General features: G+C 60.1%; 108 protein-coding genes, 3 tRNA genes, 2 pseudogenes and 1 riboswitch (2 of these 114 running past the window's edge). Of the genes and pseudogenes, 43 read left to right on the top strand and 70 right to left on the bottom strand.

The annotated features are described in order from the left end of the window. Positions 1–386 carry the 5' portion of an acyl-CoA dehydrogenase family protein gene (locus ACIOJF_RS12120; RefSeq protein WP_402741675.1) on the bottom strand. It extends 769 nt beyond the left edge of the window, so 386 of the gene's 1,155 nt are visible here — the first part of the coding sequence; it begins with the start codon at positions 384–386; its stop codon lies off the left edge, out of view. 237 nt (positions 387–623) lie between these two features. Between ACIOJF_RS12120 and ACIOJF_RS12115 the strand changes: the two genes are divergently transcribed. Together ACIOJF_RS12115 and ACIOJF_RS12110 are read left to right on the top strand one after the other, a co-directional pair. Continuing rightward, positions 624–1,244, top strand: coding sequence for a TetR/AcrR family transcriptional regulator (locus tag ACIOJF_RS12115; RefSeq protein WP_105657261.1), 621 nt, complete (start codon positions 624–626; stop codon positions 1,242–1,244). A gap of 69 nt (positions 1,245–1,313) precedes the next feature. Continuing rightward, positions 1,314–1,775: a GNAT family N-acetyltransferase gene (locus ACIOJF_RS12110; RefSeq protein ID WP_105657260.1), complete on the top strand. Its 462-nt coding sequence runs from the start codon at positions 1,314–1,316 to the stop codon at positions 1,773–1,775. 445 nt (positions 1,776–2,220) lie between these two features. Here ACIOJF_RS12110 and ACIOJF_RS12105 read toward each other — a convergent pair whose 3' ends face one another. The 11 genes from ACIOJF_RS12105 to pdhA all read right to left on the bottom strand — a co-directional run bounded on the left by ACIOJF_RS12105 (position 2,221) and on the right by pdhA (position 18,017). Further along, a complete protein-coding gene (locus ACIOJF_RS12105; RefSeq protein WP_402735553.1) occupies positions 2,221–3,918 on the bottom strand; it encodes an ABC transporter ATP-binding protein in 1,698 nt (565 codons plus the stop codon). Continuing rightward, the gene (locus ACIOJF_RS12100; RefSeq protein ID WP_105657258.1) at positions 3,915–4,985 is read right to left on the bottom strand and encodes an ABC transporter permease; all 1,071 of its coding nucleotides are present in this window, start codon (positions 4,983–4,985) and stop codon (positions 3,915–3,917) included. The genes ACIOJF_RS12105 and ACIOJF_RS12100 overlap by 4 nt, the downstream gene beginning before the upstream one ends. Before the next feature lie 51 nt (positions 4,986–5,036). Next, entirely contained in the window at positions 5,037–6,554 is a 1,518-nt protein-coding gene (locus tag ACIOJF_RS12095; RefSeq protein WP_105661818.1) for an ABC transporter permease, read from the bottom strand. A gap of 141 nt (positions 6,555–6,695) precedes the next feature. After that, complete coding sequence (locus tag ACIOJF_RS12090) at positions 6,696–8,504, bottom strand: ABC transporter family substrate-binding protein (RefSeq protein WP_402735552.1); 1,809 nt, start codon at positions 8,502–8,504, stop codon at positions 6,696–6,698. 437 nt (positions 8,505–8,941) lie between these two features. Beyond that, positions 8,942–10,585: an ABC transporter ATP-binding protein gene (locus tag ACIOJF_RS12085; RefSeq protein ID WP_105657255.1), complete on the bottom strand. Its 1,644-nt coding sequence runs from the start codon at positions 10,583–10,585 to the stop codon at positions 8,942–8,944. Between the two features lie 3 nt (positions 10,586–10,588). Beyond that, a complete protein-coding gene (locus ACIOJF_RS12080) occupies positions 10,589–11,611 on the bottom strand; it encodes an ABC transporter permease (RefSeq protein ID WP_286134595.1) in 1,023 nt (340 codons plus the stop codon). After that, positions 11,604–12,530, bottom strand: a complete 927-nt coding sequence (locus tag ACIOJF_RS12075) for an ABC transporter permease (RefSeq protein ID WP_105661816.1) — start codon at positions 12,528–12,530, stop codon at positions 11,604–11,606. The genes ACIOJF_RS12080 and ACIOJF_RS12075 overlap by 8 nt, the downstream gene beginning before the upstream one ends. Positions 12,531–12,720: 190 nt before the next feature. Further along, the gene (locus tag ACIOJF_RS12070) at positions 12,721–14,352 is read right to left on the bottom strand and encodes an ABC transporter substrate-binding protein (protein WP_402735551.1); all 1,632 of its coding nucleotides are present in this window, start codon (positions 14,350–14,352) and stop codon (positions 12,721–12,723) included. A 196-nt stretch (positions 14,353–14,548) separates the two neighbouring features. Continuing rightward, positions 14,549–15,898, bottom strand: a complete 1,350-nt coding sequence (locus ACIOJF_RS12065; protein ID WP_105657252.1) for a dihydrolipoamide acetyltransferase family protein — start codon at positions 15,896–15,898, stop codon at positions 14,549–14,551. Then, complete coding sequence (locus tag ACIOJF_RS12060; protein WP_402741707.1) at positions 15,898–16,887, bottom strand: alpha-ketoacid dehydrogenase subunit beta; 990 nt, start codon at positions 16,885–16,887, stop codon at positions 15,898–15,900. Before ACIOJF_RS12060 ends, ACIOJF_RS12065 begins: the two co-directional genes overlap by 1 nt. Positions 16,888–16,901: 14 nt before the next feature. After that, positions 16,902–18,017, bottom strand: a complete 1,116-nt coding sequence (pdhA, locus tag ACIOJF_RS12055; protein WP_105661813.1) for a pyruvate dehydrogenase (acetyl-transferring) E1 component subunit alpha — start codon at positions 18,015–18,017, stop codon at positions 16,902–16,904. A 150-nt stretch (positions 18,018–18,167) separates the two neighbouring features. Between pdhA and ACIOJF_RS12050 the strand changes: the two genes are divergently transcribed. Then, on the top strand, positions 18,168–18,641 hold the full coding sequence (locus tag ACIOJF_RS12050; RefSeq protein WP_388023964.1) for an Lrp/AsnC family transcriptional regulator: 474 nt from the start codon (positions 18,168–18,170) through the stop codon (positions 18,639–18,641). A gap of 84 nt (positions 18,642–18,725) precedes the next feature. Here ACIOJF_RS12050 and ACIOJF_RS12045 read toward each other — a convergent pair whose 3' ends face one another. Both ACIOJF_RS12045 and ACIOJF_RS12040 read right to left on the bottom strand, forming a co-directional pair. Beyond that, complete coding sequence (locus ACIOJF_RS12045; protein WP_105657249.1) at positions 18,726–20,351, bottom strand: cation acetate symporter; 1,626 nt, start codon at positions 20,349–20,351, stop codon at positions 18,726–18,728. Then, on the bottom strand, positions 20,352–20,696 hold the full coding sequence (locus ACIOJF_RS12040) for a DUF485 domain-containing protein (protein ID WP_402735550.1): 345 nt from the start codon (positions 20,694–20,696) through the stop codon (positions 20,352–20,354). A gap of 197 nt (positions 20,697–20,893) precedes the next feature. Here ACIOJF_RS12040 and ACIOJF_RS12035 point away from each other — a divergent pair, with 197 nt between their 5' ends. The 4 genes from ACIOJF_RS12035 to ACIOJF_RS12020 all read left to right on the top strand — a co-directional run bounded on the left by ACIOJF_RS12035 (position 20,894) and on the right by ACIOJF_RS12020 (position 24,714). Beyond that, a complete protein-coding gene (locus ACIOJF_RS12035; RefSeq protein ID WP_105657305.1) occupies positions 20,894–22,075 on the top strand; it encodes a sensor histidine kinase in 1,182 nt (393 codons plus the stop codon). 29 nt (positions 22,076–22,104) lie between these two features. Continuing rightward, positions 22,105–22,821: a LytTR family DNA-binding domain-containing protein gene (locus ACIOJF_RS12030; protein ID WP_105657247.1), complete on the top strand. Its 717-nt coding sequence runs from the start codon at positions 22,105–22,107 to the stop codon at positions 22,819–22,821. 125 nt (positions 22,822–22,946) lie between these two features. Further along, positions 22,947–23,246, top strand: coding sequence for a hypothetical protein (locus ACIOJF_RS12025; RefSeq protein WP_286172046.1), 300 nt, complete (start codon positions 22,947–22,949; stop codon positions 23,244–23,246). Beyond that, complete coding sequence (locus ACIOJF_RS12020; protein WP_388023966.1) at positions 23,239–24,714, top strand: cation acetate symporter; 1,476 nt, start codon at positions 23,239–23,241, stop codon at positions 24,712–24,714. Before ACIOJF_RS12025 ends, ACIOJF_RS12020 begins: the two co-directional genes overlap by 8 nt. On the opposite strand, the gene ACIOJF_RS12015 is transcribed toward ACIOJF_RS12020, so the two are convergent. Beyond that, positions 24,711–25,661 (bottom strand): DMT family transporter, encoded by a 951-nt coding sequence (locus tag ACIOJF_RS12015; RefSeq protein ID WP_402735548.1) that lies wholly within the window; start codon positions 25,659–25,661, stop codon positions 24,711–24,713. The genes ACIOJF_RS12020 and ACIOJF_RS12015 overlap by 4 nt on opposite strands. A gap of 39 nt (positions 25,662–25,700) precedes the next feature. Between ACIOJF_RS12015 and ACIOJF_RS12010 the strand changes: the two genes are divergently transcribed. Beyond that, entirely contained in the window at positions 25,701–26,204 is a 504-nt protein-coding gene (locus tag ACIOJF_RS12010; protein ID WP_105661811.1) for a MarR family winged helix-turn-helix transcriptional regulator, read from the top strand. A 104-nt stretch (positions 26,205–26,308) separates the two neighbouring features. Here ACIOJF_RS12010 and ACIOJF_RS12005 read toward each other — a convergent pair whose 3' ends face one another. The 6 genes from ACIOJF_RS12005 to rpsB all read right to left on the bottom strand — a co-directional run bounded on the left by ACIOJF_RS12005 (position 26,309) and on the right by rpsB (position 31,983). Then, on the bottom strand, positions 26,309–26,881 hold the full coding sequence (locus ACIOJF_RS12005) for a DivIVA domain-containing protein (RefSeq protein WP_105657242.1): 573 nt from the start codon (positions 26,879–26,881) through the stop codon (positions 26,309–26,311). 149 nt (positions 26,882–27,030) lie between these two features. Beyond that, positions 27,031–28,587 (bottom strand): phosphatidate cytidylyltransferase, encoded by a 1,557-nt coding sequence (locus tag ACIOJF_RS12000; protein WP_332486626.1) that lies wholly within the window; start codon positions 28,585–28,587, stop codon positions 27,031–27,033. Beyond that, positions 28,587–29,144: a ribosome recycling factor gene (gene frr, locus ACIOJF_RS11995; RefSeq protein ID WP_105657241.1), complete on the bottom strand. Its 558-nt coding sequence runs from the start codon at positions 29,142–29,144 to the stop codon at positions 28,587–28,589. Before frr ends, ACIOJF_RS12000 begins: the two co-directional genes overlap by 1 nt. 78 nt (positions 29,145–29,222) lie before the next feature. Further along, on the bottom strand, positions 29,223–29,945 hold the full coding sequence (gene pyrH / locus ACIOJF_RS11990) for a UMP kinase (protein WP_105657240.1): 723 nt from the start codon (positions 29,943–29,945) through the stop codon (positions 29,223–29,225). Between the two features lie 204 nt (positions 29,946–30,149). Further along, on the bottom strand, positions 30,150–30,986 hold the full coding sequence (gene tsf, locus ACIOJF_RS11985; RefSeq protein WP_105657303.1) for a translation elongation factor Ts: 837 nt from the start codon (positions 30,984–30,986) through the stop codon (positions 30,150–30,152). Positions 30,987–31,131: 145 nt separating this feature from the next. Beyond that, positions 31,132–31,983, bottom strand: a complete 852-nt coding sequence (gene rpsB / locus ACIOJF_RS11980; protein ID WP_105661810.1) for a 30S ribosomal protein S2 — start codon at positions 31,981–31,983, stop codon at positions 31,132–31,134. A 396-nt stretch (positions 31,984–32,379) separates the two neighbouring features. Between rpsB and ACIOJF_RS11975 the strand changes: the two genes are divergently transcribed. After that, a complete protein-coding gene (locus tag ACIOJF_RS11975; protein ID WP_402735547.1) occupies positions 32,380–32,913 on the top strand; it encodes a M23 family metallopeptidase in 534 nt (177 codons plus the stop codon). A gap of 256 nt (positions 32,914–33,169) precedes the next feature. On the opposite strand, the gene ACIOJF_RS11970 is transcribed toward ACIOJF_RS11975, so the two are convergent. The 7 genes from ACIOJF_RS11970 to ACIOJF_RS11940 form a co-directional block, all read right to left on the bottom strand. Next, positions 33,170–33,246: transfer RNA gene (locus ACIOJF_RS11970), tRNA-Ile, on the bottom strand. 99 nt (positions 33,247–33,345) lie between these two features. After that, the gene (locus ACIOJF_RS11965) at positions 33,346–34,533 is read right to left on the bottom strand and encodes a glycosyltransferase (protein WP_105657237.1); all 1,188 of its coding nucleotides are present in this window, start codon (positions 34,531–34,533) and stop codon (positions 33,346–33,348) included. A gap of 51 nt (positions 34,534–34,584) precedes the next feature. Continuing rightward, the gene (locus ACIOJF_RS11960; RefSeq protein WP_105657236.1) at positions 34,585–35,496 is read right to left on the bottom strand and encodes a DMT family transporter; all 912 of its coding nucleotides are present in this window, start codon (positions 35,494–35,496) and stop codon (positions 34,585–34,587) included. Between the two features lie 86 nt (positions 35,497–35,582). After that, positions 35,583–36,428, bottom strand: coding sequence for a phage holin family protein (locus ACIOJF_RS11955; RefSeq protein WP_166650650.1), 846 nt, complete (start codon positions 36,426–36,428; stop codon positions 35,583–35,585). A gap of 273 nt (positions 36,429–36,701) precedes the next feature. After that, positions 36,702–36,777: transfer RNA gene (locus tag ACIOJF_RS11950), tRNA-Asn, on the bottom strand. Positions 36,778–36,916: 139 nt separating this feature from the next. After that, a complete protein-coding gene (locus tag ACIOJF_RS11945) occupies positions 36,917–37,990 on the bottom strand; it encodes a glycosyltransferase family 4 protein (RefSeq protein ID WP_402735546.1) in 1,074 nt (357 codons plus the stop codon). 42 nt (positions 37,991–38,032) lie between these two features. Then, a complete protein-coding gene (locus ACIOJF_RS11940) occupies positions 38,033–39,286 on the bottom strand; it encodes an MFS transporter (RefSeq protein ID WP_402735545.1) in 1,254 nt (417 codons plus the stop codon). 353 nt (positions 39,287–39,639) lie between these two features. Here ACIOJF_RS11940 and ACIOJF_RS11935 point away from each other — a divergent pair, with 353 nt between their 5' ends. From ACIOJF_RS11935 to ACIOJF_RS11925, 3 genes are read left to right on the top strand one after another with little or no spacing between them, the layout of a single operon-like run. Continuing rightward, positions 39,640–41,133 (top strand): aspartate aminotransferase family protein, encoded by a 1,494-nt coding sequence (locus tag ACIOJF_RS11935; protein ID WP_105661913.1) that lies wholly within the window; start codon positions 39,640–39,642, stop codon positions 41,131–41,133. Further along, positions 41,130–42,476, top strand: a complete 1,347-nt coding sequence (locus ACIOJF_RS11930; RefSeq protein WP_402735544.1) for a lysine N(6)-hydroxylase/L-ornithine N(5)-oxygenase family protein — start codon at positions 41,130–41,132, stop codon at positions 42,474–42,476. Before ACIOJF_RS11935 ends, ACIOJF_RS11930 begins: the two co-directional genes overlap by 4 nt. A 10-nt stretch (positions 42,477–42,486) precedes the next feature. Then, positions 42,487–44,835 (top strand): GNAT family N-acetyltransferase, encoded by a 2,349-nt coding sequence (locus ACIOJF_RS11925; protein WP_402735543.1) that lies wholly within the window; start codon positions 42,487–42,489, stop codon positions 44,833–44,835. 54 nt (positions 44,836–44,889) lie between these two features. Here ACIOJF_RS11925 and ACIOJF_RS11920 read toward each other — a convergent pair whose 3' ends face one another. Next, positions 44,890–45,537, bottom strand: a complete 648-nt coding sequence (locus ACIOJF_RS11920) for a maleylpyruvate isomerase family mycothiol-dependent enzyme (protein ID WP_105657230.1) — start codon at positions 45,535–45,537, stop codon at positions 44,890–44,892. Positions 45,538–45,745: 208 nt separating this feature from the next. Between ACIOJF_RS11920 and ACIOJF_RS11915 the strand changes: the two genes are divergently transcribed. The 5 genes from ACIOJF_RS11915 to bioB all read left to right on the top strand — a co-directional run bounded on the left by ACIOJF_RS11915 (position 45,746) and on the right by bioB (position 49,443). Then, positions 45,746–46,090 carry a PadR family transcriptional regulator gene (locus ACIOJF_RS11915; protein WP_105657229.1) on the top strand — a complete coding sequence of 115 codons (345 nt, stop codon included), beginning with the start codon at positions 45,746–45,748 and terminating at the stop codon, positions 46,088–46,090. A gap of 2 nt (positions 46,091–46,092) precedes the next feature. Then, on the top strand, positions 46,093–46,464 hold the full coding sequence (locus ACIOJF_RS11910; RefSeq protein ID WP_105657228.1) for a DUF1048 domain-containing protein: 372 nt from the start codon (positions 46,093–46,095) through the stop codon (positions 46,462–46,464). Position 46,465: 1 nt separating this feature from the next. Further along, positions 46,466–47,257: an ATP-binding cassette domain-containing protein gene (locus ACIOJF_RS11905; RefSeq protein ID WP_332486651.1), complete on the top strand. Its 792-nt coding sequence runs from the start codon at positions 46,466–46,468 to the stop codon at positions 47,255–47,257. Continuing rightward, on the top strand, positions 47,254–48,030 hold the full coding sequence (locus ACIOJF_RS11900) for an ABC transporter permease (RefSeq protein WP_105657226.1): 777 nt from the start codon (positions 47,254–47,256) through the stop codon (positions 48,028–48,030). The genes ACIOJF_RS11905 and ACIOJF_RS11900 overlap by 4 nt, the downstream gene beginning before the upstream one ends. 180 nt (positions 48,031–48,210) lie before the next feature. Further along, a complete protein-coding gene (gene bioB, locus ACIOJF_RS11895; protein ID WP_402696389.1) occupies positions 48,211–49,443 on the top strand; it encodes a biotin synthase BioB in 1,233 nt (410 codons plus the stop codon). Between the two features lie 22 nt (positions 49,444–49,465). Here the strand turns inward: bioB and map are convergent, their stop codons facing one another. Next, on the bottom strand, positions 49,466–50,248 hold the full coding sequence (gene map / locus ACIOJF_RS11890; RefSeq protein WP_105657224.1) for a type I methionyl aminopeptidase: 783 nt from the start codon (positions 50,246–50,248) through the stop codon (positions 49,466–49,468). 46 nt (positions 50,249–50,294) lie between these two features. Between map and ACIOJF_RS11885 the strand changes: the two genes are divergently transcribed. From ACIOJF_RS11885 to ACIOJF_RS11865, 5 genes are all read left to right on the top strand, one after another. Then, positions 50,295–50,588 (top strand): helix-turn-helix transcriptional regulator, encoded by a 294-nt coding sequence (locus ACIOJF_RS11885; RefSeq protein ID WP_105657223.1) that lies wholly within the window; start codon positions 50,295–50,297, stop codon positions 50,586–50,588. A gap of 104 nt (positions 50,589–50,692) precedes the next feature. Continuing rightward, positions 50,693–51,019 (top strand): helix-turn-helix transcriptional regulator, encoded by a 327-nt coding sequence (locus ACIOJF_RS11880; protein ID WP_105657301.1) that lies wholly within the window; start codon positions 50,693–50,695, stop codon positions 51,017–51,019. Positions 51,020–51,035: 16 nt separating this feature from the next. Then, the gene (locus tag ACIOJF_RS11875) at positions 51,036–51,788 is read left to right on the top strand and encodes an NADPH-dependent F420 reductase (RefSeq protein ID WP_286134163.1); all 753 of its coding nucleotides are present in this window, start codon (positions 51,036–51,038) and stop codon (positions 51,786–51,788) included. Positions 51,789–51,843: 55 nt separating this feature from the next. Continuing rightward, positions 51,844–52,866, top strand: coding sequence for an LLM class flavin-dependent oxidoreductase (locus tag ACIOJF_RS11870; RefSeq protein WP_105657221.1), 1,023 nt, complete (start codon positions 51,844–51,846; stop codon positions 52,864–52,866). Between the two features lie 110 nt (positions 52,867–52,976). Then, a complete protein-coding gene (locus ACIOJF_RS11865; RefSeq protein WP_105657220.1) occupies positions 52,977–53,414 on the top strand; it encodes a 6,7-dimethyl-8-ribityllumazine synthase in 438 nt (145 codons plus the stop codon). 93 nt (positions 53,415–53,507) lie between these two features. Here ACIOJF_RS11865 and ACIOJF_RS11860 read toward each other — a convergent pair whose 3' ends face one another. The 5 genes from ACIOJF_RS11860 to ACIOJF_RS11840 all read right to left on the bottom strand — a co-directional run bounded on the left by ACIOJF_RS11860 (position 53,508) and on the right by ACIOJF_RS11840 (position 59,147). Then, on the bottom strand, positions 53,508–54,734 hold the full coding sequence (locus ACIOJF_RS11860) for a glycerate kinase (RefSeq protein ID WP_402696393.1): 1,227 nt from the start codon (positions 54,732–54,734) through the stop codon (positions 53,508–53,510). A 58-nt stretch (positions 54,735–54,792) separates the two neighbouring features. Then, positions 54,793–56,352 (bottom strand): SLC13 family permease, encoded by a 1,560-nt coding sequence (locus tag ACIOJF_RS11855; RefSeq protein ID WP_402735542.1) that lies wholly within the window; start codon positions 56,350–56,352, stop codon positions 54,793–54,795. Beyond that, positions 56,349–57,869 carry an ATP-binding protein gene (locus tag ACIOJF_RS11850; RefSeq protein WP_133833005.1) on the bottom strand — a complete coding sequence of 507 codons (1,521 nt, stop codon included), beginning with the start codon at positions 57,867–57,869 and terminating at the stop codon, positions 56,349–56,351. The genes ACIOJF_RS11855 and ACIOJF_RS11850 overlap by 4 nt, the downstream gene beginning before the upstream one ends. After that, positions 57,862–58,053, bottom strand: coding sequence for a hypothetical protein (locus tag ACIOJF_RS11845; protein WP_133833006.1), 192 nt, complete (start codon positions 58,051–58,053; stop codon positions 57,862–57,864). The genes ACIOJF_RS11850 and ACIOJF_RS11845 overlap by 8 nt, the downstream gene beginning before the upstream one ends. 284 nt (positions 58,054–58,337) lie before the next feature. Beyond that, positions 58,338–59,147 carry a DUF4352 domain-containing protein gene (locus tag ACIOJF_RS11840; protein WP_166650651.1) on the bottom strand — a complete coding sequence of 270 codons (810 nt, stop codon included), beginning with the start codon at positions 59,145–59,147 and terminating at the stop codon, positions 58,338–58,340. A 336-nt stretch (positions 59,148–59,483) separates the two neighbouring features. Between ACIOJF_RS11840 and ACIOJF_RS11835 the strand changes: the two genes are divergently transcribed. Beyond that, positions 59,484–60,311 (top strand): hypothetical protein, encoded by an 828-nt coding sequence (locus ACIOJF_RS11835; RefSeq protein WP_388024002.1) that lies wholly within the window; start codon positions 59,484–59,486, stop codon positions 60,309–60,311. A 162-nt stretch (positions 60,312–60,473) separates the two neighbouring features. Here ACIOJF_RS11835 and ACIOJF_RS11830 read toward each other — a convergent pair. The 4 genes from ACIOJF_RS11830 to dusB form a co-directional block, all read right to left on the bottom strand. Further along, positions 60,474–60,546 (bottom strand) — tRNA-Asn (locus ACIOJF_RS11830). 53 nt (positions 60,547–60,599) lie between these two features. Continuing rightward, positions 60,600–62,480 carry a DNA primase gene (gene dnaG, locus ACIOJF_RS11825; protein ID WP_402735541.1) on the bottom strand — a complete coding sequence of 627 codons (1,881 nt, stop codon included), beginning with the start codon at positions 62,478–62,480 and terminating at the stop codon, positions 60,600–60,602. A gap of 9 nt (positions 62,481–62,489) precedes the next feature. Beyond that, positions 62,490–63,773, bottom strand: a complete 1,284-nt coding sequence (locus tag ACIOJF_RS11820; protein ID WP_105657212.1) for a deoxyguanosinetriphosphate triphosphohydrolase — start codon at positions 63,771–63,773, stop codon at positions 62,490–62,492. Between the two features lie 77 nt (positions 63,774–63,850). After that, positions 63,851–65,035, bottom strand: a complete 1,185-nt coding sequence (gene dusB, locus ACIOJF_RS11815) for a tRNA dihydrouridine synthase DusB (RefSeq protein ID WP_105657211.1) — start codon at positions 65,033–65,035, stop codon at positions 63,851–63,853. Between the two features lie 103 nt (positions 65,036–65,138). Here dusB and ACIOJF_RS11810 point away from each other — a divergent pair, with 103 nt between their 5' ends. From ACIOJF_RS11810 to ACIOJF_RS11785, 6 genes are all read left to right on the top strand, one after another. Further along, the gene (locus ACIOJF_RS11810) at positions 65,139–65,603 is read left to right on the top strand and encodes a hypothetical protein (RefSeq protein WP_133833007.1); all 465 of its coding nucleotides are present in this window, start codon (positions 65,139–65,141) and stop codon (positions 65,601–65,603) included. Continuing rightward, positions 65,603–67,249 (top strand): DUF5671 domain-containing protein, encoded by a 1,647-nt coding sequence (locus tag ACIOJF_RS11805; RefSeq protein ID WP_402735540.1) that lies wholly within the window; start codon positions 65,603–65,605, stop codon positions 67,247–67,249. The genes ACIOJF_RS11810 and ACIOJF_RS11805 overlap by 1 nt, the downstream gene beginning before the upstream one ends. A 135-nt stretch (positions 67,250–67,384) precedes the next feature. Continuing rightward, positions 67,385–68,461, top strand: a complete 1,077-nt coding sequence (locus ACIOJF_RS11800) for a FecCD family ABC transporter permease (protein WP_402741674.1) — start codon at positions 67,385–67,387, stop codon at positions 68,459–68,461. Continuing rightward, positions 68,458–69,504, top strand: coding sequence for a FecCD family ABC transporter permease (locus tag ACIOJF_RS11795; protein WP_402735539.1), 1,047 nt, complete (start codon positions 68,458–68,460; stop codon positions 69,502–69,504). Before ACIOJF_RS11800 ends, ACIOJF_RS11795 begins: the two co-directional genes overlap by 4 nt. After that, on the top strand, positions 69,501–70,301 hold the full coding sequence (locus ACIOJF_RS11790) for an ABC transporter ATP-binding protein (protein ID WP_105657206.1): 801 nt from the start codon (positions 69,501–69,503) through the stop codon (positions 70,299–70,301). The genes ACIOJF_RS11795 and ACIOJF_RS11790 overlap by 4 nt, the downstream gene beginning before the upstream one ends. A 13-nt stretch (positions 70,302–70,314) precedes the next feature. Further along, a complete protein-coding gene (locus tag ACIOJF_RS11785; protein WP_102598153.1) occupies positions 70,315–71,283 on the top strand; it encodes an ABC transporter substrate-binding protein in 969 nt (322 codons plus the stop codon). A gap of 78 nt (positions 71,284–71,361) precedes the next feature. Here ACIOJF_RS11785 and chrA read toward each other — a convergent pair whose 3' ends face one another. The 4 genes from chrA to ACIOJF_RS11765 all read right to left on the bottom strand — a co-directional run bounded on the left by chrA (position 71,362) and on the right by ACIOJF_RS11765 (position 76,039). After that, positions 71,362–72,567 (bottom strand): chromate efflux transporter, encoded by a 1,206-nt coding sequence (gene chrA, locus ACIOJF_RS11780; protein WP_105657205.1) that lies wholly within the window; start codon positions 72,565–72,567, stop codon positions 71,362–71,364. Positions 72,568–72,624: 57 nt separating this feature from the next. After that, positions 72,625–73,638 (bottom strand): DMT family transporter, encoded by a 1,014-nt coding sequence (locus tag ACIOJF_RS11775; protein WP_402735538.1) that lies wholly within the window; start codon positions 73,636–73,638, stop codon positions 72,625–72,627. A gap of 79 nt (positions 73,639–73,717) precedes the next feature. Continuing rightward, on the bottom strand, positions 73,718–74,647 hold the full coding sequence (locus ACIOJF_RS11770) for a GNAT family N-acetyltransferase (RefSeq protein WP_105657204.1): 930 nt from the start codon (positions 74,645–74,647) through the stop codon (positions 73,718–73,720). Positions 74,648–74,653: 6 nt separating this feature from the next. Further along, on the bottom strand, positions 74,654–76,039 hold the full coding sequence (locus ACIOJF_RS11765; RefSeq protein WP_105657203.1) for a glycine--tRNA ligase: 1,386 nt from the start codon (positions 76,037–76,039) through the stop codon (positions 74,654–74,656). A 180-nt stretch (positions 76,040–76,219) separates the two neighbouring features. Here ACIOJF_RS11765 and ACIOJF_RS11760 point away from each other — a divergent pair, with 180 nt between their 5' ends. Beyond that, complete coding sequence (locus tag ACIOJF_RS11760; protein WP_181148825.1) at positions 76,220–76,450, top strand: RNA-binding S4 domain-containing protein; 231 nt, start codon at positions 76,220–76,222, stop codon at positions 76,448–76,450. Here the strand turns inward: ACIOJF_RS11760 and ACIOJF_RS11755 are convergent, their stop codons facing one another. Further along, positions 76,451–77,101, bottom strand: coding sequence for an alpha/beta hydrolase (locus tag ACIOJF_RS11755; protein ID WP_402735537.1), 651 nt, complete (start codon positions 77,099–77,101; stop codon positions 76,451–76,453). 345 nt (positions 77,102–77,446) lie between these two features. Here ACIOJF_RS11755 and ACIOJF_RS11750 point away from each other — a divergent pair, with 345 nt between their 5' ends. Next, complete coding sequence (locus ACIOJF_RS11750; protein ID WP_402735536.1) at positions 77,447–77,845, top strand: SHOCT domain-containing protein; 399 nt, start codon at positions 77,447–77,449, stop codon at positions 77,843–77,845. Positions 77,846–77,913: 68 nt separating this feature from the next. After that, positions 77,914–78,771 (top strand): SGNH/GDSL hydrolase family protein, encoded by an 858-nt coding sequence (locus tag ACIOJF_RS11745; RefSeq protein WP_402735535.1) that lies wholly within the window; start codon positions 77,914–77,916, stop codon positions 78,769–78,771. A gap of 82 nt (positions 78,772–78,853) precedes the next feature. Here the strand turns inward: ACIOJF_RS11745 and ACIOJF_RS11740 are convergent, their stop codons facing one another. Beyond that, complete coding sequence (locus tag ACIOJF_RS11740) at positions 78,854–79,999, bottom strand: homoserine O-acetyltransferase (protein WP_332489386.1); 1,146 nt, start codon at positions 79,997–79,999, stop codon at positions 78,854–78,856. 2 nt (positions 80,000–80,001) lie between these two features. Further along, positions 80,002–81,345: a bifunctional o-acetylhomoserine/o-acetylserine sulfhydrylase gene (locus ACIOJF_RS11735; protein ID WP_402741673.1), complete on the bottom strand. Its 1,344-nt coding sequence runs from the start codon at positions 81,343–81,345 to the stop codon at positions 80,002–80,004. 91 nt (positions 81,346–81,436) lie between these two features. Then, positions 81,437–81,556, bottom strand: a riboswitch (SAM riboswitch). 172 nt (positions 81,557–81,728) lie between these two features. On the opposite strand from ACIOJF_RS11735, the gene ACIOJF_RS11730 reads away from it, so the two are divergent. Then, a complete protein-coding gene (locus tag ACIOJF_RS11730) occupies positions 81,729–82,373 on the top strand; it encodes a VOC family protein (protein ID WP_105657196.1) in 645 nt (214 codons plus the stop codon). Between the two features lie 61 nt (positions 82,374–82,434). On the opposite strand, the gene ACIOJF_RS11725 is transcribed toward ACIOJF_RS11730, so the two are convergent. Together ACIOJF_RS11725 and ACIOJF_RS11720 are read right to left on the bottom strand one after the other, a co-directional pair. Further along, entirely contained in the window at positions 82,435–82,851 is a 417-nt protein-coding gene (locus ACIOJF_RS11725; RefSeq protein ID WP_332502608.1) for a GNAT family acetyltransferase, read from the bottom strand. An 18-nt stretch (positions 82,852–82,869) separates the two neighbouring features. Further along, positions 82,870–83,652 carry a CPBP family intramembrane glutamic endopeptidase gene (locus ACIOJF_RS11720; RefSeq protein ID WP_402696405.1) on the bottom strand — a complete coding sequence of 261 codons (783 nt, stop codon included), beginning with the start codon at positions 83,650–83,652 and terminating at the stop codon, positions 82,870–82,872. 96 nt (positions 83,653–83,748) lie between these two features. On the opposite strand from ACIOJF_RS11720, the gene ACIOJF_RS11715 reads away from it, so the two are divergent. Together ACIOJF_RS11715 and ACIOJF_RS11710 are read left to right on the top strand one after the other, a co-directional pair. After that, positions 83,749–84,594, top strand: coding sequence for a phosphotransferase family protein (locus ACIOJF_RS11715; protein ID WP_402696407.1), 846 nt, complete (start codon positions 83,749–83,751; stop codon positions 84,592–84,594). Positions 84,595–84,683: 89 nt separating this feature from the next. Next, complete coding sequence (locus ACIOJF_RS11710; RefSeq protein ID WP_332498750.1) at positions 84,684–85,118, top strand: hypothetical protein; 435 nt, start codon at positions 84,684–84,686, stop codon at positions 85,116–85,118. 148 nt (positions 85,119–85,266) lie between these two features. Here the strand turns inward: ACIOJF_RS11710 and tpx are convergent, their stop codons facing one another. Next, a complete protein-coding gene (tpx, locus tag ACIOJF_RS11705) occupies positions 85,267–85,764 on the bottom strand; it encodes a thiol peroxidase (protein WP_105657183.1) in 498 nt (165 codons plus the stop codon). Between the two features lie 98 nt (positions 85,765–85,862). On the opposite strand from tpx, the gene ACIOJF_RS11700 reads away from it, so the two are divergent. Next, on the top strand, positions 85,863–86,564 hold the full coding sequence (locus ACIOJF_RS11700) for a class I SAM-dependent methyltransferase (protein WP_402696409.1): 702 nt from the start codon (positions 85,863–85,865) through the stop codon (positions 86,562–86,564). A 499-nt stretch (positions 86,565–87,063) separates the two neighbouring features. Here ACIOJF_RS11700 and hutI read toward each other — a convergent pair whose 3' ends face one another. The 7 genes from hutI to tdh all read right to left on the bottom strand — a co-directional run bounded on the left by hutI (position 87,064) and on the right by tdh (position 95,403). Further along, complete coding sequence (hutI, locus tag ACIOJF_RS11695) at positions 87,064–88,251, bottom strand: imidazolonepropionase (protein WP_402696411.1); 1,188 nt, start codon at positions 88,249–88,251, stop codon at positions 87,064–87,066. A gap of 136 nt (positions 88,252–88,387) precedes the next feature. Continuing rightward, complete coding sequence (locus ACIOJF_RS11690) at positions 88,388–89,335, bottom strand: carbohydrate ABC transporter permease (protein WP_332498752.1); 948 nt, start codon at positions 89,333–89,335, stop codon at positions 88,388–88,390. After that, positions 89,332–90,471, bottom strand: a complete 1,140-nt coding sequence (locus ACIOJF_RS11685) for a carbohydrate ABC transporter permease (RefSeq protein WP_402696413.1) — start codon at positions 90,469–90,471, stop codon at positions 89,332–89,334. Before ACIOJF_RS11685 ends, ACIOJF_RS11690 begins: the two co-directional genes overlap by 4 nt. A gap of 68 nt (positions 90,472–90,539) precedes the next feature. Then, positions 90,540–91,898, bottom strand: a complete 1,359-nt coding sequence (locus ACIOJF_RS11680) for an ABC transporter substrate-binding protein (RefSeq protein WP_105661765.1) — start codon at positions 91,896–91,898, stop codon at positions 90,540–90,542. 134 nt (positions 91,899–92,032) lie between these two features. After that, on the bottom strand, positions 92,033–93,049 hold the full coding sequence (locus ACIOJF_RS11675) for a LacI family DNA-binding transcriptional regulator (protein WP_388024054.1): 1,017 nt from the start codon (positions 93,047–93,049) through the stop codon (positions 92,033–92,035). Between the two features lie 70 nt (positions 93,050–93,119). Further along, positions 93,120–94,319, bottom strand: coding sequence for a glycine C-acetyltransferase (locus ACIOJF_RS11670; protein ID WP_402735532.1), 1,200 nt, complete (start codon positions 94,317–94,319; stop codon positions 93,120–93,122). Between the two features lie 31 nt (positions 94,320–94,350). Then, positions 94,351–95,403 carry an L-threonine 3-dehydrogenase gene (gene tdh, locus ACIOJF_RS11665; RefSeq protein ID WP_105657175.1) on the bottom strand — a complete coding sequence of 351 codons (1,053 nt, stop codon included), beginning with the start codon at positions 95,401–95,403 and terminating at the stop codon, positions 94,351–94,353. Positions 95,404–95,538: 135 nt separating this feature from the next. On the opposite strand from tdh, the gene ACIOJF_RS11660 reads away from it, so the two are divergent. After that, the gene (locus ACIOJF_RS11660) at positions 95,539–96,450 is read left to right on the top strand and encodes a LysR family transcriptional regulator (RefSeq protein ID WP_402696416.1); all 912 of its coding nucleotides are present in this window, start codon (positions 95,539–95,541) and stop codon (positions 96,448–96,450) included. A 154-nt stretch (positions 96,451–96,604) separates the two neighbouring features. On the opposite strand, the gene ACIOJF_RS11655 is transcribed toward ACIOJF_RS11660, so the two are convergent. The 6 genes and pseudogenes from ACIOJF_RS11655 to ACIOJF_RS11630 all read right to left on the bottom strand — a co-directional run bounded on the left by ACIOJF_RS11655 (position 96,605) and on the right by ACIOJF_RS11630 (position 100,718). After that, positions 96,605–97,567 carry a carbohydrate ABC transporter permease gene (locus ACIOJF_RS11655; RefSeq protein ID WP_402735531.1) on the bottom strand — a complete coding sequence of 321 codons (963 nt, stop codon included), beginning with the start codon at positions 97,565–97,567 and terminating at the stop codon, positions 96,605–96,607. Next, positions 97,564–98,496 carry a carbohydrate ABC transporter permease gene (locus tag ACIOJF_RS11650; protein ID WP_402735530.1) on the bottom strand — a complete coding sequence of 311 codons (933 nt, stop codon included), beginning with the start codon at positions 98,494–98,496 and terminating at the stop codon, positions 97,564–97,566. Before ACIOJF_RS11650 ends, ACIOJF_RS11655 begins: the two co-directional genes overlap by 4 nt. 72 nt (positions 98,497–98,568) lie before the next feature. Next, a complete protein-coding gene (locus tag ACIOJF_RS11645) occupies positions 98,569–98,847 on the bottom strand; it encodes a hypothetical protein (protein ID WP_402696668.1) in 279 nt (92 codons plus the stop codon). A gap of 93 nt (positions 98,848–98,940) precedes the next feature. After that, positions 98,941–99,006, bottom strand: a pseudogene (locus ACIOJF_RS11640) (hypothetical protein); the annotation flags it as partial. 62 nt (positions 99,007–99,068) lie between these two features. Beyond that, positions 99,069–99,896, bottom strand: a pseudogene (locus tag ACIOJF_RS11635) (ABC transporter substrate-binding protein); the annotation flags it as partial. Between the two features lie 600 nt (positions 99,897–100,496). Further along, entirely contained in the window at positions 100,497–100,718 is a 222-nt protein-coding gene (locus ACIOJF_RS11630) for a hypothetical protein (RefSeq protein ID WP_402735529.1), read from the bottom strand. Between the two features lie 301 nt (positions 100,719–101,019). Here ACIOJF_RS11630 and ACIOJF_RS11625 point away from each other — a divergent pair, with 301 nt between their 5' ends. Further along, positions 101,020–102,084 (top strand): hypothetical protein, encoded by a 1,065-nt coding sequence (locus ACIOJF_RS11625; protein ID WP_402696424.1) that lies wholly within the window; start codon positions 101,020–101,022, stop codon positions 102,082–102,084. A 728-nt stretch (positions 102,085–102,812) separates the two neighbouring features. Here ACIOJF_RS11625 and ACIOJF_RS11620 read toward each other — a convergent pair. Then, on the bottom strand, positions 102,813–103,229 hold the full coding sequence (locus ACIOJF_RS11620) for a hypothetical protein (protein ID WP_402696426.1): 417 nt from the start codon (positions 103,227–103,229) through the stop codon (positions 102,813–102,815). Between the two features lie 512 nt (positions 103,230–103,741). Between ACIOJF_RS11620 and ACIOJF_RS11615 the strand changes: the two genes are divergently transcribed. Together ACIOJF_RS11615 and ACIOJF_RS11610 are read left to right on the top strand one after the other, a co-directional pair. Then, positions 103,742–104,215 carry a hypothetical protein gene (locus tag ACIOJF_RS11615; protein ID WP_402741672.1) on the top strand — a complete coding sequence of 158 codons (474 nt, stop codon included), beginning with the start codon at positions 103,742–103,744 and terminating at the stop codon, positions 104,213–104,215. 788 nt (positions 104,216–105,003) lie between these two features. Then, positions 105,004–105,369, top strand: a complete 366-nt coding sequence (locus ACIOJF_RS11610; protein ID WP_402696430.1) for a hypothetical protein — start codon at positions 105,004–105,006, stop codon at positions 105,367–105,369. Positions 105,370–105,809: 440 nt separating this feature from the next. Here ACIOJF_RS11610 and ACIOJF_RS11605 read toward each other — a convergent pair whose 3' ends face one another. Beyond that, positions 105,810–106,640 carry an aldo/keto reductase gene (locus ACIOJF_RS11605; RefSeq protein ID WP_402735527.1) on the bottom strand — a complete coding sequence of 277 codons (831 nt, stop codon included), beginning with the start codon at positions 106,638–106,640 and terminating at the stop codon, positions 105,810–105,812. Positions 106,641–106,684: 44 nt separating this feature from the next. Further along, the gene (locus ACIOJF_RS11600; protein WP_402735526.1) at positions 106,685–107,866 is read right to left on the bottom strand and encodes an MFS transporter; all 1,182 of its coding nucleotides are present in this window, start codon (positions 107,864–107,866) and stop codon (positions 106,685–106,687) included. A 114-nt stretch (positions 107,867–107,980) separates the two neighbouring features. Here ACIOJF_RS11600 and ACIOJF_RS11595 point away from each other — a divergent pair, with 114 nt between their 5' ends. Next, positions 107,981–108,427, top strand: coding sequence for a MarR family transcriptional regulator (locus ACIOJF_RS11595; RefSeq protein WP_332503593.1), 447 nt, complete (start codon positions 107,981–107,983; stop codon positions 108,425–108,427). Positions 108,428–108,458: 31 nt separating this feature from the next. After that, entirely contained in the window at positions 108,459–109,136 is a 678-nt protein-coding gene (locus tag ACIOJF_RS11590) for an HAD family phosphatase (protein WP_332503595.1), read from the top strand. Between the two features lie 26 nt (positions 109,137–109,162). On the opposite strand, the gene ACIOJF_RS11585 is transcribed toward ACIOJF_RS11590, so the two are convergent. From ACIOJF_RS11585 to ACIOJF_RS11575, 3 genes are all read right to left on the bottom strand, one after another. Continuing rightward, positions 109,163–110,437: a low temperature requirement protein A gene (locus ACIOJF_RS11585; RefSeq protein ID WP_332498413.1), complete on the bottom strand. Its 1,275-nt coding sequence runs from the start codon at positions 110,435–110,437 to the stop codon at positions 109,163–109,165. Between the two features lie 97 nt (positions 110,438–110,534). Next, the gene (locus ACIOJF_RS11580; protein WP_332727898.1) at positions 110,535–111,179 is read right to left on the bottom strand and encodes an isochorismatase family protein; all 645 of its coding nucleotides are present in this window, start codon (positions 111,177–111,179) and stop codon (positions 110,535–110,537) included. A gap of 142 nt (positions 111,180–111,321) precedes the next feature. After that, the gene (locus ACIOJF_RS11575) at positions 111,322–112,245 is read right to left on the bottom strand and encodes an aminoglycoside phosphotransferase family protein (RefSeq protein ID WP_402735525.1); all 924 of its coding nucleotides are present in this window, start codon (positions 112,243–112,245) and stop codon (positions 111,322–111,324) included. 63 nt (positions 112,246–112,308) lie between these two features. Here ACIOJF_RS11575 and ACIOJF_RS11570 point away from each other — a divergent pair, with 63 nt between their 5' ends. Continuing rightward, a complete protein-coding gene (locus tag ACIOJF_RS11570) occupies positions 112,309–112,782 on the top strand; it encodes a DUF664 domain-containing protein (protein ID WP_402735524.1) in 474 nt (157 codons plus the stop codon). A gap of 26 nt (positions 112,783–112,808) precedes the next feature. Here the strand turns inward: ACIOJF_RS11570 and ACIOJF_RS11565 are convergent, their stop codons facing one another. After that, positions 112,809–112,982 carry a hypothetical protein gene (locus ACIOJF_RS11565; RefSeq protein ID WP_402735523.1) on the bottom strand — a complete coding sequence of 58 codons (174 nt, stop codon included), beginning with the start codon at positions 112,980–112,982 and terminating at the stop codon, positions 112,809–112,811. 122 nt (positions 112,983–113,104) lie between these two features. Continuing rightward, positions 113,105–113,134 carry the final stretch of a GNAT family N-acetyltransferase gene (locus ACIOJF_RS11560; protein ID WP_402735522.1) on the bottom strand. The gene runs 510 nt beyond the window's last position, so the window shows 30 of its 540 coding nt (coding positions 511–540); its start codon lies beyond the right edge, outside the window — the gene reads right to left on this strand; its stop codon occupies positions 113,105–113,107.

Below are 113,134 nucleotides of genomic sequence, written 5' to 3'. Positions count from 1 at the left end.
GGTTCGGTCAGGCCAAAACCGGCCAAGCGTTCGCCGGCGGCCAGGGCTGGCAGCCACTTCTGCTTCTGGCCCTCGCTGCCAAAGCGGTAGATCGGCATCGCGCCCAGGGAGACGCCGGCTTCGAGAGTGATGGCTACCGACTGGTCTACCTTGCCCAGTTCTTCGAGCGCCAGCGCGAGGTGGAAATAGTCGCCGCCGGAACCGCCGTATTCTTCGGAGACTGGCAGCCCGAAGAGACCCATCTGCCCCATTTGCTTGACGATGTCATAGGGGAACGCATGGTTGGCATCGTTCTGCGCGCTCTGCGGGGCTACGACTTCCTGGGCGAATTCGCGGACCATGTCGACCAGGTCTTGATACTGGTCGTCGAGTTCGAGATCAATCATCAGGCTCTCTCTTCGTTGAGGGACGAACCGGCATCGGCTGCGGGATGTGCATAAACCGGTGGCGGTCATGTTCTGCGCCAGGTGCGTGAGTTTCTTGGAAGCACACGCCGCGACGCGTATGGTTAATATTTATTAACTGGTTGCTGCCTACGGGTGGGTAAACAGCTACATTTTTGACATTAGTGGCAGCGGTCACACTTGTCCAGACCGAGGCTTGGCAAACGTAAGGAGTTGATTGTGTTGGCGAGCAAATACCAGTCGCTCAATGAACCAACAGAGCGTGAGCGCGCCAAAGCTGAACGACGAGAAGCACTCTTGCGCGAAGCCACTCGACTGTTCGCCTTGAATGGCTACGCGGGTGTTTCGCTGGAGGATCTGGGCGCTGCCTGCGGCATATCCGGTCCGGCCGTGTACCGGCATTTCGCCGGCAAGCAGGCAGTGCTTATCGCTCTGCTAGTAGATATGTCCAAAGATATCTATGCCGGGGGCTGCACGGCCACGGAAGCCGGCGGCACTCCCCTGGAGGTGCTTTCGCGTCTGGTTGATTTCCACACTGACTTCTCGCTGTCCCGCCCGGACATTTTGCAGGTCCAGGACCGTGATTTGAAATCGCTCCCGAAGGCCGAACTGGCATTAGTCCGCAAACTCCAGAACTCCTATATCGGGCTTTGGACTACGGAACTGGCCAAATTGCATCCCACCGGAAGCAAGCAGTCGCACAGATTCCGCGCGCACGCCGTCTTCGGCTTGCTGAACTCGACTGCTCATTCCGCCCACTCGCCGAGGACTAAAAAGTCCGGCCTGAAGCCGTTATTGTCCAACATGGCACTCGCCGCACTCACTTCCCCGGTAGTGTAGGTTTCAAGCCATTGTTCACTGGTGTGCCAATACCGGCACGCTGACCCACACGATTGAAAGGCCTTTATCGTGCAGCTACGAGAAGTCCGCCCTTCCGACTTGGACGCATTCTTCGCTCATCAGCAAGAACCCGAGGCGAACCTCATGGCCGCTTATCAAGCGCGTAACCCAGCCGACCGCGCGGTATTCGACCACCACTGGAACTCGATTCTGAACGATCCGAATGTTCTGGTTCGCACCATCGAGCATGAGGGCGAAGTCGTTGGATCCATTCTGGTCTTCGACGGCGAAGTACCAGAGATCAATTTCTGGACTTCGACCAAGTACTGGGGCAAGGGACTGACCACCAGCGCGGTAGACACCTTCCTCGCCGAATACACCAAGCGCCCATTGACCGCGCATGTGGTCCAGGACAATCTAGGTTCCATCAAGGTCCTGGAACGCCGAGGGTTCAAGACCGTTGGCACCGAGCAGATCTTCTCCAACGCCCGCGCAGAGGTCGTTACCGAAAACGTCATGCAGCTGGACTAGATTCCAAAAGATAGGCAAAAGCTGGCCCTCGGCAGAGAGCCAGCTTTTGCCTATTAACGGGCCTCTACCGCCGAGGTTCCCTTGGTCCTTTCCTGGATCAGCATCGTCCCGCGCCCGGCGCAAAGCCCCAGGCAGGCGTCCGCGGGTTCCGCCCGAGCTGGTTTTCTGCTGCACGATCCGTGCAAGAACGCCAGTGCGGGTCATCCTGTGATTCCTGCAGCGATGAGTGTTGAGCCCGAGGCATTCCCTCTCGTTCAGCTGGTCCAAGTTCCGCCGCCCAGCACCTGCTCGTAGGCCCGCAAGTACTTGTATCGCTTTCCCGGACCGAGGCCGGATCCGGGGAATCGGCTTTCGCCATGTCCAGCTCTCCCGGGCAGACGGAAGGGGCCCGCTTCCAGTGAAAGATCTGGAAACGAGCCCCCTTATTCGTCGTTCAGCTCAGCATCTACTTCGTGCTGTTCAGCAAGCGCCAAGCCTCACGGCGTACTGCCTGCTCATGCGGATCCGGCACCGGAGCCGCGGCCAACAGGCGTTTGGTGTAGTCGTGCGTTGGGGCATGCAGCACGGTATCCACCATGCCCTGCTCAACCGCCCTGCCTGACTGCATCACTACGACCGCATCAGCCAGCATGTCAACGACAGCCAGATCATGGCTGACAAAGAGGCACGCGAAGTTGAAGTCCCGTTGCAGGTCCTGCAGCATTTCCAATACGACTGCCTGAACCGAAACATCCAAAGCACTAGTTGGCTCATCGGCAATCAGCAGCTCGGGGTTCAAGGTCAACGCGCGAGCAATGCAAACACGTTGACGCTGGCCGCCTGAGAGCTCGTGGGGGTATCGGTTGATCACGTTGCGCGGCAGCTTCACCGCATCGAGCAGTTCTTCAGCACGCTTGATGCGCCCTGCTTTGCTGCCAACCTTGTGAACCACCATTGGTTCGGTGATGCAATCGCCAATAGGGAAACGCGGGTTCAAGGATGCTGCCGGGTCCTGGAAGATGACGCCGATTTTCTTGCGAACCGCACGGGCTTCCTTCGGGGAAAGTTTCGGCAGATCATGGCCCTGGACCGACAAGCTGCCGCTAGCCACAGGCAACAAGCCGAGCACCGCCTTGGCGATGGTGGATTTGCCAGAGCCGGACTCGCCCACAATGCCTAGGACTTCGCCCTTGGCAATATCGAAGCTCACCTCTTCCACGGCGCGGAAGATCTTTCCCCGCATGTCGTATTCCAGCACGAGGTCCTTGGCTTCCAGCACCAGCTCGCGTCCTGGAGGCGCAGTTTCGGAGCTGTGCGGGGGCGTCGCAGTAGTAACAGCCGGAGCAGACAAGCGCGGTACCGCGGCCAGCAGACGCTGGGTGTATGGATGTTCCGGGCGCAGCAGAACTTGCTCCACGGTGCCGGTCTCGACGAGGTTGCCCTGGAACATCACGGCCACTTCATCGGCCATATCCGCGACAACACCCATGTTGTGGGTGATCAGCAAGATGCCGGTATTCAGTCGATCCTTGAGCTCGCGCAGCAGATCGAGAATTTCTGCCTGCACCGTTACATCCAGTGCGGTGGTTGGCTCATCGGCGATGATCACCTTGGGATCGCAGGATATCGCCATGGCAATGACGATACGCTGGCGCTGGCCGCCGGAAAACTGGTGCGGGTACTGCTTGACGCGCTTGGCGGGATCCGGGATGCCCACCATGTCCAGCAGCTCGATGGCCCGGTCGGTTGCTTCCTTGCCATAGGCGATGTCGTGCAGTTCCAGCGCTTCAGTCAACTGCCGCTCAATGGTCAGCACCGGGTTCAGCGCAGTCATGGGCTCCTGGAAGACCATCGCGATGTCGGTGGCACGCATCTTGCGCAGCTTGCCTTCGTCCAGGCCAACCACGTTGACGTTGCCGACCTTGGCGACACCTGAGACATTGGCGTTTTCCGGCAGCAGGCCCATCGCCGCAGTTGAGGTGACGGACTTGCCGGAACCGGACTCGCCAACCAGCGCCACGACCTGCCCGGGGCGGACGGTCAAGGACAAGCCCTTGACTGCGTGGACGTCTGCACCACCGGTGGCAAAGACGACGTTGAGGTCGGTGAAGCTCAGCGCGTAGCCGTCTGAGCCTTGTTCGTTCATTGGTGCTGCGTGGCTCATGGCTTCTCCTTGCGGGTTGGAAGGGCGAACAGGCCGGCGCGGCGGCGGCGCTTCTTTCCGATTTGGCGCGGGTCGAACGCATCGCGCAAGCCGTCACCCAAGAAGTTCACCGACAGGGCGATGGTAACGATGATCATGCCTGGCCACCAGAACAAATACGGGCGGGTGGTGAAGGCGTTCTGGTACTGGCTGATCAGCAGGCCCAGCGAGGATTCTGGAGCCTTCACGCCGAAGCCCAGGTAGGACAGCGAGGACTCCAGCAGGATCGCGCCAGCGATCGCGAAGGTTGCGTTCACGATGATCACGCCCATGGTGTTGGGGATCAGGTGCTTGAAGATCACGCGGCTGGTCTTCGAACCCATGGCCTGGGCGGCAGCAACGTATTCGCGTTCGCGCAGCGAAAGGATTTCACCGCGCACCAGTCGGGCCAAGCCGGTCCAGGTCACCAGGCCGAGCACGAGGGCCAGGATGATGATGGAACCGGTGGATGCACCAGCCATCTTGCCCAGAACAGCGGCCAGGACCAGCAATGGGATCACGATGAACAGGTCAGTGATGCGCATCAGGATTTCGTCGACCCATCCGCGGAAGTAGCCGGCAACAGCACCGATGACGGTTCCCAGGACAGTGGCGACCAAGCCAACCACAACGCCGATAATGATGGACTTCTGCGTGCCGTTCATGACCAGGGCGAAGTAGTCCTTGCCGACCGAGTCCTGCCCGAAGGGGTGCTCGCCGATGCGGATGCCTTCGCCGCCGAGCCAGGCGGGGACCAGGCTCAAGGTCGGTTTGCCGCCATCCACAACGGCACCAGCGTGGTAGAAGTTCTGTCCCCACCAGCCGGGGATCGGTCCCCAGCCAATGGAGCTGAAAGCGAAAACGGTGATGACGACCAGGATCACCGCGGAAATCATCGCCGGCTTGTGGCTGACGAAGCGCTCGAGAACAATGCGTCCCTGGCTCTTCGGCTTTTCGTGGATTTGGGCCAGCTTGGCGTCTTCCACCTCGGCCACGGAATTCAGGTTCTGCGGCTCGTTCTCGTTCAAGTTCTTGTTCGGGGTGCTCATCGCTGGTCCTTAGGGTTGCAGGCATGAAGGATGTTCATTGGTCCATGCCTCCTAGACTCGGATTCGTGGGTCAAGCAGGGCGTAAACGATATCCGCCAGCAAGTTGAAGATGATTGCGGCGGTACCGGTAACCAGGAAGAACGCCATCACAGGTGCCGGGTCGACATGATCCAGGCCGGTTGCGAACATTTCGCCCATGCCCTTCCAGCCGAAGACGCGCTCGGTAATCACGGCACCGCCGATCAGGCCGGCGAAGTCGAAGGCTGCAATGGTGGCGATGGGGATCATCGCGTTGCGGAACGCGTGCCGGAAAATCACGGTGCGTTCGCTCAATCCCTTGGAACGGGCGGTGCGGATGTAGTCCTGGCGCTGCACTTCGAGCATGGAAGAACGCGTGTAGCGCGAGTAGCTAGCCAAAGAAATCACTGCAAGCAGGATGGTCGGCATCAGCAACTGGGTGCCGTTATCCAGGAAGTGATCCCAGAAACCGCCTTCGAGGTTAGCAGTGGACGACCCGATGGTCGCGATGGGGCGACCCTTGACATCCAGGAAACCAGGCCAAGCGCGGAACATGTGATCGACAACGGTCAATCCTGCACCGACAACACCGGTGGCTACGGAGACGGACATCGCTGCTTTGCGCAAGCGGCCGCCCATGAAGCGCCCGACTACTGCCGGAATGGCTACCGCGAGGACCAATCCGAACAAGAGGATCCATGCGTTTGGTTCCAGCAGCATGTAGAAGGTCGCGTAGTACATGGCCAAGACCAGCACGACGGTAATCAGCGCCGGGTACAGCACGCGCTTTTCCTTCAGGCCAACGCTCATGGCAGTGGCGCTCAAGGCCACGAGTGCCGTCAGCACGATGATGATTGCGGGGCCCATTTGCGGGTAGCGGTAGAAATTCAGCCAAATGCTGTACTGCAGCACCAGCGGGACGAAAACAGCGGCAGCTATGAAGGTGATGCCACGGCGCTTCAAGGAGCCCCCGAGGAACATCTGCAGGACGAGTCCGACGACGATGCCTATGGCTATGGATGACCCCAGGGATATCTGCGGATCCGCCAGCCAGTCGTTGTAGCTGATTGCCAGGTACTCCTTGAGCAGCACAGCTGCCCAGAAGACGGGAAGCGAGAAGAAGAGGAAGGTCATGAAGGTAACGATGTAATCCAGGCCGGAGTACTGGCGGATTGCAGTCAAAACGCCAATGGCGATACCCAGAACCGCGGCGATCACCGTAGCGAGCACTACCAGCCGCAAGGTGGACGATGCGGCGTTGGCCAGCAAGCCGGAGACCTCTACGCCGTTGATATTCTGTCCCAGGTCGCATTGGCCAATCAGGCATTTGCTGGCGCCGGTCAGCCAGTCCCAGTAGCGTCCGTACCAGGGTGCATCCAGGTTCATGTATTCCACACGCTGGGCCATCAAGTACTCGCGGTTATCCGCGTTGCTTTCGCGGAGGTCCTTGAGCGGGTCACCTGAATTGATTACCAGTACGTAGAGCAAGAGCGATGCGGCGAACAGCACGGCAAGTGCTGAGCCTAGTCTCTTGGCGATAAATTTCCACACGGTTGTAATGTCCTACTTTCATCTCACGGAAGTGAGCCGGCCCTTGAGGTTGGGGACCTTTGAACACACTGCGGGGCCCGATTTTTGATCGGGCCCCACATGTGCTCACTCACATTGTGCAAGTACGTTGCCTAGGGGCAATTACTCAGCACGTACCCACTGCTCGGCGTTCCAGACGATCTGGTCCTGCGTTGCGGTGTGACGGACATTTTGGATATCCGAACCCGAGGCGCTCAAGCCTGGGTGGGCGAATACCGGGATGCCGAACAGGTCATCCCACAACAGCTTCTCGATCTTCTTGGTCTGCTCGGCATGGACAGCCGGGTCCAGCGAGCTTGCCAGGGTCGCCCATGCTGCATCGACTTCAGCGTTCGAGTACTGGCCGAAGTTCTGCGGCTTGCCGGTGGCGTAGATGTTCTGGCCGGAACTGATCTGGCCGGAACCTGCCCAAGCGAACAGTGCTACTTCGTAGTCGCCACGGTCTTGCGCACCGTTTGGCGAGAAGAAGTCAGCCGAACCGGTGTCCTCGATCTTGAAGCCCGCTTCATCGCAGGAGGACTTGATGGCCGAGACCTGGTTGGCGCGGCGTTCATTAGGTGCCGAGTAGCCGATGCGTACTTCGGTACCCACAGCGTCCTGCTCTTCGAGGATCTTCTTGGCGCCTTCGATATCAACCTGGTCGTAGCGGCCGTCGTAGGATGCTTCCACTACTTCCTGGTAGTTATCCTGGAACGGGAAGACTTCGCGGGAGTTCATCACGATGGCGTCAGGGTTCAGCGGCTTGATCAGGTTGTCAACAATCTGCTGACGTGGAACACACATGGCAAAGGCCTTGCGCAGTTCCAGATTGGTCATTTCGTTGCCCTTGGCGAAGTTGAAGTCAAGGTGCTCCCAGGTCAGGGTGTCGCCCTTCTGGATTGCTACAGCGTCGCCAAGATTCTCCAGCTGCGCGAGCGTATCAACGGTGGGCTGCGGGTTAATGACGTCAACGTCTTTATTCTGCAATGCCTGGACCATGCTTGCGTCTTCAAGGAAGCGGAAGGTCAGTTCCTTGGTTGCAGGCGCGGGGCCATAGTAGTTCTCGTTGGCAACCAGGGTTACGGACTCTCCAGCTTTCCAGCTACCCAGCTTGTAGGGGCCGGATACAGGCGAGATCTTCTCATCGGGCAGCTTGCCCGGGTCAGTCATCCAGCCTTCGTTCCAGAAATCGGCAGCCTTCTTCAGCTTGTCGGATTCCCCAGCGAGAATGGCTTTGACGAGCTCTTCGGTGCTCATGCCCGACTCTTCGGCCACCACATGTGCTGGGTGGAGCATCCAGGACTGGAGGGCCCAGTCCGGATCAGGCTCGGCGAATTCAACAGTGAATTCCTTGCCATCCCAGTCGCCCTGCGGACCAGCTGGAACAGTGTCGCCGAGATCAACTGAGACCGAGTTGAACAGCGGCTTGTCCTTGGAACCTTCGTTGAGGTTCAGGTTCTGCACTGCCCATGCCAGCACGGAGTCGGCTACGGTGATCGGCGTGCCATCGGACCATTTGGCTTCTTCATTGATGGTGTACTTGATGGTGAGCGGATCGTCGCTCACCTTCTCATAGCTGCCCAAGGCCTCGTTGGGGTACAGCGTGCCGTCAGTACCGAAGTAGCTGAACCCAGCGAACATCCGGTCCACGATGGCCGAGTTGTAGGTGGAATAGGTGTTCGGAGTAAAGCCGTTGTAGCTCAGGAATTCCGGGGCACCTACGGTGACGTTGATATTGTCTTCGGCAGTCTTGATATCACCCAGATCGGCTTTGCCGCTGTTTGCTGCTTCTGCCGAACCGTTGCCGCCACCTGCGCCAGCATCCTTTGATGCATCGGCGCCTGTGTCTCCGCCGCCTGGTGCACAAGCCGAAAGGGCCAGGGCCAGTGCTGCGCCTACAGCTACTGCTTTCGAAACGCGCTGAAACCGCATTTCGCCTCCTTGAGTTCTTGAACGATACGAGTGCTGGATCGGGGGATCCAATGTGGACCAGATCACATGATCAGTCCATTGAGCAATAGACTAACCCGAATTTTCTGGCTTGGATATAGAAAGAAGCGCTTCAGATATTGCTGCAGTCCTCCCCCTGAGAGTCATTCGCAACGCGCTTGTTACCCGCGGGTTTACGAGATCCAGCTCACATCCCCGAGATTTCAAGGATTTCTTTCAGATTGGGAAAAATCAATCGGGCAACTGTTTCGTGCATGTTGACTCGCGGAGTGATTTATAACATTTTTGCAACGTTTGTTTCAGATTGATTAAATCTGAAATATTCGTTGAATATGACGTTGCTTGAGCTCAGGTTAAGCGCAGAATGGGACGGTGAAACCTTACGGTTTCACCGTCCCATTCAGCGGATTTCCGAGCTGCTAGATCAGCGAAGCTCCAGGGATCGCAGCCAGCAGGTTGCGGGTATATGCACTCTTTGGCGCATCGAAAATCTCGTCCGTCGTTCCCTGTTCGACGATCTTTCCGTGTTCCATCACGCATACGTTGTCCGCGATCTGGCGGACTACAGCCAGGTCGTGGGTAATGAACAGGTAGGTAAGGCCCATTTCGCGTTGCAGCTCATCAAGCAGCTCAAGCACCTGGGCCTGCACCAGCACGTCCAACGCCGAAACAGCCTCATCGCAAACGATCATTTCCGGCTGCAAGGCCAGAGCACGCGCGATCGCGATGCGCTGGCGCTGTCCGCCGGACAGCTCGTTCGGGAAGCGGTGCATGGTGGATGCCGGCATGGAAACCTGATCCAGCAGTTCCTTGACCTTCTTCTCCCGTGATGCCGCGTTACCAATACCGTGAATGCGCAGTGGTTCTTCGATGGTTCGGAATATCGAGTACATCGGATCCAAGGATCCGTACGGATCCTGGAAAATCGGCTGGACACGTCGGCGGTACTTGAACAAGTGCTTCTCGCTCAGGTTGCCAATCTGTTCGCCATCAAAGATGATCTCGCCCTCGGTCTTGTCCAACAGGTTGAGCACCATCTGGGCGATGGTGGACTTGCCGGAACCGGACTCGCCTACCACGGCGGTGGTGGTGCCCTTGGGGATCTCGAAGGACACGTTGTCCACCGCGGTGAACTTCTCCTTCTTGCCGAACCCCTTGCGGATATCGAAGACCTTCGTCAGGTTGCTGACCTTCAGCAGCGGCTCGGCCTTGCCCGGAATTACCTCATCAACAATCGCCTCGTGCTTGTCTCCACGCTGTGCTGACAACGATGGAGCCGAGTTGATCAGGCGCTGGGTGTACGGGTGCTTGGGGTTGCGCAGAATCTCCAGCGCTGGGCCATATTCGACGACACGCCCCTTGTACATCACGACGACCTTCTCGGCACGCTCTGCTGCCAAGCCCAGGTCGTGGGTAATCAGCAGCACGGCGGTGCCCAGTTCACTGGTCATGGTGTCCAGATGGTCCAGGATCTGCTGCTGCACGGTGACGTCCAGTGCGCTGGTTGGCTCATCGGCAATCAGCAGGCGCGGGCGGCAGGCCAGGCCAATGGCGATCAGCGCACGCTGACGCATGCCACCGGAGAATTCGTGCGGGTACTGCCTCGCACGCGTCTCCGGATCGGGCAAACCTGCATCGGCCAAGACCTGGGCTACACGCTTGTTCGGGTTATCCCCCGCCAAGCCGTTGGCTTTCAGGGTTTCCTTGACCTGGAACCCGATCTTCCAGACCGGGTTCAAGTTGGACATCGGATCCTGCGGAACCATGCCAATATGGTTGCCGCGCAGCTCTACGAATCGCTTTTCGCTCGCTTGGGCGATGTCCTCGCCGTCAAAAAGAATCTGGCCGGATGAGACCTTGCCGTTGCCGGCCAACAGGCCGATAGCAGCCAGTGCCGAAGTTGACTTGCCGGAACCGGACTCGCCCACGATGGCCACGGTTTCCCCGGGCATCACGGTGAAGTTGGCGTCGCGCACTGCGTGCACTGGACCGTCAGGAGTGGAGAAAGTGATCGCCAGGTCCTTGACTTCCAGCAGAGGCTTGGGAGTTGCACTCTGAGTCATTGCTTAGGCTCCCTTCCGGGCCTTCGGATCCAGTGCGTCGCGCACTGCATCGCCGAGCATGATGAAGCTCAATACCGTTACCGAAAGGAACAGTGCTGGCCACATCAGCATGGTCGGGTTATTGCGCAGCTGGGTACGTGCGGAGGAAATATCGTTGCCCCAGCTCATGACGTCTGGCGGAAGCCCGACGCCCAGGAAGGACAGCGTGGCCTCGGCAACGATGTATACGCCGAGGTTCACCGTGGCAACAACAATGATCGGTGCCAACGAGTTCGGGATGACGTGCTTGACCAAAGCGCTGAACTTGGACAGGCCCAACGCGCGCGAGGCCTTCACGAAGTCCGCGTTGCGGGCCTCGATCACTGCGCCGCGGGTAATGCGTGCCAGCTGCGGCCAGCCGAAGATCGCAAGGGTGATGATAACCGTCCAAACGCTTCGGTTTTCACGGAAGGCAGGAAGCTGCATCACGATGATGGCTCCGAGGATCAGCGGCAGCGCGAAGAAGATATCGCCCAGACGAGCCAGGATGGTGTCGATCCAGCCGCCGTAGTAGCCTGCCAGCGCGCCAATGGCACCGCCGAGCAGCACCACGATGAGGGTAGTGAATACGCCTACGAGCAGCGAAGCACGCGTGCCGTAGATCGTACGGGCGTAGATGTCGCAACCCTGCAGGTTGAAGCCCATGATATGTCCCTGGCGTGCTGGCTCATTGGAATTTTCCAGCAAGCATGCCTGGTTGCCAGTCGGATCAATGGACGTGAACAGCTGCGGGAACGCAGCTACAACCATGACGGCGATGATCAGAAGCGTGGAGATGATGAACAGCGGCTGCTTGCGCAGTGAACGCCATGCTTCAGCCCACATGGACAATGGCTTGCCGGTTTCCTTGACAGAATCCACCGCCTGCAGCGGAGTCTCCTCCAATGGGGCCACGTAGTGCTCAATTTTGTACTTGGAAACTTTGCCGGCACGGGTGTTTCGGATGGGAAGGCCGTCTTCGGGATTAAAGTTCTGGTTCTCAGGCATAACGGATCCTTGGGTCAAGCAGTGCGTACAGCATATCCACGATCAGGTTGGCGATCACGAAGACGATCACCAAGACGCCTACAACGGCAACCACCGTCGGGGTTTCGCCCTTCTGGATTGCCTGGTAGAGCAAGTGGCCGACACCGGGGACATTGAAGATACCCTCGGTAACAATGGCGCCGCCCATGAGTGCGCCCAAGTCGGCGCCAAGGTAGGTCACGACTGGAATCAGCGAGTTGCGCAAGATGTGCACGGTGACAACGCGGTTGCGGCTCAGGCCCTTGGCAGTTGCGGTGCGCACATAGTCAGCGGTTTTGTTCTCAATGATGGAGGTACGCGTCAGTCGCAAAACGTAAGCCAGAGAAACGAGTCCCAGGACCAAGGCCGGCAGGATCAGTTCGCCCCAGGTTGCCGAACCGGAAACGGTTGGCTTTGCCCATTCGAGCTTGACTCCGACCACGTACTGGAGCAGGAAGCCCAGTACGAAGGTTGGAACTGCGATGACCAGCAGCGATGCGATCAGGACGGTCGAGTCGAACAATTTGCCCTTGCGCATGCCGGCGATGACGCCGAAGATGATGCCGAAGACAGATTCGATCAACAACGCGAGGATCGCCAGGCGTGCGGTGACAGGGAATGCCCGAGCCAGCAAGTCTCGAACTTCCTGGCCGGAGAACGAGGTTCCCAGATCCAAGGTCACCAGATTCTTCAGGTACAGGCCATATTGGACCCAGAAAGGCTTATCCAAGTTGTATTGTGCGGTCAGGGCCGCTTCGGTAGCGGGGCTCATTGGCTTGCCACCGGAAAGTGCGGCGATGGGGTTACCCGGTGTTGCGAAAACCAGGAAGTACACCAGCAGCGTAGCTCCGATGAACACCGGAATCAGCTGCACGATTCGCTTCAGGGTAAAACTTAACATGCTTGCATCTCACCTCGAGACACATGAGGGCACAGGGCCATTTTCATCCTCTTTCCGTCGATAAATATCTCGACGTTTATTTTTGCGAGGCAGGACGGACACGCCAAAGGGAGACCCTGAGCTGCTCGGATCTCCCTTGACGAGTTTTCAGCTTCTATTCGCTCTGATTAGGCCGAATGCTGAAGGAAACTTATTTGCCAGTGATTTGCTGGTACATAGGAACACCGTTCCACCCGAACTCGACGTTATCCACGTTTTCGCTCCAACCACCCTGGACTGCTTGGTACCACAGAGGGATGGCCGGCAAATCCTTGAACAGGATCTCCTGTGCTTCGTTGAAGATCTTTGCACCCTCGGCCGGATCCGTGGCAGACAGGCCTTCGGCCAGCTTGTCATCGAATTCCTTGCTGGAGTACTTGCCGTCATTCGAACCGGCCCCGGTGCCAAATAGTGGACCAAGGAAGTTGTACAGCGACGGGTAGTCGGCCTGCCAACCGGTACGGAATGCACCGGTCATCTTGTAGCTGGTGACCTTCTCGCGCAATTCCTTGAATGAAGAGAATGGCTGAGCCACTGCGTTGATGCCCAGGTTGCTCTTCAGCTGGTTGACGACAGCTTCGACGTATTCCTTGTTGCCCGCGCCATCAACGTTGTAGCCGACAGAGAATTCATCGCCGGACTCCCACTTACTGATTTCATCAGCCTCTTCCCACAGCTTCTTGGCTTCAGCCCCGTCGAAGTCGAGGACTTCGCTGCCTGGAACGTCGGCGCTGTAGCCTTCGAGCACTGGTGCGGTGAAGTCATCGGCCTTGACCTTGCCACCCTGGTACACCTTGTCGATGATCAGCTGGCGGTCAATGGCACGGGAGATCGCGGCACGGCGCAGGTTGCCCTCTTCGTCCTGCTTGAAGTGGTCCAGGTAGCCCGGGATGGTGATGGTTGCGTTGCCGGCATATGGCGAGTTGACTGAACGATCGCCCAGGTCAGACTCGTAGGAAGCCAGCTGGCTTGGCGGGATCTGGTCGAGGACGTCCAAGTTGTTGGACTGCAGATCGCTGTACGCCGAGTCGGTGGACTGGTAGACCTTGAAGTCGATGCCGGCGTTAGCCGCCTTGCGTGGACCGTCGTAGCTCTCGTTGACGTCCAGCTTCAGGTTCACATCGTGGTTCCACTCGGTCAACGTGTATGGGCCGTTGCCGATTGGCTTTTCGCCAAAGGCCTTTGGATCTTCGAAGGCCGCTTCAGGCAACGGCATGAACGCCGTGTAGCCCAAGCGCAGCGGGAAGTCGGACTCAGGCTGGGACAGCTCGACGGTGAAGGTGGTGTCATCCACTACCTTCAGGCCTTCCATCTCTTCCTTCTTGGAGCCTTCCTTGTTGACCTCATCGAAGCCCTTGATGGATTCGAAGAAGTACGAGTTCAGCTGTGCGTTCTTTGCCGCGGCGCCGAAGTTCCAGGCATCCACGAACGAAGCAGCAGTTACTGGGGAACCATCCGAGAAGGTATGTCCGGCCTTCAGCTTGATGGTGTAGTTCTGGGAGTCTTCGGTTTCGATGGACTCAGCGAGTTCATTGACCGGAGCGCCCTTTGCGTCATAGCTGACCAAACCGGTGAAGATCAGGTCCATTACGCGGCCGCCGCCAACTTCGTTGGTGTTAGCCGGCAGAAGGCCATTCTGCGGTTCGGTGGTGTTTGCGGTGACGACGTACGAGCCGTCACCTTCGCCACCGGCGGTTTCATTTGAACCGCCGCCACAAGCGGACAGGGTCAGCGCCAAGGCTGCAGATAAAACGACAGCCTTAGATGCGTGCGAGTATCGCATCCTATTTCTCCTCAACAGATCGTTGCTGCTTCTGCATTTCGCAGAGCCGTGCAGGCAAGCGTGAGCTATAGCACGTAGTGAATGAGATTACATCAAACATTGCGAAACAACCAATGAATAGTCATGAAAGCAATGCTTGAAGTCGGGTTACTCACCCGACTGAAATAACTTCAGCCGGGTCAGTTTTTATTTAAGCTCAAATAAAAATATTCATCATTCCGGGGTCTTCCAATACCGAGCCGACACCTGCGAGGAACTCGCTTGCTTCCTTGCCGTCAACCACTCTGTGATCGAAGGACAAAGCCAAAGTCATGGTATGGCGAAGGGCAACTTGGTCTTGGTATTCCCAAGGCCTTCGTTTCACTTGGCCTAATGCCAGGATTCCAGCCTGCCCCGGAGGTAGAATCGGGGTCCCGGCATCCACGCCGAAAACCCCCACATTGGTAATGGAGAATGTGCCACCGGTCAATTGGGCTGGTGACAACGTTCCTTCGCGGCCCTGGAGAATAATCTCGCTGAGTTCAGTTGCCAATACGGGCAACGTCTTGGCTTGGGCATTTTTCAGCACCGGAACCAGCAAGCCGCGGTCACTTGCCACAGCCATGCCCAGATTCACTGACCCGAACTCAATGATTTCGTCAGCCTTTTCATCCCACGTCGAGTTCAGCGCAGGATAAGTCTTCAGCAATCTCGTCACCACGAGCGCCGCCAACGTTGTGATGTTGAGTTTCCGGTCCTTCAGCAAGCGATGCGAACGCATTCTTTCCACCAACGCCATGGATTCGGTGACGTCAATAGTGAGGAACTCGGTGGCATGCGGTGCAGTAAACGCCGACTGCACCATCGCTTTGGCTGTGGCTCTGCGGACGGCGGTGATCTTCACATGGCGGTCCACATCCGGCGAGGACGCTGGCTCATTTCCCCTTGCCGATGAGGTGCTGGTACCTACGGAATCGATGGCCTGCTGAACATCCCTACGCAGCACCAGCCCACCCTCGCCGCTGCCGGCGAGCGCCGAAATATCGACTCCATGATCGCGTGCCAGCTTGCGTACGGGCGGTGTGCATCGAGTCGTCTCATGTTGTTCGCGCTCAGGACTGGCCGGCGCGGCATCCGGTGCGGATGCAACTGGTTCCGCCAATTGCGCCGCTCCCCCGTTGCGGGAGCCACGAGCTTTTCGCGTTGGACGGTTGCCGGTGTCTGCCGGGGCACCGTAGCCAACGAGGGTTGGGGTGCGCTCGACGGCCGCACTTTCCCCATGATTTCCGGGACCTGCTGCTGGCGGCTGCCCGCCGGAAGCGCCTGGCTCCTGATCAAAAGTGACCAGCGGACCGCCAACCTGCACTGTTTCACCTTCGGTGGCATGCAGAGCCTGAACGAAGCCGGCATACGGCGAGGGCAGTTCAACCACTGCCTTGGCGGTTTCAACTTCGGCAATGATCTGGTTGAGCGCAACATGCTCGCCAACCTTGATTTTCCAATTCAGCACCTCGGACTCGGTGAGCCCTTCGCCGAGGTCCGGGAGTTTGAATGTGTGGGCGGTCATCACTTGGCAGCTCCTTCGGTTGCCTCGTTGTGGCGCATCACGGTATCGACCGCGTGCATCACTCGATCCAAATCGGGCAGGTGGTGGCTTTCGAGCCGCGATGGCGGATACGGAATATCGAATCCGGTGACGCGCAATGGGGCGTGCTCCAGATAGTCGAAGCAGCGCTCGGTGATTTCGGCACAGATTTCTGCACCGATACCGCTGGTGCGGCTGGCTTCATGGACTACAACCAGCTTGCCGGTGCGCTTGACGGATTCGACCACGGTGTCGATATCCAACGGATCCAAGGTGCGCAGGTCGATGACCTCCAGACTGGTGCCTTCATCTTCTGCGGCCTTGGCCGCATCCACCAAGGTGTAGGTGGTCGGGCCATAGCCGACCACGGTGACATCTTCACCGGGTCGGATGATCTTGGCCTTTGGCGATCCGTCTGGCGTTGGAGCCAGAAGTTCAGCTGTGCTTTTCTCGTGGTAGCGGCGCTTCGGCTCGAAGAAGATGACCGGATCATCGCAATCGATGGCCTGGCGCAACATGCTATAGGCATCTTCGACACTTGAAGGCGCGAAGACGCGCAGACCGGCGGTGTGGGCGAAATATGCTTCCGGCGATTCGGAGTGGTGCTCCGGTGAACCGATTCCTCCGCCGTAGGGAATTCGAACTGTCACCGGCATCTTCACACGGCCCCGGGAACGGTAATGCAATTTAGCCAGCTGGGATACTAGCTGGTCAAAGGCCGGGTAGGTGAAGCCGTCAAACTGGATCTCCACTACTGGGCGATAGCCTCGGTAGGCCAGGCCGATGGCGCTGCCGACAATGCCGGATTCTGCCAGCGGGGTATCGACGACGCGGTGCTCGCCGAATTTGGATTTCAGGCCATCGGTGACCCGGAAGACGCCCCCGAGGGTTCCGATGTCTTCACCAAGCAGGATGACTTTCTCGTCCTCGTCCAGGGCATCGTGCAGCGACTTGTTCAGCGCCTTGAGCATGGTGGTTGCCACAGTTACTCTCCACCTTCAAAATCTGCCAAGTAGTCCAGATAGTTCTTGGCTGCGCGTTCGGTTGGTTCGTGCTTCTCGGCATATACATTGGTGAACAGCTCTTCCACCTTGGGGTCCTCCATGGTGGTGATCGCGGCGCGAAGCTTCGCGGCCAGATCATCGGCTGCGTTCTGGGCACGCTGCTCGTAGGACTGCACATCGGCACCCATCTCATGCAGGTACTTCACCAGGCGGTCGATAGGGTCCTTGGCTTTCCACTCTTCGAGCTGCTCGCTCTTGCGGTAGCGGGTTGGATCATCGGCGGTGGTGTGCGACCCCATGCGATAGGTGACCGCTTCAATGAAGGTTGGGCCCAGGCCGTTGCGCGCGTGATTCAGGGCGGCCTTGGTGGCTGCGTAGACTGCAAGGATGTCATTGCCATCCACCCGCCAGGTCTTCAGCCCGAAGCCGTGGGCACGGTCGGCAATCTGGGTGCGGCTTTGCAGGTGGACTGGTTCGGAAATGGCCCACTGGTTGTTCTGGCAGAAGAACAGCACTGGCGCCTGGTAGCTGGCGGCGAAGACCATGGCTTCGCTCACGTCGCCCTGGCTGGTGGCGCCATCGCCAAAGTAGGCCACAGAAACTTGCTTGCCCCCGTCGAATTTGATTCCCATTCCGTATCCGGCTGCGTGCAAAGCCTGGGAGCCAATGACAATCTGCTGGCAAGCAATATTGACTTCATTCGGATCCCAGCCGCTGGCCTGGGCCCCGCGCCACACGCTGAGCAGATCTTCTGCTTTCACTCCCCTGGCCCATGCGACGCCATGCTCGCGGTAGGAAGGGAAAATGAAGTCATCCGCTTCGGTGGCGCGGACCGAGCCGATTTGTGCGGCCTCCTGGCCGAGCAACGGGGCCCAGAGTCCTAGCTGGCCCTGGCGCTGCAATGCGGTGGCTTCATTGTCCATGCGGCGCAGGACCACCATGTCGCGAAGGAAATCTGCAAGGTCCGCTTCTTTGAGGTCCTTCAGATAATGGTCAAGTTCTTCGTCCGGGATTCGTTTCCCGTCGACGTTCAGCAGCTGATGCGTGGGTAGGCATCCGGCGGCTACGTCAATGTGCTGTGTGGACACGATCGGCATCCTTACTCTCACGTAGTCGGTTGCGGGTTTTCATTCACAAACACCGCTTAATGTGATGCTACTCACGCAAGGCAGGATGCACAATGGTGTTTTTGGAATTAGAGCAAAACGCACTATTTATGAGAACCCGTCAGTGCTAACGTGCACATTATGCAACTTCTGGACACTACCGACCGGCGCATCCTGCTGGCCCTCTCGACCGCAGCCAAGCGCACCGGCTCGGCTATCGCCACGGCTTTGAACCTCGGGCGAAATACCGTGCAGACGCGGATGACCCGCCTGGAGAATGAAGTTCTTGATTCCATTGACCGCCGCATCCCGCCCGAAGTGCTGGGCTACGGGCTGCTTTCCTTTGTCGAGCTGCATGTTGAGCAACGCCATCTCGGGGACATCGCCGCCAAGCTCGAAGCCATCCCCGAGGTGCTTGAAGCACACGGGCTCACCGGCTCTGCCGACATCTTGGTGCGGGTAGCGGCCAAAGACGCCGAGGAGCTGTTTCGGGTCCATGGACAGCTGCTGCATATAGACGGAGTGAATCGTGCGGACTCGGCACTATCCATGGCCGAGCTCGTCCCCTACCGCACCACCGCTTTGCTTCAGCACTCGCTAGCCGACAACGCGTAGCGCACAGGGCAGCAAAAAGTTCCGGGAACCAGCCTGCTGGCTGGTTCCCGGAACTTCGCTATTGAGTTTTATGTATTCTTCGCCTTAGTGGTCGACTGCCTTCTCGGCACCGACACCGGTCAGCGAACGAACTTCCATTTCCGCCTGCTTGGTAATGTCCTCGACACGCTTGTCGGTAACCGAGCCCAGCCAGCCTAGGAAGAAGGCCAGCGGAATGGAGACGATACCCGGGTTAGCCAGCGGGAAGATCACCATATCGATGCTTGGGATCATTGCGGTCTCCGAGCCCGAGAAAACTGGCGAGAAGATGATCAGCAGCAAAGCCGAACCCAGGCCGCCGTACATGGACCACACTGCGCCGCGGGTCTTGAAGCCCTTCCAGAACAGCGAGTACAAGATGGTTGGCAGGTTGGCCGAAGCGGCCACCGCGAAGGCCAATGCCACCAGGAAGGCCACGTTCTGCCCCTGGGCACCGATGCCGCCAGCGATAGCGAAGACTCCGATAACCAAGACCGTGCGGCGGGCAATCTTCATTTCCTTCTCTGGAGTGGACTTGCCCTTGGCAATCACCGACGCGTACACGTCATGGGCGAAGGATGCCGCCGCGGTGATGGTCAAGCCCGCCACCACAGCAAGGATGGTTGCGAAGGCCACTGCAGAGATCAGGCCCAGCAGCACTGTGCCGCCCAATTCGTAGGCCAGCAGCGGTGCCGCAGAGTTCACGCCGCCTGGAGCCGCCTGGATTCGATCCGGGCCAATCAGTGCACCGGCGCCGAAGCCCAGCACCAGGGTGAACAGGTAGAAGGCGCCGATCAGCCAGATAGCCCAGACGACGGACTTGCGGGCTTCCTTCGCGGTAGGAACGGTGTAGAAGCGCATCAGCACGTGCGGCAGGCCGGCGGTGCCAAGCACCAAGGCCAGGGCCAGCGAGATGAAGTCCAGCTTGGCAGTTTCAGAAACACCGTACTTCATGCCCGGATTCAGGATCTCAGGGTTGCCGGCTACTTCAGCTGCCTTGCCCAGCAGGTCGGAGAAATTGAAGCCGAACATGGCCAGCGTCCACACGGTCATGATCAGCGCGCCGGCGATCAGCAGGCAGGCCTTGATGATCTGCACCCAGGTGGTGCCCTTCATGCCGCCAACCAGCACATAGAGGATCATCAATGCGCCAACGATAACGATCACCAGCGACTGCCCCAGCTTCTCGTCAATACCCAGCAACAGGGAAACCAGCGCGCCGGCGCCAGCCATCTGCGCCAGCAGGTAGAAGACGCACACTGCCAGCGTGGAGATGGCCGCGGCGATGCGCACCGGACGCTGCTTGAGACGGAAGGACAGCACATCGGCCATGGTGAATTTGCCGGTGTTGCGCAGCAGCTCCGCAACCAGCAGCAAGGCAACCAGCCAAGCAACCAGGAAGCCGATCGAGTAGAGGAAGCCGTCGTAGCCCTGGATGGCGATAGCGCCAACGATGCCCAGGAAGGAGGCTGCCGAGAGGTAGTCACCGGCAATTGCGGTGCCGTTCTGCGTTCCCGTGAAGGAACGGCCGCCTGCATAGTAATCCGCAGCGGTCTTGTTGTTCTTGGAGGCGCGGAGCACGATCACCATGGTGACGCCCACGAAGGCCAGGAAGATGGCGATATTGACCAAGGGGTTGCCGACCTGGGTCGACTCTCCCGCGGCCTGGGCCAGGATGCTGAGCTGGTTCATTTAGTTCACTCCCTCGCTCTCTAGGCGTTCACGGATCTTGGTTGCCTTGGGGTCGAGCTTCTTATTCGAGAAACTGACGTAGGCCGCGGTGATCGCGAAGGTCGACACGAACTGCAGCAACCCGAGAACAATACCCATGTTGATATTGCCGAGAACCTTGATGGACATGAAGTCATGGAAGTAGTCGGCTAGCAGCACATAGGCGAAATACCAGACGAGGAAGAAGACTGCCATCGGGAAAACAAAACTGCGGTGGGTCTTTCGCAGTTCCTGGAATTCCACGGATTGGCTCTCCTTGACGAAATCAACGTCAGCAGCGACGCCGTGTTCCGGGTTGGCACTCATGATGCCCTCCTTGAGCGAGTTGATGATGTGACTGGGCGCACATCAGTTTTGTGACTAAGTTCACTATTGGCGATAAACCCGTTGGCGACTAGGGGGCTTGCACAGCTCGTGGCTCAACGGACTGCTTTCTGCGCCCAACGGCGCAGCATGGCGCGCTGAACGGTCGGCAGATCAGGCAGGGCCCTAAGATGGGATACATGTCTCCAGCGCTGCAAGTCACCCTGATCGTCGCCATTGCGATGGTCGGAATCGCTCTTGTCGGCTACATCGGTTTCAGGATTTCCCGCTCCACCAAGGAAATGGGGACCGACGTCGAGGAAGCCACCTACAAGACGTTGCACCACATGTCCGTTGCGGTTCCCCATTTGGAGCGCGGCCTGACTGAGGACGGGGCGGCCAAAAGCGCCAAGGCGCTGCGCAGGCTCTTGAACTGCCAGGTATTGCTGATCAGCGACACCACCCATGTGCTGGCCACCGATGCAGGGGCCGATTTCACCGCGGAACTCGAAGAAGCAGCCTCCAAGGTTTCCAAAAGCGCGCTGGCAACCGGCAAAACCCAGGTAGAACGTTCCTCCGGCATGGACTTCGTGTCCGCGCCGATCACCGTAGGAGATCAAAGCGTGGGAACGGTGACCGCGCTATCACGCAGGGCCGGCGCCAGCTTCGTTCGGGCAGTTTCCGAGGTAGCGGTCTTTGTATCCGCGCAAGTTTCCACCGCCCAGCTCGATGAATCCAAGGCCATGCTGCTCGAAGCGCAGATGCGTGCCTTGCGCGCTCAGATCTCCCCGCACTTCATCTACAACTCGCTGAATGCGATCGCCTCGTTCATCAATACTGATCCCGCTCGAGCCCGTGAGCTGGTCATAGAATTCGCCGACTTCACCCGGTACTCTTTCCGCCGCCGCGGTGAATTCACCACCCTGGCCGAGGAACTGGAAGCCATTGACCGCTACCTGTTGCTGGAAAAGGCCCGTTTCGGTGAGCGCATCAAGGTCTCCTTGCAGATCGCTCCCGAGGTGCTGCCCACGCAAATTCCCTTCCTGGCCTTGCAGCCGCTGGTTGAAAATGCGGTACGCCATGGACTCGAAGCCCGGCCAGATGGCGGAGTCATCTCCATCACGGCCACCGAAGACGGAATGCACGCAGTCATCAGCGTGGAAGATGACGGCATGGGCATGGATCCCGAGCAGCTGTCCAGTGTGCTAGCTGGCGATACCCCGAATATGCACGTAGGCCTGCGCAACGTCGACCTGCGCATGCGCCAGCTCTACGGCAATTCCAATGGACTGGTGGTGGAGACCGCGCCGGGGGCCGGAACGCTGATCACTTTGCGTGTCCCGAAGTTCCGTCCGCCCAACACGATCACTTCCGATGCATAGAAAAATCCAATAAACGGTAGAATTTTCGCATGATTAACGTGGTGGTCGCCGATGATGAACTTCCAGCGGTAGAAGAAATCGCTTTTCTGCTCAGCCAGGATTCCCGCATCGGGAAAATTCACCGCGCCACCTCTGGTGCCGCGGCGCTGAAGGCGCTGGAGGAAAATACTGTCGACGCACTTTTCCTCGACATCCACATGCCGGCTTTGTCAGGCTTGGATATTGCCCGCGTCATCTCCCGCTTCACCAATCCCCCACTGATTGTTTTTGTCACCGCCGATGAAGATCAAGCGCTGCAAGCATTCGAGTTGGCCGCCATCGACTACGTGCTCAAGCCCATTCGCCCGCAGCGCCTGGCCGAATCCGTTCGCCGCATCTGCGAGCTGGTCGAGGAGACCCCTGCCAAGCCGGAAATGATCACGGTGGACCAGGGAGGCATCACCAAGCTGATCCCTCGGGCGGATATCGCCTACGTTCAAGCCCAGGGAGACTACGCCCGGCTGCACACCAAGGATTCGAGCTATCTCATCCGGGTTCCGCTCAACGATCTGGAACAGCAGTGGGGCGAGTCCGGTTTCGTTCGGATCCACCGTTCCTACCTGGTGTGCATGGATAAGATCGAAACCGTTCGCTTGCAGACCGGCAAGGCCGCTGTGCTGGTCAACAGCACCGAACTTCCGATTTCTCGTCGCGCGTTGCCATACCTGCGGGAACGCTTGGCTGCCAACCGCGTCCGCCCGCTGTAGGAAGCTGCTGGCCTTCCGTGGAGCAACTTCCCCAAGACAACAGCCGGCGAGAGCCCCTCATGCCCGGACGTTTCGCTGAGCAGCGTCCAAAACGCGTGCGTGTCCAGGCTCCGCAGGATGCATCCTTGACTGTCTCCCCCGACCGTCCCGAGCACACAGCAGAAGAATTCTATGTTCGCCAGCTGATCCGCTCCCAGCTGCGGCTGGCCTGTGCCGTGGCGGCGGGCCTGCTGGCGATGCTGGTAGGCATCAGTGCATTGCTCGTCTTTTGGCCGGTCTTCGAGGACATCCATCTGCTGGGCCTGCCCCTGCCATGGTGGGTTTTGGGCATCGGCATGTATCCACTGATCATCGTGGCCGGAATGCTCTACAACAGGGCCGCGGGACGCAATGAAGAACGGTATCGGAGCATCAGCCGTGGCTAGCTTGCTGTCCGTTTCCTCCTTGGTGATCGTTTGCCTCACGACCATGCTGATCGCCTTCCACGGCCTGCGCCTGTCCCGCACGACTTCCGACTTCTACGTAGCTTCACGCACCGTACGCCCGTGGTGGAATGCCTCTGCTATTGGCGGCGAATACCTGTCGGCGGCTTCGTTCCTGGGCGTTGCCGGACTGATTGTGCTCTCTGGGCAATCAGGTTTGTGGTTCCCCATCGGCTACACCGCAGGCTACTTGATGCTGCTCCTGTTTGTTGCCGCTCCCCTGCGACGTTCCCGGGCATACACAATTCCCGATTTCGCGCAGATCCGTTTCGAAGGCTCGCCGATGCTGCGGAAAATCACCACCTATCTGGTGGTGGTGATCTGCTGGCTCTATATCGTTCCGCAAATGCACGGAGCAGCCCTGACCCTATCCATCGCTACCGGATTCCCGAGTTGGGCCGGTCCGGTCATTGTTGCCGCGGTTGTCTGCGTGACGGTGCTGTCCGGCGGGATGCGCTCGGTGACCTTCGTCCAGGCCTTCCAGTACTGGTTCAAGCTGGCGGCCTTGGTTATTCCCACGATTTTCCTGCTGGGGCGGGCCATCCCCGAGCATTCGGCATCCGGGCATGCCCAGGCCCTGTATGCGCAGCTGGAGTCCGTGAACGCGATGAACCTCTACGAGACGGTATCCATCATCTTGGCATTGCTCTTCGGCACCCTGGGGCTGCCGCATGTGCTGGTGCGCTTCTACACGAACCCCACAGGCCAGGCTGCGCGTACCACCACGGTGATTGTGCTGTGCCTGCTCTCCGCGTTCTACCTCTTGCCGACGACTTTGGGCGTGCTGGGCTTGCTCTACACCCCGGAGCTCGGTGCCACCAATGAAACCGATGCCACCATCCTGCTCTTGCCCGGGCGCCTCTTCGACGGATTCCTGGGCGACGCCTTGACCGCAATTGTCGTCGGTGGCGCATTCGCAGCTTTCCTCTCCACCACCTCCGGTTTGGTGGTATCCCTGGCTGGTGCGCTGTCCCAGGAATTCTTCTCGGGTACCGTGCGGGGCTTCAGGATCTCTACCGTGCTGGCCACCGCCCTGCCCGTCCTGGTCGCGGTGGTGACCAATTCATTGGCCTTGGCGGGCGCCATTGGAAACGTCTTCGCCTTCACTGCATCCACCATCTGCCCGCTGCTGCTCTTGGGCATTTGGTGGCGTTCACTGACCGCTCGAGGTGCTGTTGCCGGACTGCTGGCTGGCGGCATCTCCTGCGGGCTGGCCTTGATGACCGGCGCCTTCCTGCCCCAGGAAGATGAGATCTGGATCCACCTCTTGCGCCAGCCTGCGGCGTGGAGCGTTCCCTTGGCCTTCATGGTGATGATCTTCGTATCGCGCAGCACCAAGCGGAGCGTGCCCGCCAACGTTGAACGCGTCATGGCGTTGCTCCATGTCCCGGACTGGCGGGCGAAGTTCTAGCCAGTCTCCACGGATTCTCCGGCAGGCGCGTCGCGGCCAGATGCTTCGCGTGCCGAAGCTGATCTGCGCCGGGATCCCTTGGCCAGCCCCAGAAGGACTCCGCCGAGAACCAAGCCCATCCCGATCAGGCTTTGGAGGCCGAGGCTTTCCGCTGCCAGCAATGTTCCCAGCAGGACCCCTGTCACTGGATTGAGCAGGCCAATGAGGCCAACTGACGATGCAGGGAGATGGCGCAGCCCGGTGAACCAGGCAAGATAGGCAGCCGCGGTGGCAATGAGGCTGACATAGCCGAAGCCCGCCATCGCCTGCAGGTCAAGCGCAGGGGGTGCTCCATGCACGAACAGCGCGCAGGGGACCAGTACTGCCCCTCCGGCCACCAGCTGCCACGCGGTGACACGGATAATCGGCATCCCTTCAGACCATCGTTTGGTCAAGATGAACCCGGCACTGGATAGGACCATTGCTACCAGCGACAAGACGATCCCCAGGATATCGATGCCGGCCTGTGCATCGAATACCATGATGCCCACGCCGACGAAGCCCAAGAGGGCCCCAACCAAAGGCCAACGTGCAGGACGTTCACCGAGCAATAGCCATGCGAACAGCATGAGCACACCGGCAGAAATCGCCATGGTCGTAGCAGCGACACCCGATGGCAAAAGTTGCGCCACCACGTAGATCAGGGCAAAGAAGGCACCGATATTCAGCACGCCCAGAACCGCGGATTTCCACCACCAGCTGCCCTGCGGGAGTTTCCTGGCTAGCCCCAGCAACACCAAGCCCGCCGGCAATGCGCGGATCGCCGCACCCCAGAGCGCTGAGCCGTCGGGAAGAAATTCCTTGGTGACATAGTAATTGGAGCCCCACGCGATCGGGGCTATCGCGGTCAGTGCTACCCAGCCCAGCGTTCGAAGCCGGTGCCCCGCCGAATTCAAAGTATCTTCCATGGAAGATACTTTAGCTTCCTTGGAAGATATAATAAAGGCATGGAGCAAAACGACCACGTATCGCGCATTCAACAGCAGTGGGCAGAACAACGGCCGGATCTCGACCCAGCGCCCCAGGGAATCATCGGCCGGCTGCATCGCTTGGCTAATTACCTGACCGAGGAGCTCTGCACGGTTTATGCAGAGCATGGGCTGACCGAAGCTGAATTCGATGTGCTCGCGGCCTTGCGGCGGGCAGGAGAACCCCATTCCCTGGCCCCCGGCGAGCTGGCACAGCAGACGATGGTGACTACCGGAGCCATGACCAAGCGGCTCGACAAGCTGGTCAGCAACGGCTGGGTCACCCGTGCGCTATCCGGTGATGACAGGCGTGGGCGCCGCATCTCCTTGACGGCTAGCGGCAAGAAGAAAATCGATGAAGCGTTTACCGCCCACATGCGCAACGAAAAGCGCCTCGTGGACCAGCTGGCCCCCGCTGATCGTCCTGTGCTCGAAGAAATGCTGCGAAACTGGTTGGCCCACTATGAACAGACCCGGCCCTAGCCTTATCGGCCAGCGCGTCGCCAAGAATGCAAAAAGCCGCGCAGGGCAGCGGGAAGAATTTCCCACTGCCCTGCGCGGCAATGCGTTTGCGCTGGAGACAGCTGCTAGTCGATCGAAGCCATCAGCTCGACCACGCGGTCAAGGAATGCATCGACCTGCGATTCCTCGTAGCCATCGGTTCCCTGCGAAGAGCGGAATTCCACGCGGCGTACGGTGTCAACGGCCATGGGCACGTCGTTCTCGAAATAGTCGATGAGCTGATCGCATAGGCGATCGACATCTTCGATGTTGTAGCTCGACGCGTTGGAACGCGACGGGCGACGGAAACGCTCACCCTTGGCACGGTGCAGGCGGCCACGCAGGATCGCGGCCAGGCGGCCTACCTGCTGCAGCCAGACCTCCTCGCCCTGATGGGCAATCAAGTCGTCGCGCTCGCGCTTGGCAAAGACATCTTCCAAGCGGTCCAGCGCACCATCGACTTCGCGGGCCTGGTACCCGCCCTTCTGCGGCGCAAAAGTGGTGCGGCGGATCAGGTGGCTGGTGACCACACTGTCGTCGTTTCCTCCACCGTTGAAGGTGGCGCGGGCACGGCTCAGGAATGCATCAACTTGCTTTGCGTTGTAGCCGAATTCCGAGTCCGGTACGCGGGAAAACGGAGCATCTTGCTGCTGCGACACGACAGTTCCTTTTTCTCTAGAGAGATATCAGTTGGGTACCCCGGTAAGGCGATACCCCTCATATTCTATTGGCTTGGGCCAATAGTTGGCTTAATGGCCACACCAGCCAGTGCATTCCAGTAGAGGATCACACCCGCTGGCGGGACCGGTCAGAAGACTTCGACGCTCCAGGCCAACACATGCGAAATCACGTAGCCCAGAGGAATGACAAACAATATCGAGTCCAAGCGATCCATGATTCCGCCATGGCCCGGCAGCAAGTTGCTCATGTCCTTGATGCCGAGTTCACGTTTGACCATGGATTCCGCGAAGTCGCCAGTGGTCGCGGCAATGGTGGTGAAGAACGCCAAGATGACGCCCGTCCACCATGGCATTTCCAGCCAGAAGTGCATTGCGCAAGCACCAATAGCCATCGAACCAATCATTGATCCGGCGAAGCCCTCCCAGGACTTTTTCGGAGAAATCTTTGGCGCCATCGGATGCTTGCCTATTAGCACACCCACGATGTAGCCGAAGGTGTCGTTGGCGACCGCGAGCAGCAAAAGCGTGGCAATGAGCCATTGGCCATTCTCGGAATCAAGAATCAGCAGGGCGAAGGAAAGCAGCAGCGGCACCCAGCTGATGATGAACACGCTGCTCATCACCGAGGCCACAGCACCCTTGAGTCCTTCCATGAGCCGGAAGAGCAGAGCGATGAGGATACAGGCAATGTAGCTGAAGCCAAGGGCTTCCACCCCGCCCCAAATGGCACTGACCGGCAGCAAGACCGAGGACAGGTACAACGGCAATTGAGGCACCGCGGTCTTGGCGTGAGTAGTAGCTCTCGCAACTTCCCAGCAGCCAATGCCGCTGAGGGCAATCAGCGCGATGACCAACAATGGCTGCGACCACATCAGGCCAACGAGGACGACGCCGAGCATCAGCAAGCCTACGCCGATTGCCGCGGGCAGGTTGCGTCCGGCGCGCGATTTCTTCGGCTCCGGGGTTCCTATCAACAGCTCGGCAGGGATGTCTGCTTCTGCCGCGTCGGGCTGGCCGGTCTCGGCCAGGTCCGTGGAGTCGGAAACCGGTGGAGCAGGCACCTTGCCCTCGGCAGGCGCTGGATTCTGCGCCGCTGATTCGGCGTCCTGTTTGGTCGCTTCGCCCTTCGCTGGCATACCACCCTGGGCAGCTGGGGCCGCTAAGATCTTGGCTTTGCCGGGTTCCGCCGATTCTACGGGCTCAGCCGGTTCCTCGGCTGGTCCGGCCTGCTGGGCAGCTACCGGCCCCGGAGCCGCCACCGACTTGGACGTATCAGCCTTGAAGGCTGCCTTGGCACGCTCTTTCGCTTGCCCGGTATCAGCCGTAGCGGCTGCATCCTTACCTGGGGAAGCCTCGGCTGCCGGGTTCGCGCCAGCCCCTGGCTGAGGGGTCGGCAAAACGCCATCGGTGCCGGCAACTTGCTCCACGGCTGGTGCCGGTGCTGGCGTGGCCATTGGAGCAGCTACCGGATTGGCCGGTTCAGTCGTGACCGGTTCTTGGATTCCAGTGGCAGGTTCTGGAGTTTCCCTAGCCGCGCGGTTCTTCATGAAACCGCGTTTTTTCCCCTTGGCGGCAGCCTCGCGCTGGGCACGAGCTTCACGTCGGGTCAGGGGCTGGGATTCTCCGGATGCCACTGAGGGCACCGCCGAAGCGTTGCCCTCAGTGTTGTCTGTCGAGCCTGGCATTAGACTTCCAGCAGCTCTGCTTCTTTTTTCTTCAAGATCTCGTCAACTGCGTCAACGTGCTTCTTGGTCAGCGCGTCGAGGTCCTTTTCTGCACGGGTGCCCTCGTCCTCGCCAATTTCGCCATCCTTGACCAACTTGTCGATGGAGTCCTTGGCCTTGCGGCGGTGGTTACGCAGCGCAACGCGGGCGTCCTCACCCTTGGCCTTGGCCAGCTTGACGTATTCCTTGCGGCGTTCTTCGGTCAGCACTGGAAGGACAACGCGGATCATCTTTCCGTCCGAAGATGGGTTTGCCCCAACTTCTGGATCGCCCAGAGCCTTTTCGATTGCGCGCATAGCGGTCACATCGAATGGGGTGATGGTGATGGTGCGTGCTTCTGGCACTGCGAAGGAAGCCAACTGCTGCAGTGGGGTCGGGGAACCGTAGTAGTCCACCATGACCTTTGAGTACATGCCTGGGTGGGCGCGACCGGTACGGATCGTCGCGAAGTCCTCCTTGGCGGCCTCAATGGTGCGTTCCATCTTTTCGGCGGTTTCCGCCAGCGTTTCGTCAATCACCGGTACTCCTCAAGTACTTCATCTGTGTTTCCGCTACGGGAAATTAAATCTACTTCAATCCTAAGCCACGATCACCGATTAGACGGTGACGGTGGTGCCAATCCGCTCGCCGCGAATTGCCGCGGCCACGTTTCCTTCGCCTTCCATGCCGAAGACCAGCATATTGAGCTTGTTGTCCTGGCACATGGTCATGGCGGTCTGGTCCATTACGCGGATGTCGTTGACCAGCGCGTCGCTGTAGGTCAAGGTCTCCAGCTTCTTGGCGGTCGGATCCTTCTTCGGATCCGCGGTGTACACGCCATCGACGCCCGACTTGGCCATCAGAACTTCGTCAGCATCGACTTCCAGGGCACGCTGCGCGGCCACGGTGTCGGTGGAGAAGTACGGCAGGCCTGCGCCAGCGCCGAAGATGACAACGCGGTCCTTTTCCATGTGGCGGATGGCACGGCGTGGGATGTAGTTTTCTGCGACCTGGGCCATGGCGATGGCCGACTGGACGCGGGTTTCGACGCCGCATTGTTCCAGGAAGTCCTGCAGTGCCAGGCAGTTCATGACGGTGCCAAGCATGCCCATGTAGTCTGCGCGCGAGCGGTCCATGCCGGAGGCCGAGAGTTCTGCGCCGCGGAAGAAATTGCCGCCGCCAACCACGATTGCGACCTCTACTTCGCCTACGGTTTCAGCGATCTGCTTGGCGATGCCGCGAACGGTATCCGGGTCAACGCCGATCTTGCCGCCGCCGAATACTTCACCGGAGAGCTTGAGCAGTACGCGGCGTCGTTTGGTTTCTGGGGTGCTTGGCATGAGGTGTCTTACTCCTGGAGGTCGGAATCAAGCTGGGGGTACTACTTCCCAGATCCCAAGCTATCGTGAGATCCGGGCTCAAGAAAAGGGAGGCGAGTCACCGAGTTTTCTCTCGGTGCTCACCTCCCTTTGATCTTGTGCACTCAGGTTGCCCTGAACGCGGTTCGCTTAATGCGTACGGCTAATGCTTAGAGCTGTAAAAGCTTAGGCACCAACGCGGAAGCGTGCGAAGGCAACTGGCTTGGTGCCAGCTTCTTCGAAGACCTTGCCTACGGACTTCTTTGCGTCCTTGGCGAAAGCCTGGTCAACCAAGACGATTTCCTTGAAGAAACCGGTCAGGCGGCCTTCAACGATCTTGGTGAGTGCAGCTTCTGGCTTGCCCTCCGCGCGAGCGGTTTCGTCTGCGATGCGGCGCTCGTCGGCAACCTTGTCAGCTGGAACCTCCTCGCGGGACAGGAAGGTAGGAGCCATTGCAGCGGTGTGGACAGCAACGTCGTGTGCGACGGTTGCGGCAGCTTCGCTGTCAGCGTCAACAGCCATCAGAACGCCAACCTGAGCTGGCAGGTCCTTGCTGGTCTTGTGCAGGTACGAAGCAACCTTGGCACCCTCGATGCGTGCAACACGGCGTACAACAACCTTCTCGCCGAGGATTGCGCCCTCTTCGATAACGATGTCGCCAACGGTCTTGCCGTCCAGCTCGTAAGCCAGCAGTGCTTCTGCATCTGCAGCACCGGAAGCCACAGCGGCATCCAGGACCTTGTTGGCCAGTGCGATGAACTTCTCGTTCTTGGCAACGAAGTCGGTCTCGCAGTTGATCTCGATCATGACGCCGACGTTGCCTTCAACCTTGGCAGCAACCAGGCCTTCAGCGGTCGAACGGCCTTCGCGCTTGGTAGCGCCCTTCAGGCCCTTGACGCGGATGATCTCGATGGCCTTCTCGGCGTCGCCGTTAGCCTCGTCCAGTGCCTTCTTAACGTCCATCATGCCGGCGCCAGTGCGCTCGCGCAGTGCCTTGATATCAGCAGCGGTGTAGTTTGCCACGTGCAATCCCATTCAGCTAGGAGTTTCAAGTTTATTTTGCTTATGGGACGGGTCGGATTTCCGGCCCGTCCCACAAGACTTGGTGAAGTTCACCCCGAGCTACACGCTAGTGCGCCCAGGCAAACTTCTGGAGTCACCGAGGTGACTACTTGGCTTCTGGTGCCTCAGTTGCATCGTCTGCAGCTGGTGCTTCAGTTGCAGCTTCTGCAGCTGGAGCTTCGGCCTTGGCCTTCTCGCCCTCAAGCAGCTCGCGCTCCCACTCAGCCATTGGCTCAGCAGCACCCTCGGTCTTGCCGGCAGCCTTGTTGTTCTTGGCGATGAGGCCTTCGGCCACAGCGTCAGCAACAACGCGGGTCAGCAGGTTGACGGAGCGGATTGCGTCGTCGTTGCCTGGGATTGGGTAGGTAACTTCGTCCGGATCGCAGTTGGTGTCCAGGATGGCCACAACTGGGATGCCCAGCTTCTGTGCTTCGTCGATAGCCAAGTGTTCCTTCTTGGTGTCAACGATCCAGATAGCGGAAGGGGTGCGGGTCAGGTTACGGATACCACCGAGGTTGTTCTGCAGCTTGGTCAGCTCGCGCTTCAGCAGCAGCAGTTCCTTCTTGGTGTGACCGGAGCCAGCAACGTCCTCGAAGTTGATCTCTTCCAGTTCCTTCATGCGCTGAACGCGCTTGGAGACGGTCTGGAAGTTGGTCAGCATACCGCCGAGCCAACGCTGGTTCACGTATGGCTGGCCAACGCGGTTAGCCTGCTCGGCGATCGATTCCTGAGCCTGCTTCTTGGTACCGACGAACAGTACGGTGCCGCCGTGGGCAACGGTCTGCTTGACGAACTCGTAAGCGCGGTCGATGAACGACAGCGACTGCTGCAGGTCGATGATGTAGATGCCGTTGCGCTCGGTGAAAATGAAGCGCTTCATCTTTGGGTTCCAGCGACGGGTCTGGTGGCCGAAGTGGACGCCGCTGTCAAGCAGCTCTCGCATGGTTACGACTGGCATGTCGCAACTCCTTTCAGCAGTGGCGGACCGGGCGCGCATGCGCCCGCGGTAACTGCTCTTGTTTGTTCGGGTTGATGCAGATAGCCATTGTGGATATCCGCCCTGGCATGAATACCGATAGATGCTTGGCATCTCGCCTTCGGTCCACCGATTCTCTCGGACCACTGGAACCTCAGGCCACAGCTCATGAAGCTGTGGATACTCATACGCGAAGTCAATCCCCTGCCCGACGCACCCAGTTTTGGACACACCTGTGACAGGACACTGCTGTTTCAAGTGTACTACAGAGAACTCAACGCTTTACACGGCGATATCGGTGATCTGCAGCCCATTCGCTTGCCCACAATTCGCTCTTCCAACTGCTCAAGATCCGGCTATTGGGTCCATCCTGAGAGGATGAAATCCAAGTATCTAGTCGCCGGGCTGCAGGTTTTGCTGCTGGCCTTCAGTGGTCCTCCGGCCTCGCCCCTGACTGCGGCGCCACAACCAGTCCAAGCACAAGCTGCACTCGCCGCCGGCAACGGCTGGCGTTGGCCGCTAGCTGGCGAACCGGAAATTCTGGAGCCCTTCGATAAGCCGGAGGAGAATTGGCTTCCCGGTCATCGCGGCGTGGATTTGGCTGCCAGCTCCGGAGACTCGGTCTTCGCGCCCCAGCGCGGCCAAGTCGCCTTCGCTTCAGTGATCGTGGATCGACCCGTGCTGGTCATCGACCACGGTTCCGAATTCAAGACCAGCATCGAACCGGTAGCCGCCGGAGTCTCGGTGGGCGATTGGGTCGAGGCTGGCGAGAAGGTGGGACAGGTAGCAACCGGGGCGCACTGCTCGGGCCGATGCATTCACTGGGGCGTGCGGCTCGAAGGAGAATACATTGACCCGGTGTTGCTGATCCGCGACATGCGTCCATCAATACTCTTGCCGCTGCACGAATGACCGTGAAGGCTCCCAGGGGTGCACCAAGAAGAGCCACGGTTACTGTCGCGGGTCTTGCAGACCGGATCCTCTGCGTGTTCTTGCCCCTGGCGAGAGCTCCATGCCGCGCAGCCGCGTGGCCTGTTCCTTGGACTGCCCTGAGAGTTGCAAGTTGGCACCGCGCAATGGGCCGGGAACTGGCTTCTTCCAGTTTCCAGACCCCGGAACGAAAAATCGTCCAGCAGCTTTTTTGCATAAGCTGCTGGACGATCTTGTTTGGTAGGGAGTATGGGACTTGAACCCATGACCAAGGGATTATGAGTCCCCTGCTCTAACCAACTGAGCTAACTCCCCACATGGGCCCATCGCCGAAGCGGCGTAACCACACTCGAAATATTCTAGGGCATCACTAGCCGAAACACCGACTTGACGCACCCGATGACGATGAACCTATTAATGGGTGGAAACTTCGTGGCCGCGGTAAAGGGCTTCGAAGGAGTTCATTGTCTTTTCCTGCGCGTGGTTCTTCACCTTTTCGTGCCCGGCTTCACCCATCTTGGCACGGCGCTGCCCATCCAAGGCAAGAACCTGGTCTAGCTTGTTGGCCAGATCCTGCCGGTCTCCCGGCGTGAACATGTAACCATTGATGCCTTCGTCTACCAGGTGCGGCAGGGCCATCGCGTTGGCCAGAACGACGGGTTTGGAAGCCGAGAGTGCTTCCAGGGTTACCAATGACTGCAGTTCGGCCGTGCCTGGTTGGCAGAACACATCGCAACGCAGGTAGGCCTGGCGCAGTTGTTCATCACTTACATGCCCAAGGAAACGGACACGGTCTCGCAGCTGCAATTCGTCGGCGATCTTCTCCAAGTGAGCGCGTTGCTCTCCCCCGCCAACAATTTCAATGATGGCATCCGGCACCTGGCTCATTAAAGGCAATGCCTCGATGAGTTCATTGATGTTCTTCTCAACGGCAAGACGGCCTGCGAACAAGATCGTGGGGAACTCGTTTTTAATGATTTCTTCCCCTGCCGCCAGCTCGTAGTTGCCGATCTCGATCCCGTTAGACAGCGGAAGCACCCGGTTCAGTTTGGCACGCTCACGCATTGCCTTGGCCGCCAGTGGAGTCGGGGTCGTGACGGCGTCTGCCCGCCCAAAGATCTTCCCCATGTCTCTCCACGAATTCTGCGCGACAATTCGCTTGAACCACTGCGGGAAGGGCAGGAAGGGGTCGAGGTTTTCCGGCATGAAGTGGTTCGTGGCGATGGAACGAACCTTGTTCTTGCGAGCCCATCCGATCGTGCGCTGGCCAATCATATAGTGGCTCTGGGCGTGGACTACATCGGGCTTGATATCCGAGAGCAGCTTGCTGATCTGCCGATTGACTTCCCACGGGAACACGATGCGGAAGTACTCGTGGGTAGGTACCGAATGCGATTCCAGACGATGCACAATTGCTTCATCACGGATCTCGGTGTAGGTCTTGCCCTTATCTCCACGGGCCGCCAGCACATGCACCCGGTGGCCGCGTGCATGCATCGCAGTAGCCAACCGGTAGCAAAACATCGCTGCACCGTTGACGTCTGGCGGATAAGTGTCAGCAGCAATGACGATGGTCAGCGGTTTTTCCTTGGCCACGAGCATCCTTCGGCGTTCACACGCGTTGTAGTTTCTATTAAAATCTGCAGCTTCAGTCTATTTGGAATCAGGCATGGATTTTTCTGCTTCAGACTGGTTCCGGCGTTCAATAACATCCGGGTGATGTCTGGACAGTGCGGTCACACCGACGATAGCCAAACCAGCAGCCACCAGCATCAGCACGGTGACCAGTACCGGAACATCAGGACGCAGCTCCCCGAGGATGCCGATTCCAATGGCAATGCCAATTATTGGGTCAATCACCGTCAACCCTGCGATGACAAGGTCAGGAGGTCCCTTTGAGTAGGCCTTTTGCACAAAATACGAGCCGAGAAGGCCAGCTACAACTACCGCTAGGCCAGCCAGCCAAGGCAGCTGGACAAAGCTGCCGTCGCCGATATTCATCACGGCGATTGCAATGGTTCGAACCAGTACGGCGACGAATCCGAATAGAACGCCAGCACCGAGGATGAAGAAGAACGCACCGAGCTTCTTGTGGAAGAAGATGGTGGCCAATCCCACGATGGCAACGACTACCGCCAAGATCATTTCAATCAAGTGCGCTTCGTAGTCGTTTACCTCCTGGTTGCTGCTAGTGGCAGTGACGGCCAGAAGCACGAAGCCAACCGAACCCACCATGCAGCTGATGATCGCCAATACGGTGGGACGATTCATCGTCAGGTCGGTTTCCTTGGCATTGACCATCGCAGTGATCACCAATGCAATGGCACCAATTGGCTGAACCACCGTCAAGGGCGCGCTGGCTAGCGCGAAAACATTCAAGGCCATGCCAAGAGCCATCAGCCCCAGTCCGCTCATCCAGCGTTTATTGCGGGCCAGCTTCCCGACATTCTTAATTGTCAGGTCCAGACCGCCAACAGCACTGCGGACTGCCTGCGATTGGAAGTGCGCTCCAAAGGCAAGACAAAAGGCACTGCATAGTGCCGCTGCAATAGCGATCCAAACCATGTCAGTGCCTTTCTAGCCTAAGTTTTCATACGACGGGGCACGCGCACGCTTGGTACGGCTAATGCCTGGCCCCGTCGGCGAAAGACCTAGGAGCGCTTGAACAATGCGCGGACAACAGCCATCAGCGCCAGCCCGGAACCTGCCATCACGATATACGGTCGTGCCTGCTCTAAGCGGTTTGAGCCGGCTCTGTCAGCCTCCGATTGGTCTTCGGAAGACGAAGACGGGGAAGGGCGAACGAATCCCTTCGCCTTGGCAGCTGCTCCGGAGAACTTTTCCCCAGCTCCCTGGGTGAACGAACGAATCTTGTCGATCTTGGCCAGTGGCGCTTGCACGCTCTCGCCCAGGTTGTCACGCAGAGCCTGGATCTGGCGGCGGCGACGCTTGGTGCGAAGGATCAGCTCATCGGCACTCGGTGCCGGAGGCTTCGGTTCCTTCTTCTTTTCAGCCTTCTCGTCATCCTCAGCCGACTTCTTCTTCAGCGGCTCATCAAGAGTGCTGACATCGAAGGCGCTGCCGTCCTTGAGCACGCCCAAGTCGTGGCGGAGTCCGCGAATAGCTGCTTCCGGTTTCAGCGGCAGTGCCTTCTTGACCTTGGCATATCCGACCAATCCCAAGATGGCAGCAACCAGCAAGAAGAATCCTGCAACGATCAATGCGGCTGCCCAACCGGGCAACCAGAGAGCCAATACATTGACCAGGGTAACTACAACAGCAATGACGAAGAGCAGCACTACGAGCAGTGCAGCTCCGGCGAGCGCCGCCGCCATGCCAATGCTGATTCCCTTGCCTTTGAGTACCGTAGTCGCGAGTTTGATCTCGTCCGAGAGCTGTTGTGGAACAAGCTCCTTGAGACCATCAACCTGCGTCTTAGCACTCTTGACACTCGACTTAAGGCTTTCGTCAGCTTGCGTCGATTCAGCTTCAGACATGGTTTCTCCATATTCTCGATCGCTCAGCAACCGGTACATCAAACGCTAACACCCCGGTTGCCGCATACGACTCAGTCTTCAGGCGTAAAACCCACTGCATTTATCTCATGCTGTGGGTGTAACTGTTAACGATTCGAAAGTCTATCGTCTAATCACCTGTGGTTATAGGAGGTTCGGGTGTTGCTGGGTTTTCACTTCGAATTTGCGCATGGCAACGACCGCTTTTGGGTAAAACAAAACCTCCCAGCTACTTGCGGAGCTGGGAGGTTTTTTTGGCTCCTCCAACTGGACTTGAACCAGTAACCCTTCGATTAACAGTCGAATGCTCTGCCAATTGAGCTATGGAGGAATGCAACGAGTAATACTTTAGCACTGGCCAAGTGCCGTTTTCAAATCGGAAGTTCCCGTTGCGGAGCATGCGTTCCCTGCCCCGAAATTCCGCCATTTTCCGGGCGAGACCGGATGCTTATCCACCAAGCAGCAGCAAACTACTTTCTGTGATCTGCCGCATATCTGGCCAAATCCAGCAGCTGCTGCGCTGATTGTTCCCATGAGTAGTGCCCGGCTCGTTCCACGGCGCGTTGCGAATACTGTCTCCAGGTAGCCTGCTCATCCAAAGTGCGTACTTGGTCCGCGAAGCCTTGTGCATCATCTGCCGAAGCGTACAGCGCGGCGTCATCCGCGACTTCCCTGAAAATCGGCATATCGGTGGCAATCACCGGAGTTCCCATGCTCATCGCTTCGACCAGGGGAAGCCCGTAGCCTTCTTCTCGCGAAAGGGTTACCAAGGCAGTGCATTCGCTGAGCAGCCGCTCGTATTCCTCATCGCTGACACCGCGGTGGAATACCACTGTGGATTGCGAGGGGATGAGCTTGGATAATTCAGCATGACGTTGCTCGTTGATCCCGCTTAGCAGGTGCAGCTCATAGTCCGGCAGGTGCGCCATGCCGCGGATGAGTGTCTCGACGTTCTTGTATTCCATGAAGGAACCCATATAGACCAAGGTCTTCTTGGGGCGCTTCGCTTGGTCTCGACGAGCAAAATTTCCGGTGGGGGCGTTGGACACCAGTCCAATATGCTTCTTGGTCAGTCGATGCCTGCGCATGAGATCGGCTGTGGTGTTGGAAACGGTAGCCACCGCGTCGGCACGATTCAGGAGCATCCGCTGCGGCCAGTAGACCTGATGGAACAAGAACCATCCAGCGCGAATCGGAGCAGGCAGGAACTTCGGTGCATGCGGATGCGAGTAGTAGATCAAATCATGCAAGGTCAGGACCAAGGGATATTTCCGCCCCAACGATCCGATGGTCTGCATGGGCGAGAACACGACATCAGGCTTGAGCTTGTTGATCTGCAGGGCGACGAATGGCTCGAGCACGCTCGTGGGCCCGGAAATTTTCAGATACGGAACGTCGGGGAGCATTGCCAGCTGCCTGGTGTCGTTGACCAGCATCGTGACCTCGGCAAGCTTGCTGGCGGCCTCGATCAACCCGGCGGTATACCGGCTAATGCCATCATGGTGGGTGATGCGGGTGTATCGAGCGTCGATAACGAGTTTCACGTGCGCGGTTGCCTTTACTTCGTGGTGCGTATGCTTTCCAGCCTAACGGCTTGCGGGGCCGCGCATCACTAGGTAGCTAATAACTGAGAGGGTTGCGGCAACGACCCAGGCAAGCAGTCCAGCGGTAATCCCCCACGCGCTGGCCAATGCGCCGCCCGCCAATCCGCCAACGGGTACTACTCCAAAGGTGAATAACCGGCGTGCACTTAGGACCCGGCCCAGCAGCTGCTCCGGAACGATCTGCACAATCCAGGACGAGGCAGCAATATTGAAGAGCAGCACGACGATTCCCCATCCCAGCGCGAAAATTCCCAGCAGCACCATGGACCACATTTCGGTTGCATAAGCCGCGGCCAATACGCAGCCCGCCAAAACTGCCTGCATCGAACCGGTGTAGATCAGCAAGGTTGCCGGAGCGAATTTTCCAGCCAGCGTTCCTGCGATAGCAGCTCCAATTAGCCCGCCAATGCCACCCACCGAGGCGAAAAGGCCGTACCCGAATTCGCCAAAGCCGAGCTCGTTGATAATGAAGATCGCTTCCACCGATGACCCGATGGCCAGCCCCAAGTTGGAGAACATCACTGCAACGGTAATTGCCAAGAGCAGGCGGTGCCGGGCCAGATACCTGAAGCCAGCCAGGATGCCGCCCTGTTCGGTCGACGGCCCGGGGCGGCGGCCAGGGCCTGGCGACAGGCGAGAGGAACGCACCTGCAGCGCCATCAGCATTGCCAGCAGGCCCAGTGCCGTCGAGATGCTCAGCAGCGCTGGCGCTCCCCACAGCGCGAAGCCGGTTCCCGCCAAGGCCGGGACAATCACGGTCATTGACTGGTCCGCAGCTCCCAGCGAGGCGATCAGCTTGCTAATGCTCGCCGCTCGGACTTCAGGTTCATCTCCGATGAGCTGCGGAACGGCAGTGGTTTGGGACGTTTCGGAAAATACATTGCAGAAGCCGAGCATTGCGCACAACAGCATCCCCAGCGGGATCGTTAGTTCCTCGGCGAAGGACAGTGCCGCTAGGCACCCCAGCAGGAAAAGCTTGGACCCGAGACCGATGCGCAGGACCCGCAACGCGGAATACTTGTCGACCAAATGGCCCGCGGGGATGCTGGCGAGCACAAAGGAAAGGGAGCCAAGCGCATTGAGCACTCCCATCTGCATGGCAGTTGCGCCAAGGGTGCCCACGAACAGCAGATCAATCGTGATATCAGAAAGTGAGCGTCCTGCCGCGTCCGTTGCGTTCGACCCGAGGAGCAGACGCTGGGATCGCTGGACTTTTCCCTGGCTTGCCGTGGCCACTAGCCCTCCCTTGCTCTAACTGTTTGATCATACAGTTCTAGCTTGAAAGTGCAATCAAACGATTAGTGATAATTCCGGGACATTGGAAGTCGAGAAGTTCTCTCCACTTCAACCTCGCAGGGGTCCAACTTCATCCCCGCTCAGATGCAGGTCAGCGGCTAACTTATCACAGCCGGGCGCCACCCGCAGGAAAATGTAGAAACTTTTCTCCTGGCGGAGAGAGTGAATTACTCGGCTTGCATTAACTAATTGAAGTGTGTTGTTAATAGATTCTTGTTAGGTGAGCCTGACCAACTATTGATTGTCTCTATCTGAGGAGCATGCTTTTGGGTGCCTCACTGCCTACCCTGCAAATGCCTGATCTACCACTGCCGATCTACGATGATTCGTTGCTCTGCGCAGACACCGCCCGTGTCTACGAAAATGAGTCGCGTGAAGCCATTTCACGCGTGGCCCACCGGTTGGCATCGGTGAACGCGCCGACGACCGGACCGACTCCGCAGCAGTTGCAGGAACGCATCGACCTGGTCGACCTGCATAGTCCATTGGGTTCAACCCAGGACTCGTTCACCGAGCTGAATGAGTTGTATTTCAACGACGCGGTCTACTTCCACGATCCGAAGTACGCGGCGCACTTGAACTGCCCTGTCGTGATCCCTGCGGTGGTCGCCGAGAACTTCGTCACGAGCATCAACACCTCGATGGACACTTTTGACCAGAGCGCTGGAGCAACACTGATCGAGCGCAAGCTCATCGATTTCACCGCCGATCTGATCGGCTTCGGGACCGGACAGGCCGACGGAATCTTTACCTCTGGCGGAACTCAATCCAACCTTCAGGCCATGCTGATCGCACGAAACACCGCTACCGCAAAGCTGCGGGGCACCTTGCCTGAACGGCTGGCTAATCTGCGGATCTATTGCTCGGAAGATGCGCACTTCTCGATTCGCAACGCCGCGATGCTCCTTGGCCTGGGCTACGACGCGGCCGTGGCGATCCCTACAGACGCCCAGCACCGCATGGATGCGCATGCATTGCGCGTGCGCCTGGACGCAGACCTCGCCGCCGGATTGGTGCCCATGGCCATCTCCGCCACCAGCGGGAATACCGACTTCGGGGCCATCGATCCGTTGCCCCAGCTAAGTGCTATCGCCACAGAAGTAGGCGCGTGGTTCCATGTGGATGCCGCATACGGTTGCGGCCTGCTCGTCTCCAACTCCCACCGCCACCGGTTGGACGGCATTGAATTGGCCGACTCGGTCACCGTGGATTACCACAAGTCCTTCTTCCAGCCCATCGGCTCCAGCGCCTTGGTGGTCCGCTCGGCAGCCTCCTTGGAATCCATCGCCCACTATGCCGAGTACCTGAACCCGCGTGCGGAGGCCGAGTCCACCCCCAACCAGGTCTCGAAGTCCCTGCAGACCACACGGCGCTTCGATGCGCTGAAGCTGTGGGTCACGTTGCGCTCTTTGGGGGCCAGCCGTTTGGGTGCCATGTTCGACCAGGTCATCGCCTTGGCAGAGGACGCTCAACAGGAAGTTGCCATGCGCGCCCAGCTTCGGATGGCAGCCGACGTGCAGCTGAGCACGCTGGTCTTCTCCTTTGAAGATCCACAGCACCCACTGGAACTGGACGAGCACAATGCCCTGGCCAACCAGATCCGCCAACGCCTCTATGCCAGCGGCGAAGCGATGATCGCCGCCACCACGGTCAAAGGCAAACGCCTGCTGAAACTGACGCTGCTCAATCCGAATACGACCCTGGCCGATATCAGCGAGATCCTCGACGCTATCTGCCGGATTGGTTCCGGACTGCTGGCCGAACGCACCCTTGGAGAGAAGAAATGATTGAACCTACCGAGCACTTTGACGTCATCGCTATTGGCGCTGGCCCTTTCAATCTGGGTTTTGCCGCCTTGGCCGATGGATTGGATGATCTGCACGTTGCAGTTCTGGAAGCCGGAGAGAAGTTCGTCTGGCACCCTGGCATGATGCTTCCCGGAACCCATCTCCAGGTTCCCTTCATGGCAGATCTGGTGACCATGGCGGACCCGACCAGCAAGCATTCGTTCTTGAACTATCTCAAGGAAAAACAGCGGCTTTACCCGTTCTATATCCGCGAAGACTTCTACGCGCTGCGCGAGGAGTATTCCAACTACCTGGCGTGGGCCGCAGAAAATATTCAAAGCGTACGATTCGGGCACCGGGTGCTCGAAGCCGAATACCACGACGGGGTCTACCGGTTGTCGGTGCTCACTGCCGCAGGACTGACCCGCTTCACAGCAGACAAGTTGGTGCTAGGCACCGGATCCCAGCCTTATCTGCCGCCGGTTCTCACCACGGAAGCACAAGCCACCGGCAACGTGGTGCACTCAAGCGACTACGCCTTCCACCGCGAGAAACTCCTATCTTCCCGGACCGCAGGTTCCGGCCCGCAAGTAACTGCTGTGCTCGGCAGCGGCCAGAGCGCCGCAGAAATCTTCTTGGATCTTCTGCGCAGCTTGCCAGAAGAGGATCATCTGGTGTGGGCAACGCGTTCAGAACGCTACTTCCCGCTGGAATACACCAAGCTCACTTTGGAGATGACATCTCCGGAATACATCGACCACTTCCATGCCCTGCCCATGGATCAGCGGGATGTCCTGTCAGCAGAGCAAAAGGGGCTCTACAAGGGGATCAACGCGGACTTGATCAACGAAATCCACGAGGAGCTCTACCAGCGAAGCGTCAATGGCTCAGCGAATGTGCACCTGCGTACCGGCTGCGCGGCCACGAGCATCGGCGCTGACACGGATCACCTGGCCATCAGCTTGCGCCATGAACGCACCGGTGAAGACCTGGAATTCCTCGCCGACCACCTTGTCATGGCAACCGGCTACCGCGCAGGCACTCCGGACTTCTTGCAAGGCATCAGCCAACGCATCGATTACCTTCCCGATGGCCGCTTCAATGTAGATCGCGAATATTCCATCGGGTTGGACCAGGACATCTTCGTGCAGAACGCTGAACTGCACACCCACGGCTTCACCGCTCCGGATCTGGGCATGGGAGCCTACCGCAATTCAGTAATTATCAACCGCTTGGCTGGACGCGAGGTCTACCCGGTCGAGCGACGGATCGCTTTCCAGCGATTCGGCGCCGCTGAACTCAGCGGCTTGCCCACTTCCGCCACTGCCAGCGCACGAGCCTAAGGAACTTCCGATGACCAACTACACTTTCCGTTCCGTGACGTTGCCCGGGGATACTGCGCTGCTGCATTCGTGGATTGCCACCGCGCATGCCTCCTTCTGGGGCATGGCCAACGCAACCGAAAAGGAAATCGAAGCAGAATACCGCACATTGCTTGGCACCCCAGGCTACGAAGTCCTCTTCGGCATTGATGCATCAGGGGACGAGAAATTCCTTGTCGAGCTCTACGACCCAGCAGCATCGCCACTGGCCGATGCATACAACTGCGTCCGCGGCGACCGTGGACTGCACTTCCTGGCTCCGGCAGCCACCGAGCCGCAGCCTGGGTTCACCCTCGACGCTCTCTCCTCGGCCATGGTCCAGGCTTTCGCCCTGCCCGGAACCGAACGAATCATCGTGGAACCTGACCTGCGCAACAAAGCCATCCATGCCCTGAATGCCCGCGTTGGCTTCAGCCCGGTACGTCCAGTGGAGCTTTCCGAGGCAGACGGCTCAATCAAGCAGGCACTGCTGTCCATCTGCACTCGCCAGGATTTCGAAACCGCTACCGGCCGCGGCTTGGAATCCTCATTCCTCTCCCCTGCACGTTGGGACATCGCCAACCGCCATGTCTTGGCCAAGGCCCTGGGCGAATTTTCGCATGAGCGCCTCCTGGAGCCTGCCGGCCATGGAGAAAACCGCTACTCAGTCCAGAAGGATGCCCACCGCTACAGCTTCAGCGCCCAGCGGTACCAGCTGAACCACTGGTTGGTTTCACCGCAGTCCGTGGAACACCACCACTTCGTTGACGGCAGCTGGCAGCAGGCAGAGGTAGACGCCATTGAGTTCATCACCCACTTCTGCCAGGAACTCACGCTTTCCCCGGTGCAGCTGCCCACCTACCTTGAAGAGCTCTCATCCACGCTGGCCAGCCACTGCTACAAGCAGGTTCATGCAACCCATAATTCAGCACAGCTGGCCCGGTTCGACGGCACAGCCGCACAGTCCTTCCAGCTCATCGAATCTTCCATGACCGAGGGCCACCCGTGCTTCATAGCCAACAACGGAAGAATGGGCATCGGGCGCACCGACTACCTGAGGTACGCCCCCGAAACCGGTTCCGCCCTGCACCTTGGCTGGGCTGCCGCCCACAAGTCCCGAGCACAATTCGACGCCGTGGATTCGCTGGATTACGAAGGGCTGCTGGCCGCCGAGCTGGATCCAGCCGAGCGCCAGCGCTTGGATGCGGCCCTGGAGGCCTCCTTGTTCGGCACCGGCTATGCGGCCGGGGACTACATCTTCATTCCGGTGCACCCTTGGCAATGGGAGAACCGCCTGTCGATCACGTTCGCCAATGATATTGCCCGCAAGCAATTGATCTGGCTGGGCACCAGCGTTGACGAGTACCAGGCGCAGCAGTCGATCCGCACCTTCTTCAACCTGTCCAACCCGGAACGACACTACGTCAAGACGGCAATGTCGATCTTGAATATGGGGTTCATGCGCGGGCTCAGTGCCGAGTACATGAAGGTGACTCCCGCGATCAACCAGTGGTTGGGCGAGCTGTTCGCAAAGGACCCGGTGCTCTCGATCCAGCCGGTCGCCCTGCTGCGTGAAATTGCGGCCGTAGGCTACCGCAACCCGCAGTTCGAAGCAGCCACCGGCAAGAGCGATCCGCAGCGGAAGATGCTGGCTGCGCTGTGGCGGGAGTCCCCGATCAGCCTGCTGGGCCCGGAAGAAAAGTTGGCTACGATGGCCAGCCTATTGCATGTCGATGCGTCCGGCAGGTCCTTTGCCGGCGCCCTCATTCGCCGCAGCGGGCTAGCACCGGCCGACTGGCTAAGCCGTTACCTCGATGCCTACCTCATTCCGCTGGTGCATTGCCTGGCTGCCTATGATTTGGTGTTCATGCCGCATGGCGAAAACGTGATCATGGTGCTTGAGAACGGTGCTGTGAAGAAGGTCCTGCTCAAGGATCTGGGCGAAGAGATTGCCGTGCTCTCGGACCGGGTGGAACTCCCGGAGGAGATTCGCCGGGTACGCACCGGTGGAGATCCGGTATTGTCGGTCTTCACGGATGTCTTTGATTCGTTCTTCCGCTTCCTCGCGCCGCTGCTGGATGCCGAAGAACTGCTTTCCGAAGCAGATTTCTGGAAGACCGTAGTTCAACGGCTGCTGGATTATCGCGGGCAGCATCCGCAGTTCGCTGAACGCTTTGATCAACTGGGACTTTTCGCGCAGAGCTTCCCGCTGTCGTGCTTGAACCGCCTGCAGTTGCGCAACAACCAGCAGATGCTGGATCTCGCCGACCAGTCCGGAGGCCTGCTCTACGCAGGCGATCTGGAGAACCCGCTGGCCACCGCCCTCATTCCCGCTGGCTGATTTGCCGGCTTCCCCAGCATCGCGCCGTACAGTCATCGTGCGGCGCGATGCTTGCTATTTCCGCGGCTGTGCCGTGATCCTGCGTGCCAGCTCGCCGACCCCTGCGCCCTGAAGCCGCGGGAGGACCTGTTCCCTTCCGGCCATCGCCAGGACCAGATCCAGCAGTTCGCCACGCACCTCGGGACCGTTCCCGCAACTGAAAGCGTCGTCCGCCGCCGACATCCGCAAGCCCTTGACCAGGGTGCTGCTATTGACTGCGAAGTCCTTGGAGGCGAAGAATCCTGCCACCGCTCGCAGTGCCGTGGGTTCAGGCCGCAGGATCAGATCGAGTGCCTGGGCGATGTCCTGCCCGTGCACTACCACTTCGCCCAGCAAACCGGTCACCGATTTCAGCGGGGCAATGGATTTGCTGGCAGAACGATTGAAATTATCCAGCGTTTGCCGGGCGCCGTCCCCGAGCTGCAGGCGCAGCAGCCGCTCGTTGTGCCGGTCGGCATTGAATCCGGAACGAGCCATATTCACCAGCCAGCGGGCGGTCGAGGTGGATCCGGCGGCCGCCAGATGCGCCGCCACATCGCGGATCTGCCAGTTCGCGCAGAGCGATGGGGCGTTCCACTGCTCCGGAGCCAAGCTGCCCAGCAATCCTGTCAACCGCGCACGCTCGGCATGGACCAGCTCCCAATGCCATCTCGCATCCTTCATGGCGCCTCATCTCCATAGATCCAGTACCGGCTCAGCTTCCAGGAGCATACCGGATTTCCGGTTGCGCCATCTTGCCACTGGTCAAATGGCGGTTCTCCAAAGCTCCGAAAAATATCTGGAAAATCTTGGTACTAAGTATTGCTAAATACCGCTACTTAGTTCTACTATCTACTTGTACTCAATGACACTAAGTAGAGAGGGGTGCACCATGGCCACACAGATGACCGAGATGCTCAAAGGCACCTTGGAAGGGATCGTCCTGGCGATCCTGGCCGAACGCCCGGCCTACGGATACGAGATCACCACGGAACTGCGCGAACGCGGCTTCACCGATCTGGCCGAGGGAACGATCTACGCGCTGCTGGTGCGCATCGAGCAGAAAGGCCTCGTCTCGGTGGAGAAAGTCCCGTCCGAAAAAGGGCCTCCCCGCAAGGTCTTCACCCTCAACCCCAGCGGCAAGCAGCAGCTCGACGACTTCTGGACCATCTGGAACCTGCTCGTCTCCCGCATCAACAACCTCCCCCACCCGAGCACCCCGCAGAAAGGGCACTGATCATGGTCGCCAAATGGATTGAAGCTTTCACCGGCTCACTGGAGCAGAAGAAGCAGTACAAGCAGAGCATGGCACGCCTCAAGGCCCTGCCCCAGCCCTATGCCAAGGCCGCTGCAGGAGTGCAGCGCTACCTGCTGAACCAGAGCGGGGTCACCGACGCCGAAACGATGATCTCCATGTATTCGGACCTGGCCGACCTCTTCGAAGGAGCAGCCGCCAACGGCACCGCGCTGCGCGAACTGCTTGGCCAGGACCCGGCGGAATTCGCCGATGACTTCGCCCAGGCCTACGGGGGCAAGCGCTGGACCGACAAGGAACGCACCCGCCTGGCCGACACCATTTCCGAAGCAGAGAACGAATCGAAGGAGCAATGACATGAATACCGCATTGGCCCCGGAACCGGCCATCGAGGTCACCGGACTGGCCAAGTCATTCAAGAAGCTGCCCGTGCTGCGCGGACTGGACTTCACCGTGCAGCCCGGCAGCATCTTCGCCTTGCTCGGTTCCAATGGCGCCGGCAAGACGACGCTGGTGCGGATCCTGGCCACCCTCCTTCCCGCCGATGCGGGAACCGCCCGGGTCTGCGGAGCTGCAGTGCGCGAGAACCCGGTCCAGGTCCGCCGGTCGCTGGGCCTGACCGGGCAATTCGCCGCAGTGGACGAGGTCCTGACCGGGCGCGAAAACTTGCTGCTGATCGCGCGGCTGCTCCGCTTGGAGAATCCGCGGTCCATCGCCAACGGCTTGCTGGAGCGCTTCAACCTCTGCGACGCAGCGGACCGGCCCGCAGGAACCTACTCCGGCGGGATGCGCAGGCGCCTTGATATCGCCATGGGACTGGCCGGCAACCCGCCGGTGCTCCTGCTCGATGAGCCGACCACGGGACTGGATCCCCAATCGCGCCGCGAGACCTGGCAGGTGATCCGCGACTTGGCCGAGTCCGGCACCACGATCCTGCTCACCACCCAGTACCTGGATGAAGCAGAGCACCTGGCCGATCAAATCGCCATCCTCCACGAGGGCACCATCATCCACCAGGGCACGCTGGCCGAACTCCAGGCCCTGCTGCCGCCGGCCACCACCGAGCTGGTGGCCAAGCGGCCGAGCCTGGAGGAGATCTTCCTGGAACTGATCGGCCACCACCAGCGAACCGAAGGGAGCAAGCCATGAGCATCGCGGCACTGCGGGAAACCAGAATCCTCACCGGGCGCTCGATGCGCCACGTTGTCCGCAGCCCCGACACCATCATCACCACGGCCATCACCCCGGTGGCCATGATGCTGCTGTTCACCTACGTTTTCGGCGGGGCTATCGGCACCAGCGCCACCAGCGCCACCGGGCCGTATATCAACTACCTGCTGCCCGGGATCCTGGTCATCACCATCGCCTCCGGGGTCGCCTACACCTCCTACCGGCTGTTCCTGGACCTGCGCGATGGGCTGGTGCAGCGCCTGCGCTCCATGCCGATCTCCCGCTCCAGCGTGCTCTGGAGCCATGTGGCGACCTCGTTGGCGGCGAACCTCCTGTCCCTGGCGCTGGTACTGGGGGTCGCCCTGGCCATGGGCTTCCGCTCCTCCGCCTCCATGGCAGCGTGGATCGCCGTGCTCGCGCTGCTGTGCCTGGTGACCCTAAGCCTGACCTGGGTAGCGGTGCTTGCCGGCTTGAGCGCGAAATCGGTGGATGGCGCCAGCGCCTTCAGCTACCCGCTGATCTTCCTGCCCTTCATCTCCTCGGCGTTCGTTCCCACCGAGTCAATGCCCGGGCCGGTGGCCTGGTTCGCCGAGCACCAGCCGATCACTGCTATCGTCGATTCGCTGCGCGCCCTGCTGTCGCAAGAACCCGTGGGTTCCGAGCTCTGGATCGCCCTGGCCTGGCTGGCAGGCATCTTGATCCTGGCTTGGGCGCTGGCCACGCGGATCTACCGGAGCAAGACCTCCAGCTGAGCGGCGGGCGCTCCGCACGGGACGCGCGCCGTCTGCAACTGCTGTGGAAAGCAGAGCAAGCCCCCGACTTGAACATTGTTCAAGTCGGGGGCTTTTCGTGTACATTGGTGCCAGCAATTGAACACCGTTCAAGAATGGCTGCACCTTGGCAGGCAGTCATCCAACCAGGCGAAGGAACCCATGAGCATCCCCGCGCAGCGCACCGACACCGCAGATTTCACCGAGCTGGCCGCACGCATCTCCGCTGGCCACCAGCTCACCGCAGCAGAGGCCCTCGGGCTGCTGGCCACCAGCGACGCGCAGACTTCGCGGCTGGTCAGCGCGGCCGGGGTGCTGCGGCGCAAGCATTTCGGCAACACCGTGAAGGTCAACTACCTGGTCAACCTGAAGTCCGGCTTGTGCCCCGAGGACTGCACCTACTGTTCCCAGCGTCTGGGCTCCAAGGCCGAAATCCTGAAATACACCTGGCTCAAGCCCGGCGAAGCGGTGCGCCAGGCAGGTTTGGGCATCGCCGGCGGCGCCTCGCGGGTCTGCATGGTCGCCTCCGGCAAGGGACCCACGGACCGCGATGTGGAACGCGTCGCGGACATGATCGGCGCATTGAAGGAAGCGCATCCGCAGGTCGAGGTCTGCGCCTGCATCGGCATCCTGAAGCAGGGGCAGGCCCAGCGGCTCAAGGAGGCCGGCGCCGACGCCTACAACCACAACCTGAATACGGCCGAGTCCCTCTACCCGGAAATCTGCAGCACCCACAGCTTCGCCGAGCGCGTCTCCACCGTCCAGCAGTCCAGGTCAGCCGGCCTCTCCCCCTGCTCGGGGCTCATCGTTGGACTGGGCGAAACGCCCGAGCAGCTGGTCGAGGCGATCTTCGCCTTGCGCGCACTGGAGGCCGATTCCATTCCGGTGAACTTCTTGATGCCTTTCGACGGCACTCCGCTGGAAGGCACCTGGAACCTGACCCCGCGCGCCTGCCTGCGGATCCTGGCCGTAGTGCGGCTAGCCTGCCCGGACAAGGAAATCCGGATGGCCGGCGGACGCGAAATGCACCTGCGTTCCTTGCAGGCCAATGCCCTGGAAGTGGCCAATTCGCTGTTTCTCGGCGACTATCTGACCAGCGAAGGGCAGGATGCGAAAGCCGACCTGGCGATGATTGCCGACGCGGGGTTCGTGGTGCTGGGCCAAGAAGGCCAGGACCCGGCGCAGCTGGCCAGGACGCTGCGCGAAGCCGCCGGCCATGCTTCGCGCCAGCCGGAGGATGCGGGCAACGCCGGGGCCAGCGGGTGCAGCGGATCGTGCTGCACCTCCGTTGCTTCCCCGGCCTGCGGCAGCGCCTCCTCGGGCTGCGGCACCGGCACGGCCGAACCGGTGCTCCGCCGCCGCGGCGCCGGGACCGGGGAAAGCCCGAACGCCTGATCGCCGCCATGCCGGCCTCTGCCTATGCCGAGAGGTCGGTGGGCAGGGTGAGAATCTCCGCGCCAGTTTCCGTGATGGCAATGGTGTGCTCGGTGTGCGCCGTGCGGCAGCCGGTGGCGCTGCGCAGGGTCCAGCCATCGCGGTCGGTCACCAGCTTGCTGGTATCGGCCATGACCCACGGTTCGATGGCCAGCAGAAGACCGGGACGCAGCGTGTACCCGCGTCCGCGGCGGCCATCGTTGGAAACGTGAGGATCCTGATGCATGGTGCTGCCGATGCCGTGGCCGCCGAATTCCATGTTGACCTTGTACCCTTCGGCGGTCAGCACCGATCCGATGGCGAAGGACAGGTCGCCGATCTTGGCTCCGGGACGCGCCTCGGCGATAGCCGCAGCCAGGGCGCGCTGCGTGGTCTCGATCATCTTCAGGTCTTCTGCACGCGCAGCCGTGCCGACAATGAAGCTGATCGCCGCGTCGGAGGCGATGCCTTTCAAGGTGACGGCCAGATCCAGGGTGAGCAAGTCGCCATCGGCCAGCTGGTAGTCGCGAGGCAGTCCATGGAGCACCGCATCGTTGACTCCCGTGCAGATGTAATGGCCGAAGGGGCCGCTGCCGAAGGACGGGGCGTAGTCGAGGTAGCAGGAGACCGCGCCGGCCTCCTCGATCATTTCCTTGGTCCAGGCGTCGATTTCCAAGAGATTGGTGCCGACCTGCACGCGGTGCTTGAGCGTATTGAGGATGTTTCCGACAAGGCGTCCGGTCTCGCGGGCGCGCTCTACTTCGCTGGCTGTGAGAATCTCGATCATTCCAATTACTATACCGGTATTTTAATACCGGTATAATGGTCTCATTATGGTCAGACTGCCGCTTACCGCCCGGGAAATCGAACAGGGCAAGAACCTCGGCGCGCTGCTTCGGCAGGCACGCGGCGAACGAACAATCCTCGACGTCGCGATCCAAGCCGGCCTCTCCCCCGAAACCCTGCGGAAAATCGAAACCGGCCGCGTCGCCACTCCCGCTTTTTCCACCATCGCCGCTGTCGCGGCCGCGCTGAGCCTATCGCTCGATGAGATCTGGTCAACCATCAACTCGCAGAATACCTGCGGCTCTCCAGCGCTTCACCCCTCACAGCTATCGCACCGCTAATTCGCAGGGCCTGATCCCTTCTGCATGTACATGTTGACGCGTACATAACTAGTATGTACACTTTTTTGCGTACATGCACGCCTTTCGGAGTTAAGGAAATGAACGTGGCAAGCCGCCTCACTCGACCTCTAACCATTCCCTCCGAAGAGGAAATGGACCTATTCGAAATCATGGCCGCTCTGGCCGATCCGGTCAGGCGCGCCATCATCGCTCACATTGGCGCAACCCCCGGTGGCGCGTGCAGCAGCTCGGACTTTGGTGTCTCAAAGTCGGCACTCACCCGGCACTGGCGCATCCTCAGGGAATCCGGCTTGATCAGGCAAGAGGTTGATGGCACCCGGCACCGCAACTGGTTGCGCACCGAAGAACTGGATCATCGATTCCCTGGACTCATGGATACGGTTCGCCAGGAACTTGCCCGCACCACATAAAATTCTTCACCCTTAGATACCTCATCGACCACAAGATAAGAATTCGGAGCAACCCATGAGCACAACCAAGATCGGGATTATCGGTAGCGGAAATATCGGCCAGGCCATTGCTCGCCTAGCTGTGGCCGCTGGCGCCACCGTGGCCATCGCGAACTCACGCGGCACCGCCTCGCTCGCCGACGTGGTGGAAGAACTCGGCGACAACGCGCACGCGGCAACCGTTGCTGAAGCCGCTGAATATGGCGATATCGTCGTGTTGGCCATCCCGCTGTCGGCTTATTCGGACCTTCCAACCCAGGTGCTTGCCAACAAGACGGTCCTATCCACCGGCAACTACTACCCATCCCGCGACGGGCGCATAGAAGTTCTCGATTCCTTGAAGTCCACTACTGCGCAATTGGAAGCATCGCTCCTTCCCGGCGCCCGCATCACCAAAGCCTTCAACAACATCGTGGCGCATCACATCCCGCTTCTGGTCAATTCAGCTCCGAGGACCGCGTTGCCAATATATGGCGATGACCTTGCTGCCAAGACCGAAGTGCTGGAACTTGTCCAAGCGTTGGGCTTCGATACGGTCAATGCCGGAACCTTGGCTGATTCGTGGCGCGCCGAGCCCGAATCCGGTGGCTACACTCACGTCTACGCCCAAGATCCCGCTAATTTCTACTCCGCGCACCTTGCCGATCGCGGTCAGCCAGTGACTATCGCGCAGCTCGAAGAGGCGCTCGCCACTGCGCATCGAGCCGGCGTCGCCGCCCGCCAGTTCTAGCAGACCACGAGGCTAGGACTGGAATAACCATTCGAGACTACTTGTTGCCTCAAGCATGAAGAACATCGGATTCTTGTCCTTCGGCCACTGGACCGACCACCCGCAATCAGGCACCCGCACCGCCTCCGATGCCCTGCTGCAGGCCATCGATCTGGCGGTCGCCGCCGAGGAGCTCGGCGCGGACGGCGCCTATTTCCGCGTGCACCACTTCGCCCAGCAATACGCCTCCCCGTTCCCGCTGCTGGCTGCCATCGGCGCGCGAACCAGCCGCATCGAGATCGGTACCGGCGTCATCGACATGCGCTACGAGAACCCGCTGTACATGGCTGAGGATGCAGGCTCCGCCGACCTGATTTCCAATCGCCGCCTGCAGCTGGGCATCAGCCGTGGTTCGCCCGAGCAGGTCATTGACGGCTGGCGCCACTTCGGCTTCGAGCCGCGCGAGGGCGAATCGGATGCCGATATGGGCCGCCGGCATACCGAGCGCCTGCTCGAGGTGCTTTCCGGGGAAGGCTTCGCCGAGCCTAGCCCGAACCCGATGTTCCCCAATCCCCCGGGCCTGCTGCGCATCGAGCCGCATTCGGACACCTTGCGCGAACGCATCTGGTGGGGTTCCGGATCCAATGCCACTGCAGTGTGGGCCGCGAAGCTGGGCATGAACCTGCAGAGCTCCACGCTCAAGGACGATGAATCGGGCAAGCCCTTCCACGTCCAGCAGGCCGAGCAGATCCAGCTCTACCGCGACGCCTGGAAGGAAGCCGGCCACTCACGCGAACCGCGCGTCTCGGTGAGCCGCAGCATCTTCGCACTGACCGATGAGCGCGACTGGCAGTACTTCGGCCGTGACCGCTACAGCTCGGACCAGATCGGCAACATCGATGAGAAGACCCGTGCGGTCTTCGGCAAGTCCTATGCCGGGGAACCAGATGAACTGGCCAAGAAGCTGGCCGAAGACGAAGCCATCGCCGCGGCGGATACGCTCCTTCTCACCGTTCCAAACCAGTTGGGCGTGGACTACAACGCCCACGTCATCGAATCAGTGCTCAAGCACGTGGCCCCGCTGATGGGCTGGCGCTGAACCGGCTCATTCGTTACGCGGATCCCTTCCCCATTTATTCCATTGAGACCCACGCCACTAGGGTAGATCAAAAGACTTAGACATTTGCACGCAGAATCAGGGAGCAACTCATGAGCAAGCCATTGAACGTCGCCTTCATCAAGGCCAGCTGGCATGCGGATATCGTCGACCAGGCCCTGGCCGGCTTCAAGGCCGAGATGGATTCTTCCGGGCAGGAATACACCATCAATGTCGTCAGCGTACCCGGCGCCTACGAAATGCCGTTGCAGGCCCAGCGCCTGGCGAAGACCGGCAAGTACGATGCAGTGGTAGCCGCAGCCCTCGTGGTTGACGGCGGCATCTACCGCCACGACTTCGTTGCCCAGGCGGTAGTGGACGGCTTGATGCGGGTCCAGCTGGATACCGATGTACCTACTTTCTCGGTCAGCCTGACCCCGCACCACTTCCACTCGAATGATGAGCACCAGGGCTTCTACTTCGAGCATTTCCTGAAGAAGGGCGCCGAGGCGGCACGCGCGGTTCAGGCCGTGGCGGCTATCGAGCTCTAGGGAATACGCGAAAAACAGGCGTGCTGCCTTGAACGCCGTTGTCAACGGTCAAGGCAGCACGCCTGTTCCTATTCAGGGCGCGACCGCTGGCTGCTACCAAGCCTCGCGCGGGCTGAGCCGGGCTGCTGCCATTGATGCACCCAGGATGATGGTGCGCATGAAGCGTTCGGCCGCTTCGATCAGCAGCCGCTCCCCGTCATCCACTGCTTCTTGCAGCGTCATCGGGATGGGCATGATCGAGGCAATGGCGTCAATTCCGATATCGTGCACGTCTCGGCAGCCGCGGCCCAGAGTTCCTGCCAGGGCCACTACCGGCACCCCATGCAGCGCCGCGCGCCGTGCTACCTCCGCCGGCACCTTGCCCTTGGGCGTCTGGAAGTCGATGGCGCCTTCTGCGGTGATGACCAGATCCGCTCCGCGCAGCATCGAGTCCAGATCGATGCCGGCCAAGCCCGAGTCCAGGATCGCCTCGAAACGAGGCAAGAGCACCGCCCCCACCGCCGCCAAGCCAGCGCCCAGCCCGCCCGAAGCACCCGTCCCCGGGGCCAAAGCGAAATCCGTGGAGCGCGAGGACTCCAGCGCATCGCGGCGCAGGATCGAGGCCCAGCGTTCGAAACCTGCTGACATGATTTCGACCTGTTCCGGAGTTGCCCCCTTCTGCGGACCGAAAACGCGGGCCACTCCGCGCGGGCCGGTCAGCACATTGTGCGGGTTCAGCGCCATGGTGATCCGGACATTCCCGGCAGCCAGGGCCGGGTGCAGGCCGGACAGATCCAACCGGTCCACCGATCCGAGGTAGTTGCCGCCGGCCTTGACCTCATGGCCGCTGGCATCAAGGATTCGTGCACCCAGCGCCTGCAATGCCCCCATGCCTCCATCCGAGGTACCCGAGTCGCCGCAGCCCACGAGGATCTTGGAGGCCCCGGCATCAATGGCGGCCGCGATCAGCTCGCCCACACCGTAGCTGGTGGTGGTTCCCGGATCCCGCTGGTCGCGGGGAACCAGCCGCAGGCCCGCAGCGGCGGCCATTTCGACGACTGCCGTTCCGGCCGCTTCGCCACCGAGCATGGCGTAGTGGGACTCGACTTGCTGGCCGACCGGACCGGTGACTGCCATTGGCACCAGGTGGCCGCCGGTAGCGCACGCCAGGGTTTCTGCGGTGCCTTCGCCGCCATCGGCGATGGGCACTGCCTTGACCGTGGCTCCGGGCAAGGCCCGGCGAACCCCGGCGCCGATGGCCGCCGCGACTGCCGCCGCGTCGAGGGATTCCTTGAATCCGGAAGGGGCTACCAGGATGCGTTGTGGAAGTGCGTGTGCCATGATTCGTTGTCCTTTTCAGTGAGGATGAATGCGATGAGATGTGAAGCTATGAGGTGGTTCAGAGGAACAGCGGCAGTCCCATGGCCGGCCAGATCCAGAAGGCGAAGACCAGGACCAGCAGGACCATGAGCGGTCCGAGCACCGCGCTCAGGCGCAGCAGGTCTGCCGGCTTATAGGTTTCGATGCCCTCGATCTCGGAGAACAGGTTCACCGGCTTCGCGCTGCTGGTCAGGGTGTGGCAGAAACCGGCGGCGGCGGTGGAAGCCAGGGCAATGGCTACCGCGTTGACCCCGACGCCCGGGGCCAGCGAGACCACCAGCGGAATCAGCACCGCTGAGCGAGCCGAACGGGACTGGATGACCAGATGCGCCGCGGCAGAGACCACCACCACGAGGACGGTGAAGACCCAGGGTGCGGCAGCGCCGAGCTGCTCGACAGGGCCAAGCACCTTGCGGGCCAGCCATTCGGCGGCTCCGCTTCCGGCGAGCGCCGTGCCCAGGGTGAGGGTCGCGGCCATGAAGATGAGCATCGACCACGGCACCGCCTTCAATGCCTTGGCCAGGCCTACAGAGCCGTATCCCGGGCTGGCTACTAGCAATGAACCAAGCAGGGCCACGATGGCGGGATGGAGCTGGTGCAGGGGCTCGGTGCACCAGAGCACCACCACGGCCGAGACCAGCAGCGCTGCCCTGGATTGCCCCACCGTGAGCGGGCCCGAGAGCGGCACCGGCGAATACTGCTGCAGCCGCTCGATGCCCACCGCCAGCGGTTCTGCGCGGTCCCCCTTGCGGGTGAACATCCACAGCACCAGTTCGGCGCACAGATGGGAGGAAACGAAAGCCAGCGGCAATCCGTAGACCAGCCAGCCGGCGAAGGAGAATCCTTCATGGCCCGCGGTGGCGAGGATCTGGCTGGTGATCAGGTGCGCTCCGGCTCCCAGATAGGATGCCACGGCCGAAAGCAGGATAACCGAGGGGAAAACCAGGGACAGGGCCAGGACGATGCGGCGGCGATCCGCCAGCGCCTTGGCCAGGGCAATGAAGACCGGAATGGCCAGGGCCGCGCGCCCGGAAGTGGACGGCACCGCGAATGCGGTAGCCACCAGCACGCCGGTAGTCAGGTGGATCAGCTGCCGCGGGGTGTTCGCCCCTGCGGCTATCCATGCTGCGGCGCGGGTAGCCAGTCCCGTGGCGGTGATCCCCGCCGCGATCACGAAGGCGGCCAGCAAGAGCCAAATGGTGTCTTCTCCCAGCGAGGAGAACAGGTCGGCTTCGGGCAGCACGCCCATGAGCACCAGCACCACTGCTGCGCCCAAGGCGATAAAGGTATCGCCTACTGGCGAGAAGACCCAGAGCCAGATGGCCAAGGCGAAGACCGCCAGGGTCAGGGCCCCTTGGGCTGGCAATGCCCGCACTGTCCCCGCATCTGGGCCGAAGGCTCCGTAGGCGCACCAGCCGAGAAAGGCCAGCAAGACCAGTGCGGCGATGATTCGCGCTGCGTTCTGCTTGCTCCACCGGTTTCGTGCAGCACCGGCGTTGCCCTGTTCCGCGGCTTGGTCCGTGGACCGCTGGGCGGTGTAGCGGAATCCCGAGCGTGGCGCGGTTGGCTTGATGCTCATGACTCACCGCCCAGGCTGCTGGCCATGGATTGGGCGAATTCTTCTTCGCAGCGGATGCCTTGTCCGGCATCAGCTTGCGGGAGGGAAAATCCGAAACTGGTTCCGTTGCCGTTTCCGGATTCCACCCAGGCCGTGCCGCCGTGGGCTTGCGCGACCGCTTTCACCACGGCCAAGCCCAAGCCCATGCCGGATCCCTGCTGGCCGGCTTCCGGGGCACTGCGATAGTTTTCCAGCAGGGCACGGGCCTGGTCCGGGTCCAACGCCGGTCCATCGTTGGCAACCCAGAAGCTGGCCATGCCCTTTGCTGCGGCAGAACCGATCCGGATACTTTCTCCATCCTCGGTATGCGCGACGGCATTTTGGATCAGTTGGTGCATGGCCTGGGCAACGCGCAGCGGATCCAGCCACGCCTGGGCCTTGGCAGACTCGGCTATGCGGAATCGGCGGTCCGGGTAGGCGCCCGGGCGGGCGGCTGCCGCGGCAACGTCCGCCGTGACTTCGCCGACGGGCACCATTCGGCGCTGGATGAAGTCCGGGTCCGAGCTTTGCGCCAGCAATTCCAGGTCGGCAAGCGTCTGCCCCATCAGTGAAATGTGCGCCTGCGCGGTGCTGATGATCCTGCCGCGTTGCTTCCGGGGCACCTCTTCCTCGTTGAGCTTCTGCAAGGCAGCTGCCATCTTGCGTTGCGGGCTTCCCAGGTGCTCTCGTGCTTCGGCGATGAAGTGGCGTTGGGCCAGATGCGAAGCTTCAACCCGGTCAAGCATCGCATTCAGTGTCCTGGCCAGCTGCGCCAAGTCGTCGCGTCCTTCAACCGGAACGCGGGCCGAGAGGTCATTGGCGCTAATCGAGGCGGCGGTTTCGCTCATGGTGCGGATGGGACGCATGATCTGCCCAGCTGCCAACCAGGCGATCCCCGCGGTCAAGGCCAGTCCCCCGGCGGCCACGCCGAAGAGCATGGTTGCCTGCCGGTTGGCTTCTTCCTGGGCCCCGCCAATGAAGTGCGCGACGACCAGATGGGCTTGGTGCCCCGCCCCGCTGGCTCCGGAGGCATCCTTGGCCTCGGCCTTCGCCCAGCGAACCGTCCCGTGGTTACTCTCCAGGATTCCGGAGGTCTTCGCGTCATCGAGAATACGGCCCAGGAGCACGGGGTCATCAGCCAGCCAGGTCCCGGCCTGGTTGGCTGCGGTGCCTGCGGTGAGCACCCGTCCATTGGCCTGCGCGAGAATCGCTTCGCCGGCCATCGGCTGCTGGCGGGCCAGATAGCGTTCCATCAATTCACCGATCGAGGAAAACGGGCGAGCTGTCTTCGGGTCCAGTCCCTCGGCGGCGAAGGTCCGGAACTCCTCGATTTCCTGCGCGATGCCCACGTTGGCAGCTTCGGCTACTTGGCCGGACATGATCGAACGCATCGAAACCGTTACGGCCAGCAGGGCCAGTGCAGTAGTGAGCACGATCCACCCGACAATGCGCAACCGTGCCGACACCGTTGATCCCTGGTGCTCATGGATATCAGCCATTGGCGATCAGCTCCTCAGCTTGCGCTTGCGCAGCAGCGGGCTCGGGAGCCGGTGAGAGCTGGACAATGATTGGCTGCTGATGCGGGATGGGCGGATTGGCCTTGTCGGCAAGTGCCTGGCTGGCACCGGCCAGTCCCGCTGGCACGGCCAACACCATGAGGATGAGAAGTATGCGGCGATTCATGCTTTGAACATTAAAAGACCCTTGTGAGGAGCGCATTAGGCGGTGGTGAGAGGATTATGGCGCGTCCATGAGAAGCAAATGAGAGCGAGCGAATCGCCCCGGGTTCTCGCGTATTTCCGAGGTCCGGCAGCGCGGGGAATTCCTTGAAAATTTTTCCGATCTTCCTATTTTCGGTGTTCATGTTGTGGTCGCAATCCGCGAGCTGCGGGCTTCCTCGCCGCCAGGGCAAAAGAAAAGAGGTTCCGCCACCCCTGATGGGATAGCGGAACCTCTGCGAATTCGAGCTACTTCGCAGCCCAGAGCACCGAGTCGTCAGTGAACGAGAGCGTTTCGCTCATGCGGATTTTCGCATCTGCCACGGCCTCGGCCGGCACGTCGAAGACCACCTGGTAGCTTCCCTTCCCGCCCTTGGCCAAGGTAGGAACGTCCATGCCCGGCTTGGCGGTGATCGCAGTCGCGCTGCTGGTGCTGTAGATGCTTGCATCCGAGCCCACCAGCTCTGGATTAAGGTCCAGCCATGCGTCGCCTTCTTCTTCTCCGTTGTAGACAACAGAAAGGTCCACGAGGACATACTGGCCTTCGGCCTCCTGGTTGAACTCATTTGCCTTGGCGATCTGTGCGCCGGCATCCAGGTTCACCGCACTGACATTGACCGAATACTCGCCAACAGCAGCGGCCTGCCCCAAGGCCAATACCTGTGTTTCGTCTTCGGCTTGCTCGATGATCTCAGCCGGTGCCGCCACTTCGCCGTCGGAAGCGTCGGCAATGCCGTTGGCGACCTCGTCGATCGCCTTCACATAGGCTGCCTGGGTGGCGAACACAAGAACGATGGCTACGATGGCGATGATGCTCGATGCAACGCCCAAGCCCTTGCTGCCACGGCGCTTGGAAGCGACAATGAGCGAGACGATGCCCAGTACCAGAGCAATGAAACCGAGCACGGCGGCAAAGTTGTTGACGATCGGTACCCAGCACAGGGCCAATGCAACGATGGCCACGACCAGGGCCGCAATGCCCAGGCCCTTGCCAGCTGAGCTCTTGGCAGGCGGTGCCGGTGGCACCATGTTCGGATCGACCGGATTTTGTACGGACATGAAAGCTTCCTTCGAGTGAAGACGGCGCCACGCTGGCGCCGAGGCGGATATCAGCCCAAGCGGATGAGGACTTCGGTCGAAAAGAGTCTTTGTTGACTCTTCAAGAATCATGCCAGTGCCTACGACAATTTAGCTTGTCCCGGATTCGGCTCCAGCCGAGCTGCCCAAGGCAGCTGCAGTTTCCGGAAGCCAAGTGCGGGCGATTGACGTGCACCATTCAGGTGTTCCAGCAGGTGCATCTGGCCCGCGGACCGATGCCTGCGATTCTCCCGGGAATTTTCCTGCGCTAGGCGGGCCCGTTGGCAAAACCTGGGTGATTCATTACAGAATGCACTTATGGCCACTTCCCTTGAACACTCCCCGGGCCGCAGTACATTGCGCTATGTGCGCCTCATGCTGCTCGCGGTGCCCCTGCTCCTTGTCGTTGCCATCGTCATCTATGGCATTGCCAACCAGCGCATTGAAGACTCCCTGAGTTCCTATTACCTGGGTCCAGCACGGGACTTGTTCGTTGCGATGCTGGTGACTACCGGAGTGCTGCTGGTGGTTTACACCGGAGACGAGCTGGAGGACTATGCACTGAATTTGGCCGGCTTCTACGCCATGTTCGTCGCCTTGGTTCCCACCAAGCTGGGTGAAACGCTGGCGCAGCTGCACCTGGGCGAGCAGAGGCGGCTCATCTTCTCCGTGCAGGTATCGGTTATTGCGGTTCTCGTCGTCAGCTCGGTATTCATCTGGCTGGGAATCAGGACTAGCCGCGCTCCGCACCGCGCGCTGTTCCACAGCACCGCGACCAAAGCGCTCGGTTTGCTGAGCACCCTGCTCCTGGTCGGCTTTGTCCTGCTGCTGCTGTGGCGGACCGTTGAAGGCAAGCAGTTCGCCGGCGTGCACGCCAGCGCTGCATTCCTGCTGATCTTCTCCATGGGCATCGCCATCGCCAGCCACCTGGACCACAAGCCGCTGTGCGCGATGGACACCAGCGGAGGCAAGAAGCTGCACTACGCAATCATCCTGGTGCTGATGCTCATCGGATTGATTGCCTGGCCGATCCTGCTGGCCGCGGGCATCCAGGAGGCCCTATTCATTGTCGAATGGTTCGAGATCAGCCTTTTCTCGTATTTCTGGTATCTGGAATCCCGGCGCTTATGGAACCCGGCTGCCTGAATCCGCTAGGCAAAAAACCCGCCGCTGGTCCAGCAACTGGCCCCGGCTACCTAACTCGGCTTTTTCCTGGCGAGGCTAGTCAGGACTAGGTGCCAGAATTCCGGTTTCAGGCGAAAATAAAAGGTTCCGACTCGCGAATGCGAGCCGGAACCTTCTTGTAAGCTCCTCCAACTGGACTTGAACCAGTAACCCTTCGATTAACAGTCGAATGCTCTGCCAATTGAGCTATGGAGGATTGCAACGAGATATAACTTTACCCAAGATTCCCGCGAATGCAAAATCGGGATCCTAGGTTCCGCGAAGGATCCTCCGGCGCATCTCCAGTTCCATCAGTTCCCGGTTGATCTGGGCATATTCTTCACCCTCGGGTGCCATTTCAGCACGCTGCAAGCGGCCGATCAGCTCAGCCTTGCGGTGTGTGATTTGAAGCTCAATCAAGCCGTTGATGATATCGGCGCAGTAGCGGTTCAGGCTATGTTCGTCAGATGCCGGAATGCTGGTCACTGCGAGTTCTGAAACGAAGCTGCGCAACTGCTCGGGGACTTCGTCGCGAATGACTTCAACCCAGGAGGTCGCCGAAGCGCCTGCGCTGGACGCGGCAACGACGCCATCGTGGACAGCAGAGTGCGCCGGGGCCAGGAAGCGAGCCTCGTAGAACGCCTGCCATTGCTCGTCCTTCAACCGCTGCGGCTGCTGGATCACCACTTCCAGGGCCTGTCGTTCAAGGCGCATCACCGGGTCGCGGTGATCCGGGCGTTCAAAGGCCGCCGCCGGGATTGCCTGTTCAGCCTCCCCCGGTTGCGGGTGTGGTGTCTGCAGGTCGGCGTTCTTCGGCAACCGGGCGCGTTTGATGGAGGCGCCCACCGAGCGGTTGACGTCCTCATTATTCATTCCCAGCCAGCCGGCAAGCTCACGGGCATATGCCGGACGAATGGCCGAGTCGCGGATCTGCGCAACGATCGGAGCGGTCTGGCGCAAGGCCTGGACACGTCCTTCAACGGTGTTCAGATTGAATTTCTTCAATTCGGCACGGATGGCGAATTCAAACAGCGGACGCTTGAGCTCGATGAGCTCGCGTACAGCTTCGTCTCCGCGGTGCAAACGCAAGTCGCACGGGTCAGCACCGGTTGGTTCAACACAAACGTAAGTCTGGGCAATAAATCGCTGGTCTTCTTCGAAGGCGCGCAGCGCGGCCTTCTGGCCTGCGGCGTCACCATCAAAGGTGAAGACGACTTCGCCACCGGTGCCGTCATCCTGCAGCAGGCGACGGGCAATCTTGATGTGGTCCGTGCCGAAAGCGGTACCGCAGGTGGCCACCGCGGTGGTGATGCCAGCCAGATGGCAGGCCATCACGTCGGTGTAGCCTTCCACCACAACGATCTGGCGGCTCTTGGAAATCTGCTTCTTGGCCAGGTCCAGGCCATAGAGGACCTGGGATTTCTTGTAGAGCTGGGTCTCCGGGGTGTTCAGATACTTCGGGCCCTGGTCATCCTCGTAGAGCTTGCGTGCACCGAAGCCGATGGTGGCACCAGACAGGTCGCGGATCGGCCACATGACACGTCCTCGGAATCGGTCATAGATTCCGCGATTGCCCTCGGAGAACATGCCCGTCAGCTTCAGCTCATCATCAACGAAGCCCTTGGAGCGCAGGTGCTTGAGCAGCGAATCCCAGCCCTTGGGCGCATAGCCCACGGAGAATTGGGCTGTGACTTCCTGGTCAAAACCGCGACCGGCAAGGAACTCGCGGCCGGCGGCTCCTTCCTCGGTAGCCAGCTGCGCGCGGAAGAATTCCTCGGCGACCTTGTGCGCGTCGACCAGGCGCTGGCGCTTGCCGTAGTCTTCGCGGCGCGGTCCCGGTCCCCCGTCTTCATAGCGAAGCTCGTAATTGATCCGGGCAGCCAGAAGTTCCACAGTTTCGGTGAACGAGGAGTGGTCCATTTTCTGGATGAAGGCGATCACGTCGCCGGACTCGCCACAGCCAAAGCAGTGGAAGGTTCCTAGCTGCGGGCGAATATGGAAGGACGGACTGCGTTCGTCGTGAAAAGGGCACAGGCCCTTGAACGAGCCAATGCCCGCGGATTTGAGCGTGACATAGGATTCGACGACCTCACGGAGGTCGGTGCGGTTACGCACCTCGTCGATATCTTCACGCTTGATCAGCCCTGCCATGATTCCCTTCTAGAACAACTTTGCGTCAGGGGCTTCGCCCTTGACCAGATACGAGTGCCATTCGGTGGCTGAGACGTCAGTGAGCGAGGCGACCTGGTCAATCACCACACGCAGCTGGGCCGCTTCATCAGCGGCGTCTTCCCAGTCAGCTGCGAAGATCGGCTCCAGATTATCCCGGCCCGTTTCACAGAGCAGTTCGACCAGCTCGGTCAGCAGCGTGCGCTGATCCAGATAGAGCGGCTGGCGCACTTCCGAAGCCATCACGTAGCTGGCCGCGATGCCCTTCATCACGGCAATCTCGTGCTCGGTTTCCTCGGGCACAATCAGGTTCGCGTTATAGCGGGTGAGCTTGCCTTCCCCGAAGCGTGCCCGGGTGGCATCCATTGCGGCGGCGGCGAAGCGGCCAATGAATTGGCTGGTCATGTCCTTCAGCGCCGCCATGGAACGCCGTGAGCCGTCAAAATGCGAAACCCACTCATCGCTGATTTCCAGGCGGCGCAACGCCGCGTCGATGTCGGCCTCCCCAGTGGTCGGCAAGTACCAGTCCTTGGTCACCTGCAACGCGCGCTCGCGCTGCAAATCCTGCTTGAGCCAACGCAGTTGCAGCTTGCCGCCGACAATTGCGTCTTCCACGTCATGGACCGAGTAGGAAATGTCATCAGCCAAGTCCATGACCTGGCCTTCCATGCAGACTGCTCCGGCGGTGGCTTCCGGGACGTTGCGCAACCAGTTGAAGACGGTGGCGTCATCCTCGTAGACACCGAACTTCTTGGTTTTCTTGCCGTTGACCTCTGGCGCATCGGTTTTCAGCCACGGGTACTTGCACGCTGCATCCAGCGACGCCCGCGAAAGATTCAACCCGGCCGAATGCCCGTTGTGCCGGAAAGTCTTGGTTTCCAAGCGAGTGAGCAAACGCAAGGTCTGGGCATTGCCCTCGAATCCGCCAATGTCCTTGGCTGCCTTGTCCAGCGCCTTCTCGCCGTTGTGGCCAAAGGGCGGATGACCCAGGTCGTGCGCCAAGCAGGCGGTGTCGACGACATCCGGATCGCAGCCAAGGGCCGCACCGAGCTCGCGGCCCACCTGGGCCACTTCCAATGAGTGGGTGAGCCGGTTGCGCACGAAGTCATTCTGGTTCGGTGCCACTACCTGGGTCTTGGCGCTCAAACGGCGCAAGGCGGAGGAATGCAGCACGCGGGCACGGTCCCGCTCAAAGGCAGTACGGTAGGACTTCTTCGCTGGTTCAGGCACCCACCGCTGCTGGTCGGCTTCGGTATATCCGGGGATCTGAGTCATAGTTCCTAGTCTAGTAACTCTTTGCCGGCATTGAGGAGTTATCCACTAGTGGCGTAGCCGTGGCTATCCCGGGGTGGCTAGCCGCCGGAGATATCCAGCTCGGCGGCCTTGATCATTTCGCGGTGGGCATCGCTCATCACGCGGTTATCCAGCCAGCCGTCGGGGACGTGCGTCTTCTTCGGGTGGCCCGCACGTCCGCGGGTGCCTTCTGCGGCAACCCCCGGGTACGGCAGGTCCAGATCCAGCTGGTCCAGCAGTTCGCGCAGCACTGCCAGGGATGGCACCTGGGCCAGCTGCGAGCGGATTTCGCCGCCTACCGGGTAGCCCTTGAAGTACCAGGCAATGTGCTTGCGGATATCGCGCATGCCCTTGCCCTCGTCCTCGAAGAATTCGGCCAGCAGTTCGCCATGGCGGTATACGGTGTCGGCGACCTTGCGCACGCCCGGGCGGAAACGGTCTTCACGGCCCTCGAAGGCCGCCTGCAGGTCGCCGAAAATCCATGGCCGGCCCTGGCAGCCACGGCCTACCATGACGCCGGCGGCACCGGTCTGCTCAACCATTTCAATGGCATCCTCGGCACTGAAGATATCGCCGTTGCCCAGCACCGGCATGTCATCCATGGCTTCGCGCAAGGTCGTGATCGCGTCCCAGTCGGAGTGCCCCGCGTAGTACTGGCCGGCGGTGCGCGCGTGCAAGGTGACTGCGGCCGCACCGTGGTCCCGGGCAATTTTCGCTGATTCCAGGTAGGTCAGGTGGTCCTTGTCGATGCCGATGCGCATCTTCACGGTCAGCGGGATATCGCCCTTGGCGGCCTCTGAGGTCGCGGCTTCGATGATGGAGGTGTAGAGATCCGACTTCCAGGGCAGGGCCGAGCCGCCGCCCTTGCGGGTGACCTTTGGAACTGGGCAGCCGAAGTTCAGGTCAACGTGGTCCGCCAGGTTTTCGTCAACCACCATGCGCACGGCAGCGCGCACGGTGCCGGGGTCCACGCCGTAGATCTGGATGGAGCGGATCTCCTCGTCGGGATCGTGGGAGATGATGCGCAAGGATTCGGGGTTGCGTTCCACCAGTGCCCGGGCGGTCACCATTTCGGTCACGTACAGCCCGCCGCCATATTCGCGGCAGAGGCGGCGGAAGGCGCGGTTGGTCACCCCAGCCATCGGAGCAAGAACCACCGGGGTATCAATGGTCAGCTTGCCCAGCTGCAATGGAGGCAGCTTGAGGGTCGGGGTGTTGGTTGGCGCATCAGTCAGGGTCGTCACCCATCCATTATCCCGCACGAACGCAAAACAGTAACTGAGATCTTCATCAAATCTTGATGCCGAGGCGCTGGATTATTGTCCTGATGTGGACCAAAATGATGCAATGACAAGTAAATTTTCGGCGGCGCGGGTGGTTCTGCTGGCCCTTGCCGCCGCCATTGTGGCTTTGGTTATAGCCGCATTGCTCGTGGTTTCGCTGCGTTCGGCACCAGAGGTCCACGGGGAGAACACTCCGGAAGGGGTCGTGCAAAGATATCTGATGGCTTTCGAGGCCGAGGATTTGCCGGCCATGCAGGGCTACACCGTTGAAGGCCAATCCAGGACGCTGTGCTCTCCCGAACCCTATGCCCCGCAGCCGCTTGATGTGCAGCTGCTGCGCAGCAGCGTCGAGGAGTCCAGTGCTACCGTGCGCACCAGGTTCAATACCCGCGACGCCCAATTCCTGCCCTTGGGGAATCTGTCCTCATATGAAGAGGCGTTCGAGCTGCGCAAGATCGATGGAGCCTGGCTGATTGACCGCATGCCGTGGCAGGTCGGCCTGTGCACCGCCGAGGAGATGGGTTACTGATGGCCGCAACCGCCCCGGCGTTCCATGTGCAAAGCAGCAGCGTGCTGCGTCCGGTGATCCTCCACGGCTTGCTGTTCGTGCTGTTGATGGTCTCGGCTACGGGCTTGTCTACGCTCTTTACCGCGCTCTTCCATGGTTTCGATTCCTTGCTGGTCAGCACCGAGCAGCTGGCGATGGCCTTCACCTTCACCCTGGTTGGAATCCCCTTGGCCTGGCTGTTGTGGCGTTCCATCCGCAAGCGCTTGGCCCGGCCGTCGGCCTTCGACTCAGCCATCTGGTCCTTGCAGGCCTCGGCCGCGTACCTTGCCACCCTGGCTGCCAGCAGCTGCGCCGCGCTGGCGTTCCTGGCGGGACTTGTTTCCGCAGCCCGCGACGGTGCATGGCAGTCGACGCTGGCGGTGGCCTTGGGCTGGGGCACGGTGTGCGCCTGGCAGCACCGCCAAATCACTTCATCGCGTACGGCACCGCGGCAATTCGCCCAGCTGGCGGCCACCGTGGGAAATTACTTCAGCATGGTGCTCTTCGCGCTTTCGCTGGTTGCCACGCTGACGGTCGCGTTGGAAATCCTGGTCGTGCCGGAAAACACGCTGGTGGGCCCCACCGGCATGCCGAATCTGCTGATGGCGCTGGTCTGGCCGGCAGGTTCCTCGGCCCTGTGGTTCTGGCATTGGAAACTGCGCAGAGTCCAGAAGATGTCCAATCTCCTGAACAGCGTCCTGCTGGTTGTATTGGGCCTGGCCGCACCGGCGTTGGCGTTCCTGCTGGCGATCGCCGAGCTGGTTTCCTGGGTGTGGCCGCAGGCATGGACGGCGCAGGAACGCACCGAGCTGTTCCTCGACGGCGGTCCAAGCCTGCTGGCCATCATTGTGGCGGCCGCGGTTCTCTGGATTTACCACCAGTCCCAGCTGCGTTCCGGGCTGCACCCTGCCGCCGTGGTTGGCGCAGCGCACCTGGCGCTGAGCGGTGTCAGCCTGGCCGTGCTGGCTACCGGGCTGGGCATGGTGGTCAATGCGCTCTTCGCAGCACTCGGGTCCAGCGTCTCGGTGGGCTACTCCGCGGGTTTGCTGGGCCATGGTCTCGGCTTGCTCGCCTTCGGAGCCGCCGCATGGCTTTGGTACTTCAAGCCCTGGAAGCCCTTCCCGGCAGACTCGCGCAGCGCCTATTTGGTCCTGTTCTTCGGAGCCAGTTCCGTCGTCGCGCTGGTTTCCCTGCTGGTCTTCGGGTACCGGATTTTCGAGTTCTACCTGGAACCCGATTCTCGTCTTGATTCCCTCCTGGACACCGTTCGCGGCCCGCTGGGCTGGCTGGTTGCGACCGCTGCCGTGGCCGGCTACCACTTTGCGCTGTGGCGTTCGGATAAGGATTCCAGAGCCGGTTCTTCTGGAAAATCCATTGCCTCTCAGGGGGCGATAACACGTCGAGCAGTGGTAATCGTTGGCCCGGCGGCTTCCGAGCCGATGGCGGCTCAGCTCAAAGCGCGCCCGGAGCTAGCGGTGACGTGGATGGCTTCGTCCGGCCCTGCATTGGACGACCGGGCCGAGGTGTCGGTGCTGGCTCGCATCGAGGAATACCTGGCAACTCATCATGATTCCTTCATGGTTCTTGCCGAAGCTGACGGGTCGGTGCGTTTTATCAATCTCGCCTAGTCGGAACGCATTCAGCACCAATTTGTAAATAGGTGCGTCTATTGTGACTCATTTTGCCCTAACCTAAAAACATCATGGTAGTGTGACTTTTTGTGCTCGCGATTCAGTGAGTGTTCCCTAATTACGGAAAGTCGCATGACCCTCCTTGCGCCGCATCAACCCGCCAACAAGTCCGATCAAACCAAAGCCGCCCATGGATCAGCAGGATTGGCCGCCAGCAATGCTTGGAAGTCAGCGGCGTTGGCCCTCTGCCTCGGCTTGCTCGCAGTCGCCCTCTTCGCGTCTTTGGGCGTTGGAGCAAAGGCGATTGCGCCGCTGGCTGCCGGGCAGGCGCTATGGGGAATTGGCACACCCGAAACACTGGTGATCATCAACGAGCTGCGCCTGCCGCGCACCGCGATTGGGCTCCTGGCAGGAATGTCCCTGGCTGTTGGCGGCGCATTGATTCAGGCACTGACCCGCAATCCGCTGGCAGATCCCGGTATCCTCGGGGTCAATGCGGGCGCCGGATTCGCCGTCGTGCTCGCTGTGGCTTTCCTCGGCATCACCCACATTTCCCAGTACATCTGGTTCGCCTTCGCCGGAGCCGTGCTGGCCACCCTCGCGGTATACCTCATTGGATCGCGTGGCCGCGGTGGAGCGACACCGGCCAGGCTGACCTTGTCCGGCGTCGCACTGGGCGCCGTGCTGGGAGGAATTTCCAACGGGATGACCCTGCTCAACCCCGAGGCTTTTGACCGCATGCGCTATTGGGGCGCGGGAACCTTGAACAACCGCACCCTGCCCATGGTGGGCGTCATCGCCCCTTTCGTTATCCTGGGGCTGGTCTTGGCGGTGCTGTGCACCCGCTCGCTGAACACGTTGGCCTTGGGCGATGAGGCCAGCCTCGCGCTGGGTACCAATATCGGCCTGACCCGCGCAGTGGTGATCGTGGCGGTCACCCTGCTCTGCGGCGCAGCGACCGCCGCCGCCGGCCCGATCGGCTTCGTGGGCTTGATGATCCCGCATATCAGCCGTTGGATCGTCGGACCGGATCAGCGATGGATCCTGTGTTTTTCAATGATCCTCGGCCCGGTGCTGTTGCTCGTTTCCGATGTGCTTGGCCGCATCGTTGTCCCGCCCGGCGAAATGCAGGTGGGGGTCGTCACGGCCTTGCTTGGCGCTCCGGTGCTGATTTGGCTGGTTCGGCGCAAGCGGGCTAGCGGACTATGAGTGCTGTGGATTTCGGCCCGGGCCACCGGGTACTGCGCATTGGACGCATCTGGTTGCGCGTGCAACCACGTCAGCTGCTTCTCGCCGCACTGCTCTCGGTATTGGCGGCCGCCCTGGGCCTCTACGCGTTGGCCACTGGCGACTACACGCTGGGCTTGGGCGAAGTGCTCAATACCCTGGCTGGAGCCGGGGAGGCCAGCAGCCAGCGGGTGGTGCTGCAATGGCGGCTGCCCCGCGTTCTGATGGCACTGCTATTGGGCGCAGCGCTAGGCGCCAGCGGGGCAATTTTCCAATCCATGACCCGCAATCCCCTGGGTTCTCCAGACATTATCGGATTCAATACCGGTGCCTATACCGGTGCGCTGGCCGTCATGCTGGTCTTCGGCGGCGGGTATTTCCAGGTGGCACTCGGTGCATTGGCTGGTGGCTTGGCCACCGCGGCCGTGGTGTATGCCTTGTCCTTTAAGAACGGCTCTGAGGGATTCCGGCTGATCATCGTCGGGATCGCGGTCAGCGCGATCCTCGCTTCGGCCAACACCTGGCTGATCTTGCGCAGCGAGCTGGAGGACGCCATGTCCGCGGCCATCTGGGGTGCCGGCTCGCTGAATGCCATCGGCTGGGACCAGGCCACACCGGCCGCAGCGGTCGCGTTGCCTCTCGCGCTGGGCGCCATGGCCTGCACGCGCAGGATGCGCCTGCTGGAATTGGGCGATGACGCTGCTGTGGCGCTGGGCATCAACACCGAATCCAGCAAGCTGTCCTTGCTGGTGATCGGGGTGGCGTTGACTGCCCTGGCCACCGCGGCGGCAGGCCCCATCGCCTTCATCTCGCTAGCTGCTCCGCAAATCGCCCGCCGGATCATGGGCAGCGCAGGCGTGTCGTTGGCTTACTCGGCATTGCTCGGCGCCGTGCTGCTGCTGGCCAGCGATGTGCTGGCCCAGCGCGTTTTGGAGAACACTTCCCTGCCGGTTGGCGTAGTCACCGTCAGCATCGGCGGGGTCTACCTGATCTGGCTACTACTTCGTGAGGCACGACGCCAATGAGCATGACCCATCCGCAGCTATCCGCCGACCGGCTCACCTTGGGCTACGGGCCATCGGCCATCTCCGAAAACCTCTCGCTATCCATCCCCCCGGGCTCGTTTACGGTCGTCATTGGACCCAACGCCTGCGGCAAATCGACCTTGCTGCGCGCCCTGTCCAGGGTGCTGAAGCCTTCCTCCGGCCAGGTCATCCTGGATGGCAAACCGATCCTGTCCCTGCCAGCCAAGCAGGTGGCCCAGCGGCTGGGGCTGCTGCCGCAGTCCTCCATCGCCCCGGATGGCATCACCGTTGCGGATCTGATCGCCCGCGGCCGCAGCCCGCACCAAGGCTTGTTCTCCCAATGGTCTGCCGCGGACGAGCAAGCAGTGCTCAGCGCCATGCACGCCACAGGCACCACCGGGCTCTCCCGGCGGCTGGTCGACGAACTATCCGGCGGGCAACGCCAACGCGTCTGGATCGCTATGGTACTGGCCCAGCAGACTCCTTTGCTGCTGCTCGATGAACCGACCACCTTCTTGGACATCTCCCACCAGATCGAAATCATGGAACTGTGCCGCAGGCTCAACGAGCAACAGGGCAATACGGTGGTTGCGGTGCTCCATGACTTGAACCAAGCGTGCCGCTACGCCACGCACCTGATCGCGATGAAATCCGGTGAAATCGTCGCCGCAGGACCTCCCTCGCAGATTGTCACCGAGGAACTGATCCGCGAGGTTTTCGCCTTGCCCTGCACCATCATCCAGGATCCCGTCTCGCACACACCACTCGTGATCCCGCTGGGCCACGAGGCCATCTAAGAAGGAAAAGAACATGCAACCAATGACCCGACGCGTCTTTTTCGGCGCAGCTTCGCTGGCCGCAGCCCTGGCCCTGGCCGCCTGCAGCCCGAGCACCCAGGCCGCTTCCCCTTCAAGCGGCGAAGCCAGCGCAGCGTGGAGCTTCACCGATTCCGGCTATGGAAAAACCATCTCCATGGATGCCGCACCGCAAACGCTGGTCACCGATTCCTATTCGGCTGCGGCACTCTGGGACTACGGCATCCGCCCCTCGGGCGTCTTCGGATACGGTTTGGACGAGTCGGGCAGCCTGGCCCTTGGCAGTGCGGATCCAGCAGAGATGACCATCATCGGCCAGGACGGAGAGTTCAGCCTGGAGAAGTTGCTTGGCCTCGACCCGGATCTGATCGTGGGCTTCGGCAATGCCGAAGGCACGGGCTGGACCTGGTGGGATGACAAGGTCCAGGCAGAGGCCACTGCCACGGCTCCATTCCTGGGCATCAAATTTGGCAACCGGCCTGTTCTGGAGGTCATCGAGGACTATGAATCATTGGCCAAGTCATTGGGTGGGGATATTGCGTCGCAGTCCGCCGCCAAGGCCGACTACCAAGCCAAACTTGAACAGTTGCGTGCCTTGGCCAAGGACCAGCCGTTGCGGATCATCGCGCTCAATGGGTATGACGACCTGTACGTCGGCCAGAAATCACTGGGCCAGCTGGCCCTGCTGGATGAACTCGGATTCGATATTGTCGGCCAGACCGAGGACAGCGGCTGGGCTTCAATGAGCTGGGAGAAGGTTGCCGATTACCCTGCCGATGTGGTGCTGAGCTATTCGGGCACCGCGCAGCAGGTCAAGGACCATCCCGTCTTCGCGTCTTTGCCAGCGGTAGAGGCCAGCCAGGTGGTCGAATGGGATGATAAGCGTCCGTTCACCTACAGCAGCTATGCGCAATGGTTCGACGAGCTGATCGCAGTGCTCAACACAGCCAAGAGCCTGAACTAGGGGCATTGCGCCGAGGTCCGGTACCCGGGCGCCACGAGGCGCACCGGGGTGCCGGCCCCAGCAGCTCACCGAGCCTGCCTAAGCCAGCACGCCCAGCAGCACTCCCCCGAGCGCACCGATGGCCACGACAATCCATGGGGCCATCTTCCAGGCGGTCAGCAAAACAAAGCAGAGCAAGGCCAGGACGAAAGCGGGAGCCGAAGTAATCGCCGAGGTGAAGACCGGGTTGTACAGTGCGGCGGCGAGCACCCCGACCACTGCCGCGTTGGCGCCATGCATGATGGCCCTGGCGGCAGGCCAGTGGCTCACCCGGTTCCAGAACGGCAGCACGCCGAGCAGCAGCAGGAAGCCCGGAAGGAAAATGGCAAGCAAGGCGATGAGCGCTCCGGCAGCGCCGCCGGGACCCGAGTCGACGAGGACGCCAAGGTACGCGGCGAAGGTGAAGAGCGGTCCGGGCATGGCCTGGGCCGCGCCGTAGCCGGCGAGGAATTCTTGGGAACTGATCAGCCCGGGATCCACGACTGCGCTTTGGAGCAGCGGCAGGACCACGTGCCCGCCGCCAAAGACCAGGGCGCCGGAGCGGTAGAACGCATCGATGAAGCCCAGCAGATCCCAGCCCGTTGCAAGGGCTGCCACCGGCAACCCGAAAAGCAGGATGGCGAACAGCGACAGGCAGCTGATGCCCACGGTCCTTGATACCGGAAACTGCATAGCCGCCGCTGCTCCGGCATCCTTGCCGCGGCACCAGAAATATCCTGCCAATGCGCCGAAGGCAATGGCCAGGACCTGCCCGAAGCTTCCGGCCAAAAGCAGCGCCGATCCGGCGGCGACAACCGCAATGGCGGCACGGGCACGATCCGGAGCCAGGTTCCTTGCCATGCCCAGTACCGCGTGGGCGATGATGGCGACCGCAACGATTTTCAGGCCGGCCAGCAGCCCGGTACCGATGGGACCGCTGAACAGCGAAGCGCCGAAGGCGAAGACCGCCATCACCACCGCAGAGGGCAGGGTGAACGCCAGGAATGCCGCCAGGGCACCGCGCATTCCGGCCCGGTGCAAGCCCAAGCCGAAACCGACCTGGCTGGATGCCGGGCCCGGCAGGAACTGGCTCAATGCGACCAGTTGGGCGTACTGCTGGTCATCGAGCCAGCGGCGGCGATCAACCAGTTCGGTGCGGAAGTATCCCAAGTGGGCGATGGGACCTCCAAAAGAGGTCAAGCCGAGCTTCAGGAAGACCTTGAAGACTTCCCTGGCCGAGCCCTGTGCCATGCGCTGTGGTTCCATGGATTCCAGCATAAGTCGTGGAGGAAAACGGAAGGTAAACAGCGATAGCGCGCCACGCTAATTGCGTGATGCCACCGGGATCCTGGGGCTGGCGCGCTTCGCGTTCCGCGCTCCTGAGATCGAGGCCAGGCCAACGGCGAGCAGTGTCAGCAAGGTACCCATGACAGTTGCGGCGGTGACGGACGAACCGGGGGCCGGGAAGAAAACGTCCAGGAGCAGCGAGCCCACCAGCTGGCCGCCAACGGCCGCGAGGCTGGTGACCAGCACTCCGAGCCGCTTGACCACCAGGGCGGTGATGCCGACGAACAGGCAACCGAGCAGTCCGCCGATGTAGTACCACCAGGTGCCTGGCAGCGGGTCCAGGCCGATGCCGGCAGGCAACCGCACCAGCATCACCATCGCCAGGACCACGAACCCGACGGCAAAGTTCACCAGGGTCGCCGCCGTGGCGCCGCCATAAGCCGCCGCTTGCGCGCCGTTGGCAGCTGCCTGGAAGCCCATGAGCATGCCGACGGCTGCCGAAAGCGCCATTGGCAGGAGCAACGCGGAAAGGTCCGCGTCGGCTCCGCGCGGACTGACCGCCCAAACCACGCCGATAATGGTCAGCACCACGCCGAGGATGCGCAAGGCATTGATCTTGCGCGGCGCGGCCCCGCCAAAGCCCACCCGGTCCATGAACATGGAACCGATTGCCTGGCCGGTCACCAGGCAGACGGTGAACAGCGCCACCCCAATGAGCGGCACCGCGGCGGCCTGGCTGAAGACAATCAGGGCACCTACCGCGCCGGCCACCAGGTACCAGCGCGGGAAACGGCCCTGGGCCAAGGCGCGCGGCACTTGCGCCACCGAGCCGCGCACCGCGGGAACAAAGATGGCCAGCAGTACCAATGCCGCCAAGCCGACACCGAAGCTGATGGTTGATGCCGCGATGGCGTCCCCCAGCTTCGCGCCCAGCGCCCCGTTGATGCGAGACTGCACGCACAGCAGCAGGCCCGAAGCGATGGCAAGCAGGATGAACAGGATCTTTCCGCCGGAGCGGACCTGCGAGGTCATGGTGGTGCTGGTGGTCAACGGAGTTCTTTCAAGAAGTGGAGGTTGGTGCAGAATGGCAAAAACGGGACCCGCCAGGCGGGTCCCGTTCTTGCTGGCATTACTTCGCCGCGTCGCTGGCGAGGATATGCGTCGTGGATATGACGGTGGCCTGGTCAACCACGGCCAACGCATCAATCAGCGAGGAGAGGATGAACATCGACGAGTCGACTTCCAGCTTCACCGGGTACTGGTGGATCAGCATGGCGACCATGTCGCGCACCGCTTCTGCCACTTCGTCATCGCTGAAGGCCGGGTTGTGGCCTACCAGCACGTCGGTCGGGGCGTTCTCGCGGGCGGGCACGTAGCTGACCGCGAAAGCCAGCGGAACACCGCCCTCGCGCTTCGGCTTGTCGCGCAGCACCAGGGCGCCCTGCGCGCCGGTGTGCTCGTCGAGCAGCATGCGCTGCGCCGAACCCACGGTCATCTTGGCTGGATCCCAACCGGTGTGCACCGCGTTGTAGAAATCCATCACCAGCTGGGTCAGCTCGACACTGCCGGTGGACAGGTCCTCGATCACCCGGTCATTGGTGTCGAAAACCGGTTCAGCCAGAGCCCCCGGCTCCAGGATGACATCGCGCGAGACCTGGATTTCTCCCAGGCCCAGCGACTGGCAGAAGCCAGCCGCCGCGGCAGCAGGATCGCCCGCGGTCACCGTGTAGCGGGCCTTGAGCTCCTGCGCCTGGCCGGCCGGAATCTGCTTGCGCAGCTGTTCCACCAGGGCGGTGCCCACGCCGGACCGGCGCTGCTCGGCGGCTACCTCGACATAGAGCCACAGGCGCTGCGGATGCAGCGAGGAAGCGAACACCACGCCGGCGCCGATAGCCACCTGGTCAACGGTGGCTACCAGCGTGCGGGAGAACGGTGCATCGCTGTTTTCGCGCAGCATGGTGCGGTCCTGGTGGGCCTGCGGGGAACGCGGGTCGCCGAAGATCTGCAGCAGCTGGAGGTCGTCCCCGGAGCGCCACAGGCGGAATTCCAGTTCGTTCATCGGGCTCTAGGCTCCGTTCAGGCGCTCGGAAAGGTAAGCGGTGACCTGGTCCAGGGAAACACGTTCCTGGGACATGGTGTCGCGTTCGCGGATGGTCACGGCCTGGTCCTCGAGGGTGTCGAAGTCCACGGTGATGCAGAACGGGGTGCCGATCTCATCCTGGCGGCGGTAGCGGCGGCCAATGGCACCGGCGTCATCGAAGTCGATGTTCCAGCGCTTGCGCAGCTCGGCAGCCAGGTCCTTGGCCTTCGGGGAAAGGTTCTCATTGCGGCTCAGCGGCAGCACCGCGGCCTTGACCGGAGCCAGGCGCGGATCGAGCTTGAGCACGGTGCGCTTGTCTACGCCGCCCTTGGTGTTCGGTGCTTCGTCCTCGGTGTAGGCATCGACCAGGAAAGCCATCATGGAACGGGTCAGGCCGAAGGAAGGCTCGATCACGTAGGGGGTGTAGCGCTCACCGGTGGCCTGGTTGAAGTAGGACAGCTCGGAGCCCGAAGCCTTCGCATGGCTGGACAGGTCGTAGTCGGTGCGGTTGGCAACGCCCATGAGCTCGCCCCACTCCGAACCCTGGAAGCCGAAGCGGTACTCGAAGTCGATGGTGCCGGCCGAGTAGTGCGCGCGCTCGTCTTCTGGCACGTCGAACTGGCGCAGGTTCTCTTCCTTGATGCCCAGATCCAGGAACCATGCCCAGCAATCCTTGACCCACTGGTCGAAGAAGGCGGGGGCATCTTCTGGAGCGGTGAAGAACTCGATTTCCATCTGCTCGAACTCGCGGGTGCGGAAGATGAAGTTGCCCGGGGTGATTTCGTTGCGGAAAGCCTTGCCGATCTGGCCGATGCCGAATGGCGGCTTCTTGCGCGAGGCGGTGAGCACGTTGGCGAAGTTCACGAAGATGCCCTGGGCGGTCTCCGGACGCATGTAGGCCAGGCCGGCTTCGGTATCCACTGGGCCCAGGAAGGTCTTCATCAGGCCGGAGAACATCTGCGGCTCGGTGAACTGGCCCTTGGTGCCGCAGTCAGGGCAGGCGATCTCGCTCATCCCGTCCTTGGCCGCACGGCCCTTCTTGGCCTCGAAAGCCTCGATCAGGTGGTCCTGGCGGTGGCGCTTGTGGCACTGGATGCATTCGACCAGCGGGTCGGTGAAGGTGGCCACGTGGCCCGATGCTTCCCAGACAGCCTTGGGCAAGATGATCGACGAGTCCAGGCCAACCATGTCCTCGCGGCCGCGAACGAAGTTCTGCCACCACTCGCGCTTGATGTTTTCCTTCAGTTCGGTGCCCAGGGGACCGTAATCCCATGCCGAACGGGAACCACCGTAGATTTCACCAGCCTGGAAAACGAATCCTCGACGCTTTGCGAGGGAAATAACCTGGTCTAGCTTGGACTGTGGCGCCATATCAACTCCAATGGGAATTACGAGGCCGCTGGTTGCGGTCCGTAGAAAAATACATACCTTCCAAGGGTATCGTTTCCGCGGCCTGCAGACGAAGCCGAATCAGGTAACGCCGACGTGAACTTCCACGCCTTTGGCCGATTCTTACGATGCAGCGCACTTATTTAGGGAAGAATGGAAGCCATGAGTGCCAATGAAGCTTTTGACCTAGAAATCCGCGACGAGTCCATCCGCTTGGGCCAGTTGCTCAAGCTTGCCTCCCTGGCCGAGGATGGCATCCACGCCAAGGAAATGATTTCCGACGGAATCGTCACCGTCAATGGAGAGGTGGACACCCGTCGCGGGGCGCAGATCCGCCCCGGCGACGTGGTGTGCGTGAATGGTGAATGCGTGAAGGTCACCGCGCAGCAGTAGTCAGCTTTTCCCCAGGACGACCCTGTTGAGGAACTCGGCCACATCCTGCAGTTCTTCCATGCACACCGAGTGGCCAATCTGCCGGTAGGTTTCGCTGGCCAATTCGGTGTGCCCCAGGACCCATCCCAGGGTGTATTCGATCTTGTCCCGGGTGATTACCGGGTCAGCCAGGTCGCGGCCCCAGAACAGCGGCAGCGGCTTTTCTGCCAGCTTCGCGTCGTCGAATATTTCCAGGGGCCCGGGATCCACGGCGAAGCCCGAGAGCCCGACGACGGCTTCAATGGAATCGGGCTGGTAGCGTGCCAATGAAGTGGCCATGGCCATGCCCTGGGAGAAACCGAGCAGGGTGATCGAGGAGTGCTGCTTTACCAGCGGTTCCAGCAATGCCCATAGCGCTTCGACGCTGCGTGCCACCGACTCGATGGAGTAGTCGATTTCCTGGGTCAGCGGGAACCAGCTGTACCCCGGGCCTGCTTGCAGCGGTGCGCGCACCGAGAGGTAAGTGAACTCTTCGGGCAGATGCTGCGAGAGCCCCATGAGGTCTTGTTCATTCGAGCCATAGCCGTGCAGGAACACCAGCAGCGGAGTTCCAAGGCGGGATTCGTCGTTACGGGAGATGATGGCCACTGGAGCCTGGTCCGGGATAGTCATAGTTCCCCAAGACTATCGAACAGGACCTCGCTAGCTCAGCGCTTCCGCGGCCCGATTCCATCAAGTCCCCGTCCACCGGCGATGGCAGCGCCCGGGTACAGCAGAACTTCCCCATAATCGCCGTCGAATCTGCTGAAGGCGTTGGCCGGCACTGTCCTGGAACCTTGGTCTTCCAAGGCCTGGAAATCCAGTTGACATGTTACAAGATTATAAATCTTGTAAAAATTGCTTAGCTTTCCAAGCTTTTCGTGTTCAACTGGACCAACGGCCTCACGGTCCTCCGGAACGCCGCTCTCGCCGGACGAGACGGCGACAGCGACAGTGACAGAGTTAGGAATAGGCGCCATGGACGAAATTGAATACAGCGAAAATATTCCGGGGCAGCTGCAAGAGGATCTCGATAGTTTCGGGTACATCGAACCGGACCCGGGAAGCGCTTCGTCCCTATTCGATAACGTGGACACCGTATTTTCAGTCGGCACTCCCCTGTTCGCCATGCTCTTTATCGCCGTTATCGGATTGATCATCTTCGTAGCGGTGCGCAATTACCGCAAAGCCAAGAGCGCCGGTTTTGATCCGCTGACCCTGGAAACCGAACTGATGGCAAGAGCCGCTAATTCAGCTATGCTGACGCCGGAAAAATCCCTTGAGGACAAGCTTGCCGAACTCGATTCCCTGCACTCGCGAGGAATCATTACCCGCGACGAGTACTTGCAGGCGCGCCGGGACGCTTTGAGTGACTAGCACGGCGGCTCATGGAATCATCCTCGGGAATGATTGACTATAAGTTACCCTTTGGTAACAATAGATTCGTGCCAAACGATTCTGCTTCTGAACCATCAACATCCGCCAATGCCCCACTGCATCCGTGGCGCCGCTATGTCGCCATTGGGGACTCGTTCACCGAGGGCATCGGCGACCCCGACCCGTCGAGCACCGGCCGCCACCTTGGCTGGGCCGACCGCTTGGCCCATGAGCTCAGCCGCACCGTCCCGGACTTCTCGTATGCCAATCTCGCCATTCGAGGCCGGCTGATTGGCCAGATCGTTGCCGAACAGCTCGATCCCTGCATTGACCTGAAGCCCGATCTGATCTCGCTCTGCGCAGGCGGCAACGACGTCCTGCGCCCGGGCGGGGATCCAGACAAGATTGCAGATATCCTCGACAATGCGGTAGCCAAGCTCACCGATACGGGCGCCACGCTCTTGCTCTTCACCGGGCCCGATATTCGCGATACCCCGGTTTTGGGAAGCATCCGAGGCAAGGTGGCGATCTACAACGAAAACGTGCGCACCGTAGCCGCCCGCCACGACGCCATCGTGGCGGACATGTGGGCCTTGCAGGAGTTGCACCAATCCCAGATGTGGGCACCGGATCGCCTGCACTTCTCCCCCGCCGGGCACCAGCGCATTGCCGCCATGGCACTGGACTCGCTGAACGTCGCGCATCCGCTGGACACCGAAATCGTTCCGGCCGTGGATGAACGCAGCTGGAGGGAAGCCCGCAAGGAGGATCTGCAGTGGGCGCGTGAGCATCTTGCTCCCTGGGTATTGCGCCGCCTGCGCCACCAGTCCTCCGGCGACGGCATCACCCCGAAACGGCCCTCGGCCACGCCGTTTGCGCGGACCAAGCCAAACGACTCGCTCGGCGCCGGCGACAGCGCCAAGTAGGCATGAAAAGCCTGAAGCAGTTCCACCGATTACTGGCGGAACTGCTTCAGGCTTTGAAATCTTCCCGAGCCCCTTCCGGGGTTCAGTCTCCGAACACCAAGGTCCGAAGCACGCCATCGAGCTGCGTGGCATCGGTCAGGAATCCATCGTGGCCAATCGGCGAATCAATGTAGTGCACCGGTTTTGGCTTGGCCAGCGACGAAGCCAGCTTCACTGACTGCTCAGGAAAGTACAACCGGTCAGTGGTTACCGCGGCAACCACCACGTTGACCTTCGCCAGTCGCGCCAAGGCGGCTTCCAGGGATTCATGGCCGCGAGCCACATCATGGCTCATCAGCGCCTCGGTGAGCACCAGGTAGCTGTTGGCGTCGAAACGATTCACCAGCTTGCTGGCCTGATGGTCAAGATAGCTTTCCACCTGGTACCGCCCGCGAGGCCCCTCGAGCAGACCCGTTGGCTTCTCGCCATCCTGCGGGTTGCGCGAGAAACGGGTTTCAAGCTCGGCCTCGGAACGATAGGTGATGTGGGCCAGGCGGCGAGCCAAGCCAAGACCGGCGTCCGGGCGGGCATCGTTGCCGTAGTAGTCGCCATTGCAGAAGTGCGGATCCAACCGGATGGATTGGGTTTGCACCTGTGCAAAGGCAATTTGCTCGGCAGTCGCCTGCGCGCTCGAGGCCATCACTACGAGATTCTTGACCTGGTCGGGGAACTCGACGGCGTATTCCAACGCGCGCGCACCGCCCATCGAACCGCCAATGACCGCATGCCAGGAATCAATTCCCAGTTGCTTGGCCAGCCGAGCTTCAAGGCGCACCGAGTCCTTGATGGTGACGAAGGGAAAGCTCGAACCGTAGGGCAGGCCCTGGTCGCCCAAGGACGAGGGGCCGGTGGAACCATTGCAACCACCCACCATGTTGATGGACACGACAAAGTACTCATTGGTGTCAACCGTGGCGCCGGGGCCTACGAGCTCTTCCCACCAGCCGGCGCTTTGCGAATCGCCTTGCGCAACGTGGGCGTCACCGGTGAGCGCATGCATCACGAGCACCGCGTTGGAGCCATCAGCTGCTAGCGTCCCCCACGTTTCATAGGCCAGCACCACGTCCGGAAGGAATCCACCGAATTCGAAGTGGTGCTCCCCCACGGACTTACGGCGCAAAATGCCGTCTTGCCCGCCAGCGAGCTCTTCGGCGCGCAGAGTATCTTCAGTAGTCACAATGGATGCCATGCCTAGAGGGTTTCCTGCAGTTCCTTGTTCTCGAGGGCTGCAACAGCTTGGAAGCCCAGTTCCAGATCGGCCAGAATATCCTTGATCTTCTCCAGTCCGACGCTCAGCCGCACCAGTCCCGGGCTCACGCCGGCCGCAACCTGCTCAGCTTCGGAGAGCTGGGCATGGGTGGTGGAGGCCGGGTGGATGACCAATGAGCGCACGTCGCCGATGTTCGCGACATTGGAGTGCAATACCAGTGCGTCCACGAAGGCCTGGCCGGCTTCCGAACCGCCCTCCAGTTCGAACGCGATGATCGAGCCGGCGCCCTGATCGCTGTACTTCTGCGCACGCTCATGCCAAGGCGAGGACTTCAGGCCTGCGTAGGCGACCTTCTGCACTTCCTCGCGGGATTCGAGCCAATTGGCAACTTCTACGGCATTCTGGCCGTGGCGCTCAATGCGCAGCGACAAGGTTTCCAGGCCCTGCGCGATCAAGAACGCGTTGAACGGCGCAACCGAGGAACCCAAATCGCGCAGCAACTGCACGCGGGCCTTGAGGATGTAGGCCAGATTGGCGCCCAGGATGCCGTTGACACCCAGGTCGCGGGCGAAGACCAGGCCGTTGTAGGACTCGTCCGGGGTGTTGAAGCCCGGGAAGCGGTCGGCGTCCTTGGCGAAGTCGAAGTTGCCCGAGTCCACGATGACACCGGCAATGGCACTGCCGTGTCCGCCGAGGAACTTGGTGGCTGAATGGATCACGATATCCGCGCCCCACTCGATCGGGCGGATCAAGTACGGGGTGGCCAGGGTGTTGTCCACCAGCAGCGGCACGCCAGCTTCGTGGGCGATCGCCGAGATGCCCTCGATGTCCAGGACGTCCTGTCGCGGATTGGAGATGGTTTCCCCGAAGAAGGCCTTGGTGTTCGGACGCACCGCGGCGCGCCAATCATCCAGGTTGTCCGGGTCGGAAACGAAGGTGACCTCGATGCCCAGGCGCTTGAGCGTGTGCTTGAGCAGGTTCTGGGTTCCGCCGTACAGGCTGGGGCTGGCCACCAGGTGGTCGCCGGCTTCGGCCAAATTCAAGATGGCGAAAGTGGTGGCAGCCTGTCCCGAGGAGAGCAGCAGTGCTCCAACGCCGCCCTCCAGGTCAGCGATGCGGGTTTCCACCGCGTCGGTGGTCGGGTTGCCGATACGGGTGTAGATCGGCTCCAGTTCCTGCAGCGCGAAACGTGCAGCAGCGCTCTGGGCGCTGGGGAAGACGAAAGAGGTGGTTTGGAAAATCGGGAGAGCCCGTGCCCCGGTCGTCGGATCCGGGGTCTGGCCGGAGTGGATCTGACGGGTTTCAAATGACCAGTTATTGCTCATGGTTTCCTCCAAATAGCGTTTCATGACTATGGGGGTACGCCACTGAAAAGACACCGACAGGAAGCACCATATCGTGACGACTTCCAGGGGTAACCCGCGCTTGTCCTTGATGCCTTGTGCGTTCAAGGGCCAGGTCTTCACCCGGGGCACCCCACCGCGGTTGGAGGGTTGCCGCCCAGTAAGCCGGGGCTTGTTACTGGGACTCATGACCTGGTACCAGTTTGCCCGAAAACCGAAGATCTTTGCAACGCAAGGGCTGGTGATTGGACTCAATCGGTCATATTTCGCGAATATTGCAGGTTCATCGCAGAGTATTCGATAGCATCACGGAACTTAGGTGTGCCTAAGTAGAGACTCGCATCACATGTTGTCATGATGGGCACATGATGAGGCTAGATCACGTAAGTTATGCATGCGGCCCGGACGGGCTGTTGCCAACCGCTGAAAGAATCTCCGAGTCCCTTGGACTGGAATTCGTCAAGGGCGGCGTGCATCCACGATTCGGAACACGCAATGTCATCTTCCCGCTCAAGCATGGCCAGTACCTGGAGGTGGTTGAAGTCCTGAACCACCCGGCCAGCGACAAGGCACCCTTCGGACAGGCGGTTCGCGCCCGTTCGGAGCTCGGCGGCGGCTGGATGGGCTGGTGCGTCTCGGTGGAGGATCTATCCAGTGCCGAGGACCGCTTGGGCCGCAAGTCGGTGCCGGGCAACCGGAAGTTCCCTGATGGCCGCGAACTGACCTGGCAGCAGATTGGCATCAAGGGCCTGATCGCCGATCCGCAGTGCCCGTACCTGATTTCCTGGGATGAAGGATCCGAGGAGCTGCATCCGTCCAAGGCGCTGGAACCTGCCGGCGCCATCAGCCAGATCTCCATCGCCGGCTCGCGTGAACGGGTGCTGGATTGGCTGGGCCAGCCGCAGAACGTCAATTTGGGCGCTGTCACCATGCAATATGAAGCGCCGAATGGCACTCCGGGCATCATGTCGGTTACCTTTGAGACCGAGTCCGGAACCGTGGTGCTGTAAACAGTTCCGCAGAGATCGCAAGTAGGCGGGGACAATGGCGTCCCCACCTACTTTCTTTTCCTTAAGGCCGGTCCAGCCGCTTCCCCAGGACCACGACGTGCTGATCTTCGAAGCCCAGTCGTTCATAGAAATCGATGACGGCAGAGTTCTCCCCGCGGACCATGAGCTGCACCTTGGGCACGCCGCGATCCCGCAGCCACAGGACAGCAGCATCCACCAGCGCCCTTCCCAGGCCGTTGCCCTGCCGGCACGGATCCACCGCAACATAGTAGAGCCAACCTCGGTGGCCATCATGGCCAACCATCGCAGTAGCCATGAGTTGATCGTTCTCAACGATGGACAGCACCGTGGAAGTAGGCTCGGCCAAAGCCCGTCGGGCGTCGGCGAGCGCATCATTCCACGGACGAGTCAGCCCAGTTGCTTCCCACAATTCAACTGCTTGGCGAAGGTCCTCCTCGCGCAGCACGGTAATCTGCATTGGCTCAGCTTACCGGCGCTACTGGCCGATTCCGATGGCCGGCCCGACCAAGGCGTATCCCACGAAGCCGATGGCATCGAGCAGGAAATGCGCGATGACCAGCGGCATCACCCGCCCGTACTTCTGGTATACCCAGCCGAAGACGACGCCCATGAGCATATTGCCGATCATCGGCCCCACCCCCTGGTACAGGTGGTAGCTGCCTCGGATCATCGCAGAACCAATAATGGTGCTCCACAGGCCCAGCTTCAATTTCTTGGCGTAGGTGAACAGGAATCCGAGCATCAGCACTTCTTCGAGGATTGCATGACGTGCAGCCGACAGCAGAAGCACTGGGACGCTCCACCAATAATCGCCAAGATTCGCTGCTGACAGTGCCGTGGTGACGCCCAGTGCCCGTCCAGCGGCATAGACGCCCAGCGTTCCCACTCCCATGGCCAAGAACATCCCCGCCCCGAGCAGTGCGTCCTTGCCCGGCTTGCGCATATCGAAACCGATGTCCCGGATGGTTCGTCCGGTCGTGCGCTTCATCAGGTAGAGCGCCAGCACGACGGGTACCAAGGCAAAGAAGATGTCCAGCAGCTGGTAGGAGAAATCAAAGAACTCGCGGGTGCTCAGCGGGTTGTTCAGCGATGTAGTCTGCTCGCGCAGTGGTGCTCGGGTGACCTTGTCGGCAAAGCTCAGCAGCGAGTAGACCGCGCTTTGTCCCAACGACAGGGCAAGAACCAAGACGATCTCGAATTTGAGGGTCTTGCGGGTTGCTGTCTGCTTAACTTGTTCAGCGTTCACGTTTCCGATCATAGGCTGATCTGGCTGTGCGCGCACTGAGCAGCCACGTGGCAAACCTGCGATAGCCTGAGGTTGAGACCACCAGCAAGCTGAACGAGAAGAGTGCGAGTGAGCCGTCCTGCCACCATTGGAGAACTGCAGATTGCCCGTCAGCTCTGCCCCGATCTTTCCTGGGAAGATGCGGCGGTGAACGAAGGCGGACAATTCCACAAGGTGGTCATTGGCAATCCGCAAGCGGTGATTCGCATGGCGCGCACGCCAGCGGCCACGGAGCAGATGCCCCGTTCCGTCAAGCTGCTTTCTTTGCTGGAGGGCCAGCTCAACTACCAGATTCCGGTGGCGGTCTCCGAGATCCTGCACGTCGACGGACTCAGCTCCGTGGCCATGTCTTTCATCCCCGGCAGCGCCCATGAACCGCATTACGGGGATCCGAAGGTGCTGGGACAGCTGGTCAAGGATTTGGCCGAGCTGCCGCTGGAGCCGATCAGCGAGCATCTGGCCAAACCGTTTTCATTCCGTGGCGAATGGACCCAGGCCAGGCAGCAGCAATGCTTCGATGCGCTGCCCGAGGAACTGCGAGGGCCTGCTACCGAGCTCTGGGCCCAGCTCGATATCCTGGCGCAGGTTCCTGCGGGCTTAGTCCATGGCGACTTGGCCGGCCACAACATGCACTGGATCGGCGAGAAACTGGTTGGCATCTTGGATTGGGATCTGGCCGCTGCGTGGGACCCGGCTTTGAACACCGCTTACCTGAGCCTGTGGCATGGATTGGAAATGGCGGATTTGATTGCTCCCAGCGCAGAGGAAGCATACCGGGCCAAAATCTGGTTGGGCCTGATGAGTCTTGAACGGCTATCGGATACGCTCTCGCGCACCGACAACCCGAAAATGGGCAAGCTCATGCGCAAGATTGGTCCGCGCATCCTCACCGCTGCGCAGACGGTAAGGAGGTGAGCTCCTCGCTAACCATTCATCCCGTCGCGACAGCATTCTCACCAACCAGAATCCGATATCGAACTGTAGCTTCCTAAGCGAGGAAAAATATGACCCTGAAAAACGCATTCGCTCTCATTGCCCTCGTTGGAACTTCAATGGCGTTCACAGGTTGCTCCGTCAGCGATTCCAGCAGTCCCCCTCCACCAGGTACAGATTCGATGATGCTGCTGCAAGACCATGATCTGGCTGCCATCAGCACAGAAATTGATAGGAAGGACCAAAAGATCTCTCTTGCCATACCGCTCCGCGGCGGCGATTATGAGGTTGCGCTCGAATGCTCGGGCGAAGACATGTCGTCCAGCATCGCATGGCAAAGCGATGAGAAACGGGACAAAGGAGAAATCAGCGTTCCCTGCACCCATGAAGGCGCAAACGCCCGCGAAGAGATTTCTCTAAACGGCTACTCAAGTTCGCTCACTTTCGTCGCAAGAGAGTTGCAAGGACACGAACTTACGGTATCAATTGCCTCAAACGCGACTTAGCACTTGATGATGATCCCTCCCGATGTCTTCGTCTATCAGGATTTAGCGAAACATTATTTTGTTCAAACGCGTTGAAAAAGCAAAATGCCCACCCGAGCACGATGCTCAGGTGGGCATTTCGGCGTATCGTCTCCGATGCGAGGAATATTTAGTTCAGTGCTGAGATGGCTGCATCGTAGTCCGGCTCGGTGGTGATCTCCGGGACGATCTGGTTGTAAACAACCTGGCCGTCTTCATCCAGGACAACAACCGAACGGGCCAGCAAGCCAGCCAGTGGACCGTCAACCTGGGTCACGCCATAGTCCGAACCGAAGTCGGAACGAAAGACCGAAGCAGCGGTAACGTTCTCGATGTCTTCGGCACCGCAGAAGCGTCCCAGTGCGAATGGCAAGTCAGCAGAAACGCACACCACGGTCGTGTTCTCCAGGCCGGCAGCCAATTCGTTGAAGCGACGCACGCTGGCAGCGCAAACGCCGGTATCAACCGACGGGAAGATGTTCAGGACAACGCGACGGCCAGCGAGCGATTCGCTGGTGACATCTGCAAGGCCGGTGTCGGTGAGAGTGAAAGCTGGAGCCTGCGAGCCAACGGCCGGCAGATCACCAATAGTCTGTACAGGGGTTCCCTTGAAAGCAGTATTAGCCATAGGTCTTGTTTATCATGAATGCCTAATCCGGAGCTATATTTTCTGCCTACTAGCGCAAACAAGTCGCTCACCTCTCGTTCCTATGCAAAACTGTGGACATGGGCCCCGACTACGATTCATACGCAGCGAAGATGCGTGCTCAGACCCTTGACGGCACTGATTTGGAAGTAGTCGCCCGTTTCACCGACATGCTCTGCCGCCGCAATTCACGAATTCTCGATATCGGTTGCGGGGTAGGCAACACCGTCAACGCCTTGCGCCGCTTGGGACACCGTGGCTACGGCATAGATCCCACACCCCAAGTGCTGGATGTAGCTGCAGAGCTATTCGACGGGAGCTGGTTCCGGCAGCTATTGGCGAACCAGCTGGCCCTGGGCTCATTGGACGAGCATGACCTGCCAAGGACGTACGACGCCATATTGTTGACCGGTAATGTGCCTGCTTTCATTTCTCGCGATGAACTGCGAGGCATATTCAACTTAGCCGATCAGGTGCTCAGCGTCACGGGCGTACTCGTTGTCGGAACCACCCGCCATGCCAACGGCGGACCGGAAGACCAGGACGAACTCCGCGAAGGAACCTCGCTGCAGCTCGTGCAGCGATTCGCCGATTGCCATTTGGCTCCCTACCGTTCTGGCTCCCAATGGTCGGTGAGCGTGTACGCACGCACCGGTCAGCGTTCAGGATTCCAGAGCCCAGATGGAATATTCATTCTGCCCCCTAGCCTCGTGGCTATTTGCGAAACGCCGCCAGGTATTCAACAGTCGGCAAGCTTTTCAAGGCCTGGAATCGCTGCCTAAATGCGACCGCTGTTTCGTAGCCAACTGACTTCGCAAGGGAAGCTGCCGTTTCATCGGTTTCCACGAGCCGCCGGCAAGCCTCTTTTATTCTCAGTGACATTGGGACAGTGGGCATCCCGAAGCAGAACTGTGCTGAGCCAAGCGGGGAGAATTGCCCATGGCTCCGGGCACAAGACGCTAATTCCCCAGCGCTAGGAAGCTACCGGTCCGGGAAGGCACGGAGGCTTGCCTCGATCTCGCCAGAAGCCGCCAACAATCGTCGGGAATTGGGAGTAGCTGACCTGCGTGGCCAGCAGGGGCAGGCATTGAAGGCTTCTCATCGCTTCCATCGAGCAGTCGGACAGAATGCAGCGTCCTAGTTTTGCTTACGGCTTGGACTGCTTCAATCCGCAGCACGGCTCGGGGCCGAAGAATCCTTGCGGCCGGATTCCTGCCGTCCCTATCCCCTTCCCTGGGCGCGCGCGATCCAGACAGATTTTAAATGGGCTCCTGCAAAGATCTAGATCGCTTTGCCGGCCCGATACACGCTGTGGGTCAGGTTCATCCCGGGACGGTACGCCAGATGCGCAGCAACTGGAGCGTCAAGAACATGCAGATCCGCGCGCTTGCCGATCTCAATGGATCCCACTTGGTCGGCAACCCCCAGCGCGAGCGCCCCGCCGTAGGTTGCCGCCTCGATGGCTTCAGCCAGGGTCAGGTCCATTTGGAGCACAGCAGTAGCCACGCAGAAGTTCATGTTGCTCGTGTAGCTGGTACCCGGATTGCAGTTGCTTGCCAGTGCGATTCGCACGCCTGCATCGAGCAGTGCACGGCCCGGTGCCAACGGTTGCCGTGTCGACAGGTCGCAGGCGGGCAAGCAGGTGGCGACGGTGCCCGCAGTCCCTGTTCTTGTTGCCGTGTCCCAGCCAGCCCAGCTTCCGGCGAGCGCCTGAAGGTCCTGTTCGTCCAGGTAATTCACGTGGTCTACCGAGTGGCTGCCGAACTCTACGGCCAGCTTCACGCCCGGCCCTGGACCCAGCTGGTTTCCGTGGACCTTGGTTGCCAGTCCCTTGTTCCTTGCGGCGTCCAGGACCCGGCGCGACTGTTCTTCGGTGAATGCGCCGCGTTCGCAGAAGACATCCACGAAGTCGACGTAGGCCGCCACGGCATCCAGCATCGGTCCGGTGACCAAATCGGTGTAGTCATCGGCATCCCATCCTGCCGGTACCAGGTGAGCGCCCAGGAAAGTCAGGGAATCGACCAGCGGCTTGCCCAGCACCGAATGCCGGGTCTCTTCTTCCAGTGCCAGTCCGTAGCCGGTCTTGGTTTCCATCCAGGTGGTGCCCATCGCAAGAGCTTCACGGCGGCGATCAGCCACGAGGTCGGCCAGCGCCTTGTCCGAGAGCTGCCCGGTGGCCGATGTGGTGACCGCGATGCCTCCAGCGGCATAGGACTGGCCTGCCATGCGGGCTACGAACTCCTCGGCGCGGTCGCCGCCGAAAATCAAGTGGCTGTGGGAATCAACCCAACCGGGCAGCACCGCACGGCCGCCCAAATCGATCTCGTGTCCTGCAGCAGGTGCATGCGCCATTTTGCCGATCCATGCAACCAGTCCGTCCTCGATCAGCACCGCCGCGTCTTCCAACACGCGGCCCTTCGCGTCAACCGTAGTCAGCTGTCCAATGTTGGTAAGCAACAAGGTTGCCATGAGCGCTCCGCCTTCGTGGTATTTCCAATCCTTTAGCCAAGAGCCTACCCATGGCTTGTTGCCTGTGGGGCAGAACAACAGGGTGCCCGTCTGGGATTTCAGACTGGCACCCTTTTGTTCCCACTTCAGGCCAGGGTTACCCCTTGGTGGCACCTGCCAGCAATCCCCGCACGAAGAACCGTTGCAGGGCGAAGAAGACCGCCAGCGGAATGATCATCGAGATGAAAGCGCCTGCGGTGAGCAGCTCCCAGGATTGCCCGTAGGTACCCGAGAGGTCTTGGAGCGCTTTCGTGATCGGCAAGCCTCCACCCGAGGTGAAGACCGTCGCCACCAAGAGGTCATTCCACACCCAGAGGAACTGGAAGATTCCGAAGGACGCAATAGCCGGCATCGACAGGGGCAGGACGATCTTCGAGAAGATCTTCCCGTGCCCGGCTCCGTCAACACGCGCAGCCTCGATGACCTCATCGGGGATTTCCGAAATGAAGTTGTGCAGCATGAAGATCGCCAACGGCAAGGCGAAGATCGTGTGGGCAATCCAGACCTTGGCGTAGGCGCCATCCAGCCCGTTGACTCCCAAGCCCGGCAGGATATACAGCCCACCGATCTTCACTCCGTCCGAGAACAGCTGGAGCAGCGGAACCAGCGCCATCTGGATCGGAACGATCTGCAGGGCGAAAATGAGAACGAAGAGCGTATTGCGCCCCTTGAAGTTGATCCACGCGAAAGCGTAGGCAGCCAAGCTGGCGACAAGGATCGGCACAATTGCCGCTGGAATGGTGATGACCAGCGAATTCAGGAACGCCTTGGACAGCGGAAGGCTGTCGCCGGAGGCAAAGGCCTGCGCATAGTTATCGAGCGTGAATGAAGGGTTGGACAGGGCCGTCCACCACCCCGAGGTCTTGATGTCATCAGCCTGCCTGAAGGAGGAGACAAACAGGCCGAAGGTGGGGATGGTCCACACCGCGGCAATGATGAACGCCGCAATGGTGGCTGCGCGGGAGGTGGTGGCTTTGCGCAGTTTCCCGCTGGTTTTCTCGGTAGCTGCCAAGAGGCGTCGAGAGGACTCGCTGACGGTGCTCATCGGATTCCCCTTTGCTTCTTATGCTGGCGGACGTTGTAGATGATGATCGGCAGTACCAGGATGAACAGGATGACGGCCAGGGCCGAGCTGTAGCCGGTGCGTGCCCCGAGCTGGAACTGGCGCACCATTTCGAATGCCAGCACCGTTGTATCCGAGCGTCCGCCGGTCATCGAAGAGACGATGTCGAAGACCTTGAGCGAGGCAATGGAAATGGTGGTCAATACGACGATGACCGTGGAGCGGATCCCCGGCAGAGTGACATTGGCGAAACGCTGCCATGGGCTGGCCCCGTCCAGGGAGGCTGCTTCGATTTGCTCTGCGGGCACGCCCTTGATGGCCGCGGACAGGATGACCATGGCGAATCCCGCCTGTGTCCAGATCAGGATGACCACCAGGAACAACGTGTTCCACGGTTCGAACCCGAGCCAGTCGACCGGGGTGGCCCCGAATGCCGTGATGATCGCGTTGAGCACGCCTATTTGCTCGCCCTGGCGGATGTCGTAGAAGAACTTGAAGATGATCGATGCGCCAACGAAGGAAATCGCCATGGGCATGAACACCAGCAGCTTGAAGAACTTCTCGCCACGGCTCTTGTCGATGAATACCGCGTAGGCCAATCCGATAATAGTGGAGACCACGGGCGCCACCAGAACCCACACCAGGGTATTGAGCAGGGCGGTCAGGCCATCGGGGCTGGTGAACACCCAGCGAAAATTCCCCAGGCCGACGAAGCCGGATCCGTCGTTGGCCATGAAGGCGCTGAGCGCGGTGCGGACCGTGGGGTAGATCAAGCCGATAGCGAGCAGCAGCATGGCCGGAGCCAGGAAACCGGAGAGCTGCAGCAGCGAGCCGGCGCCGGATCGCGAGCGCCGGTCCAGGAAAAACAGCACCGCGCCGAGCACCGCGGCCAGCGCGGCCACCCACATCACGGAGTTGTACAGGCCCAGGACCAGCAGGATCGCCACCGGGACCAAGACCGCGGCGGCAAAGCGCACGACGGCGAAAACCCGTCCGCCCTTGGTCGCTATCTCGACAAAGGCGAGGATCGCTGCGATCAGGACCGCGAAGGCGACCAGGATGATCGGCACTTGGGCTAGCGGCGGAACGCCAGCCAGCCACTGGAAGAATTCAGACATGCGCTCAGGCTCCTACAATCCCGCCAACGGCCGGGACTCCCGGCCGTTGGCGATGGGCCAGATGGCGATTAGGAGTCATAGCCGGACTGGATATTTTCAAGCACTTCCTTGGTCGGCTTGCCATCGATCCAGTCCACCAGGCCCTTCCAGAAGGAGTCGGAGCCGACGCTCTTGGGCATCAGATCAGACCCGTCGAAGCGGAAGGTGGTGTTCGGATCCTGCAGCAATTCAACAGCGGAGCGCAGCAGATCGCTGCTGGCGTTCTTCGGATCAAGCCCGGAGTTCGCCGAGATCACGCCGCCGAGTCCAACGCGGCTATTGGCCCAATCCGCGCTGGCCAGGTATTCCTGGACCTTGGCGGTATCCTCATCATTGGAGAAGGCGGCAACGAATTCACCGCCGCCTACAACAGATACGGGGTCATCGGCTTTGGCTGGCGGGGCAACGAAAGCCCAGACATCCCCGTCAGGCGCCACGGTAGCCTTCTCGCCATCGGCGTTCTTGGAATCCAGGACGTATCCTTCCAGGAAGGATGCCTGGTGGGTCAGCGGGCAGGTTCCCTTGGCCACGGCCGTGCCAACATCGCCGAAGGCGGTGGCGTTGATCGACTTCACGTCGCCATATCCGGCGTTGACTTGCTCCGGGTCCAGCAGGATCTTTCCAACGGAGTCGAAGGCGCTGGTGATTTCTGGCGAAGTGAATTCCAGATCTCCCGAAACCCACTTGTCGTAGGCTTCGGTTCCGGACTGGCGCAGGACCGCGTCTTCAATCCAGTCGGTGCCCGGCCATCCCGATGCCTCGCCCGAAGCGAATCCGGCACACCAGGCCGGTTCATTGGTCTGCTTCGAGATTTCGGTGCCCAGGGTGGTCATTTCATCCCAGGTTTCCGGGACGCTCAAGCCCCACTGCTCGAACTGCTTGGGCGAGTACCAGATGTAGCCTTTCACGCTGGCCATCAGCGGCACCCCGTACTGCACCCCATCGACCTTGCCGTAGTTCTGCCAGTCTTCGGACCAGTTGCTCTGCAGCTGGGACTGCACTGCCTCGGGAAGTTGCTGCACCTTGCCCTGGGCCACGGTGGCCTGCAGCAAGCCCGGTTGCGGGAAGACGGCCAGGTCCGGGGTGTCGCCGCCCTGGACCTTGATTCCGATTTGGGATTCGAAGTTCTTGTCGCCGGTGTAGCGGATCTTGATGCCGTTCTCCTCGGACCACTTGGCCCAGGATTCTTCCAGCAGTTCCGCTTCAATGCCGGTGACCGGACCGTAGATGTCGACGACTCCGTCGGCTTGGCCCACTTGCGCTTCGCCACCGCCGGAGGCGTTGGGGTCATTGGGGTCTGCTCCGCCCGAGCAACCGGCCAGGAGCAGGCCGATTGCTGCCACCGAGATAACCGGCGCGAACTTCAGCCCGCGTTTTGCTTTAGTCATGATGCCCTCCACGTTGGGTAATGCCCTGCCGGATGAGGCGGCCTGGCACGAGTGATCCCCTCAATAGTGACGCAGGTCATCGACGCGCGTCAACAGTTATGGGAGAACACCGTGGAGAAATTGGCGCGGGCAGGTCATTGCGGTGCCGGGCCCGAGCTGTCCCGGACCACCATCAGCGGCGCGACCAGTTGCTGCACCGGCGCTTGGGAGCGCCCCTCGATCTGCTGCACCAGGGCGTCCACCGCGGCATGGGAAATGGCCTCCCCCGGCGGGGCCACCGTGGTCAGCGCCGGGGCAACCATCTCGGCCGAACGGTCCCCGACCCCCAGTGCGATCACCGAGAGGTCATCGGGGATCCGCAACGCAGCCATGCCAGCGGCGTTGACAAATCCCGCGGTGGCGAACTCCTTGAGCGCCAGCACCGCAGTAGGTCGCGGGTGCAGTTCCAGGTAGGCATTCAGCGCCGCGCGGCCGCCGCGGGCGTTGTTTTCCACCGGCACTTCCTGCATCGCCATGCCCCGATCGCGCACGGCATCGCAGATGGCCCGGGCCGTGCGGATGGCCGGGCCGTTGCCGGCTTCCTGGTCTTCCACCGATACGTTGATGTACATGATGGATTGGTGGCCGAGGCTCGCCAAATAGTCCACCGCGATGCGCCCGGCCTGGGCAAAGTCATTATCGACATAGGACAGGTCCGCGCTGTCATCGGGACGGCCAATGGAGGCAAAGGCAATGCCCGCGCGCCGCAGGACATCAAAGCGCGGGTCATTGATCGACACTTCCATCAAGAGCACCCCGGCCACCAGCTTCTGTCCGACCAGGCTTTCCAATCCCATGGCATCGGTCATCGGGTTGGACCACAACAGCATGTGGTAGCCCAGCGCGCGGGCACGCTCCATGGCGGCGGTGACGTACTCGAACTCGGTGGAAGAATAGCCGTCCAGGCTGGTGGGAAAGTGCAGGGCAAGGATGCCCCGGCGCGATCCGGCCAGGCCCTGGGCAAAGGCATCCGGGGTGTAGTTCAACTCCCGCATGGCCGCCAAGACCCTGGCCTTGGTCGCCTCGGAAATGGTGCGCCGGCCGCTGATCACGTAGGACACGGTACTAGGAGATACGCCGGCCAAGCGCGCCACGTCGTTCCTGGTAGCCATGAGCCCACCGCCTTTGGTTATTCCAACTCGTCATCCCTATTGAAACACGGCGCCGGGCAATCCCCCTGGGTCAGCGGCTGGCGACGAATGCCTGCACGCAGGCCTCGATATCCTCAGCCGAATGCGCGGCAGAAAGCTGGACGCGGATGCGCGCGGCCCCCTTGGGCACTACCGGGAAGCTGAAGGCCGTGACGAAGACGCCCTGCTCGAGCATCTTGCCTGCGACCTCTGCGGCCTTGACCGCGTCGCCGAACATCACCGGAATGATGGCGTGCTCGCCGTCGAGCAATTCGAAGCCCTCTTCGGTCATGCGGCGGCGGAAGTGCGCAGCGTTCTCGAAGAGCTTCTCGCGCAGGTCCCCGGAGTCCACCACCAGGTCCAGCGCCTTCAACGTGGCAGCGACAATCGATGGAGCCAGCGAGTTGGAGAACAGGTACGGGCGGGCCTTCTGGCGCAGCATCGCGACAACCTCGCCGCGGCCGGACACGTAGCCGCCCGAGGCGCCGCCTAATGCCTTGCCGAAGGTGCCGGTGTAGATGTCCACGCGGTCCGAGACTCCTGCATGCTCCGGAGTGCCTGCCCCGGTGGCGCCCATGAAGCCCACAGCGTGGGAGTCATCGACCATGACCAGCGCGTTGTACTTGTCAGCCAGATCGCAGATGGCCTCCAAGGGAGCAAGGTAGCCGTCCATGGAGAAGACGCCATCGGTGACGATGATGGTGCGGCGGGCGCCCGCCCCGCCGTTGAGCTGCGCGGCAGCCTGCAGCTGGGTTTCCAGGTCGGCCATGTCCTGGTTGGCGTAGCGGAAGCGCGCGGCCTTGGACAAGCGGATGCCATCGATGATCGAGGCGTGGTTCAGCGCATCGGAGATGATGGCGTCTTCCTTGCCGAACAGCGATTCGAACACGCCGCCGTTGGCATCGAAGCAGCTGGAGAACAAGATGGTGTCCTCGGTGCCCAGGAATTTAGAGAGCTTGGCTTCCAGGTCCAGGTGCAGGTCCTGGGTGCCGCAGATGAAGCGGACCGAGGCCATGCCGAAGCCGCGCTCATCCATGGCGGTCTTGGCCGCGTCGATGATCTGCTGGTTATCGGCCAGGCCCAGGTAGTTGTTGGCGCAGAAATTCAGCACCTTCCGTGCATCGTCGCCCAGCGAGCCGGCCATGATGGAAGCGGACTGGGCCGAGTCGATGTGGCGTTCTGCCTTGAACAGGCCGGAGGACTTCAGCTCGTCCAATTCGGCGGCAAGCTGGTCTTTGAGATCCGTGTACATTGCAAATGCTCCTTGTTGATGCGGGAAATTCTTAGCCTGAGAAAACGGTCCAGTCGAGCACGACCTTGCCGCCGTGCCCGCTGCGAGCAGCTTCGAAGCCCTGCTGCCATTCGGTGGCCGGCAGGAAGTCGGTAACCACCGAGGCGATGCGCTCGCGCATCACCTCCGAGGAGGTGAGCATGGCGCTCATGGCGTACCAGGTCTCGAACATTTCGCGGCCGTAGATGCCGCGCAGGGTCAGCATGTGGGTGACAACCTTGCCCCAGTTGATGTCGATCGAGGTGCTGGGCAAGCCGAGCATGGCGATCTTGCCGCCATGGTTCATGTTCTCGATCATTTCCGGCAGGGCAGTCTTGTGCCCGGACATTTCCATGCCGTAGTCGAAGCCTTCGACCATGCCCAGCTTCTGCTGCGCTTCCTTGATGCGGGTGGTCGCGACATTCACGGCCAGATCGATGCCCATGGACTGGGCCAGTTCCAGGCGCTGCTCGGAGACATCGGTGATGGCGATGTTGCGGGCGCCGACGTGGCGAGCCACTGCCGCGGCCATCAGGCCGATGGGTCCGGCACCGGTGATCAGCACGTCCTCGCCCACCATCGGGAACTGCAGTGCGGTGTGCACGGCATTGCCGAACGGGTCGAAGATGGCGCCGAGCAGTGGGGTGATGCGCTCATCGCGGTGGATGTAGACATTGCTTTCGGGGATCACCACGTATTCGGCGAATGCGCCGTCGCGCTGCACGCCTACCGAATCGACGTTGATGCACATCTGCTTGCGGCCGGCGCGGCAGTTGCGGCATAGGCCGCACACGACGTGGCCTTCACCCGAGACGCGGTCGCCGATCTTGACCCCGTGCACGAAGTCGCCGATTTCCACGACCTCGCCGTAGAACTCGTGGCCCGGAACCAGCGGGGTGTTGATCATGGCCTTGGCTGCATCGTCGTAGGCTTCGATGTGCAGGTCGGTGCCGCAGATTCCGGCGGTCATGACGCGGATCTTGACCTCGTGGGCGCCGGTCTCTGGTTCTGGGCGATCAACGAGTTCCAGCCCCGCGTGCGGGCCGGACTTGTACAGTGCTTTCATGCGGGTTCCTTTGGATTGGGCACCTGGGTGCGCGCAACACAGACATGGGGTCGCTTCAAGTGTCGCACCCGACAGCACGGTACAACACCTTAGAAGATCACTGATTTACTGATCCAACGATTTAGAATTTACTTCATGGAATTGCATCAGTTGAGGATTCTGCGTGAACTCGCGGATTTGGGCAGCGTCAACGCCGTGGCGAAGGCCCTTTTTGTCTCGCCCTCGGCGGTCTCGCAGCATTTGGCCCAACTGCAGCGCAATTTCCCTGTGCCACTGACACAGAAAGAGGGACGGCGGCTAGTACTCACCAGCCAAGGAAGGATCTTGGCACAAGCCAGCGCCCAGGTTGCTTCAACTCTCGCCGAGGCAGACTCCAAGATCAGGAACTATGAAGGCAGCTTTGCCCAACCGGTACTCATCGCTGGATTTCATTCCATTGGCCAAACGATCTTCGCGCCGTTACTGAATTCCGGTGATGATGACCTGCCGCCCTTGCGTTTCTTTGATGAAGACGTTTCACAACAAGATTTTCCGGCCCTAACTTCTACATATGATCTGGTCCTCGCTCACCGAATGCCGCATACCGAGGCCTGGCCTGCCGACAGAGTTTCCATAATCCCATTGGCCTTCGAACCCCTAGATATTGCCGTGCATCAAGATCATCCACTGGCACGGTTTGAAAGTCTCTCGCCAGCTCAAGTTATCGAAGAGCCTTGGGTGGTCTCCCGCCCCGGATTCTCGCCGGCTGATGTGCTCGATACCATCGCCGCGTTGTCGGGGTCGGCTCCTCGAATTGAGCATCGGGTCAACGACTACGGCACGGCAGCCGCACTGGTACGAGCCAGTCATTGCCTGGGAATTTTGCCTCGCTTCACTTCGCGGTCCATGCTGGGCAAGGATGTGACTTTACGACCAGTTTCAGGCTTGGAATCAGGTCGACAAATCGACATCCTGGTACGCGCCGAACACCTTCACAGACCGACAGTTATTCGAGTTATCGATGCCCTCAGAGAGACGGCGCGGAAGTTGGTGGCCGAAAATCTCTAGCGCCGGGTTAGTTCGCGTTGGAGGCCATTTCCTGGGAGGCTTTTCCACTTTCCCGGACAGCTCCGAACAGCAAGGCGGCCAGCTCAACCTAGAGCGTTGAGCTGGCCGCTTTGCTGACCAATGATGTAAAAATACCGAGCCTTGGGCATTCCGCTTATTTGATGGCGCCAGCTGTCAGGCCTGCTTTCCAGAAGCGTTGCAGGAACAGGAATAGCAACAGCAACGGAATCACGGAAACCAGTGCTCCAACGACTACCAGCGACATCGGCACCTTGCCATTGGAAGCAAACCAAGCCACCAAACCCACTGTCACGGGCTGCAATGAGGAGTCATGGATGACCATTGCAGGCAACAGATAGTTATTCCAGATTTCTACAAAATTGAACAAGAAGATGGTCACCAGCGCGGGCGTCATCATGCGCACACCCACGCGGAAGAAGATCCCAACTTCACTTACCCCGTCAAGACGCGCTGCTTCAATTACTTCGTCAGGTACGGACTGCGCGGCGAAGACTCGCGAAAGGTATACACCGAAGGGGCTGACGATACTGGGCAGCAGGACAGCCAATGGATTATTGATCAATCCCAGCTCTGAAAACATGAGGTACAGGGGCAAAGTGAAAAGAATCTTGGGAATTAGTACCGCTGCTAGCACCACACTGAAAACTACTTCGCGTCCACGAAAGCGGTATTTGGCCATGGCATAGCCAGCCATCGATGCCAGTAACGTCCCAACCAGGGCGCCGATCCCGGCATAAAATACGGAATTCATAATCCACCGCAGGAAAATTCCGTCGCGTGCCGCCAACAACTCGGCGATGTTGTTCCCCAGGTGCGTTCCGTTGAACCAAAAACCTGGAGCAGCAAACTGCTCGCCCATCGGTTTTGAAGCCGACACCAGTAACCACCATATTGGTGCTAGGAAATAAATCGCAAAGCATCCCAACACGATGGTGACAATCAGCCGACTCAACAACGTAGTTTCACGATTTGATTGAACCGGTTTCACGGATACGAGCTTTCCCAGTCTGGATTTAGCAATCGTCGAGCCCGTCTCAGACTGATTGCGGTCCTGCGCGGTAGAAGTACTTATTTTCGAATCTACATGGACGCTCATGAATCGGATCCTCGACTCGTAATTTTAAAGAATGTTATGGATAAGGCACCCACCAGGACTGCCAATACCACCGAGGTTGCGGCTGCATACGGGTAGTTCTGCGCGGCCGTTGCGGCTTGAGCAGCCATGATTGGCGTGAATGATGAGTCGATGGATCCGCCGGAAATGCTTTGAAGCACTTTGGGCTCGTTGTAAAGCTGGGCAGTTCCGATGATGGAAAATACTGTCGTCAGAATCAATGCTGGTCGAACCATCGGGATCTTAATATGCCACGCGATCTTCCACGCAGACGCTCCATCAATCTTCGCTGCTTGCAAAATCTCCTCAGGAATTGACTGCAAAGCGGAGTAAATAATGATCATGTTGTAGCCAGCCCAGCCCCAAGTTACGATATTGGCTACGGACCACAACACCATGTCTTCGCTGAGAAACGGAAGCGCAACCCCCAGTGGCTCCAGCAAGGCATTGATCGGACTGGAACTTTTCGAGTATAAAAATGACCACATTAACGCGGCGATGACACCCGGAATCGCATACGGGAGAAAGCTCGTTAGCCTGAAGAACCCTTTGGCTCGGGCCGAACGAGTATCAATCAAAAGCGCTAAGCCGGTAGCCAACCCCAACATCGCAGGAACCTGGACGACGCCAAATAGCAGCACGCGTCCTAAGGATTCGATAAACAATGGGTCAGTGGATGCCTTGAGGTAATTCGCCAGCGGGTCGAAAACCATGGTTGGAGCACTCAGGCCCAGACCATCTCGCTTGAGAACAAATAGGCTGCGATAGACCGCAAAACACAAAGGTGCCAGATACATGGCAACAAAGAACACCACGAATGGCGCCAAGAGCAATGCTGCCGTTCGTGCCGAGCGACTCTTGAATTTTGGTTTTCTCGGTGAGGAGATGTTTCGCGTAACCGCACTCGTCATGCCGCTGCCTTCCGAAAGGTAAGGTTAAAAATGAATCCCGTGGCGCTCGGGCGAGTCGCCACGGGAATCGGATCAATCAGTAACGCTGATGCCTTGGCCAGTCATGTCCTCGATGGTTGCTTGCTCGGCAACACCAAGCGCATCGACGAGTTGGCCATTTCCGGACCATGCCTTGTTAAGCTCATCGTCAAGTTTCGTTGTGGTCAGAGGCATATTAGGTCCCCAAGTCCATTCAGGGTTGACTTTCAGCGCCTCGACGTTGAATACCTCAAAAATCTTCTGATTCGAGAAATATGAATCTTCCTTTGTCAGCTGGGGAAGATCCAGAAGTTCCTTGGCAGCAGGATACAAGGCACCCTTTTCAATGAGATTTCCATAGCTGTCTGCATCGGTGGAAAGGAAGTTGGCAAACTGCCACGCCTCCTCTGGGTATTTGCAACCCTTGAGCACTGCGGTTGCCGATCCGCCAACATTTCCGACAGATGGGCTCTCAGTGTCCCACTGGGGCATGGGAGCAACAGCCCATTTACCTTCACCGGCCGCAGCATCGCCCTTGATAACGCCGGCTCTTGCCATACGGCCCCCACGACAGTGGCGATGCTTCCATCGCCCAAGCCCTTGAACCAAGCCGGGTCATACATCGGTGCGGTTGCAATGACCTCCGCATCAACGAGCGACTGCCAATAGGAGGTGACTTCTCGGTTCATATCGGAATCAACATCAATCTTCCAGCTGTCGCCTTCGATGGAGAACCATGGTGCGCCTGCTTGCCAGGATAGCCCTGCAAAGTCGTAGTTCGCATAAGGCGAGCTGATCTTGACCTTGGGATCTGCATCCTTCAGTTCGAGGGCCGCTTTTCTGTATTCATCCCAGGTTGTTGGAATTGCAATATCGTGCTTTTCGAACAGCTCTTTGTTGTAGAACAGGGCCATGGGTCCGGTGTCCACAGGTGCGCCGTACACTGCGTCACCGATTCGGACGCTGTTCCATGCGAAGTCAACATATTCGTCTTGATTCTTAGACGCAAAAGCCGTCACATCTTCAAGAGCACCCTGAGCTGCGAAGCTTGTCAGGGTTTCATATCCGACTTGTCCCAAACACGCAGAGTTTCCGGCCTGGACTGCGTTGAGCATTTTCTCGTAGCCGCCTCGCGACCCAGGCTGGATCTCCCCAAACTTCACCTTGATGTCAGATTGCGATGCGTTAAAGGCTTTCGCGCTGTCGGCATACCCTGGGGCCCATCCCCAGAAGGTTAGCTCAACTGGTGAAGATGCGGACTTGTCGTTTGTTTCTGACACAGAATCCGCAGAGCTTGCGTTGCCACCTCCGCAGGAGCTCAAAGCGAGTGCGGCTATCAGGGAGCCAGCAGTGGCAATTCCCCAACGCTTGAAGTTTTTCATTTTTCCTCCACTGCTACCACCGACTGAAATATCAACCTGGACGAACGTTTATGAAGCTGCTGCCAAAGTGATCTTGGCGATTTGGATGACCGTTACTTCCTCAAATGGAATCCGATGTGAATCGCGCAACAGCTAGCGTAGAATCCAGAGCTGGTTCTGGAGCTAATCGCGTTGGGGGGGAGATTCGAAAGGGCCGGATGTGGTGTTGGTGAAGATGCGATAGTAACTGGATTCGGCCGGTGCATCGTGTGGGACCCGTGTGCATTAGCTGCCGGTGGAGACTCTGGCGTACCCGAGAAGACGTCCCATAAGCCTAAATGTATCAATACTCGCGGAACGGTGACTGTTTCGAATCATAGTTTGTGGCACAGAGTTTTGCGATGAAACCTGCTTGAAAATCTGTTGATTTTTCAACTGTCTGGAGTTTTAGGCAATGCTAGTGGTCCGGTATGTCATAAACGACCATTACCGGACATCGAATCGTTAGCGTCGGATATTTGAGGAATTCACCCCCAAATCTCGGCCAGCATTTAGAAGGGCTGAACCCAATTAAGTGGTTCACCCTTCCAAAAGCTGTGTTTCATCTTCTTGGATGCCTAACTAGATGTGAAGACTGACCATTACTTGAGCAAGGCCTGACGCGTCGAAGTCTAAGGTATGAGCTTTAACCTCACCGTGCTTTCCGCTTGGCAGATTGACCTGTGTTCCCACGGGCGGGAACACATCAGCCTTGAGCCGTCCAACTTTGTCCCCATCCTGATCGAGGAACAATGTGCCACCAGTGTTGCGTGCATCGAATTCAAAGCTTCCTTCGTCCATCATCTACTCCTGTTCTACTGTCTGAACGATTCAGACTTACCCCACGGATATCAGGATTCGCACCACGTGTGTGGGATGCATCAGGTGTCAAAACTGATGTTTGAAAAGTATTCTCAAGTGCGTTGGCTGGTACGTTCACTGATAGCTACAGCTTTGTAGTATGCATGAGTTGGTTCACGTCCTCGGCATAGGACTTTTGAGAGAAACGTTCCAACTCGATCAAACAGGCTGGCATGCCCGACCTGCGCAGGATGTCATACTGTGGGCATGAAAACAGGGGAGACATCGATGAGAGGCTCTACATATGGCTGTGACGATTGAACCGCACGAGTTGGAGCCGTTTCGCGCGGTCATGAGGGACCTGCAAACTGGTGCCGCTTGGTACTATGCGCAGACAGCTTCGGGCGGTGAACTTGGTTCGACGGTTCGGTCATTTATGGCGAACTGTCAGGTCCTCAACGACTGGTTTGTAAACGCGATCGACGATGCTGCATCTTACAAGGCTCTCTTTGACCAGCCACGACGTACTGGCGCAGACGTCATCGACGCCATGAAGTACGTCCGAAACGTCTCACAGCATGTACTCCATGTAGTCAAGCCTAGCGACACGGCAGTACTGGTCGGAGGGCAGTTCGGATTAAGGGGCTATTTCCAGTGGGAAGCAATTCCCGAAGAAGTGCATGCCAAGTTACGCAAAGGAACGCAGGCACTCAGGCCTACCTACGAGGCCAATCTTAGTGGCAAGGAACTACTGGGCACCATGATGGAAGTGTTGCGTTTCTACGCTGACGTCGCTCCGAGCATCGTTCACCGCGACGAACACGGTGAATGGACAGGATTCCCGCTTATGAGTCAGCCAGGGATTTTAGACCCTATACACCCTGAGGAGCCACGCTGGGATATTGCGCAAGCGAGGGTTTGGATGGACATCCGCGGGCCAGGCGGTGATGCTCGAGTGATCTGCGGTCAGGTCACGATCGACGAGGTGCCGTACTTCTTTGGCTACACGTTCGTGGGCCGCCTGTCGTTCGCGCCATTCGTCGAGACTGCCATGCAAATCAACAAGGATATTGCGATTGGATTCCCTTACCTCGAAGGCAACCTGGCTGCGAATGTGTTCGACGTAAGCGGTGAGCATGTCGATGCGCGTCAGGGGCGGGTCTACAGGAGCAGTGAGGACCTTGCAACCTGGACAACAAGAAGCGCTCAGGTCGAAGCCCGTGAAGACTGGTGCTCCCCCGGTTTCGATCTCGATAGCTGGCGCATACCGTGCGCCCTCGAGGGCGGCGGTTTGACTCCAGATTATGTGGCCCACGGTGTAAGACGGGCTCGACGCCTCAATGCGCTAGTGCCCCCTCGACACCTGTAGCGCTCAAAGTGCTGTCGCCCTCGTCCTGGGCTTGGCGCTCATTTTGTCCCCGTTACTACTACTGGTCGCAAGTTCACCTGATGAAAGATACATTCACCTGATGTAAGTGGTGGAAGTTAGGCCGTCGATGGTGGTTTCGGCCAGACTTCGGCTTCACGGGTGGGAACCAACAGGGGCGGGCTCGCCTTCTGCCAGTGACCCTTATTTTCGGCAGTAATCAGGCACGGACTGCGGGATGCGGCGGACAAAACGCGTTACATGCCATTAAGGTGGCCGCTAAGCATTCCTCTGTTGGGAGCGCAAGTTGCGGTGTTTAGCGTTGCGATCCGAACGTTTATTGTTAGTAACCCTGGCGGGCTGGACCGGCATTGGGATTGCTTCCGAGTAAACGTACAAGAGCTGCTTTTCGCGGCGCCCCGAACGGTTTCTCGGGCTCTGAGTCCGTTTCTGCGAACAGTTCGAAGGGTCGCCCATTCGCGTGCTCCTCTACCCAACGGAGCGCCTCTGATACGTCCTGCACCTCAATCAGTACAAAAGCATCTAGGTTCCAGCCGTACCCAGGACGAGCTCGTTCCCAAAAATTGACTCGATAACAGGGTGAATCAACCGAGTCGTGTGGTTCCGGGTGAACTGTTTCTATGGCGCGCATGGGACCAATATACAAGCATACTCCAGTACGTTATTGGGGAATCCTGTCACTCTAGTTGCCGTGGACTACGGATATTTTTCTACAGATAGGGAACTACACAGTGGTTTCTACCTAGGCGCCATTCCAGGCCATCCACATCGATTATGACGAGAGGAATAAGATCCCTTCGAAACAAGCGTTTGCGATGTTCGATATGAGCTCCTCCTTCAAGATAGACGCGGGTAGCAATGCACAGTCTTCGAAGATCATCTTCTTTGTCCTCTTGCACGTCCCCGTAGTCGAACATAGTTGCACCTACCCGCAACTCGGGAATCCAGACATCCACCCACTCATAAGTGGCACGGAAAATAGCTGCGCGTTCAGTTCCTAACGTGGATTTCACTTGGATAACGTGCAGATAACCGTTGCCTAGAGAATCCTCGGGTTTTACGATGAAATTCTGATCAAAGGTTTGAGCAGTAATTCGGTAGAGCATGGTTTGGATGTCAAGGGTCACGCTCAAAGCCTCTCACGCAATACGTAGGATTCCTTACCTTGCAAAAATCGGAATCAATAATTTCCAGAACTGATCGTATTTGGTGTCCCAGTCAAGGTTCCCTTTATGGCCCGGATTGCGGGACCGGGAATTTCCAAGCCAGGCACCCCTTGCAGAATGCCAGTGATTGCTTATCGGGATATTGCCTCATGCTCTGCAATGGCAGCAAGGGCCGAATCAGCCACGCTCAACATCACGCTGCTGTCCCGGCGATCAAAGAGGTGCATAGTGATCGTCCGGCCGTTGGAATTCCAAATGCAGGGAAGCGTTTCAACGTCGTCCCAGGGATGCTCTGGCTTTCCGAAGAGCTCAGTGAGTTGGATCCGTAGTTCGCTGAAACCACTTCGAGTAGCTGGGTCACAGGATTCTGGGGTGCTGTAGAGATGGACAGTTACTCCCAGGAACTGACCGTCGTACGTGTCCCATGAACTAAAGGGTCGTCTGCCTAAGCCCGTATCCAGTCTAGTGATCTGGTGAGGCGATTCATCACTCCCTGGCTCGACCCGAACACCAGATTAGAGTCCAAGGAGAGTGAAGAGATTCTCACGTTCTTCATCGCGTCGTGGCCAAGGCTCGTCGATCAATTGTCCGATAAGTTCCACTACAGTGCACGGCACCGGATTCCTCCATATTCATGGAGAATGAACAGCATGAAAGATGGATTCTATTTCGACCTTGTGGATTACTCCGACGTCATAAATAGCTCCACAGGGACGTACATAGTCGTACGCCACGTGTGGGAGATTACGGACAGCATGCCGGAGGTGAGAAATTCCATCATCCTCGATGAAGCAATAACACGCGTTCAAGCTTTGGGCATGGAACCAACTCTTATCGGTCTTCCGGGATGGCAGGGAAAATTGGATAGTCCGGCAACATCTCTCGCCTGGTTTTTCAACAACGGCTTCTATGTATTCGAAATAGATGGAGACCTAAGGCAGTCCTGACAGTTAGCCGTTCTGTATTCCCTGCCCCGATGCAAGTGTCCCAGACGAAGATCCCCCTACCGTCCAACCTTGAAATCGTTCGCTAAAAGGCACTCTGCCGAATGCGAACTATCCGCACATGTGCGGGCGACAAACCAACCTTAACTGCAAACCTGCCGATATTGTCGGCTTCATGGGTGAGCACATTGTGTGCATTCAATTTAAGACCGGATATGACGCCGATCGCGGACCTGCATGGATTAGCCGCGTCGGTTGCTCAAAGTCGTGGAGGATAGCCCACTTCCACGATCTTTCTCTTTGCAAACTATCGGGAATCTTTGACGCCAATTTCGTCGATTTAAAGACTAGCTACAAGCATTGGGTTTCCGTGCGAAACGAGACTGTACTGATGGACGCGACAGTAATGTCCAGCCTCTAGTTGATGCATATGTGGTGGATGAATACGAGGCTTCCCTTGCGGGCGCTCCGTCGCCAGGTAGGGTAAAGGCTGAGCGGATCCAACCTCTCCCAGCGTACGTCACCTCTTTGAGACAAAGCGCGCCCAGATTCACGGCCTTTGAACTTTCTACATTGTGCGCCTAAAACCAAACACGTTCAAACACCAGCCGTGCCGTAGCTCTGACAGTCCGGTTACACCAAAGTTTCATTCTTCAGTCACCTTGATAGTATGGCTTCAAATGGTTAAACGTCTTTCTCCGGTCATCATGCCAACTGTCCTTATTATCGGGTTGGCCTCTTGCTCGTCGATGCCTGAGGTCGATTGGAATCAGTCACAAAACGAGGCAAGTATGTTCCTGGAGGCAGCCACGTCTGCAAAGGGATCCCTCGGTGGGGGCACCCTGCGCGTTGGCCAAGGTACTCCGGGAGATACTGATTCGGGCATCGTTCTCAACTATGACTCCGGCGCCCGGATCACGGGGATCCGCGTCAGTTGCTTCGGAGAGGGAACGCTTCGACTCGGATTCGCTACCCAGACTGGGTCCAATTGGAGCGGCAACGATACTGTCGAAGTCATCTGCAATGGCGAGGAGAACAACGTATCGGTTTCAGAGATCCTGTCTACGGCACAGGTCGATGCGGTGCAATTCAACGGCATCCTCGGTGAGGGAACGGGTGGAGTCCTCGCCGTGGCTATCTCCGGGGTGGCGAACTAACGCCCGCTGCAGTTGCAAGTTCGGCATTCGAAATCTCCAAAGGCGAACTTACGGCGCTGATAGGCATGATTCTCAAGCAAGTACGCGCCGTTGCGTTCTCCAACCGTGACTGCGGCAGAAAAAAATTTGCCGTACCAGCAGGATGCCGAACCGGAGACAGCACGCGTCGCCGATCTGTCTCCATTTGACTGTATAGCTGGCCGACGGGCGAAACATGATTTCTACCTACATTTTTCCGCAGAGCATTGATCAATGGAAACTGTACGATCCGCCGTATAGCTGTATCAGACGCATAGTCGTCCGTCACTCCATAATGCTTGTGGCCAGCCGGCGCCAGTGCAGAAAGTCCACATCCGAACAAATCCTCGGACTATCCAAGCCATAGATGCTGCCCGTGGCCCGATGAGAGCACAGGCAGCATCTTGGTTGTTGTCATCAAATCAGCCGTTGAAGGTGTCCGGGTTTGGGCCGGTGCGTCCATCGCGATCAAGGGCATCAATGCTTGCCAGTTCGCCGCTGGTCAATTCGAAGCCGAACAGGTCCAAGTTGGCGATGATGCGTGATTCAGTCACAGACTTCGGGATGATCACCCGGCCCTGCTGCAGATGCCAGCGCAGGATGACCTGAGCCGCGGACACCTCATGTGCCTGAGCGATGCCCACGATGGTTTCATCGCTGAGCATTGCGCCCTGAGCCAGCGGGCTCCATGCTTCGGTGACGATACCGTGCTGCGCGTTAGCTGCAACGACTTCGCGGTTCTGCAAAGCTGGGTGGAGTTCCACCTGGTTCGCGGCCGGAACGATGGTTCCTTCGGCGGCCAGCTGCTCCAGGTGCTCGGGCTGGAAGTTGGAAACCCCGATGGCGCGGATCTTCTTCTCTGCATACAGCTTTTCCAGCGCCTTCCACGTCTCAACGTAGAGATTCTTTACCGGGGCTGGCCAGTGAATCAAGTACAGGTCCAGGTAGTCCAGGCCCAAGCGCTCAAGACTGGCATCAAAGGCTTCCAGCGTCTGCTCGTAACCCATGTCTGCGATCCAGATCTTGGAGGTGATGAACAGGTCTTCGCGGGCAATACCGGACTGGGCCAGTGCAGCGCCCACGCCTTCCTCATTGCCGTAGATCGCGGCGGTATCGATGCTGCGGTAGCCGGCCTTGAGCGCTGAACTCACTGCGACAGTGGTCTCTTCGTTGGGAACCTGGAAGACTCCAAAACCTACCTGGGGCATTTCAACGCCATTGTTCAGGGTGACGGTTGGGATTGCGGTAGTCATATCTAACTCCTAGAAATTGGTTGGGGACTGAACAAAACTGTGGATTAGCCAGCTGTAACCAGCTGGGGTGATGCTGCCGAAGACTTCTTGGCCAAGCCCATGGCCAGGAGAATAACGACCAGTGCGACGAGGGTAATCAGTGCGCCGACCCAGATCGGCGAGGTGTAGCCCAGGCCTGCCGCAATGCCCAAGCCGCCGGCCCATGCGCCCAGCGCGTTGCCGACATTGAACGCACCGATATTGGCGCCGGATGCCAGGGTCGGCGCATTGCCGGCGTACTGCATGATGCGGCTTTGCAGACCGGGAACGGTTCCGAAGCCGAAGCCGCCCATCAGCAGCAAAGCGATAACGGTGGCGATCTGGTTGCTTGCGAAGAATCCGAAGAGGACAAGGACCACCAGCAGTGCCGAGACGAAGATGAGCAGAGTGCGGTCGATGCTCTTGTCAGCCATGCGGCCACCGATCCAGTTGCCGACGAACAGACCCACGCCGAAGAGCATCAGCAGCCATGGAACGCTGGTCTCATTGAATCCGGTGACCTCGGTCAGGGTGTAGGCGATGTATGTGAAGGCGCCGAACATGCCACCGTAGCCAAGGACCGTGACACTTAGGGACAGCCAGACCTGCAGCGAGGTGAAGGCCCCGAGTTCTCTGCGCACGGAGATGCCTTCGGCTGCGTGCTTGATGGCTGGCACCAGCACGAGGATGCCGATCAGGGCGATAATGCCAATGCCGGAGATGGCCCAGAAAGTCGAGCGCCAGCCGGAATGCTGCCCCAGCAGGGTACCGAAGGGAACACCCAGTACGTTGGCGGCGGTCAGCCCGGTGAACATGATGGCAATGGCGCCAGCCTTCTTGTTGGCCGGGACCAGGTCAGCTGCCACGACCGCGCCGATACCGAAGAAGGCACCGTGGCACAGGGCGGCGATGACGCGGCCGATCATGGCCACTTCGTACGTTGCGGCCATCGCGGTAAGCGAGTTGCCAATGATGAAAAGCACCAGCAACCCGACGAGCACCGGCTTGCGCGGCAAGCGGACGGTGGCTGCGGTCAGGCCGAGCGCGCCGACCACGACGCTCAATGCGTATCCGGAAATGAGCCAGCCAGCTGCGGCCTCGCTGACGCCGAAGTCGGCTGCCACATCCGGCAACAAGCCCATGATGACAAATTCGGTAAGCCCGATGCCGAAGGCACCGATGGCCAACGCAATAAGACCGAGCGGCATAGCGTTACTCCTGATAGACTAGATAAATTAGTTGCACACGCTTGTTATTGCGCGATGAACACTATCGTTGCACACGCAACTAACCAGCGCAAGCAAGTACTTTTGGAGGAACCCATGGGAATCGCAGATGATGCTGTCGAAATCCGTGCCCGAGGGTGGCGCACTTTGGCGTCGTTGCACGGATTAATCGATACTGCACTTGAAAAGGACCTGACGGCGCAGGTGGGGCTCTCTGTGGTCGAGTACACACTTCTGGATGCCCTGAATCGTCAGGATGGCTGGCATATGCGCATGGCGCAGCTGGCCCGCGCCACGGCCCTGAGCCCCAGCGCAACGACGCGACTGGTTACCAGGCTCGAAGACCGCAATCTGCTCTCGCGGGTGCTGTGCGCCGATGACCGCCGCGGCATTTACACCGAGCTCACTGCCACTGGCCACGAGCTGTACCAGAAGGCCAAGCCCATTCACGATGCCACGCTGGAACGCGTGTTGAAGCAGGCAGAAGAGCAGCCTGAGCTGGCGCCGCTGGCCCGCATTCTCCACGAGTTCTCTGCCGCGTAGCCAATTGCTGAATCCTTGGAAGGGACCGTCCTTGCTGCATCCGAAATTTTCCGCCGTGCTTTTCGATTGCGATGGCGTCCTGGTGGATTCCGAGTCCATCACCAATTCCGTGCTCCGCCAGATGCTCATAGAGCTGGGCTGGGAGATCAGCCCCGAGCAATGCATCGAGATCTTCATCGGCAAGGCGTTGAAAGACCAGTGGCAACCCATTCTCGACCAGACCGGATTCCGCATCGACGACCAGTGGATTAGCCAGTTCCGCGCACGCCGCGACGAAGCGCTGCGCTCGGAGTTGCAGCCGATCCCCGGAGCGCTGGAAGCAGTCAAGCAGATTTCCTCGGTCTACGGCCAGAACATTGCCTGCGCCACCGGCGCAGACCGGGCCAAGGTCGAAATGCAGCTGGCCCTGGCCGGGTTCACCGAGTACTTCGGAGACCGGGTCTTCAGCGGCATGGAATGCCCACGCAGCAAACCGGCACCGGATGTCTACCTGGCCGCAGCCGCGTCACTGGGCATTGACCCAGCTGGCGCACTGGTTATCGAGGACACTGCCACCGGGGTGGCTGCCGGGATCGCGGCCGGCGCGACGGTGTACGGCTATTCCAACGGCGGACCCACGAGCACTTCGCCCGAGCTGCTGCGCGCGGCCGGAGCAACCCATGTGTTCAGCAGCATGGACGCACTGCCCGGCATGGCTTCCGGAGCATAATTGACGGCTGGGCTGATCGAGTACCGCTACCCCGCCGGCCGGACCAGGACCCTGTCCAGGGATACTGCCAGCTTGCGCCAATACCCCAGCTCGTAGACGATGATCACGGTCAGCGGCGAGCACAGCAGCACCAGCAAGCAGGCCCACACCGGAACGCCCAGCTGGCTGAGCCCGGCCGCGGCCAGCGGCATCAGGAACGTGGGCAAATGCGCCCAGGTGAACATCGGGGCACCGAGCAACCAGGTCAGCAGCAGGGTAATGATGACCATGAAGGCGAAAACCGGAATCGCCAGAGCCACAATGACCACCACTGGGTCGGTAGCGGCTTCGGGATCATAAGCGTAGCCGATGGTATGCAGCCCGGCGCCGATCGCGGCAATGGACGTGAAAAGCGCAATATGCCCGAAGATCCACGCTGCGGCCTTGTCCCGCCGCAGGTGGAGCACCGGCCCGGAGGGCAGCTGGAAGTACGCCCACCACAGCGAGAAAGAAATCAGCACGCCCGCGGCGACCACCACGATGCTCTCGAAATTCCAGTTCGCCCCTTGGGAGATCGTCCGGGCAGCTGCCAAGGTTCCCACGATGCATTCGCCCAGGGCAATGATCGACATGAGCGAATAGCGTTCCGCCAGATGGTGGGCGTGCCAGGGAATACCCGATTCGCCATGGGAACGGGCCACCCGCTCCGCAATCAGCGGTGCGCTGAAATCGATGATCCAGAAGACCGCCAGGCAGCACAACGCCGGAACCAGCGAGAGCGGAAGGAAGAGGAATGAGGTCCAGCCCAGCTGGGCAATGCCCACCCCGATAGCATTGCCGCGCGCTGCCATCCGGTGCTGCGGATCGTGCCGGGCCACCCGCAGCCACTGTCCGATCAGCGCCACGCGCATGACGATGTAGCCGGCGACCATCACATTGGCATCAAGCACCGCCCCCTGATCGATGGAGGCGAACATCATCGGGATGCCGACCGCCAGCACGATGACGCCCGCCATCTGCACCAAGGTCAGGCTCCGGAACAGCCAGTCGTCGTTGTCGAAGGCCGAGGCCAGCCACGCGTAATTGGCCCAGGCCCAGATGATCGACAAGCACGCGATGGCAAAGGAGATGATGGCCGGCGCATAGTGCCCCACCTCGATGCCGTGGGCCAGCTCGCTGCCGGCAACTCCGAAGGCGGTGACAAATGTCAGGTCGAAGAACAGTTCCAGGGTGGTGGCGGTCCGGTTCTGCTCCTGCGGATCGCGTCCGCGCATGCGGCGCAGGCCGTGCTGATAGAAATCAAGACCCGTGCTGGCGGACATCGTGCGGCTTTCTCGAAAACTCAACGGAGGACATTCACAAGAATAGGTAACCGCCAGCTGGAATTATCGCATTGACGCCTCGGCAAATCCGCGGGGCCTACTTCCCAGCCGAATCCAGTTCATGCTTCAGCGGGAAGTACCAGCGCATGATCTTGCGCAATTTGTCCGAATCATCGCGGGCCCAGTTGCGCATGAGCTCGCCTCCGAAGGAAATGGCCGTGACCGGCTGGGCGCCGGCGGCGATCATCCGTTCGAAGGCGAAGTCGTGCGCCGCCTGGGATATGCCGCCCACCGCGTCGGCTACCGGATAGACCTCGTAGCCTTCGGAAAGCATATCCAGGGTGGGAAAGGCGAGGCAGACCTCGGTCCACAACCCGGCCATGACCACCTTGCGCCGGCCGCTGCTTTCGATGGCCTCCCTGAACTCGGCATCCTCCCAGGCGTTGACTCCGCTGCGGTCGATTTCCTTGACCCCGGGCAGCTCGTCCTTGATCACCTGCGCGGTGCCTTGGTTGACTCCCATGTCCACGCCCACGGTCGAGAGCACCACCGGAATCCCGTACTCAGTAGCCAGCCGGCACAGCGCCACGACATTCAGATCGATCCGCTCCCGAGTGGTGGAAGTGACCGTGCCATACTGCTCGGGCTGGAAGTCGATCAACGCCAGCACGCAATTCTCCGGCGTGAGCAAGTGGTCTGCGCGCTGATCGCGAACCGGTTCCGGCGAGGTTTTCTTGGGCATGTCCAGCTCCTCATGGATCGATGAAGTTGCAAGAAACTTCGTGCGTGGCTTCAGGCTATCGCCGGCAACCGGGCCCGGCCAGTGCCCGGAGCAAGTCCCCGGGGACTTCCAAGAATCCCGATCCGCGCCGGCCGGTTGCTGCTCATTTCCGGCACTGGCCGCCGGCGAGCAGCAGTTGCAGTGTCTGGCGCCCGATGCGGCCCAGCGGATCCTCCTCGGCCAGGGTTGCGGTAAGCATGGCGTAGCGCAGCGCCCATCCCCTGGACCGCTGCCACAGGTCGCTGCCCGGTTGGGCGCCGTAGCCTTCGAAAGCCGAGGCGGTGGCTTCGGCGCTGAAGTGCATCCACAGCATGCCCAGATCCGAGGCCGGGTCCCCGGCACACAAATCCCCGAAATCGATCAGCGCCGCTAGCTGGCAGCGGCCGTGCTGCTCGGTGATGACCGTATTGTGCGGATGCGGATCACCGTGCAACCACAGCGGTGCCTTATCATGCGGCGCGGCGGACAGCGCTTGGGACCAGAGGTCCTGCGCCGGACCTCGCAGCGGGGAGTCCAGCGCCGCAATCTGGCCGCAGGTTTTCGCATCGAGTGCGGCCAGCCCCACGCCCCGGAATTCGCTGCTTGGCGCCGCGGCTCCGGCAGGCTGGTGCAGCCGGTACAAGTACTGCGCGAATTCTCCGGCGTAGCCATCGCGCCTGCGGCGGTCCACCGTCGCGGCGCTGCGGCCCGGGACATAGGGGCAGATGGAGAACGTGAAGGGGTACTGCGGTGCGGGCCGTCCAACGAAGACCGGCATGGCGATGGGCAGGCCGGTCTCGGCGGCCAATTGCGGCAGCCAACGCCGTTCCTTGAGTCCAATGGCCTCTCCTAGTTCCCGGCGCGGCAGGCGCACCACCAGCTCAGCACCCAGCCGGTACACCTCGTTATCCCACCCGGTAGCCAGATAGGCAATGTCCTGGTTCGCCCAGTTCGGCGCCTGGCTAACCAGCAGGTGCCTGACCAGCTCCGCGTCAATTTCAACTTCGGCTGGCGGCATTCCCTTATCCGTGGAGACAGAAGAAGTCATTGCTCAATGCTAGTGCACCCCGCATGGCTCACCCTGCCGCGCGAATCGTTCTAGAATCGGTGCATGGACTCCCCTGCACCCGGCGAGCAGATCCTCGCCACGCTCCTGCTGGAGAAATTCGACCAGCTTACCGAAACCTTGGCGAGCATTCCGCAGGAACAGGCCAATAGCGTCCTGCCCGTTCACGGCAGCAATTCGCCGGTGCAGCTGGTGCTGCATTGCTGCGGGATGATGCGCCGCTGGTCTTCCACGGTCAATCTCGGCATCGAGGTCCCCCGCGATCGGGCCGCCGAGTTCACCGCGGTGATGGACAAGGAGACTGCCCTGCAACTGGCGCATGAGGCCAGGAAGGCGTTCGCCAACGACCTGGCGCTCACTGCCATGCATGATGCTCCCGTTGCGGCCCCGCCAGGCAGGGAGGGTGAATACTGGATGGCCACCTGCCAGGGCGTGCTGCTGCATGTGCTCGAAGAGCTCTGCCAGCACTTGGGGCATCTGGAAATCACCCGGGATCACTTGGCCAAGGACGCGTCGTGAAAGGCATCCGGCAGGTCACAGCTAGCCTACCCATGGCCTTTCCCGGGGCCTGAAGAGCGTCCGCGCGCAGAGCCGTCCCAAACGAGCAAGGCTCCTGCAACAGGCAAGAACATGAGAGCTGGAAGCCACTGGAATGCTACCAATGCCACCATGGCGGCCAGCAGCATGGCCAGCGCCGCGATTCTGGGCCATGCAGCCATGGCTACCCTCCTAGAAGCCTTCTACCGCTCAGCGGTAGTTGATTTGGTGTGATGAAACCCTAGCAGGATCAGTGCGCAGTTGCCAGAGGCGCCAAATCAAATGCCGCAGGACCGCGAGCCGCTCACAGGTCCAGATCTTCCCAATCGAAGCG

The organism is Glutamicibacter sp. NPDC087831 (assembly GCF_044742845.1).
Taxonomy (GTDB): domain Bacteria; phylum Actinomycetota; class Actinomycetes; order Actinomycetales; family Micrococcaceae; genus Glutamicibacter.
Note: the sequence above shows the minus strand (reverse complement) of the source record. Positions and strands in the feature narration are given on the sequence as shown.

Excerpts from the sequence above, each read along its gene's own strand:
- ACIOJF_RS12105 (WP_402735553.1), bottom strand. The coding sequence starts at position 3,918 with ATGAGCCACGCAGCACCAATGAACGAACAAGGCTCAGACGGCTACGCG.
- ACIOJF_RS12100 (WP_105657258.1), bottom strand. The coding sequence starts at position 4,985 with ATGAGCACCCCGAACAAGAACTTGAACGAGAACGAGCCGCAGAACCTG.
- ACIOJF_RS12090 (WP_402735552.1), bottom strand. The coding sequence starts at position 8,504 with ATGCGGTTTCAGCGCGTTTCGAAAGCAGTAGCTGTAGGCGCAGCACTG.
- ACIOJF_RS12085 (WP_105657255.1), bottom strand. The coding sequence starts at position 10,585 with ATGACTCAGAGTGCAACTCCCAAGCCTCTGCTGGAAGTCAAGGACCTG.
- ACIOJF_RS12080 (WP_286134595.1), bottom strand. The coding sequence starts at position 11,611 with ATGCCTGAGAACCAGAACTTTAATCCCGAAGACGGCCTTCCCATCCGA.
- ACIOJF_RS12075 (WP_105661816.1), bottom strand. The coding sequence starts at position 12,530 with ATGTTAAGTTTTACCCTGAAGCGAATCGTGCAGCTGATTCCGGTGTTC.
- ACIOJF_RS12070 (WP_402735551.1), bottom strand. The coding sequence starts at position 14,352 with ATGCGATACTCGCACGCATCTAAGGCTGTCGTTTTATCTGCAGCCTTG.
- ACIOJF_RS12065 (WP_105657252.1), bottom strand. The coding sequence starts at position 15,898 with ATGACCGCCCACACATTCAAACTCCCGGACCTCGGCGAAGGGCTCACC.
- ACIOJF_RS12060 (WP_402741707.1), bottom strand. The coding sequence starts at position 16,887 with ATGCTCAAGGCGCTGAACAAGTCGCTGCACGATGCCCTGGACGAGGAC.
- pdhA (WP_105661813.1), bottom strand. The coding sequence starts at position 18,017 with ATGCCGATCGTGTCCACACAGCACATTGACGTAGCCGCCGGATGCCTA.
- ACIOJF_RS12050 (WP_388023964.1), top strand. The coding sequence starts at position 18,168 with ATGCAACTTCTGGACACTACCGACCGGCGCATCCTGCTGGCCCTCTCG.
- ACIOJF_RS12045 (WP_105657249.1), bottom strand. The coding sequence starts at position 20,351 with ATGAACCAGCTCAGCATCCTGGCCCAGGCCGCGGGAGAGTCGACCCAG.
- ACIOJF_RS12040 (WP_402735550.1), bottom strand. The coding sequence starts at position 20,696 with ATGAGTGCCAACCCGGAACACGGCGTCGCTGCTGACGTTGATTTCGTC.
- ACIOJF_RS12035 (WP_105657305.1), top strand. The coding sequence starts at position 20,894 with ATGTCTCCAGCGCTGCAAGTCACCCTGATCGTCGCCATTGCGATGGTC.
- ACIOJF_RS12030 (WP_105657247.1), top strand. The coding sequence starts at position 22,105 with ATGATTAACGTGGTGGTCGCCGATGATGAACTTCCAGCGGTAGAAGAA.
- ACIOJF_RS12015 (WP_402735548.1), bottom strand. The coding sequence starts at position 25,661 with ATGGAAGATACTTTGAATTCGGCGGGGCACCGGCTTCGAACGCTGGGC.
- ACIOJF_RS12010 (WP_105661811.1), top strand. The coding sequence starts at position 25,701 with ATGGAGCAAAACGACCACGTATCGCGCATTCAACAGCAGTGGGCAGAA.
- ACIOJF_RS12000 (WP_332486626.1), bottom strand. The coding sequence starts at position 28,587 with ATGCCAGGCTCGACAGACAACACTGAGGGCAACGCTTCGGCGGTGCCC.
- pyrH (WP_105657240.1), bottom strand. The coding sequence starts at position 29,945 with ATGCCAAGCACCCCAGAAACCAAACGACGCCGCGTACTGCTCAAGCTC.
- rpsB (WP_105661810.1), bottom strand. The coding sequence starts at position 31,983 with ATGCCAGTCGTAACCATGCGAGAGCTGCTTGACAGCGGCGTCCACTTC.
- ACIOJF_RS11975 (WP_402735547.1), top strand. The coding sequence starts at position 32,380 with ATGAAATCCAAGTATCTAGTCGCCGGGCTGCAGGTTTTGCTGCTGGCC.
- ACIOJF_RS11965 (WP_105657237.1), bottom strand. The coding sequence starts at position 34,533 with ATGCTCGTGGCCAAGGAAAAACCGCTGACCATCGTCATTGCTGCTGAC.
- ACIOJF_RS11960 (WP_105657236.1), bottom strand. The coding sequence starts at position 35,496 with ATGGTTTGGATCGCTATTGCAGCGGCACTATGCAGTGCCTTTTGTCTT.
- ACIOJF_RS11955 (WP_166650650.1), bottom strand. The coding sequence starts at position 36,428 with ATGTCTGAAGCTGAATCGACGCAAGCTGACGAAAGCCTTAAGTCGAGT.
- ACIOJF_RS11935 (WP_105661913.1), top strand. The coding sequence starts at position 39,640 with ATGCCTGATCTACCACTGCCGATCTACGATGATTCGTTGCTCTGCGCA.
- ACIOJF_RS11930 (WP_402735544.1), top strand. The coding sequence starts at position 41,130 with ATGATTGAACCTACCGAGCACTTTGACGTCATCGCTATTGGCGCTGGC.
- ACIOJF_RS11925 (WP_402735543.1), top strand. The coding sequence starts at position 42,487 with ATGACCAACTACACTTTCCGTTCCGTGACGTTGCCCGGGGATACTGCG.
- ACIOJF_RS11920 (WP_105657230.1), bottom strand. The coding sequence starts at position 45,537 with ATGAAGGATGCGAGATGGCATTGGGAGCTGGTCCATGCCGAGCGTGCG.
- ACIOJF_RS11915 (WP_105657229.1), top strand. The coding sequence starts at position 45,746 with ATGGCCACACAGATGACCGAGATGCTCAAAGGCACCTTGGAAGGGATC.
- ACIOJF_RS11910 (WP_105657228.1), top strand. The coding sequence starts at position 46,093 with ATGGTCGCCAAATGGATTGAAGCTTTCACCGGCTCACTGGAGCAGAAG.
- ACIOJF_RS11905 (WP_332486651.1), top strand. The coding sequence starts at position 46,466 with ATGAATACCGCATTGGCCCCGGAACCGGCCATCGAGGTCACCGGACTG.
- ACIOJF_RS11900 (WP_105657226.1), top strand. The coding sequence starts at position 47,254 with ATGAGCATCGCGGCACTGCGGGAAACCAGAATCCTCACCGGGCGCTCG.
- bioB (WP_402696389.1), top strand. The coding sequence starts at position 48,211 with ATGAGCATCCCCGCGCAGCGCACCGACACCGCAGATTTCACCGAGCTG.
- map (WP_105657224.1), bottom strand. The coding sequence starts at position 50,248 with ATGATCGAGATTCTCACAGCCAGCGAAGTAGAGCGCGCCCGCGAGACC.
- ACIOJF_RS11885 (WP_105657223.1), top strand. The coding sequence starts at position 50,295 with ATGGTCAGACTGCCGCTTACCGCCCGGGAAATCGAACAGGGCAAGAAC.
- ACIOJF_RS11870 (WP_105657221.1), top strand. The coding sequence starts at position 51,844 with ATGAAGAACATCGGATTCTTGTCCTTCGGCCACTGGACCGACCACCCG.
- ACIOJF_RS11865 (WP_105657220.1), top strand. The coding sequence starts at position 52,977 with ATGAGCAAGCCATTGAACGTCGCCTTCATCAAGGCCAGCTGGCATGCG.
- ACIOJF_RS11860 (WP_402696393.1), bottom strand. The coding sequence starts at position 54,734 with ATGGCACACGCACTTCCACAACGCATCCTGGTAGCCCCTTCCGGATTC.
- ACIOJF_RS11855 (WP_402735542.1), bottom strand. The coding sequence starts at position 56,352 with ATGAGCATCAAGCCAACCGCGCCACGCTCGGGATTCCGCTACACCGCC.
- ACIOJF_RS11850 (WP_133833005.1), bottom strand. The coding sequence starts at position 57,869 with ATGGCTGATATCCATGAGCACCAGGGATCAACGGTGTCGGCACGGTTG.
- ACIOJF_RS11845 (WP_133833006.1), bottom strand. The coding sequence starts at position 58,053 with ATGAATCGCCGCATACTTCTCATCCTCATGGTGTTGGCCGTGCCAGCG.
- ACIOJF_RS11840 (WP_166650651.1), bottom strand. The coding sequence starts at position 59,147 with ATGTCCGTACAAAATCCGGTCGATCCGAACATGGTGCCACCGGCACCG.
- ACIOJF_RS11835 (WP_388024002.1), top strand. The coding sequence starts at position 59,484 with ATGGCCACTTCCCTTGAACACTCCCCGGGCCGCAGTACATTGCGCTAT.
- dnaG (WP_402735541.1), bottom strand. The coding sequence starts at position 62,480 with ATGGCAGGGCTGATCAAGCGTGAAGATATCGACGAGGTGCGTAACCGC.
- ACIOJF_RS11820 (WP_105657212.1), bottom strand. The coding sequence starts at position 63,773 with ATGACTCAGATCCCCGGATATACCGAAGCCGACCAGCAGCGGTGGGTG.
- ACIOJF_RS11810 (WP_133833007.1), top strand. The coding sequence starts at position 65,139 with ATGACAAGTAAATTTTCGGCGGCGCGGGTGGTTCTGCTGGCCCTTGCC.
- ACIOJF_RS11805 (WP_402735540.1), top strand. The coding sequence starts at position 65,603 with ATGGCCGCAACCGCCCCGGCGTTCCATGTGCAAAGCAGCAGCGTGCTG.
- ACIOJF_RS11800 (WP_402741674.1), top strand. The coding sequence starts at position 67,385 with ATGACCCTCCTTGCGCCGCATCAACCCGCCAACAAGTCCGATCAAACC.
- ACIOJF_RS11795 (WP_402735539.1), top strand. The coding sequence starts at position 68,458 with ATGAGTGCTGTGGATTTCGGCCCGGGCCACCGGGTACTGCGCATTGGA.
- ACIOJF_RS11790 (WP_105657206.1), top strand. The coding sequence starts at position 69,501 with ATGAGCATGACCCATCCGCAGCTATCCGCCGACCGGCTCACCTTGGGC.
- ACIOJF_RS11785 (WP_102598153.1), top strand. The coding sequence starts at position 70,315 with ATGCAACCAATGACCCGACGCGTCTTTTTCGGCGCAGCTTCGCTGGCC.
- chrA (WP_105657205.1), bottom strand. The coding sequence starts at position 72,567 with ATGGAACCACAGCGCATGGCACAGGGCTCGGCCAGGGAAGTCTTCAAG.
- ACIOJF_RS11770 (WP_105657204.1), bottom strand. The coding sequence starts at position 74,647 with ATGAACGAACTGGAATTCCGCCTGTGGCGCTCCGGGGACGACCTCCAG.
- ACIOJF_RS11765 (WP_105657203.1), bottom strand. The coding sequence starts at position 76,039 with ATGGCGCCACAGTCCAAGCTAGACCAGGTTATTTCCCTCGCAAAGCGT.
- ACIOJF_RS11760 (WP_181148825.1), top strand. The coding sequence starts at position 76,220 with ATGAGTGCCAATGAAGCTTTTGACCTAGAAATCCGCGACGAGTCCATC.
- ACIOJF_RS11755 (WP_402735537.1), bottom strand. The coding sequence starts at position 77,101 with ATGACTATCCCGGACCAGGCTCCAGTGGCCATCATCTCCCGTAACGAC.
- ACIOJF_RS11750 (WP_402735536.1), top strand. The coding sequence starts at position 77,447 with ATGGACGAAATTGAATACAGCGAAAATATTCCGGGGCAGCTGCAAGAG.
- ACIOJF_RS11740 (WP_332489386.1), bottom strand. The coding sequence starts at position 79,999 with ATGGCATCCATTGTGACTACTGAAGATACTCTGCGCGCCGAAGAGCTC.
- ACIOJF_RS11735 (WP_402741673.1), bottom strand. The coding sequence starts at position 81,345 with ATGAGCAATAACTGGTCATTTGAAACCCGTCAGATCCACTCCGGCCAG.
- ACIOJF_RS11730 (WP_105657196.1), top strand. The coding sequence starts at position 81,729 with ATGATGAGGCTAGATCACGTAAGTTATGCATGCGGCCCGGACGGGCTG.
- ACIOJF_RS11725 (WP_332502608.1), bottom strand. The coding sequence starts at position 82,851 with ATGCAGATTACCGTGCTGCGCGAGGAGGACCTTCGCCAAGCAGTTGAA.
- ACIOJF_RS11720 (WP_402696405.1), bottom strand. The coding sequence starts at position 83,652 with ATGATCGGAAACGTGAACGCTGAACAAGTTAAGCAGACAGCAACCCGC.
- ACIOJF_RS11710 (WP_332498750.1), top strand. The coding sequence starts at position 84,684 with ATGACCCTGAAAAACGCATTCGCTCTCATTGCCCTCGTTGGAACTTCA.
- tpx (WP_105657183.1), bottom strand. The coding sequence starts at position 85,764 with ATGGCTAATACTGCTTTCAAGGGAACCCCTGTACAGACTATTGGTGAT.
- ACIOJF_RS11700 (WP_402696409.1), top strand. The coding sequence starts at position 85,863 with ATGGGCCCCGACTACGATTCATACGCAGCGAAGATGCGTGCTCAGACC.
- hutI (WP_402696411.1), bottom strand. The coding sequence starts at position 88,251 with ATGGCAACCTTGTTGCTTACCAACATTGGACAGCTGACTACGGTTGAC.
- ACIOJF_RS11690 (WP_332498752.1), bottom strand. The coding sequence starts at position 89,335 with ATGAGCACCGTCAGCGAGTCCTCTCGACGCCTCTTGGCAGCTACCGAG.
- ACIOJF_RS11685 (WP_402696413.1), bottom strand. The coding sequence starts at position 90,471 with ATGTCTGAATTCTTCCAGTGGCTGGCTGGCGTTCCGCCGCTAGCCCAA.
- ACIOJF_RS11680 (WP_105661765.1), bottom strand. The coding sequence starts at position 91,898 with ATGACTAAAGCAAAACGCGGGCTGAAGTTCGCGCCGGTTATCTCGGTG.
- ACIOJF_RS11675 (WP_388024054.1), bottom strand. The coding sequence starts at position 93,049 with ATGGCTACCAGGAACGACGTGGCGCGCTTGGCCGGCGTATCTCCTAGT.
- ACIOJF_RS11670 (WP_402735532.1), bottom strand. The coding sequence starts at position 94,319 with ATGTACACGGATCTCAAAGACCAGCTTGCCGCCGAATTGGACGAGCTG.
- tdh (WP_105657175.1), bottom strand. The coding sequence starts at position 95,403 with ATGAAAGCACTGTACAAGTCCGGCCCGCACGCGGGGCTGGAACTCGTT.
- ACIOJF_RS11660 (WP_402696416.1), top strand. The coding sequence starts at position 95,539 with ATGGAATTGCATCAGTTGAGGATTCTGCGTGAACTCGCGGATTTGGGC.
- ACIOJF_RS11655 (WP_402735531.1), bottom strand. The coding sequence starts at position 97,567 with ATGAGCGTCCATGTAGATTCGAAAATAAGTACTTCTACCGCGCAGGAC.
- ACIOJF_RS11650 (WP_402735530.1), bottom strand. The coding sequence starts at position 98,496 with ATGACGAGTGCGGTTACGCGAAACATCTCCTCACCGAGAAAACCAAAA.
- ACIOJF_RS11630 (WP_402735529.1), bottom strand. The coding sequence starts at position 100,718 with ATGATGGACGAAGGAAGCTTTGAATTCGATGCACGCAACACTGGTGGC.
- ACIOJF_RS11625 (WP_402696424.1), top strand. The coding sequence starts at position 101,020 with ATGGCTGTGACGATTGAACCGCACGAGTTGGAGCCGTTTCGCGCGGTC.
- ACIOJF_RS11610 (WP_402696430.1), top strand. The coding sequence starts at position 105,004 with ATGTTCCTGGAGGCAGCCACGTCTGCAAAGGGATCCCTCGGTGGGGGC.
- ACIOJF_RS11605 (WP_402735527.1), bottom strand. The coding sequence starts at position 106,640 with ATGACTACCGCAATCCCAACCGTCACCCTGAACAATGGCGTTGAAATG.
- ACIOJF_RS11600 (WP_402735526.1), bottom strand. The coding sequence starts at position 107,866 with ATGCCGCTCGGTCTTATTGCGTTGGCCATCGGTGCCTTCGGCATCGGG.
- ACIOJF_RS11595 (WP_332503593.1), top strand. The coding sequence starts at position 107,981 with ATGGGAATCGCAGATGATGCTGTCGAAATCCGTGCCCGAGGGTGGCGC.
- ACIOJF_RS11585 (WP_332498413.1), bottom strand. The coding sequence starts at position 110,437 with ATGTCCGCCAGCACGGGTCTTGATTTCTATCAGCACGGCCTGCGCCGC.
- ACIOJF_RS11580 (WP_332727898.1), bottom strand. The coding sequence starts at position 111,179 with ATGCCCAAGAAAACCTCGCCGGAACCGGTTCGCGATCAGCGCGCAGAC.
- ACIOJF_RS11575 (WP_402735525.1), bottom strand. The coding sequence starts at position 112,245 with ATGACTTCTTCTGTCTCCACGGATAAGGGAATGCCGCCAGCCGAAGTT.
- ACIOJF_RS11570 (WP_402735524.1), top strand. The coding sequence starts at position 112,309 with ATGGACTCCCCTGCACCCGGCGAGCAGATCCTCGCCACGCTCCTGCTG.
- ACIOJF_RS11565 (WP_402735523.1), bottom strand. The coding sequence starts at position 112,982 with ATGGCTGCATGGCCCAGAATCGCGGCGCTGGCCATGCTGCTGGCCGCC.